The following is a 115,007-nucleotide window of genomic DNA, read 5'->3' as shown; positions in this document are numbered from 1 at the left end:
GCTCCGCGCTGCGCAAGCTGATGGCCGCCCTGCCCGCCCCGCACCGGCCGGACGCCGACCTGGCCAGCCGCCGCATCCTCATCGACCCGGTGCGCTGGCGCGCCGGACCCGCCCGCGCCGCCACCGGCCCCACAACCGACCTGGCCGTACTTCAGCAGGCCATCTTCACCGACCGGCGGCTGCGCCTGCGCTACCGGCACGGCCGCGACAACCGCGTCCGCTCCTACACCCTCGACCCCTACGGCCTGGTCAACAAGGCCGGCGTCTGGTACCTGGTGGCCGACCATCGCGGCGAGCCCGCACTCTTCCGTACCGACCGCTCCCTGTCCGCCGCTCTCCTGGACGAGCCCGTCCAGCGCCGCGCCGGCCTGGAGCTGGCCGACGTCTGGGAGAGCCTGCGCCGCCACATCGACGACATCCCCGCTCCGCTGCTCGTCACAGTCAGCGTCCGTCGAGAGACCCTCGGAAGATTCCTGCGCATCCACGAAGCCGACCTGGCCGGACCTCCTCCCGCCGACCTGTCGCTCGGCACTGGCGGCCAATCGGAGCGGGTGACCGTCGAACTGCGCTTCCGCTCCCTGGGCGCGGCAGAGACCCTTCTGGCCTTCGGCACCGACGCCGAGGTCCTCGCCCCGGCCGAGCTTCGCCAGGCCCTGGCCCGCAAGGCGGCCGAGGCCGCCGCCCGCTACACCGACGACTCCCGCCGGGCGACCGACGCCACCTGAGGAGATCGCCGCCTACCTCGTCAGCAGGCGCCCGCCATCCCAGAGCGAGTCTCAAGATGAGAGAGACTGAGCCCATGACGAGGGAAATCCGCGAACCCGGATCCGCCATCGACGGAGGGGACGCCGGGACAGACGGCCTCACCGTCGGCCGCGCGGCCGCGCTCGTCGGGATCAGCGTGCGGACGCTGCACCACTGGGACGACGTCGGCCTCGTACGCCCAAGCGGCCGCACCTGGGCCGGCTACCGGGTGTACTCGACCGAGGACATCACCAGGATCCACCGGGTGCTCGTCTACAAGGAGCTCGGCTTCTCCCTCGCCGAGATCGGCCGGGTGCTCGACGACCCGGCCACCGACGCGCGCGAGCACCTACGCCGGCAGCGGTCGCTTCTGGTCGAGCGCATCACCCGCCTCCAGGCGATGATCCGCGCGGTCGATCGCGTGACGGAGGCCGCCGACTCGGGGATGCGGCTGACCCCGGAAGAGCAGGTCGAGATCTTCGGCAGCCATTGGCGGCCCGACTGGACCGAGGAGGCGGCGGGTCGCTGGGGCGAGAGCGCGCAATGGGCCCAGTACCTCGAGCGAGCCGCTGAAAAGACACCGGAGGACTGGAAGCGGTTCGCGGCGGAGGCGGAGGCGCTGAAGGCCGAGCTCGCCGCCGCGAAGCGCGGCGGGGTCGCGCCCGGCAGCGACGAGGCGAACACGCTCGCCGAGCGGCACCGCGCGTCGATCTCACAGCACTTCGACTGTACGCGTGCGATGCAGGTGTGCATCGGGCGGATGCACGTGGAGGATCCGCGCTTCGCGGAGCACTACGACACCCTGGAGCCGGGGCTGGCCGTCTGGCTGCGCGAGGTGATCTTCGCGAGCGCGGCCGCCCATGGTGTGGACCCGGACTCCGTGACCTGGGAGTGATCGCGCCCCGGCCTCGAGAGGACTACCCTGATCATGTGACAGATGCGGTCCAGGTCGAGCGCATGCCGGCCATCATGCGAGCCGCCAGGTTCGTCATGACCCTCGATGTGGCCTTCAGCCTCGTCAGGCTCGCCATCATGATCGGCACGATCGCTTTCGCCTTCAGCGGGCCGTTCCTCCTGTTACTCCTCTACAGCGCCGTGGTCACCGCGTTCATGTGCTGGCTGCTCTCCCGCTGGTCCTCGCGGCGCAAGCTCGTGCGCTGGGGTGTCATCGCCGTCGAAGTGGTCTCGGTCGGTGGTTCCCTCCTGGCGAACGCGATCGACGGCGGTTTCGGCTGGCCCAGGCTGGTCTCGGCCACGCTCATACCGCTGGTGCTCGTCATCATGCTGCTCACGCCTTCGGCGACCCGCTGGTTCGACCGCTCATGACGTAGCCGCCACAGCACGCTCAGCGGACGCCTGCTTGGCGCTTGGGCGCCCAGAGCTGGTCGGCGTCGCCGGCGGCGAGCCGGCCCCGGTAGACGTCGATCTTGTGGTCGATGAGCCGGAGGTTCTCCCGCAGCTCAGCCATCTTGGCGAGCACGTCGGCGCGGTGGGCCTCCATGAGGGCGAGTCGTTCCTGCTCGTTGCCGTGTCCGGCGGAGACGAGTTCGGCGTAGCGCCGGATGGCCTTGATGGGCATGCCGGTGGCCCGCAACCTGGTGCAGATGGTGATCCACTCGAGGTCCAGCTTGCGATAACGCCGCCGGCCGCCGGTGGTGCGGTCGATGGCGGTGACGACCAGGCCGGCGCGTTCGTAGTAGCGCAGGGTGTGCGCGCTGACCCCGCTGAGGCGGGCGGCCTCGGCGATGCTCACGCCGGGGTCAGGAACGGAGGCAGGCTCGGGCGCCGGCTGCGGCTTGACTTCGAGCATGCTCTAAATCCTAGCGTCGTGGTCATGAGTGACTCAATGCGGCCGAAGGCGACGGCCGCCGAACACGGGCCGGTGCCGGGCCTCAGCCGACGCCGCCGATACCTGGTTCTCGCCATCTGCTGCGCCAGCATCATCGTCGTGGTGATGGACATCTCCATCGTCAACGTGGCGCTGCCGGCGATCCGTCACGACCTGCGTACCTCGGTGTCCGGCCTGCAGTGGTCGGTCGACGCGTACACCCTGGTGCTGGCCTGCTTCCTGTTGCTGGCCGGGTCCACCGCCGACCGGGCGGGCCGCCGCCGGACCTTCCAGATCGGCCTCGCCGTCTTCGGGCTCGGCTCGCTGCTGTGCGGCCTGGCGCCGAGCATCGGCTGGCTGATCGCGGCACGTACGCTCCAGGCGATCGGTGGCACGATGCTCAACCCGGTGGCGATGGCGATCACCGCCACCACGTTCCCCGACCCGGCCGAGCGGGCCAGGGCCATCGGGGTGTTCGGCTCGATGTCCGGTCTGTCGCTGGGGCTGGGTCCGATCCTCGGCGGCGCGCTGGTCGACGGCTTCGGCTGGCGCTCCATCTTCTGGATCAACGTGCCGATCGTGGCCGCCGCGATCGTGTGCACCGCGCTGTTCGTCCCCGAGTCCCGCGCCGCCCGTGCGCGCCGTTTCGACCCGGTGGGTCAGACGCTGGTGATCCTGGTGCTGGGCAGCGTCGTCTACGCGATCATCGAGTCCGGCAGGTCGGGCTGGACCTCGCCGCTCATCCTCGGCCTGCTCGCCGTCGCCGCGCTCGGCGTGCTGGGCATCCTCGGGTACGAAACACGCCGTGCCGACCCACTGCTGGAGCTGCGCCTGTTTCGCAGCGTGCCGTTCAGCTCGGCGATTCTGATGGCGCTGTTCGCCTTGTGCGGGTTCGGCGCGTTCCTGTTCGTGACCACCCAGTATCTGCAGGAGGTACGCGGCATGTCGGCGCTGGCGGCCGGGCTGTGCCTGCTGCCGGTCGGTGGGCTGGTCGTGGTGCTGTCGCCGTTCACCGGCCGGGTGATCGGCGCGCGTGGTCCTCGCCTGCCGCTGGTGGTCGCCGGGGCCACGCTGGCGCTGGGCGGCGGGGCGTCGCTCTGGCTCGTACCGGCGACCCCGCTGCCGGCCGTACTCGCGATCTATCTGCTGTTCGGTGTGTTCCTGGGCACCGTCAACCCGCCGATCACCAACACGGCGGTCTCCGGCATGCCCCGCTCGATGACCGGGGTGGCCGCCTCGCTGGCCTCCACCGGGCGGCAGACCGGCACCAGCCTGGGCGTCGCGATCTCCGGCACGATCGTCGGCTCGGCCTTGGCCCACGGCGGGACGGCGTTCACCAGCGCGGAGCACGGCGTGTGGTGGCTGGTGCTCGGGCTCGGGCTCGGCGTACTGGGGCTGGGGCTGCTCAGCACCGGGCGCTGGGCCTTGGACACGGCCGGGCGGGCGGCGGCGCTGTTCGAGGGGATGGACCGGGGCGAGCATCCACGAACCACCTCCCTCAGCCACCGATGAACGAGCCTGGCCGCGCGTTGGCAAGCTGTGACCCCCGGCATGGTACGAAGCGATCGCTCCGGGCAGAGGAGCACCCGTGCCGGAACCCTCTGATCACCCCACCGCGCAGGCCCCGGGCGATGCCAGGGCCGTTCGAGAGGAACCCTCGCCGTTACCGTTCGGCCGCCCCGGCCGTCCCTTCGGCAGCAACCCCTTCCTCTTCGGCTTCACCGCCGCGCTCGGCGTACTGGCCGCCTGGCTGCTGGTCCAGGCGTTGACCGCCGCCGTCTCGATACTGATCTTGATCGTGATGTCGCTGTTCCTCGCGGTGGGGCTCAACCCCATGGTGGAATGGCTGGAAGAGCGGCACCTGCCGCGCTGGCTGGCGATCACCCTGGTGTTCGTCGCGGTGATCGCGTTCTTCGCGGTCTTCGTCATCGCGGTCGTGCCCGCCGTGTCCCAGCAGAGCGGCCAGTTCGTCGAGCAGTTACCCACCTACATCAGCCAGCTGCAGAACAACGCGCAGGTGCGCGAGCTCGATCAGCGCTTCGGCCTGCTGGAACAGGCACAGGCCTACCTCACCGGCGGGCAGGTCGGACAGCAGTTGTTCGGCGGGCTGCTCGGTGCGGCCAGCGTCGTGGTCAGCGCGGTCTTCTCCGCCATCACGGGACTGATCCTGACGCTGTACTTCCTCGCCGCGCTGCCCTCCATCATCCGGGTCGGCTACCGGCTGGTCCCCAGGAGCCGGCGGCCGCGCGTACAGATGCTGGGCGACCAGATCTTCAAAAGCGTCGGCGGGTACGTGGCCGGGAACCTGCTCATCTCCCTGATCGCCGGGGTGACCACGTTCATGTTCCTGTCGATCGCCGGCGTGCCCTACGCACTGCCGTTGGCCATCATCGTGGCGATCACCGACCTGATACCGCTGATCGGCGCCGGGATCGGGGCGACCATCGCCATCTTGGTGTCACTGTTCGTGTCCTTTCCGGTGGCCATCGCCACGCTGGTGTTCTTCATCGTCTACCAGCAGATCGAGAACTATCTGATCGCGCCGCGGGTGATGAAGTCCTCCGTCGACGTACCCCCTGCCACCACCATCGTCGCCGCGCTGATCGGCGGTGCGCTGCTCGGCGTGGTGGGCGCGCTGCTGGCCATCCCGGCCGCCGCCGCCCTCCAGCTGATCACGGCCGAGGTGGTGCTGCCGCGTCAGGAGCGCCACTGACCCGTGCGGTCGTGGTTCTCAGTGAGGGCCCTGGGCGGGCGCGACCATGGTCGGGTCGTGTCCGTCGGCCAGGAGGATCATGATGCGGTGGGCGTCGGTGAGCAGGCTGCCGCTGACGGCCCAGCCCTCAGGGTGGTCGACCCGACCGGCCTGGATGTCGGCGAGCCGGTCCAGCAGGTCGGCGTACGCGCGACTCGGCCACGCCAGGAACGGATCACGAGATATGTCCCACAAGGACGGCGACCTGCCGCGATGGTTCACAGGCCGTGGCGGCGCTCGCCCATCGCCAGTTCGCACAGCCGCGCTTCGGACTCGGCCGAGAACGGATCGCGGAAGGCGGCCACCGCCTCTCGGGTCTCCTCGGCGACCAGGTCGGCGTTGATCTGGGCCGCCGCGGTGGCGCCCGCCGCCGCGGCGCTGCCCACCTGGGCGACCAGATCACTGATATTGCCCGCGACCCAGACCCCGGGCACGTCCGTACGGCCGGTCGCGTCAGCGGGAATGTACTCGCCGACCCCCGCGGCATGTTCGACCGGCCGCAGCCCGAGCCCCTCCAGGAACCCGGCGCGCGCCGCCATCCGCGCGGAGACCGCCATCACCTCGCGACGCACCAGCGTGCCGTCGCTCAGACGCACTCCCACGATGCGGTCCTCGACGATCTCCAGGGAGGCCACCTCACCGTCCACCACAGTGATGCCCCGAGCGGCCAGCCGCTCCGCCTCCTCGCCGTCCGGCGGCGGCATGGTGTGGGCGAAGAATGTGACGTCGGCGCTCCACTGACGCAGCAGCAGCGCCTGGTGCACCGCCATCGGCCCACTGGCAAGCACGCCGATGGCCCGGTCACGAACCTCCCAGCCGTGACAGTACGGACAATGAATCACATCCCTCCCCCACCGATCCCGCAGCCCCGGCACGTCCGGCAACTCGTCGACCAGCCCGGCGGCCACCAGGAGCCGGCGCGCCCGGACGGACCTGCCATCGGCCAGCGACACGGTGAACCCCTTGGCGTCCTGGACCGCCGTGGCGACCTCCCCGGCCACCGCGTGACCGCCATAACCGCGGACCTCGGCCCGGCCGCGCTCCAGCAACTCGGCCGGCCGCATCCCCTCCCGGGCCAGCAGCCCGTGCACGCCCTCCGCCAGGGCGTTGCGCGGGGCCCCCGCGTCGATCACCACCACCGACCGCCGCGCCCGAGCCAGCATCAGCGCCCCGCTCAACCCCGCGGCGCCACCGCCGATCACCACCACGTCATAGCCGTCCCTCAGCTGATCGGTCACCTTGACCACCTCCGCGACGAACTATGCGACCTCATGGGCCAGGTTCGCAAACTTTGTTGCTGATACGGCAAAGCATGGCCGGATTCGTCCGCGGCTTCCGTGGCATAGCGGCGTCGCACTCATGCAGGCTCAGCGATTTGTCCGCGGGCTGCGGAATCTGTAACGTTCAAGTAACCATGGCTCAGTCATCTAATCCGGGCAGCCGTCGGCCGACGGTGCGCGACGTGGCCAAGCTGGCCAACGTCTCCATGCAGACGGTCTCCAACGTGCTGCACAACAGGTCCAGCCAGATGACCCCCGAGACGCGGGCGCGGGTGGAGCAGGCGATGAAGGACTTGGCCTACCACCCCAACGCCGCGGCTCGTGGGCTGCGCTCGTCGAGCACGCGGACGTTCGGCTTTCTGCTTCTCGATGAGGCTCCGAGCTTCATGGCCGATCCGCTGACCAGTCTGCTCGTCGCGGGGGTGGGCGACATCGCCCGCGACGAGGGCTATGAGCTGCTGCTGCGAGCCGAGCGCCCCCTCGCGGCCGAACGCTCGCTGGTGCGCCCGCTGCAGGCGGGCCGGGTGGACGGCGCGGTGGTGCTGATGTCCGGCGAGCCAGGGCTGCGGCAGGACTACATCGGGCAGCTGGCCGGGACGGGCGTGCCGTTCGTCTTGTTCGATGAGGTCGTCCACGAGCCGGCGCTGCTCTCGGTGCGGACCGACGAGCGTCAATGCGCGCGCAGGCTTACCGAGCACCTGCTGGCCGCGGGGCACCAGCGGATCGCGTTCATCGCGGCGAAGCTGCCGTGGGCGGTGGTGGAGCAGCGTCACCTCGGCTACCGGGACGCCCTGGCCGCCGCCGGGCGCAGCGTGTCGCCGCACCTGGAGCTCTTCGAGGCGACCTGGCAGGCCGATGGCGGCGAGCGGATGGCCCGCCGGCTGCTGGAGCTGGCCGATCCGCCGTCGGCCATCATGTGCGCCAGCGACGTGCTGGCCATCGGGGCCATCCACACGGCCAGGGAGCTCGGGCGCCGGGTTCCGGATGACGTCGCCATCTGCGGGTTCGACGACTTCGAGTTCTCCCGCTTCGTCGATCCACCACTGACCACGGTCCGCGTTCCGGCGTACGAGATGGGCCGGACGGCCGCCGGTTTGCTGCTCGACCGCCTGGCCGGGCGGCCCATCAGCGAGCCCCACGTGGTCCTGAGCAACCAGCTGGTTCTCCGCGCATCTGCCTGATAATCGTCAGCACCCCTTGAACGTTCTAGTAGCAACAGTTAGCATCCTGGACATCGAAGCTTTAACGTTCTAGAAGCCTCGCTGCTAGAAGGAGACGACATGCGCGCCAGGACAACGATCGGCCAGATGCGACGGACCCTTGCCATCATGTCGGGCGTCTCGCTCGCGACTCTGCTCGCCGCCTGCGGGACCGGCGGCTCCGCAGCCGAAGAAGGGTCCGGCGCCCGCGTGGTCAAGGTGGCGATCGTCCCCACGATGCCCTACATCGGCGTGCAGAACGGCAAGCTCATCGGTCTCGACGGTGAGCTGTTCAACAAGGCAGCGGACAAGCTCGGCCTGCAAGTGCAGCCGCTCACCGTCAACTTCACCGGCCTGATGGCCGGCGTCCAGGCCCACCGCTATGACATCGGGATCGGCGACATCTTCTGGAAAGCCGAGCGGGCGCAGGAAGGGATCTTCACCGACCCGCCCTTCTACTCGCCGGTCGTGCTCGCTGAGCGGCAAGGCCTGAAGGTCACGACCGTCGACGGGCTGAAGGGCAAGCAGTTGGGCACCGGTCAGGGCTTCGTCTACGTTCCGGCCCTGCAGAAGGTGCCGGGCGCGAAAGTCCACACCTATCCGACTTATCAGGACACGCTGCAAGATTTGAACGCCGACCGCATCGACATAGCCTTCCTCGACCCGCTCACCGTCTCCTACTCCCGGCAGCGGGACCCGAAGTCCACTTACGATGTCGTGCCGCTCACCCCGCCGGACGCGGCACAACTCGCCGCCCAGCCCCAGTACTCGGCATTCCTCCCGCTCATGACGGGGTGGTACCTCAACAAGGCCGAGAGCGCGTTGGAGGGCAAGCTCAGCAAGATCATCCGCGAGTTCTACGCGTCGGGCGAGGCCGGCCAGATCGTCCGTAAGTACGGCGGTGATCCGGAGACGATGCTCAAGCCCTATCGGGAGTTCAACGCCCAGCGGCGCGCGACGGATCGGCCCGCGGATTGGAAAGCTCCGAGCATTCCCTGATCAGGGAGTGCTCGTGAAGGAGGGATGACGCATGAACGACCTGTTCCAGGGCGTGCCGTGGGCCGACTACGTGCCGGATCTGTGGGCCGCGTTTCTCAGCACTCTCAGCTACACCGTGGTCAGCTTCGTGGCGGCGGCCGTCATCGGCCTGGTGACGGCGCTGGCCCGGCTGGCGAAGTTCAGACCGGTCAGCGCGGCAGCGCAGATCTACACCGAGACGTTCAAGAACCTCCCGCTGATCACCGAACTCTACATCCTCTACTTCGGCCTGGCCTCGGTCGGCGTCAACCTCAGCGCCTTCCAGGCGGGGAGCCTGGGGCTGGCCCTGTTCTACGGCGCCTACCTCTCCGAGATCTTCCGAGCCGGCCTGCGTGGCGTACCCAAGGCCCAGCGTGAGGCCGCCTACGCGCTGGGGTTGTCATCCGGCCGGACGCTGCGGCACGTGATACTGCCCCAGGCCGCGCGGATCGCGGTCCCCGGTACCAGCACGATGATGGTCGACCTGCTCAAGGGCACCTCGCTCATGGTCGCGATCGGTGGCGGCGAGCTGATGACCCAGGGCACGCTCATCGCGTCGGACACCTTCCGCGCCCTGCAGGTCTACATCGTGATCGGCCTGATCTACCTCGCCCTGTGCGCTCCGCTGTCACGCCTCATGCTGCGGCTTGAGCGCCGAATGCACGCCGGTGACGCGCTGTCGCCCAGCCGCCGCCGGGTGTGTGGCCTGATCCGGCAGGTGCGACAGGACGGCACGGCCCTGTACGCCTCCAGCCGGTCCTGACACCGAATCCACACGAAAGAAGCTGTGATGAGCACGTCCCCTTCCCGACCGGTGGTGGAGAGCGAGTCGCCGGCGATCCGGCTGCGCGCTCTGCGCAAGAGCTTCGGCGGCCACGAAGTGCTCAAGGGCGTTGCCCTGGACATCCGCCATGGCGAGGTCATGAGTGTCCTGGGCCGCAGCGGCGGAGGCAAGAGCACCGTCCTTCGCTGCGTCAATCTCCTGGAACGCCCGACGAGCGGCACGATCGAGATCGATGGCGAGACGATTTTCGCCGATGGCGAGGCTGTTCGAGGCCAGAAACTCGTCCGGTTGCGCCGCCGGGTCGGCATGGTCTTCCAGAACTTCCAGGTCTTCCCCCACCTGACGGCCGCCGAGAACGTGGTGTTGCCGCTGGTGCACGGCGCCGAGGTGCCCGAGCCCGAAGCTGTCGAACAGGCGCTGCGGATGCTGCACAGGGTCGGCCTGGCGGACAAGGCGCTGCGGACCCCGGACACCATGTCGGGCGGGGAGCAGCAGCGCGTGGCCATCGCCAGGGCCCTCGCGCTGAATCCCGTCGCGCTGCTCTTCGACGAACCCACCTCCGCGCTCGATCCCGAATCCACCCGCGAGGTTCTGGGCGTCATCAAGGAGCTGGCGGCGGACGGCATGACCATGGTGGTGGTCACCCACGAACTGGGCTTCGCCAGGGACGTCGCCGACCGCGTGGCGTTCTTCGACGACGGCGTCATCGTCGAGGAGGGGGACGCCCAGGAGGTGATCGGCAACCCGCGGCACCCGCGTACACGCGCCTTCATCACGGGCATGGAAACCGAGCCGCACACCGTTCACTGACCCCTCGTGGCCGCGACGGCACCCGCCTGACAGCCGCGCGGCCGAGCACGTCCCGAGCGGGAACCAAAAAGGAGATGAGATGGATCGCTGGGTTACTTTCGACTGCTACGGCACCCTGATGAACTGGAAGGCAGGGCTGGCCGAGATCGTCCAGCCACTCGCCGGCGAGCGCACCGACGCGCTCGTCGATGCGCTCGCCTACCTGGAACCGCCGATCGCCGCGCGGCAGCCGCATCTGTCCTACCGGCAGGTGCTCTCACAAACGCTTCAGCAGGCCGCCGCACGGGAGCTGATCCCCTTGACCGCCGAGCAGCACGATCTGCTCGCGGACGGTTGGCTTCGGTTGCCGGCCTTCCCGGACGCCTCCGATGCCCTGGCCGGGCTGCGCTCGGCCGGATGGCGGCCGGGCGTACTGACCAACTGCGACGACGACCTGTTCGCCCACTCGGCCCGTACGCTCGGTCAACCGCTGGATGAGGTGGTCACCGCGGAGCAGGTCCGCTCCTACAAGCCGGTGCTGAACCACTTCCGCGAGTTCGCCGACCGTACCGGCGCGGGGCCGTCGAACTGGGTGCACGTCGGCAACAGCTGGATGGCCGACATCGTGTCCGCCGCCCGGCTCGGACTGCCGCGCGTGTGGATCGACCGGGACCGCAGTGGCCATGACCCCTCGCTCGCCACGATCGCCGTTCAGGATGCCAAGGATCTGGCGGAAGTCGTCGGGCGCGCCCTGGAGATGGGAGCGGCGCCCGGCATCGACCCGCTGCGATGAGACCGATCACGACGCCCCCGTCTCCGCCCCCGACGCAAGGAGAAGAACTGCCCATGACCAGAGATAGCGCGTTCCTGGCGGCGCTGGCCGAGCTGCGCTCCGCCCCCGTCGCGGACTGCCTCGACCAGGCCGGGCTCCCCTGTGCGGTGATGGCGCCGCACATCCGGCCGGTGTCCCCGGACTTCCGGGTGGCCGGCTTCGCCGCCACCATGCACGTGGTGGAGGTCGAAGCCAAGCCCGACGACACCGCGAACTACTACACGAACGAGCTGGCGGCGGTGGACGGGCTGCGCCCAGGTGACGTGCTGGTCGTCTCGCACGCTCGAAAGGCCGGGTTCTGGGGTGAACTGCTGGCCACGGCCGCCACCAGGAAGGGCGCGGTGGGACTGGTCGGCGACTGCTACGCACGCGATGCGCACGCCCTGACCGAGATGAACTTCCCGTCCTTCGTGGCCGGATTCAACCCGCTCGACAGCCTGGGCCGTCTCGACGTCGACAGCCTGGGCACGGATGTCGAGTGCGGCGGGGTCACCGTGCGTCAGGGCGACCTGGTGGTCGCCGACGCCGACGGGATCGTGGTGGTGCCCGCCGAGGTGATCGAGCCGATCGTCTCGGCGGTCCGGGCCAAGCTGGCACGCGAAGACGCCATGCGTCACGACTTGCGGAACGGTATGGGAATCGTCGAAGCCTTCCGCAAGCACGAGATCCTCTGAGCAGCGGCTTTTTTGGAAGGGACAATTTTTTTGGAAGGGACAATGATGGCAGCGCTCAAAAGGGTGGTGGTGCTCGACCACCCGGAGCCGCAGGGGCTGGATCCCGCCCTGGTGGGCCCGGAGGCCGAGCTGATCGACGCCTCCGGGCGTCACGACGTCCTCGAGCTGTGCCGCTCGGCTGACGTGATCGTCACCGACACCGTTCCGGTGCCCGCCGCGCTGGTGGCGGAGCTGGAGCGGTGCCGGCTGATCTGCGAGTACGGCGTGGGCGTCGACAACATCGACGTGCCCGCCGCGACGGCGGCCGGGATCTATGTGTCGCGGGTGCCGTCCTACTGTGTGGAGGAGCTGGCCGACCACGCCGTGGCGCTGATCCTGGCTTCGACCCGGGGCATCGTCAGATATCACGATCACGTACGGGGTGGCGGATGGGACTACCGCCAGGCCGGTACGCTCCGGCGTACCCGGGGGCAGGTCCTCGGCCTGCTGGGTATGGGTCATGCCGGTCATGCGGTCGCCGTCCGGGCCGCCGCGCTCGGGTTCCGCGTCCTGGCGACCGATCCGGTGATCGACCCCGGAGATCCGCGCGCGGGGGCCGCCGAGTTGGTGCCGCTCGAGCGGCTGGTGACCGAAGCCGACGTGCTCAGCCTGCACGCCCCGCTGACGCCCGCCACCACGCACGTCATCTCCGCCGCGCGGCTGGCGGCGATGAAACCCACGGCTTACCTGGTCAACACCGCACGGGGCGGCCTCGTCGACCAGGAGGCGCTGGTGGCGGCGCTGCGGGCCGGCCGGATAGCGGGCGCGGCCCTCGACGTCCTGGCGGCCGAACCTCCGCGGGTCCACGAGGAGCTTCTTGGTCTGCCGAACGTGATCGTGACCCCGCACGCGGGTTTCTACTCCGAGGAGTCGCTGACGGACCTCACCCATGGCGTGTTCGCCGAGGTCCGTGCCGCGCTGAGCGGGCTACGCCCGCGCAACGCGGTGAACCAGCCGCTCAACACCGACTAACTACCACTGAATGCCGTCCAGCCGCGTAGCACGGCGGGGATCGTCGAGCGGAACGTGGTCTCGGCCGTGGCGGTGTCGAGGGCCCCGGCCAGTTCGAGAGTCACCAGCCCGTGCAGGGTCACCCAGAGTGAGAGCGCGATGGAGGTCGCGTCGCCCGAGAGCGCGGAGGCCGACAGAGCGCGGTCTATCGCCTCGATGAGCGGCCTGACGGGATCGCCGACCCCCACGTCACCGGATGGGTCGAAGCTCTGCACGCCGCCGAACAACACGGTGTAGAGGTGGCGGTGCTCGCGTCCCCACCGCCGGTACGCGACCGCGAGCGCGTAGAGATCGGCGAGGGGATCATCCGAGGCCGCCACCGCCGACAGTTCCTGGGACAGCCCGGCGACCGCTCTGCCGCGCACTTCGGCGATCAGCCCGTCCTTGCCGTCGAACAGCGAATAGACGGCGGCTGTCGCGGTCCCGGCGGCGGCGGCCAGGGCGCGGATGGTGATCGATTCCCGTGGAGATCCTCGCCGTGCTCGCCGTCGCCGGGCTGGCCGGGCTGTTCCTCGCCCTCATCGTTCTGACAAATGGCGTGCGCGCGGGGCTCGCCGCCTGGCTGACCGCCTTCGGCGCCGGAGTCATCGCCGCGCTGTGGCGAGGCCGCGGCCGTACCTGGCCGGGCCGGCTGTGGCCCTTCGCGCCGGTGATCGTCGCCGCCGCGCTCACGGCGTCGGTCTGCGTCCCCACCGCCCCCACGACCCGGCGGTATCCGCCCGACCTGTCATTCGTCGCGACGAGACACTGGAGCCTGAGCACGGGCAGCCGGGTCGCCGTCTACCACTATCCCCCCGCCGCCGGCCTCCCCCGGCACCCCACGCCGCTCGTGTACCTCTACGGAGGGCCCGTCCGCGACATCTCCGTGCTCGACCACCGATTCCTTCGGCTCCTGGCCGGACGGGGCTACGACGTGTACGCCTACGAGCAGCCCGGCGGCGGACGGAGCGACCTGCTGCCCATGGAGCAGTACACGATCTCCAGGTCCGTACGTGACCTCGCCGCCTTCATCGATCGCCTGGGCAAGGGCCCGGTCGACGTCCTCGGATTCTCCGCGGGCGCGGTCGTGCTCACCCGGGCCCTGGCCACCGCGGACGTCACCGTCAACGTGCACCGGGCGATCATCGCCGAGCCCGGCCCCATGGACGGCCCCACCACGCTGATCAGCGGGCAACAGGGACGACCGTCCGCGCGCGGCCTCGCTCCGGCCCCGGCCGGACCCCGGGCGACGTCGGCGAGCACAGGTGAAGTCCGCGACGGGCCGGCCTGGAACCTCAGGGCGGATCCCGGCCGTTGAGCGCCCTCAGAAGCCGACGCTGGCGATGATCTCCAGCACGAACGGCGCGGCGACGACGAGGACGGCGATGACGATCAGCAGCGCGATCACGTTGCCGACGAAGCTCGACCGGCCGGACCGGCGCGCCAGCCGCGCCGAGTCCTGAGTGGATTGGCGCGCCCACTGGGCCGCCCTGGCCGCGTTCTGGTCGGCGTTCTGCTGGCTCTGCCACGATGAGAAGTTCGGGTTGGTCATGACGATCTTTCCTTTCGTATCGTATGGATCAGGCCGGGTCGTCGTGCGACCTCCGTGCCGGGATGCGTGTTCGGATCGCGCCGGCGAGCAGAGCGGCGCCGAGGGGCCCGGCACCCAGGAGGTAGGGGGCTCCCGGATCGCCGGTGAGCGGGCCGAGCAGAGCGGCGAACGCGATGACCGCTCCAGCCGCCGGCCGGACCAGTCCGGCGCGGGCCAGCCCGTACGCCAGCAGCGCGATGCCGACGGCGGCGGCACAGGCCAGGGCGAGCCGCGGGACGGGCTGCGCCGCGACGCACCGCCCGCCGGCGACCCGCAGCGTCGCCTCGACCATCCAGGCCGAGGCGACCACCCCGAGCAGGGCCAGGGCGACGGCGGCCCGCCCCCGTCTCGCGTGCCGCGCGACGTCGCGGTACACGGTCGCGGTCGCCGCCACCCCGGCCCATGCGCCGGCCCCCCACATCACCTCGGCGGATGCGGTCAGCGTCCCGGCGAGGCAGAGCATCGCCGAGGCCAGCAGCCCCAGCCCGCCGAGCGCCCGCGCTCTCATGTCCGTCGTCAGGGCCGGTGCGCGCTCAGCAGTGCTTGCTCAGCGACATATGCTTGATGAGCGGGAACAGCTCCGGGTTGAACTCTGCCTCGGTGTCCTTGATCAGCCACCGGTACGGCTCGGCGTGGCTGGGCATGTTCATGACGAACTTCGTCAGGTTCGTCGGGTTGGAGCGGGTGTGTCGCAGCCAGCCGAGCACGGCGCCGTTCTCGTCCTTGATCTTCGCCCACATCAGCCAGGCGTCGTCGTCATCGCTGCTGGTGACCATGCCGTCGAAGGAGGCCTTGCCGGTGGAGGTCAAGGTCCATCGGGCGCCCGAGAACATCGTGCAGTCGCCCGCCCGCATCGTTCCGAAGTAGAAGGTCTTGGTGGCCAGCGCGGTGGTGTCCTGCGCGTGGGCGGTTCCGGTGGTGGCGAAGGCCAGCCCCGCGATCAGGGCCGCCGTGGTCGATATGGCGCCCAGCATCCTTTGGGTCCCGCGCATGGGATCGTCCTTTCCTGAAGGTGGCTCGTCGATCAGTCACCCTCAGGGTGCGCGGCACCGTGTCCCGTCGTCATGGGTCCCGGGTCCCAGTCGATCCGGGAGGTTGTTCCCGGGCACGGGCGCCGGGCGAAGGGGGGCGTCAGGAGGATTCGGGCGCTCCGCCGAGTCCCGCCTCGCGGGCCCGTACGATCGCCGCGGGCCGGTCGGCCAGCTGCAACTTGGTCAGGACGTTCGAGACGTGGTTGCGCACGGTCTTGCCGCTCACGCCGAGGCGCCGCGCGATCGCCGTGTTGTCCAGGCCCCGCGCGACCAGCCCGAGCACCTCATGTTCCCGCTCGGTGAGCTGCGGGAACGGGGAAGCCACGACGGCCTTGGAGAAGTGCGCGAGCAGCCGCGTCGCCACGCCGGCGCCGAAGACCGCCTCGCCGCGGGCGACCGCGCGGACCGTGGCCGTGATCTCCTCGGGGCCGGCGCCCTTGAGCGCGTAGCCGTGGGCGCCGGCCCGCAGGGCGGCCAGGACGTTCTCGTCGTCGTCGTACATCGTCAGGATCAGCGCACGCGTGGGCAGAGCGGCGGCCCGCATCCGGGAGGTGACCGTGAGCCCGTCGCCGCCGGGCATGTTGACGTCGAGCACCGCGACGTCGGGCCGGTGCTCGATCGCCGAGCGCAGCGCTTCCTCGCCGGTCATGGCGACCGCGAGCACCGTCATGTCCTCCTCGGAGTCGAGCAGGGCCCGCAGGCCCGACGCGAACACGGGGTGGTCGTCGGCAAGGATCAGCCGGATCATCGTGCCCTCCCAGACTCGCCCAGATCCGCCGGCAGGAAGGCGCGCACACAGGTGCCCCCCTCGGGCAGGGAGCATATCGACCATTCCCCGCCGACCTCGTCGGCCCGCTCCCGCATGGAACGCAGCCCCACCCCGGGCGCCCGCTCAGGATCGAGCCCGCGGCCGTCGTCGCGTACCGTCACCTCGACGCCGCCGGCCGCCAGCGCGATCTCGGCGGTGCAGCCGGTCGCGCCGCTGTGCCGGACCGCGTTGGTGATCGCCTCGACGGCGATCCGGTACGCCGCCGTCTCGACCGCGGCGGGCAGCGGCGGCAGGCCTTCCTCGCCGATGACCTCGATCGGCATCGCTCCCGCCAGGGTCGCCGCTCGGGAGCGTACCGCTCCGACGATGCCCAGCTCGTCCAGCGCGGGCGGGCGCAGCGCCTCGACCAGGCGCCGGATGTCGGTCAGCGACGCGCTCGCCTCCGCGGATATCTCGCCGAGCAGGGACCGCGCCGCCGAGTCACCCGGTACGGCGCGGGCCGCCAGCGCGGCCTTGAGCCCGATCGCGGCCAGCGTCGGTCCCAGCCCGTCGTGCAGGTCGCGGCGCAATCGGCGGCGTTCGTCCTCCCGCGAGGCCACCACCTCGGCGCGGGAGCGGGTCAGGTCGTCGTGCAGGCGCACCGCCTGCACCGCGCTTCCCACCTGCTGCGCCAGCGAGGCGATCAGGCTGAGGTCGATGGGGTCGAGCGGGTCGTCCGAGCCGCGCGCCGAGACCAGCAGGAGCCCGACGAGCGTCCCGTGGTAGCGCAGCGGCTCGGCGTGCACCTCGCCCGCCGCGACGCCGTGCCGGGCCGCCGAGTGGCGCTCGCCCGCGCCGTCCACCAGGTCGATCCCCACGTACGGCACACGTAATGACCGGGCCACGGTCTCCACGATCGCCGGTAGCATCTCGGCGGGCAGCAGCACCGCCTGCAGCCGTGTCCCGAGGCGGGTCAGCGCCCCCTCCGGGTCGTGGCGGTCGCCGTACATCACCCGGTTGACGGTGCTCTGCGCCGCGTTGCGCAGCGGCGCCAGCGCGAGCGCCGCGCTGGCCGCGGCGAGCGCGGCGGCCACGGTGCCCGACAGCCGCAGCACGCTGACCAGGAGCGCGACCACGGCCGCGTACCCGGCGACCAGGAGCGCGACCACGGTGGCGTACACCAGCGAGCGGTTGGCCAGCCTCTCGACGTTGAACAGGCGGTGGCGGCGCAGCGCGACCCCGATCCCGGCCACGAACGGCAGTCCCGACAGGCCGAGCGCGCCCCATGGCAGCGGCTGCGTTCCGGTGATCAGTTCCGGCAGGTGCCAGCCCGCGATGCCGAGTACGGCCGTGGCCGCGCCGCCGCCCAGCATCCAGCGCATCCGCCCGCGCATCAGCGGATCCGGGTTGCCGCGATAGCTGATCACGCCCCAGACCGTCCCGGCCACCAGTAACAGCGCCACCACCGCCGTCTGACCGCTGTGCAGCAGGCCGAGCCACCGCAGCGCGTCCGGCGCCACCAGCGCCGCGACCCCGCTCCACGCGGCCATCGCGGCCAGGGGCGCGGCGTACGCGACGGCGATCGTCTTGCGGGTACGGGGCGACAGAGGCTGGCGAGCCGTGAACGCGAGCACGAAGGCCAGGAACGCTCCCCAGCCGATGGAGTACGACACGATCGCGTTGATGTGGAACAGCCAGAGCTGCGGGCCGCCGGTGGCCAGCGCGAGTACGGGCAGCCCGACGGCGACGGTGAGCGTGCTGCCCAGCAGCCCGGCCGCGAGCACGAGCAGCGGGGCCGTCGCGGGCTCCTCGGGCCGCCGCAGGTACAGCGCGGCCGCCAGCCCCGCCAGCGCGAGGACGAACACGAGATTGCCCCAGCCCTGCACGAGCAGCGGGTACGGATCGGGCCGATCGACGCGCACCGCCACGACCGCGTCCTTGCCGGCCACCCCGTACGGGACGCTCGTGCCCAGGCCGGGACGAGAGACGGCGCCGAGCCCGTCGGCCAGGCGCCTGCCCGCGACGGCGATCACCAGGTCCCCGGTCCGCAGCCCCGGCCCCATCGTGTCGGCCGGCATGTCCACCACGACGCCGTCGAGACGCCACGTCGACCAGCCCAGCCGCACGATGCTGCCGTCGGACGGCGCGTCCAGCGAGACGGCGGTCGCGACGACGCCCAGCACCACCAGGACGATCGCGACCCCGGCCGGAACCCCGCGCGAGCGTCGCACCGAAGCCAACCAGGGCAGCCGCGCGGACACACCCCCATCCTCACCGACAACCGACCGCGAAACCACCGGCCCGCCGGACAGGACCGTCCTTCACTGCCGTGGCGACCCGCCGCACCACGCACGCCTGGCCGCCACGGCAGCGGCCACCGCAGCGATCGGCGCGCTCGTCGGCACAGCGGCACCCGCCCAGGCCCGCACCGCGCAAGGCACCTTCTCGGTCGGCGAGGGCTTTCCGGTCCTGCGTCCGCGCCTATGGACAGGTCATCGAGCGTGCCCATCCGAAGTGGTTCCTCAAGGGCTCCTTCGGCGTGGTCAGCACCAACACAGGGATGATCTCCGGCGACGACGCGCCGCTCATCACCAACGGCCTGATCGACCCCATTGAAGGCCGCCCCAACGCCGGAGCAGCGCCCTTCACCCTGACCGCTGACCCCTGGCCGGCCGCCCTGAGCGTGCTCAACCTCGGCCTCGGCGTCCTGGCGGTCTGCCGTGCCCGCCGTTGGGCCCGCCGCCGAGAGGGCCTGGCCGCCTGACGCCCGCTCGTGAGGCTGATTCCGTACGCGACGCCGATCGTGCTGGAAAACGATCACATCTCGTGCGGGCCATACCCACTGGTGAACACCCCCCGGGCGGCGCCCCAGCCCTGCGCTGATACGTCCGCGACATGTGGCTGCGAGGACACCGGACTATTGGGCGCCTATGTTTGGAGCATTTTAGTCGGGCGGCTTTCCGAGCCACCTGTCAGACCGAGGCTACATTGGTTATGTCGAAGCAATTCGGCGGTCCGGGAGACGTTCATCGCGCCTTTCAAGCTGTAGTTGCAGGCGTATTATCCGGAAATAGGTCCCCTCGGTTCCGGTCAAGTTTTCGTGCCCGTAAAGCGCGTTCACCGGCGCTCGATGGCCGTCTTCCGTGACGAATTCTCCTCGCACATGGTCGGCGACGGACCAGCCGACCACCTTACGCGTATGCCTATCGATAATGGACGCCAGCGGTGCACCCCCTAGGACCCCTATGGTTCCTCCAGGGTCCCCTATGCATTCCTTGGACCATGGGCGCGGCTGACCGGCGATGGTACGAAAGCGTTCGTGACCAAGCGAAGAATATTATCCCTGACATCCGGCAGAATTCTCGGCGCGGTCGCGCTCACCGCGAGCCTGACGACCGCGAGCCTGACGACCGCGAGCCTGGCGACCGCGGCCCCGGCGGGCGCGACACTCGCGCCGGTCTGGGACAACCTGTCCTTTCCCTACGGGTACGTCGAATCCGTGAAGCAGCTCAAGGAACTCAACGATGTCGCCGCGCTGAGCGGCACCCAGGCTTGGGCTGTGGGGCAGGTGCGGATGGAGGGCTGGCCGTACCCGCCGCCGGGTGTGGTCTGCCCCGACTTGTTCCGCTGGAACGGTCAGACGTGGGTGAACGACCTCGCCGTAGTCGTCGACGCGCTCGGCGATCAGCAGCGTGTTGTCGCAGGCGCCCGGAACCTCGAGGTCCCACAGAGCCCGCATCCGCTCGGCGGACTTGATGTAGTAGCCGCTGCCGCTGAAGCGGAACCGGTCGGCGTCGGCGAGCCGCTTGCCGGTGCCGACGCACAGCAGCGCGTCGTGCGCCTGGGACTGGCTCTCGGTGACGTAGTGGGAGTCGTTGGTGGCCAGCGGCGGCAGGGCCAGCTCCTTGCCGAGCCGCAGCAGGTCCTCGCGGACCCGGCGCTCGATGGCGAGGCCGTGGTCCATCAGCTCCAGGAAGTAGCCGTCCCGGCCGAAGATGTCGCGGTAGCGGGCGGCCGCCGCCACCGCCTGGTCGTACTGGCCGAGCCGCAGCCTGGTCTGCACCTCCCCGGACGGGCAGCCGGTCGTGGCGACGATGCCCTGCCCGTACTCGGCCAGCAACTCATCATCCATGCGCGGATATTTCTGGACATGGCCTTCCAGCCAGGCCCGGGACTGGAGGCGGAACAGGTTCCGCAGGCCCTGGGCGTCGGCGGCCCACATCGTCATGTGCGTGTACAGGCCGCGCCCGGAGACGTCACCACCCTCACCGGTGTCGTCGTTGGACCGGCGCAGCGCGAGGTTGTCGCTGTAGTACACCGGCCGCCGGTGGTGCCGCGAGGCCGGGGCGACGTAGCTCTCGATGCCGATGATCGGCTTGACGCCCGCCGCGCGCGCCGCATGGTAGAACTCGTACGCCCCGTGCACGTTGCCGTGATCGCTCATCGCCACGGCCGGCATCCCCAGCCGCGACACCTCCTCCATCAGCAGGCCGACCTTGGCGGCGCCGTCGAGCATGCTGTACTCGGTGTGCACGTGCAGATGGACGAAGGACTCCACGAACGACCACGCCTCCTGGTTGTAGGCTCGTTTACGACCCGAGCATTCGACCCGAGAGCAGGCGGGGTTGTCCAACAATCAACACACCGATCCCCCACAATCAACGGTTGTGGAAAGAGGTGCGGCGGATCTTGATCTCGGCACGGTCCGCGCCTTCGTCGCCGTCACCGAGGAGCGATACTTCAGCGAAGCCGCGGCCCGGCTGGGCATCAGCCAGCAGGCCGTCTCCAAGCGGATCGCGAAGCTGGAGTCCGACCTCGGCGCGAGGTTGTTCGCCCGCTCACGCAGCGGGACCGACCTCACCGAGGACGGCAGAGCCTTCCTCCACCACGCGCGCGCCCTCGTCAGCATCGCCGACCAGGCCCTCGAAGTGCTGCGCGGCCGGCGCCGCGCGCTCCGGGCCGACGTGCTGGACACCCGGCTGGCCTCCATCGACCTGATCCGGGCTGCCTTCGCCCGCGTCGGCGGCGCGCTGGAGGAGGACCTCCGGCACGTACCGGCCTACCTCGAACCGGTGCATCTGCTGGTCAGCCGTGACCACCCCCTCGCCGACCTGCGGAAGGTCGAGATGGAACGGCTGTCCGGGTCGACCGTGTGGATGCCCGGCAACCACCCCGAGAGCGAGTGGGCCGAGTTCTACCGCTCGCTGAGCGCCGCGTTCGACATCCGGATCGACACCTCAGGGCCGAACTTCGGCTGGGACTACTTCGTGGAGGAGATCGGCTCCGGTGAACGCATCGGGTTCGTGGGCGAGCGGTGCCGGCTGCCCTGGCATCCGCGCACCGTCCAGATCCCGATCGCCGACCCGGCGCCCCTGTACCCGTGGTCGCTGCTCTTCCACCCGCGCAACCAGCACCCGGTGCTGGCCAGGCTCATCCGCTTCGTCGCGCGCGATCTTCGGCCGTTCGACCCGCGGCACCAGTGGCTGCCGGACCTCGACCGTGCCGCCTTCAGCGGGTAGCCGCGGGCTACCCGCCGCTGGTCGGTGATGGTGGTGCTCCAGGCACCGCCGGCCGCGACCTGGTAGCTGACGGCCATCTCGGCGATGCCCGCCCGGCGGTAGGCGACCTCGATCCGGCCGTCCTGCGACAGCGCGGCCGTGGGCGGGCTGGCCGGGGTCGCCGACGGCAGGGGGTGAACGCGCCGTCAGATGATGTACGCATCCGAATGTTGTTAGTATCCTGTGTCCATGGTGGGGACGAAGAGGTGGCGATGGTCAGGCTGACCCGGGCGCAGCAGCAGGAACGCACCCGAGGAGCCGTCCTGGCCGCCGCGCGGGAGGAGTTCGGCGAGCGTGGATACGCCGACGCCAAGGTCGACCGGATCGCGGAGCGGGCGGAGCTGACCCGTGGCGCGGTCTACTCGAACTTCCCGAGCAAGCGCGCGCTCTATCTGGCGGTCCTGGTCGACTCGATCGAGCACGCGGACGCCCGTAGCGACTCGATCGAGCACGCGGACGTCCCTAGCGACTCGATCGAGCACGCGGACGCCCCTGAGGCGCCGTCGTCATCCGGCTTGGCCGAGGCGACGGGCGCGTTCGCCCGTGGCTGGCTCGACCGCCTGCCGCTGACCGGTGACACGGCCGCCGACGGGAGTCTGCGGTTGCGCTCGCTGGCCGGGGTGTTCGACGACGAGCCGGGCCGCACCGCGCTGGCGCAGGTCACCAGGCTGGAGGCGCTGCTGCTCGCTCTCGCACTGGAGTCGCTGGAGCCGCCGGAGTCACGCGCGCCGCGCCACCCGCGGTGCGTACGACTGGCCGAACTGGTCCTCACGCTGCTGAACGGGGCCGCTCACCTGGCCGATACGGCGCCCGGATTCGCCGACCCCTTCGACGTGGCACGGGCCTGCGAGCACCTGGCCGGCCTCGACCTCGCCGACACGTGGGACCCGCCGCACCTGCCCTTCGTCGCCCCCGCGCAGGCTGTCCAGGATCTCTGGGAGCCGCCCGCCGAGTTGCCGGATCAGATCACCGGCCGCCGGGTCGGGTTCGACGCCGACGGCGTGATCGTGGTCCTCGGGGCCGGCCGGTTGGAGGCGGCGGAGGAAGCCGTCCGCGCCGCCCGGCCGGGCGACCGGATCACCGTGGCCGTGGTGACAAGCGATCCCGCCGAGATCGGGCGTCTCGTCCGGCTCAGGGTCGGCGACCTCACCGGGTGCCTGCGGCGGGTGTTCGCGCCGGAGGCCCGGCCGGGCCTCCGGCTCGTCCTCGACGACCACGCCACCGTCGCCTCGGCCGTCGGCCTCCCGGACGCCGGCGACGCCACGGAGGCCGCGGTACGCGTTCAGGCGGGCAAGATCGTCGCCCGAGCCCGCGGACGCGGCGCGGCCCACGCTGTCGCGACCGCGACGTCGCCTGACGATATCGGGACATGACGTCGCCTGACGGCACCGGGACATGACGTCGCCTGACGGCACCGAAAGATGACGTCGCTGGTTGGGCCGGGAGATAGTGTCGCGCCACCCGTGAGAAGATCCGTTCACCGTTTGTGCTGGTTTCGACCGTTGAGGTGGGCTATGTACGCGATATCCCTGGGCGACGACGGCGCGGAGCTGCGCCCGCTGGAGCCGTGGCGAGCCCCGGAGTTCCTCGCCCACATGGACCGGGGACGGAAGTTCATCGGGCAGCACATCGCGCTGCCGGATGTCGTCACGGACCTGGAGTCGAGCCGCTCCTACCTGCGGGCGTACGCCGAGAAGGCCGCGGCCGACGTGGGCCGGATCTACGGCATCTGGGCGGACGGCGAGCTGGTCGGCGGGGTGCTCTTCCGGACGATGGACGTCGAGCTCGGCAACGCCGAGGTGGGCTGCTGGCTGGAGCCGGCCGCGGCGGGCAAGGGCCTGGTGACCAGGGCCGCGCGGGTGATCATCGATTGGGCCGTCGAGGAGCGGGGCATCCACCGCGTGGAGTGGGTGGTCTCGGCGGAGAACGCGGCCAGCATCGCGGTGGCCCGGCGCCTCGGGATGACGAAGGACGGTGTGTTGCGCGAGAGCTACCCGTATCGGGGGAAGCGGCTCGACATGGAGGTCTGGTCGGTGCTCGCACCGGAGTGGCGGGCGGGCAAGCAGGCGCCTTAGAGGCGATGCGCGCTGCTCCCCGCCCAACGCTGCTCCCCGCCCGGCGCTGCTCCCCCGCCCAGCGTTCGGCCGATCAGCCGCCGCCGCAGGCGAGCGGCCTGGCGGCTGATCTCACTGGACCCCCACGAGCACCGGCCATCCGCCCTGCCGCGTGAAGGTGGCGACGGACGGCATGCGTAGTTCGAGCCGCTCACGCCGCGCCCTGGCCAGCAGGCGGAAGTCGCCCAGGAGGCGATCCCCCACCGTCACCGAGCGGTCGACCCGCAACGACTCCAGCACCCACATGTGGGCGTCGAAGATCTGCTGGACGGTGAACTCCGCCTCCCGCCCGTTCGGTATCAGCTCGGTGAGCAGGCGCGTCTTGAGGGTGTGCACATAGGCGATGGTCTTTCCCGGCATCTTCGCCGCCACCGCCGGGTTCTTGGGAATCACCATGGCCATGCCCTCGCCCTTCTCGTCGAACGCCGTGCTGACCCGCGGATCGTTGCGCCAGAAACGCTGCTCGAGAATGTGGTCGACCTCGTACAGATCGCCCCGCCCGCGGTTGAGCTTGGACAGTGAGCGGAAGTCCTCCACCCGGCCGGCGAGCCGGTCGTAGTGCTCGATGTCGGCGGTGCTGAGCTGCCTGAGGCGGCTGTCGGTCCGCTTGGCGTTCTTGAGCACCTCGGCCCAGTCCTTGCCCAGCTCGCTCTCCAGCTCCTGGATGAAGCGGGACTTGCCGCGCTGGCTCAGCGCCCACGAGATCGGGTCGAGTGAGCGCGTGATCCCCCGGCTCAGCTTCTTGACGGAGAAGGCGTTGAACCCGGCCGCCAGGCGGGGGTTGCGGAAGGTCTTGAAGTTGGCCGTCAGGAGCCGCTCCACGACGCGCCGGTCCAGCTCCCGCAGGTAGGCGTTGCCCACGAGGTCGTGGAAGCGCCTGAGCACCTGGTCCATCGACAGCTTGCCCGTGGCGAAGCGGGTCAGCGTCCGGGCCAGGTCGGTCGCGCCCTTGACGTCCATGGTGCCCACGGCCTCGAGGAACTCCCGCTCCGCGACGCGGCCCACCTCGCTGATCACGTCCTCTTCGAGGACTCGCGCCAGCTTGGTCGTCTTCAGCTCGGTCCGTACGGACTGCAGCACCGAGCGCGGCAGCGCCTTGGCGAACGGCAGCACCGACGTGATCCCGTAGGCCAGGATCTGCCCCCCGCTCACCTCGTTGCCCCAGAAGTCGCGTCCCGTGGCCAGCTCGAAGGTCAGCTGCGAGAGGTCGTAGAGCACGTTGACGTACGGCACGAACTGGATCGCGAGCTCGAAAAGGAAGATCAGCGTCGGATGCTCGGGCGCGAAGTGGACCTCGACCTCCTGCGGCTGGAAGGTCGTGTTGTCGAGCACGGTCCCCTGCGGCGGGAAAGACGGTATGAACGAATCATCCAGCCGCAGGGTCTGCACATCGATGAATCCGGCCATGTCCTGCGACGCCGTGGCGCGCACGGTCACGTTGTGCGTGTGCACCACGCGTACCGTGACGTGGTCTCCGAAGATGTTGCCGTCGTCCTCGCGCGAATCGACGACGATGTCGTAGACGAAGGCCGCCGGTTTCCCGTCCTTCCTGTTGTCGATGTCGATGGTGACCACGTAGCCGTTGAGCACGTTCCGGATGACCACGCCGAGCGGCTTCGTCGTGACGTTGACCGTGGCGGCCTGGGAGAAGAAGTCGTCGCGGCGCCCGCGCTCGTCATCGGTGAAGGGCCCGACCGTGAAGGGCTGGGGCAGCAACCGCCACATCTCGATGACCGACGCGTCGGGCTGCGGGATCAGGTCGTCGTCCTGAGGACGGACGATTTCGATCAAGGGGTTGCGCGGGCCGAGCGCCAGGAGAGCGGCCGCGCTTCTCCTGCCCGTTCGCCGGGTGGTCACCGTGACCTGCCGGCCGACCGCGAGCCAGATCTTGGGGAAGGCCCGTTCCGCCGTGGGCGGCAGGTACCTCCAGGTGAAGGGCTGGTGCCCGGTGGTGTTCCAGGGGGGCGCCGTGAGCGTGATCTCCATGGTGGCCCCGGAGACCGGGTCGGCGATGTCGGAGAAGAAGGTCAGCACGCCCCTCCCCACCCCCGGCTCGACGTACCCGGTCAGCAGCGGGCCGGTCGCGATGGCCGGCACGACTGGATCTGCCATGTCCGCAATCCTCCATTCATGTGCGCGGACGATCAGGCCGAGGACCGGCGGCGACAGGCCGCCGGTCCATGAGGGGTCGCTCAGACCTCCACCCACTCGCCGTCGGCGTCCTGCTCCCAGCGGGGCAGCCGGTCGTCGTCACGCAGCTTCACCAGCGACGTGGGCACGCGCACGATCCACGGGTCCCCCTGCGGCACCTCCGTGCCGGGCCGGTCCAGCCGCTCGGCGATCTCGTCGGCGATGGGCAGGTACAGGGGGTTGGAGATGGTCGGCAGCGGGCCGCCGTTCCAGATCTCGCCGAAGGTGAGGAAGTGGTCGATCGCGCCCTCGAAGCCCGGCCGGGCGGGCACCGAGACCCGGCAGAACCCGGCCCGGAGGAAGTCGGCGAACGCCGGGTCCGGGTCGTCGAAGCCGAGCCGCTCCTCCCACTGGTGCTTGCGCCCCCAGAAGTAGGGGTACGTCACGAACGTCACGTGCTCCCACTCGAAGGCCTGCTCGAAGAAGCGCACGTACGGGCCCTCACCGGCGGCCTCGAACACGTTGATCTCCGGCAGCCCGTTGGCCGGGGAGATCTCGACGGAGTCGAACAGGTCGTAGTGCTGGTCGGTCAGGATGCTGACGCAGTTCTTCTTCAGCTCCGTCTGCATGAGGGCGAGGTTGGCGGCCGGGTTGCGGCCCTGGATGTCCACCCCGGCCCGTAACTGCAGCGCCGCCAGCTTCTCCTCGTAGTCGGCCACCGCCGCCTTGTGCGCCGTCTCCAGCTTGGCGTGCGTCTCCAGCCGCCACTTGTCCATCGCCCGGTCCGTACGCTGGACCTTGACCTCCACGGCCACCGCGACCTGCGCGACGTGGAAGGTGTCGATGGCCACGGCCACCGTGTCGCGCTCGTCGTCCAGCGTCGTGGTCCACAGCCGGTCGCCGCCGGGCATCCGCTGCGTACGCCGCCCGACCACGACCTCCACCGTGTTGTCGTTCTCCCAGATGTTGCGCACCACGCCCACCGAGGCGTAGACGGCCCGATAGCCCTCGTCGATGCTGATCTGGGCCGAGTGGTTGTAGTTGGTGTCGCTGTCGCCACCACCGGCCTTGAAGTCCAGGGACTTCGTCTTGAACATCTCGGGCGGCGGCTGGACGTCGGTCGCGCCGGTCTGCTTGACCCAGAAAGCGAAGTTGATCTCGTTGATCTGCGCCGGGTTGAGGGGGAAGTCCGGGGGCTTGATCAGGTTCCGGGCGGCGGCGTTGGTCTGCTGCATGGAAGCGATGAGGAAGGCGGCCGGCTCGGGCACCATGAAGTCGAACATCGCCCGCAGCCCGTAGTTGAACAGCTGGGCCTGGTACACCTTGTTGACCCACTGGTAGACGCCCGAGATGTTCTCGTTGCCGTGGGTGTTGTCGAGCTCGTGGGTGTTCTTCTCGATCGTCTCGGTCGTGGTCGTCAGCTGGGTCCGGGTGAGCACCCGTTCGGCGATCTTGCGGGATGTCCGCTCGGTGACGTCCTGCGAGAACCGGGCGGCCGACTTGGTGGCCTCCTGCTTGCTGCGCGCGAAGGAGCCCTCGGCGCTGGCGGCGAACTCCACGACCGGGCCGTACCTGCCCGAGACGTTCAGCCCGGCCTTCAGCGCGACGTCCTCCTTGACCGTCTGCTCGGTCTCCCGGGTCATCTCGAACCGGTCGGTGGTCTGCAGGTCGCGGTCCTCGCTGGTGTTGGTCTCCTGCTCGTTGATCGTGATCAGCTCGGTGGTGTCGCGGCGGCTGTGGTCGCGTAGCTTGCGCTCGCCGCGCAGCACGCTCTCGATGTGCGCGACGTCGGCCGACTCGTATCCGGTCAGCTGCTGCTTGACCACCAGCAGGTCGGCGATGCCGGCCGGGGCGACCTCGCCCTTGGTGTGCGGGACGCGCCCGTCCAGCGGAAGCGTCGGCAGGGGTACGGAGCCGCCGGTCCCGAGCGTTCCCCAGCCGGTCGTCACGGGCGTCTGCACCGTCACGAGGGCGTCGCCGACGCGCAGGAGCGACTGGCGCACCGGGTGTCCGGCCACCGCCTCCAGCCGGGCCGCCGTCGCCGCCAGGTCGGTCTCCAGCCGGTGGGTGAGCCGGTCGAGCGGCACCGCGGTCAGGTCGAGGCCGCGGTCGGTGAGCAGCGTACGGGTGGCCGCGGACAGCTGCTCGTTGGCCGTCGGCAGCAGGACGAAGCCGACCTCGGTCAGCGGCGTCGGCTGGAAGTCCGTACGGCCACGCAGCACCGGAGCGGCCGTCTGCAGCAGCGCCTGGGCCACCGGCGCGTTGATCTCATCGGTGGTCTCGGCGGCCTGGGGGGTCGCGTCGGGTTCCTCCGCACCTGCGATGGGGATGACCGAGGTCGGGGCGACCCGCTCGCGCAGGTTGCCGTGGAAGGCGCTCAGGGCGGTGGCCACGTTCGTCAGCCGCAGCTGCTCCGGCGGTTGCACCGACTCGCTGCCCGACTGGGAGGTCACGTGGAAGTGCTCGGAGTTCAGCCGGCCCAGCTCCTCCAGCCCGGTGCGCAGGCTCGCGTGCCGGGTCAGCAGTCCGTCGATCTCCTCCTGGCGCGCGGCCACCGCCGCCGCGTGCTGCTGCCGCCGCGCCTGCTCCGCCTCGCGGGTCGACAGCCTGGAGGTCAGGCCGAGGTCGAAGGGCAGGCGGAGCGAACGCCGCAGCCACCGCCGCAGCTCGTCCAGGTCCTTGGGGAACTTGTCGTCGGCCACGTGGCGCCTGATCACCTCGGCGGTACGCAACTGCCGGGCGAGCTGCTCGATGGGCCGGGAGTGCTCCTCCTGGAGCACCTTGATCGCCACCAGGCTGTCCCGCAGCCTCCTGACCGCGTTCTTGAAGTCCGCCAGCTCGATCACGTCGTCCGGGTCCATCCCGAACACGTCGATGATGGCCTCGCGCACCATCTCCGGTGAGGCGCTCCCGTCGACGGTCTCCATCTCGTCCAGCCGGTCGGCCAGCTCGTCGAGCTCGGCGCCCAGCGGGGTGTCCGCCGGGTCGCCGATGAACTCCGGTCCCGCCACGAACGCCGTGGCGGCCTCCTCTATGGCAGTACGCCGCTGGGGTGCCTCGACGGCCTCCCGCAGCGACTGCTGAAACGGCGTGTCCTGGCTCAGCGGGATGCTGGGATTATCCGGATCCTGCGCCACGGCCGGCCGTGTGAGCATCAATCGAAAGAGATTCTCCATGGGGTTTTTCCTCCGCCCCGTCATGAAACGTGCCGCCTCCTTGCGGCACCTCTCTGTGCTCTTTGGGGCGTTCCACCACGTTCCACACGGCGGGCCGGTGTCGCTCAGGCGTCGCGCAGCCGTAATGACAGCCCGCCGCCCAGGAGCGCCACGGCGGCCCAGAGAGCCAGGACGCCGAGTCCCGCCCATGGGCTGAGGGGCAGGGTGGACAGATGGGTGGTGGCCTGGATGGCGAGCCCGGCGTTCATCGGGGAGAACTGCCAGAGGAGTTTCTGCCAATCCGGGTCGGCGATCATGAAGGGCAGGATCGAGAGGACGTAGAGCAGGCCGAGCACGACCCCGATGGCCGTGGCCGAGTCCCGTACGGCGGCGGCGATGCCGAGGCTGAGCAGGGCGATCAGCGCGAGGTACAGGACCGAGCCGAACGCCGCGCGCAACATCGGCCCCTCGAGCAGGGACAGCATCGGGGTGCCGGGACCGCGGGTGAAGCCGTTCTCGAGCAGGATGCGCCGCCCGACCAGCATGGACGCGAGCACCGCGACGGTCCCCGCGGCCAGCGTCAGCCCGGTGACGACGGCCGCCTTGGCGGCCAGCACGGTGGCCCGGCGCGGCATCGCCGCCAGGGTGGTGCGGATCATGCCGGTGCTGTACTCGCCGCTGATCGCCAGCACGGCCAGGATGGCGGCCATCGCCTGGCCTACCTGGACCCCGAACAGGCTGATCTTGGCGGGATCGTAGGCGCAGCCCGCCGACGTACAGGACACGGCGGCGGCCGCCACGACGCTCACGGCGACGGTCAGCGCGACGAGCCCGAGCAGCAGCCAGCCGGTGCCGGCCACGGTACGGAGTTTCGTCCACTCCGCCAGCAGATGTCGTCTCATGCGTCCCTCCGACGGAGCTGGAAGACGGCCAGGCCGAGCGTGAGCGCGGCGTATCCGCAGAGCACGGCGAGGCCGGCCCAGGGTGCCAGCGGGTAGTAGCCGCCCGACGGGGTGTAGTTGCCGAGCACGTGCGCGTACGCCGGAATGCTCTGCTGGATCGCGAAGCCGGCGGCCGGGGTGAGCCGCATCAGCCACTGCGCCGCGCCCGCGGGCAGGACCGAGGCGGTCGCCAGGATGTAGGGGACGACGATCAGCACGATGGCGGTGATGACCGCCGCGACACTGCGCCGGAACAACGTGCCCACGGCCAGGGCGAGGACGGCGGCGGCGCCGAGCAGCACCGCCGTACCGACGATGACGCGCGGTTCGGTGAACGGCGCCACCGGCAGGACGTAGTTGCCGTTGGCGACCAGGATCGCCTTGCCGAGCGTGACCGCCGCCGTGGCCGCGACCAGTCCGATGACGAAGGTCACCGCGCCGATGGCGAGGGCCTTGGCCACGAGCGTCCGGCCGCGCCGCGGGCCGGCGAGCAGGGTGGTGCGGATCAGGCCGCGCCGGTATTCGGTGGTGATGAACATGACCGCCACCACGATCACCACGATCAGCCCGGCCAGCACTCCGGTGAGGGTGTTCTCGATCTGCTGGCCGTCCGAGAGCGGCGCGATGTCGCCGACGCCGGTAACCGTGTACGTGTCGCCGGACTCCTTGAAGCCGCCCGGATGGTGGGGCGACCCGTCGGGGTTCAGGGTGACGCCCACGTCGTCGGGGCGCCACGCGCCATCGGCGGCCGAGCCTCGCAAGCTGACCTGGTCGAACACGGCGGTCGCCGCGGCGAAGCGGGAGGCCGCGCTGGACCCGCCGAAGTCGCCCGGCGTCACCGTCAGGTCCCCCGGGGAGGCGGCGAAGAGCCCGATCTGTACCGCGTCCGGCAATCCGGCCAGGTGCGCGGTGCCGACTTGGCTCCACTGCCTGCCGTCGGTGGACTCGTAGCCGGTGAGGTCCGCGCCGGAGCGGGTCAGCCGCAGCCAGCGCGGGGACCGCTGGGAGACGCCGCCGGGCCGACCGGCCACGTCCTGGGTGAAGTCGTGCTGCATCCGCACCCCGTGCGCACCGGTGACCATCACCGCCGCGTACGTGGAGCCCTGCTTCATGCTCTCCTTGATCATGACTCCGGCCTTCGCCCAGGGCACGACGCCGGAGGCGACGCGCCGGGATCCCGGGGTGCTGTCGGGCAGGCGCTTCTGGCCGGTCATCGAGGTCACGCGGACGGTGATGCTGCCGTCTCCGTTCAGCGGCCGGTGGACGAAGTAGAACTTGTCCTCCACCGCCTCACCGCCCGGACCCACCGGCACGGCGGGACAGGCGCCGTCGCACGACGTGTGGCTGCCCGAGGCGGACAGCAGCCCCAGCAGCACGGTGATCAGTGCCGCGCCCGCCATGGCGAGCACCCAGCCGCGGACCGTCCGGAATTTGGTCCATTCGGCGCGCAGCAGCCGCGCGAAGCCGGAGCGGCGGGTGGTGGTGGTGTTCATCGCGCCGCCTCCTGCCCGGCCGCGCGGAACTCGACGGCGTCGCGGGTCAGCTCCATGTACGCCTCCTCCAGCGTCGCGCGGTGCGCCGACACCTCCGAGAACGGCACCGCGGACCGGTTGAGTACCGCCACGACGTGCTCGCCCTCCAGTCCGGTAACCGTGAGGGTGTCGCGGCCGGTGGCGGCCACGACGGCGCCCGCGTGCGCCAGCGCCGCCATCGCCTGCGACGGCGCCGTGGTACGCAGCGCGACCCGGCCGGTGGAGGCGGCGGCGATCAGGCCGGCCACGCTGGTGTCGGCGACGACCCGGCCGCGGCCCACCACCACGAGATGGTCGGCGGTGTCCTCGAGCTCGCTCATCAGGTGGCTGGAGACCAGCACGGCCCGGCCCTGCGCGGCCAGTCCCCGCAGGAAGCCGCGCATCCACACGATGCCCTCGGGGTCGAGGCCGTTGGACGGCTCGTCGAGCAGGAGCACGGGCGGGTCGCCGAGCAGCGCGGCGGCGATGCCGAGCCGCTGGCGCATGCCCAGGGAGAAGCCGCCCGCCCGGCGCCCGGCCGCCGACCCGAGCCCCACCCGCTCGATCACCTCATCGACCCGCCGGGCGCCCAACCCCTGGGAGTGGGCCAGCCACAGCAGGTGGTTACGTCCGGTGCGGCTGGGTTGCAGCGCGGCGGCGTCCAGCAGCGCGCCGACGTGACGCAGCGGGTCGCGCAGACCCGGGTACGGCCGCCCGCCCACCAGCGCGGTGCCCTCGTCGGCCGCGTCCAGGCCGAGGATCACCCGCATCGTGGTGGACTTACCCGCTCCGTTGGGGCCGACGAAGCCCGTGACCTGCCCCGGCTCCACGGTGAAGGACATCCCGTCCAACGCCATGGTCTGGCCGAACCGCTTACACAGCCCGGCGACCTCGATGGTTGCTCGCATGGGTTCGGTTCTACGCACCAGGCCATAACGTGGGCCGAACGGAGGCTGTCACGTCGTTGTTAGGTCCCGGACGGCATCCTGGAGGCATGAGAAAGCTGCGGGATCGCACCGTACGGCTGCGCTTCACCGCCTTGTACGGCGTCCTGTTCCTCCTGTCCGGTGTCGGGCTGCTGGCCATCACCAACCTGGTGAGCCTTGGCACGCGGGTCACCTCCCCCATGGAGACACCGCCAGCCGAGCAGCTCACGCCCGGCGCCGCACAGGAGCTCATCGCCCGCCTCCAGAGTCAGCTGTCGCAGATCCAGGCGCTCCAAACACGCCAGCTCCTCATCGGCTCGGCGGTCGCGCTGGCCGTCATGGCCGTGGTGTCGCTCGTCCTGGGCCGGGTGGTCGCGGGCCGGGTGCTGCGCCCGTTGCGGACGATCACCGCGGCCACCCGGCGGATCTCCGCCGACAACCTGCACGAGCGGCTGGCGGTGCCGGGCCCGGCCGACGAGGTGAAGGACCTCGCCGACACCATCGACGACCTGCTGGAACGCTTGGAGGGCTCCTTCGCCGCGCAGCGCAGGTTCGTCGCCAACGCCTCCCACGAGCTGCGCACCCCGCTGGCGACCATGCGCGCGTCGCTGGACGTGGCCCTGGCCAAGCCGGAACCCGTACCCGCGCGGACGGCCGCCCTGGCCGACCGGCTCCGCACCGAGCTCGACCGGGTCGACCGGCTGCTGGAAGGCTTCCTCGTGCTCGCCCGCACCCAGCACGGCGCCCTGGCCGACCAGACGGAAGTCTCACTCGGCCGTACGGTGTCCGCGGCCCTGACCGCCCGAGCCGCCGACATCAGCGCCAAGAACCTCACCGTCCACGACGGCGACGTGCACGGCAACGCGTGGACACGGGGCAGCCGGACGCTCCTGTCCCGCCTGGCCGAGAACGTGATCGACAACGCGATCACGCACAACCACGACGGCGGCTGGATCCGCCTGTCCGCCACGGCCGACGGCGCGGCCGCGCTGCTCGTCGTGGAGACGGGTGGGCCGGTTCTCGATCAGGAGCAGGTGGCGCGGCTGGCCCAGCCGTTCGAGCGGCTCGGCACCGACCGGACCGGCTCGGGCGACGGTGCCGGGCTCGGCCTGTCGATCGTCGCGGCCATCGCCGCCGCGCACGGCGGCGGCCTGGAGCTGCGGGCGCGGCCCGACGGCGGCCTGCGGGTCACCGTCTCGCTGCCGTCGACGTCCGCGCGGGCGGCGGCCCTGGCGTGAGGGTGCTGGTGGGTGAGGCGGAGATCCCGGCGTGCGGCGCAAGAGCCCACACCGGCCCGGCCGCGGCGCGGCGGGCCGCTTCCTGGATCTGTTTCCTGGATCCGAGGAGGGGCCCGCCTGCCCATAGGCCGGGAGGTTCGGTCAGGGGGTCACGATGGCCAGCTGCGAGATGTTGTCCTCGGTGACCCAGAGATTGTCGTCGGGCCCGGCGGCGATGTCGATCGGTCCGGAGGAGGTGGTCGGCAGCTCGTATTCGTTGATCGTCCCGGAAGTGGTGCTACTGGCGACCTGGTTGACCTCTTGCTCGGTGAACCACAGGTTGTTGTCCGACCCGACGGTGATGCCCCACGGGAAGCTGTTGGGGTCGGAGAGCGTGTACTCGGTGAAGGTGCCCGTGGTGGTGGTCTTGCCGACCTTGCCGGTGGCGTCGGTGTACCACAGGTTGCCGTCCGGCCCCGTGGTGATTCCGATGGGCATCGCACTGGAGGACGGTGCGGCGAACTCGGTGATCGTGCCGCCGGTGGTGATCTGCCCGACGCTGCCGATGAGCGGTTCGGTGAACCAGAGGTTGTCGTCCGGACCCGCGGTGATGCCCATCGGGTAGGTTTCGCCGGACGGCAGCTCATACTCGGTGATCGTCCCGGAGGTGGTGATCCGGCCGATCTTGTTGCCGATCGTCTCGACGAACCACAGGGCGCCGTCCGACCCCGCGGTTATGGCCCACGGGTAGGCGTCGCTGGTCGGCAGCTCATACTCGGTGATCGTCCCGGAGGTGGTGATCCGGCCGATCTTGTTGCCGATCGCCTCGGTGAACCACACCGCGCCGTCCGGGCCGGTGGTGATGTGCGCCGGCTCGGCGTCCTCGGTGGGAAGGGAGTACTCGGTGAACAGCCCCCCCGGCGTCACTTTCCCGATCTTGTCGGCGTAGTTCTCGGTGAACCACACATTGCCGTCCGGGCCGGCCGTGATCCCGACGGGGGTGGCGGGGTAGGTCGGTATCGACACCTCACTGATCGACGGCGTCCGCCTGGCTTCCGCTGCGAGCCGGGCAGCCCTAGGGTTGCGGGGTGCGGGCGGGAAGTGGCACTTGATCCGCCGATGCTGCGGCATCTGCCTGAGCTTGAGGCAGAGCTTCACCCAGGGGCGGGGCGGGTGGGGCGGGCGGGGCGGGGAGTCCGACGCGGATACGGCCATGGGCGCGCTTGCCGCCATGGCCAGGGCCATGACCACGAGCGGGTACCCCAGGCGTCGAGTCAAGTGAGACATGACATCCCTTCCAGAAGACGAAAAAGGACCGCGAGCCGGGCGCCATTCGGTGAATCGAGGCTCGCGGTGGCGGGCCGCCGTCAGGGGATCCGCGGCATCGGCGCAAATACCCGTGGGCCGAGCCGGACAATGGCGTTCGATGTCCGCTTCGGCGTTCTCAATATCTCCCGCGGTCGTGGCTCGCCTTCGGCCATCCGCGTTCGTGGCTGGTCACGGAAGTGCCAACTCATCGGCAGCCACCACTGCGGGCCGTCGAGCCGTGTCTGCAGGCTGGCCCTTCAGGCACGCGCGCCGTGTCGGCAGGCGCGCCGTTCAGGCAGGCTCGCGCAACGGGGTTACTCGCACGGCTCGTCCGCATTCCCGCGTCCTCACAGGTGACCTATCGACCATGCGCGTGAAGCATGTCGCGCTCATGTCCTGCGACTGTTGGGCGACGCGCAGCAAACCGATGGTTTCGTAGATCACTTGCCGCTGGTTCGTTCCCCCGCCAGATCCGTGGGCGGCCATTCCCCCATAAAGACAACGACAAGGGCCCTCGGATACGGAGGCGTCCAACGTCGTTCTGGACCAGAGCGAAATGGCAAATCGGCATAATCACCGTTATTCCTCACACATGACTCCCCGCGGTGAATCGCCAATTTCTGATAGTCGTCATCTGATCACCAAAAGTGTCCCAGGGGCCCTCTGGAATGGTTTCCACAATCTGATCACTGAGGAGAATGTGCTGAGAACGGCCCAGAGAGGGCGGGAAATGCTATGAAGGAGACAGTAGTGTTCAAAAGCCGCTTGGGCGTTCCCCTGATAGGCATCGCCGGCATGATGGCGGGCGTGGCTGTGGCCCCGCCCGCACAGGCCGGCACCTGTGCCGCGTCCACCACCTGTTCAACCACGGTGACCTTCACCGTGGCCGCCGAGGGCGGGCTGCAGATCACCGTACCCGACACGGCGAGCCTCGGTAGCGGCAACTCGGGCGGCCAGATCAGCGCGCAGCTCGGCCCGGTCACGGTGTCCGACCAGCGCGCCGCGCTCACCGCCACCTGGGTGGCGTCCGTGGTCGCCGCGGCGGGGGCCTTCACCACGGGCGGCGGCACCGCCGCCGAGACCGTTCCCACCACGGCCGTCCTGTACTGGTCCGGCCCGGCGACCGCCACCACAGGGACCGGCACCTTCGTTCCCGGTCAGGTGAACGCCGCAGCCGCGCAGTCGCTGGACGCCTCACGCACCGCCTTCAGCAAGACGACCGGCTCCGGCGACAACTCCGCCACCTGGAACCCGACCATCGTGGTCAACGTCCCCGCCCAAGCGGTGGCGGGCGTCTACACCGGTACGGTGAACCACTCCGTCGCCTAGCCCACATGCCCACTTCACTGTTGCCCCGGCTCGTCTCCGTGACGCTGCTCGCGTACGCGATGCTCAGCGCACCGGCGATCGCGGACTCGAGCCGGGGCGCGGCGCGCCCCTCCGGCGAGGACAGCATCGGCATCCGGTTGCTGGAGATCCCCGCCAACCGGATGGACGACCCCCGCGCGCACGCCTTCATCGTCGACCACGTCAATCCCGGCACCACGTTCACCCGGCGCTTCGAGGTGTACAACATCTCGGACAAGCCCCAGCACGTGCAGCTGTACACCGCAGGTGCCGGTATCAGCCACGGCCGCTTCACCTTCGAGCCCGAGCGCACGTCGAACGAACTGAGCTCCTGGATCAAGCTCAACCAGGCCGCCACCGACCTGCCGCCACATGGCCGGACGTCGGTGAAGGCCACCGTCGGCATTCCCGCATGGGCCCCCAAAGGCGAGCGATACGCCGTCATCTGGGCACAGATCTCCTCGCCCGGCGCGGGGCGGGAGAAGGGCATCACCCTCGTCAACCGCGTAGGGCTCCGCGCCTACCTCGACGTCGGTCCGGGCGGTGAACCGCCCTCGGACTTCAAGATCGCCAAGATCCTGCCCCAGCGGACCGAGGATGGGCAGCCGAAGATCGTGGCCACCATCGCCAACACCGGCGAACGCGCCATCGACCTCGAAGGGCAGCTGTCGCTCACGGACGGGCCGAGCTCTCTGAGCGCGGGCCCCTTCCCGATCGATCGGGGCACGACCCTGGCCCCCGGCCAGCAGGGGGATGTCTCCGTACATCTGGGAGAGGATCTTCCCGACGGGCCGTGGAAGTTCAGCCTCACGCTCAGGAGCGGCCGGATCGACAAGACGGAGACCGGAACGCTCACCTTTCCGCGCAAGGCGGGATCGTGGGGTCTGGCCGCCGTGTCGGACGCCCCGCTGGCGCTGATCCTCGTCCTCCCCGGGCTCGCGGCCCTCGCCGCCGGGACAATCCTGATCATCGCCTTCAGGCGTTCTCGCGCACGCCGTAAGAGCGCCACCGGAGCTGATTCCAGCCGCTGAGCGGCGATCGGCTCCGCTGCGGCCGTGGGCGTCTGGTCATCGGCTCAGGCGACCGAGTGGCTGATGGTGCCGGTGTAGGTACCGGCCACCGCCTGGGCGGGGACGTCGATCACGATGGTCGGGTTCCAGCTGGCGGAGTTGTCGCCGGCGCCGTTGATCTTACTGAAGGCCGTGTACACCTCGTTGAGCACCTCCGCGTCGCCGGCGGTGGGCTGGCCGGGTACGAAGGTCCCGGCACCGGTGGTGGCCGTCGCGGGCCCCGACCAGTAGCTGAGCGCGCTCAGCGGCACGGTCTCGGCGCTCGTGCCGCCGCCGGTCGTGAGGGGAGTGCCGTACACGTTCGCCGTCCAGGTGGCGTTCAGCGCGGCCCGCTGGTCCATGACCGTGACGACGTGGAGCTGCCCGCTGACCTGGCTGCCGGGCTGACCGCTGCCGAGGCTGACCGGCCCGTCGGGCACGCTGATCTCCAGGCCCTCGCCCTCGTTGACGGTGAACGTCACCGTCGTGGAGCAGGTGGTCGACGCTGGGCACGTGTCCGCCTGGACGGATGCCGCCCATGCCAGCGCCGTGGTGACCATCGCAGCGGCCGTACCCGCCCGTAGCGCATTAAATCGGCTCATTCCCATGGCCGACCCCCCATCGAATTCGCTCCGCCCCCAGGGCGCCAACATGTCGATCACCTCCTTCTCTGCACGAAACGTCCGGAAACGCGTCCTACGCGCAACTGGTTACACCTTTGTCATGATCTATTGGCGCTTGGTGGTTACGCTCTACTTACTCGATAAACAGAATCCGGCAGCCTGCCCTCCACCCGCGAAATGTCGCTATTAGCACGTCCTTAGCGATATGCCTCTTATCGACATGTCTTTATAGTTATGCCTTTTATCGGCGCTCGGATGCAGACCCTAGAGAACGGTCGCCGGGCCGCTCTGGGCAGCCGTCGCCCGGCAGGCAGTCCAGCCAAGCGACCAGGCGGGCGCCTTGCCGCGTCATGACGTCGGGCTCGCGCAGGGCGTTGGCCAGCAGCGACATGCCCTGATAGGCACCCACCAAGGTCAGGGCGAGCCCGTCGGGATCAGGCAGCCCGAGGTCGCGGAACTGCCGTTCGACCCAGTCCAGCAGCAGCCGGATGGCCTTGCCCGCCTCCACGTCCAGGCCACCCTCGTCCCGTTTGTCCAGCTCGACGGCCAGCGTTCCGGTCGGGCAGCCGTAGCGGGCCGCGAGCTCGCGCTGGCTGACCCACGCCTCCACCAGGCCCTTGAGCCGCTCCAGCGGGCCGCCGAGGCTCTCCAGGTGTTCGGTGAGCATCCCCAGCTGCCGGACGTGCTCGCCGAGCGCGGCCGAGACCAGCTCGTCCTTGGTCTTGAAGTAGTAGTACACGTTGCCCACGGGCACGTCGGCGGCGCGGGCGATGTCGGCGATGGTGGTACGTTCCGCGCCCTGCTGGTGCACGACCCGGGCGGCGGCGATCATCAGCCGCTGCCGCTTCGCGGTCGCCGTCTTCGCCCGGGAGTCTTTCGAGTCAGTCACCTAACTAACTATATGCGCCCGGTCAACCGCCTGGCGAGACGGTGACCTGTCCTGTCCTTGGGGCGGCGTAGTGCCACAGCCGAGGCGCCGCCCGTACGATCAGGGCGACGGCTGTCACGGTGAGCAGCCCGCCGACGCAGATCGTCACCCGCGGGCCGAACGCCGCCGCGCCGGTCCCGTGCAGCAGATTGGCCAGCTGCGGGCCACCGATGAGGACGACGGTGAGAGATCCCTGGATCCGGCCGCGCATGGCGTCGTCGGTGTACGCCTGGGAGATGGCGTTGCGGAAGGTGCTGAGCACGAAGTTCACCGCACCGCCGAGCAGGAGGGCGGTCAGCGCGAGCCAGAGCCGCGGCGCCAACCCGAGGACGACGACGGTTCCTCCCCAGGCAGCGGCGGCCGATGCCATCAGGGCACCGTGACGGCGGGCGCGCGTGAACGTCCCCGACATCAGCCCGGCCACGAAGACACCGGCCGGATAGGCGGCGTACAGCAGACCCAGCTCCACGCCTCCTCCCACGGGCCCGCCGTAGGTGCGCTGCGCCAGTTCCGGAAGAAGTGCCACCGGCATCCCGAAGACCATCGCGGCGAGGTCCACCGCCAGCACGGCCACGAGCACCCGGCTGCCGAGCAGGTAGCGGAACCCGGCGAACGTCTGCCCGAGAATCGACGGCCGCCGCACTGTCGAGGCTTTTGAGCTGCTGTAGGACTTGGAGGCGCCGTACGGCCCGCCCCGCGACGCCGAGCGGGCCGGGTCGGGCAGGATCGGCGGCAACTTGACGACCGCGTATATGACGGCCGCCAACGAGACGGCGTCGAACAAGTACAGCGTGCCGAGCCCCACCACCGGAATCAGCACACCGGCCAGGAGCGGCCCCACGACCGATCCGGTGTACCGGGCCAGCGAACTGAGACTGTTGGCCGCCGTCAGCAGCTCGGCGGGCACCAGACGGGGCACCGCGGCGCCCATCGTCGCCATGATCGCCCCGAAGGCCAGCCCTTGGCACCCCGCCAGCACCAGGAGGACGGCGACGGAGCGACTGCCCAGGCCCGCCTGAGCCCACAAGGCCAGGTAGGTCAGCGCGAGTCCGCAGTGGGCGGCCAGCAGCAGCAACCGCCGGTCAACGAGGTCGGCGAGGGTTCCGGCCCCCAGCGAAGCGACGACCAGAGCAACGAACGACACCGCGGCCGCACCGCCGACGGCCGCGGACGAGCCGGTCAACGTGAACAGCTGCGTAGGCACCGTGATCACGCTGAACGAGCCACCGACCGCGCAAACGGCCGAGGCGACCCAAAGCCGCCGAAAGGCGGGGATCGCCAGGGGCCGCCGGTCGAGCGTGTACGCGCCGAAGGAACGGACCACCGACCCGCTATGGGAGCGAGGGGCCACGCCGGTCACAGCATCACCACATCGGCCACCACGCAGGCGACGTTGTCCGGCGCCCCAGCGGCGTACGCCAGCCCGACCAGCTCGTCGAGGACCTGCTCCGGCCCCTCCGTACTGCTCAATACGCCGTACAGGGACTCTGCCGGAACGACCGTGGACAGACCATCGGAGCACAACAGATAACGGTCGCCGGCGACGGCCGTACGCAGCGAAAGGTCCGGCTGAGCCCCTCCCTTGCCCATGAGCGCACGGGCCAGCAGCGAACGTTGCGGGTGTGAGGCGGCCTCCTCCGGGCTGAGACGGCCCTCGTCGACCAGCGCCTGCACATAGGTGTGATCGTGGGTGATCTGGAAGATCTCACCGTCACGCAGCAGATACGCCCGCGTGTCACCGATGTGCACCAGCGCCAGCTGGGAGCCCGACCACAGCATCGCGGTCAGCGTCGTGATCGCCTCACCGGACGATGTCGACTCGGCGATGCCCTGAAGGACCCGATCGGCATGGGTCACCGCATCAGCCAGCGCGCCGAGAAGCTCGCCGGCGGGTACGGCCGCCAGCTCCAGCGGCTTGAGGGCCTCGATCGCCGCCGCGCTCGCCAGGTTCCCGCCCGGCCCGGCTCCGTCGGCCACCGCCAGGAGCCGGGTGCCGGCGTACACGGAGTCATCATTGCTCGTACGAACCAGCCCCGACTCCGACCGGGCCGCATAACGGATCCCGATCATCGCTTCCGCGTCCTCCACGGCGCTGCCCCTTCCCGACAGGTAGTCGACGAGGAAGGTGGCCAGCTGCTCACGTACGGCGGTGGCGGCCATGACCTGCGCCCAATAGCCGGCGACCTGCTCGGCCGCCGCCTCCGGCTCCAGATCGCACACCTGACGGATGCCGGCCAAGGGCATCCCCAGCCGCCGCAACCAGACGATCAACCGGGCCCGCTCCAACTGCGCCGGATCGTAGAACCGGTACCCCGATTCCCCGTCCACCGCGGCCGGCCGGAGCAGCCCGAGCTCGTCGTACAGCCGTAACGCCTTCGGCGACAACCGCGCCACCCGCGCGAACGCCCCGATCGTCAGCAGCCCCATACCCGCCCTCCTCGCGCCGGCCAGAGCGACCGGCACCACGATGCTGCGCCTTCACCCAAGGGGAAGGTCCACTTCTGCCGCCGATCTTCTTCCCCGCCGACCTGATGCGCTACTGGCACCGGCCCGATGGCCGGTCCTGCCGAGGTGTCGCGCGACTAGCGGTGCGATCATGCGGGCCGCAGTCGCCATGCAAGCGCCACCTGATCAACTACCGGCATCGGAACGGACAGGGCCGGCCCGCCGGGGTCCGCCTTCAGCGTGAGGAAGAGCGATGGCATCGACCGTCTTCGGGACACTCGCCGTAATCGCGGTGGTCGTGGGTGTGGTGCTGTTCCTCCGGCTGAGGCGCAAGCCGCAGACCCGGGTCGGGGCGTACGTCAGCGCCATGTTCCTGTTCCTGGGCGCGGGGGTGCTCGCCATGGGCTCCATCTCGATCGCGAGTCTGGAAGCCGCCGCGCTGCGGACCTTCACACCGGCGGAGCGCGCGGCGGCGGTGCCGTGCGACGCGGCGGTCCTGGGGGCCGAGGAGACGTCCAACAAGCTCAACGGACGCTACGTCTGGATGTTGCGGCTCCGCGTGACCCCTCGGTCCGGCAGCCCGTACGAGATCGAGCGCACGGCCCGGCTCACCTCGTCCATGGGGGAACGCTTGGAGCGCGGCGACGCCGTGCTCTCCTGCCTCGTGGCCCCCACCGACCACACCCGGATCGAGATCTCCGCCCTGGACTGAGCGCATCCGTCGTACGGCCGAGTGGCATTTCTACTGGCCACAAGGGGTGTAACGGGTGAACAGCGCAAGGGATCCCGAAGCCGAGATCCGGGCTCGGCTCCAGGAGCATTGGGCGGCCTCCGAACGCGGCGACGTCGACGCCGAGCATTCGATCTACGCCGCGGACGCGATCCTGGACTACCCGCAGTCGGGCGAGCGCTTCAGAGGCCGGGCGAGGATCCAGGCGCAACGCGGCGGGCACCCGGCCGAACGCCACTTCACCATCCGCCGGATCCTGGGCGGCGGCGACGTTTGGGTGAGTGAGTGCGTGATCACCTATGACGGCGTGCCCACACACTCGCTCAGCGTCATGGAGATCACCGATGGTCTCGTGACGCACGAGACCCAATACTTCGCCGACCCCTTCCCCGCGCCGCCCAACCGGGCCGCGCTGGCTGAGCCGATCCCCGTCCGCGACCAATAGGACATGCACGTCGGCCTCTCCGGCCGCCCACGTGCGCGGCGAAGTGCTGCGGAAGAGACACCCCTCCAGATGCCCGGCAAACGTACGTGGGCGCTCCTCGCCGTCCGGGCCGAGTGGAGGTCGCCGCCACCGGTGCGGGTGCCTTCGGTGGCTCCGCTCTGGCTGGTCGTTCAGCGGGTGAGCAGGGCTCGGAGGGCCTTGGCGATGTCGGCAGGTGCTTCTTCGGCCATGAAGTGACCGCAGGTGACGGTTTCATGCCGCAGGTCAGGCGCCCAGGCACGCCACAGGGCGGCCGCGTCGAAGCCGAGGGCGGCGCCCCAGTCCTGCTGGAGGACCGTAACCGGCATACGCAGCCGGTTGCCGGCGTCCCGGTCGGCTTGGTCGTGGACGACGTCGATGCCGGCCGAGGCGCGGTAGTCCGCGACGATCGAGGGCACCGCGGCGCGGCAGGCGTCCAGGTAGGCGGTGCGGACATCCGCGGGGATCGCCTGCGGATCGTTGGTCCAGATGTCGAGGAAGTGGCCGAAGAAGGCGTCCGAGCTCGCGGCGATCATCTGCTCGGGCAGACCCGGCGGCTGGGCCATCAGGTAGAGGTGGAAGCCGACGGCGGCGCTGGTGCCGCGCATCACCTGCCACATGTCCAGGGTCGGCAGTACGTCCAGGACGGCCAGGTGGGTGATCGTCTCAGGATGATCGAGTGCGGCGCGGAAGGCGACCAGGGCGCCACGGTCATGCCCGGCCAGCGCGAATCGCTCATGACCCAAGGCGCGGGCCAGGGCGACGATGTCGGCGGCCATGGTGCGCTTGGCGTACACGGCGTGGTCGGTCTCGGTGGGACCGGTCTCGGTGGGACTGGTCCGGTCGGTTCCGGTGTGGTCGGTCCCGGCGTGGTCGGTTTCGGTGGGCTTGTCGCTGGCGCCGTAACCGCGTAGGTCGGGGCAGATCATGGTGTGGTCGGCCGCGAGGTCGGCGGCGACGTGCCGCCACATCAGGTGGGTCTGCGGGAAGCCGTGCAGCAGCACGATGGGCGTGCCCGAGCCCGCGATGGCCACGTTCAGGGACACGCCGTCGGCGACAGGCACGCGCTGATAGTCGAAGCCGGCGATGGCAGGCGTCATGGTTCGGTCCTTTCCGATGAGGTGCCTCCAGCCTGCCGGGCGTGGATGAGCATCGGATGAGCGCGCTATAGCGTGAGGAGGCCCGGGGGGACGATGACGCGGAAGAGTGGGGTAGTGGCGCGGAAGACGTTCGGAGTGCCGGGACCGGTGTCACGGAGGATGGTCGAGGCTCCGGGATCGGTGGCGCGGAAGACGTTCGGGGTGTCGGGACCGGTGGTACAAAGGTTGTTCGGGGTGCTGGGGCCGGTGGCGGCCTGGGACGAGGCCGGGGGCGCGGTCGCTTTGAAGGGGCCGCGGCACCGCGCGGTGCTGGCCCGGCTGATCGTCGCCCGCCGCCGCGTCGTCCCGGTCTCCCGCCTGGTCGAGGACCTGTGGATCGATCCCCCTCCAGGCGCGGTGGGCGCCGTACGCACCTTCGTGGCCGCTCTGCGTCGCGCGCTCGAGCCCGAGCGCCCACCCCGCGCCGCGGCCCGGTTGCTGGTCACCGAGGGGCCGGGGTACGCGCTGCGCGCGGAGCCGGACGCGGTGGACGCCTGGCGTTTCGAGCAGGCGGTGGCCGCGACGCTGCCGCCCGAGGGTGTGCTCACGCGGTTGGAGGAGGCGCTGGGATGGTGGCGCGGGCCCGCCTACGCCGAGTTCGCGGACGAGGACTGGGCCCGGGCGGAACGCTCCCGCCTGGCGGAACTACGGCTACAGGCGGTGGAACGTCGGGCCGAGGCGCGCCTGGCCCTGGGCCTCGCGGCCGAGGCTGTGCCGGATCTGGACGCGCACGTGGCCGAGCATCCCTGGCGCGAGGACGCGTGGCGGCTGCTGGCGCTGGCGCTGTACCGGACCGGCCGCCAGGGCGACGCGCTCGCGGTGCTGCGCCGGGCGCGTACGCTCCTGGTCGAGCAGCTGGGAGTGGATCCAGGCCCGGGACTGCGCCGCCTGGAGACGGACATCCTCCACCAAGCCGCCCACCTCGACACGACCGAGGCCACGGGGCGGGTGCGGGCAGAGACGACCCAGCCCACAAGCCCGGTGCAGGCACAGACGACCCAGGCCACGGGCCGGGTGTGGGCGGAGACGGCGGCCGCCTATGACCGTACTGTGGCGTCCGGTGCGCGAGCGCGGCTGGAGTCGACGGTGGGTCTGCTGCGCAATCTGGCGGTGACCGGGGGTGGCGGTCTGGAGGAGGCCCGCCGCTACCGTGGGGCGGCCGTCGCGGCGGCGGAGGAACTGGGCGACGCGGAGCTGACCGCTCGCGTGATCGGCACGTACGACGTACCGGCGATCTGGACCCGCTCGGACGACCCGGCGCAGGCGGCACAGATCGTGGCGGCAGCCGAACGCACCCTCACCGCTCTCCCACCCGGTACACACCAGGCGGCGCGGGCGCGGCTCCTGGCCACGATCGCCCTGGAGTCGCGCGGCACCCGTGGGACACGCGGACCGCAGGCCGCCCGGCAGGCCGAGGAGATCGCCCGCAGCCTGGACGATCCCGCGCTGCTGGCGTTCACCCTCAACGGGGTGTTCATGCAGACCTTCCACCGGGCGGGGCTCGCGCCGCGCCGCGACGAGATCGGCGCCGAGCTTGTCGCCCTGTCCGCCCGGCACGGGCTGGTCACCTTCGAGGTGCTCGGGCACCTCATCCGCCTCCAAGCCCGTAGCGCGCTCGCGGACTTCCCCGGCGCCGACGGGCACGCGAGCGCCGCCGAGCTGCTGGCCCGGCGGCATGAATTGCCGCTGGTGGGGGTGTTCGTCCAGTGGTACCGGGCGCTGCGACTCGCCGCGACCGGGCAGCCATTCGCCGCGGCCGGACCAGCATCAGCGGCGGAGGCTGCGGCCTCCGCACATGCCTTCTCGCCGGAGGCGACCCCCGGACACGGATCCCCGTCGCAGGCCGCCTCCGCGCAAGCGTCCTTGGTGGAGGTGGCTTATCGGGACGCCGCCGCGCGGCTGGACGGCGCTGGCATGCCCGGACTGCGGACCGGCATACTGCCGCTCGCGCTGCTGTGCCTGCGCCAGCAGTACGCACGACCCGGTGAGCGTCGGCCGCCGGACCTGGCCGACGAGCACACCGACTGGGGACCCTACGAGCCATGGGCGCGCCCCTGGGTGCTGCTGGCCCAAAATCGCCGCCACGCGGCCGCGGCTGCGCTGCGTCTGGTCCCGGACCCGCCCCGCGACCTGCTGTATGAGGCCCTGTGGTGCCTGACCGCGCGGGCGGCCATCGCCGTCGGTGACCGGGAGACGATGGAACGCGCCCACACCGAGCTCATTCCGGCGGCGGCGGAGCTGGCCGGGGCGGGCAGCGGGCTGCTCACCCTGGGCCCGGTCGCCACGCACCTCGACGACCTCACCACCGCCCTCCGCCGTCGACCCTGACCTCGCTCCGCACACGATAGACGCGCAAGCAACCGACCACCGCTCAAGACCGCGCGGCCAGTCACAGCTCGGCGAGGCGACGGCTGAGGAAGCGGCGCTCGGCCTCCGTGGTGGCGAGGTCGAGTGCTCCGAGGTACGCCGCCCGCGCCGCCACCGTGTCCCCGAGACGCCGCAGGAGTTCGGCCCGGGTGGAGTGGAAGTAGCGGTAGTCGTCGAGGTGGAGCGCGTCGACGATCGCCAGAGCCGCCCGCGGCCCTTCGACCTCGGCGATCGCCACGGCCCGGTTGAGCTCGACGACCGCCGAGCCCGTCAGTTGCCGCAGGCGGTCATAGAGCGCGGCGACGGCCCGCCAGTCGATGCGCTCCTCGGTCTGCAGGTCGGCGATGGCGGCCTGCACCGTGTAAGCGCCGGAAGCGCCCGACCTGACGGCGCGGTCGAGCAGTGCCCGCCCTTCCTCGAGCTGGGCGGTGTTCCACAGGCTGCGGTCCTGGTCGTGGAGCAGGATCGTCTCGCCGTCGCGCACACGGGCCGCGCGACGCGAGTCGTGCAGCAGCATCAGGGCCAGGAGCGCCGCCGCCTCGGGCTCGTCGGGCATGAGGTCGAGGAGGGTCCGGCCCAGCCGGATCGCCTCCGCCGCGAGGTCGGCCCGGCCGTCGCCGTACCCCTGGTTGAAGACCAGGTAGAGCACCGCGAGGACCGCGCTCAGGCGGGCGGGCAGCAGGTGCTCGCGCGGAATCGCGAAGGGGATCGCCGCCGCCCGGATCTTGTTGCGCGCGCGGGAGAGCCGGCGCTTCATCGTCTCGTCGTTCACCAGGAACGCGCGGGCGATCTCCGGAGTCGACAGGCCGCCCAGCGCGCGCAGCGTGAGCGCGACCTGGGCCTCGGTCGCCAGGGCGGGGTGGCAGCACATGAAGAAGAGTTCGAGGCGCTCGTCGGGGATCGACGTCTCCTCCATCGTGACCTCCTCAGGCATGGGGCGGTCCAGCAGCCGGGTCTTCTCCGCCCGGGTACGGTCACGGCGAAGGCGGTCGATCGCCCGGTTGCGGCCGGTCACCACGAGCCAGGCCCCCGGGTTGTCCGGGAGCCCGTCGCGGGCCCAGCGCTCGGCGGCGATGACGAACGCCTCCTGCGCGGCTTCCTCGGCGAGGTCGACGTCGCCGAGGAAGCTCACCAGGGCCGCGAACACGCGTGCCCACTGGTCGCGGAAGACCTCCTCGAGCACGGCCTACCGCTCCGCCAGCGGCCGTACTTCGACCGAGCCGCCGAGGCGGGCGGCCGGGATCCGGGCGGCGAGCTCCAGCGCGGAGTCGAGGTCGTTCGCCTCGACGATGTAGAAGCCGCCGAAGATCTCCTTGGTGTCGGCGAACGGCCCGTCGGTCAGCAGCGGCTCGCCGTTCTGGACGCGGACGGTGGTCGCGGTGTCGGCCGGTTGCAGCCGCTCGCCTCCGAGCATGCGCTCGTCCTTCATGAGCGTGATGTACTCGGCGCTGATGGCGGCACGCTGGTCCTCGCTGAGGCCGTCATACGCCCCGGGGCGCTCGTTGATCAGCAGGGCGTATCTCACCGGCTGATCTCCTTTCGCTGATCTCCTTTCGCTGATCTCCGTTCGCGGACGTGCGGTCGTAGACGAGACGGACGGCTTGGCCGACCTTCTCGGCGGCCGCGAGGTCCAAACCGAGGGGCTGGTCGAACAGGCGTCGGCCCGCGCCGAGCACCGCCGGGAAGACCAGCAGCCGGTATTGATCGATCAGGTCGTGGGTCCGCAGCGCATCGACGATGCTAGCGCTGCCGGCGACCACGACATCCTGGCTCTGCCGGCGCTTGGCCACCTCGTCGGTCAGGTCCCCCCGCAGCAGGGTGGAGTTGCGCCACCCGTCGACGCGGTCCGGCGAGCGTGAGGCGACGAGTTTGGGGATGGCGTTCATCTTCTGGGAGAACTCGTCCTCCCTGGGTGCCCCAGATGCGCGAGAACAGCTGCCAGGTGACCCGGCCCAGCAGCATGACTCGAATACCGGCGTCAGGTCCCTGCCGGTCCGGTGGCTCGGGCCGGGCGGGGCCGGCGCCGAAGGCGTCCGCGCACAATTGGGCGAACCACCCCACCCCCGGCAGCAGGAGCACCCAGCCGAGCAGCGCCCAGCCCAGGTGGAGGTGCTGGGCCGCGTGGGCGAAGGCCGCCACTCCCTGGGCGCGCAGCCCGTCGGCGCGTTCATAGGTCATCCGGCGCAGGCCCCGCGGATGCCGCTCCGCAGGCTGGATCCGCAGCGAGACGGGCCGGCGACGGACGAACCAACGGCCGACCGCGTCACACCGCTCGCAGGTCGCGGCCACGTGGAGGTCGGCGGGTGGCAGGCCGGGGTAGGGGCGGATGCGGGGTAGCCAGGCGCGTACCTGGTCACGGTAGTCCGTCCACTCCTGGCCGTACCGCGACAGGAGCTGGGTCCCCTCGTGCCAGGCGGCCAGCCCCGCGCCGTAGGCGACGCAGCTCGCCGCGGCGGCGGCGAACCGGAGGTCGAGCACCGCGAGCAACAGGTAGGCGCCCGCCATCGAGGACTGCATGGGATTGCGCAGGTAGGCGTACGGCCCGCTGGTGACGAGGCGTTTGGGCGGATCGTAGGGCACCGGCGTCCCTCCCCCGGCGACGGCGAACTCGCGGACGGCGGCCAGCCCGAACAGCAGCGGCACGACCAGGACTTGTCCCAGCAGCCCGATCACCCACTCGGGCTGCCGCCAGACGCCGGTCAGCGCGATGGGTACGCCGAGCATGAGCCCGCCCACGAGGCCCACCTGGAGCGACACGCGCCAGGTGAGCCGACGATCGGCGGCGGTCCAGCGGGCCAGCAGCAGGCCGGGCAGGAGGCAGAGCGCGATCGCGACGGCCTCCCCGTACAGCCACCCTTGCCCCAGGACCACGACGGGCTCGGCCAGCGGCATCACCCCCAGATCCAGCCAGGCGAACCCCGCCAGGACCAGCGGCAACGGGTACGTCCGCGCCACGCACGCGGGTAGCGCCCCCCACAGCAACACCCAGCCCAGCAAAAGGTCGACGGGGACGCCCGCCACCACGGCGCCCTCGGCGGCGAAGCGCCACCAGCCCGCGTACGCGGCGACAGCGTTCACGAGCGCGAGGGCGACCAGGTTCCAGGCCGTAGCCAGGATGATCGCGGCGAGGTCCCGCTCCCCCGGCCGCCGTACGGCCGCCGCGATCCAGACGGCGGCCATCGGCACGAAGAGCGCGACGCCCCGGATGAGCGTGGGATCGCTCATCCGGCGAACGTCTTGACCAGGTAACCGGCCGCCTCGGACACCGCGTAGCTCTGCAGCGGGCCGAAGTACCAGCCCGGATCGAAGGTACGGCGGTAGGCCAAGGCCACCGTCAGACGGCCGCTGCGCCAGTCGAACGTCGCCCGGCGCAGGTCCAGCCAGCGGGCGACCGTGGTGTCCTCGACCACGGCGAACACCACCCGTCCCGGCATCCGTTCGCTCACCCGCAGGGTCATGGACCGGGGTTCCAAGGGGGCGCCGATGCCCAGCGAACGGCGTGGCGTGAAGATGATCTTCCGCGTGTCGCCGACGGCCAGCCCGGTGCCTTCGGCCCGTAACGGCCGGGGGAAGCCGAGCGACAGGAACCGCGACTCCACGGGCCCGAACCGGGGTTCGGCGGCCAGCGCCCGCTCGACATTCGCCGCCGCCATCGCCCCGGTGACGCTCACCTCGTTGTCCCGGGGCAGCGAGACCGCCGTGCCCTCCAGCGTGGCGGCGACGAGAAGCGGCGCGAGGAGAAGGTTCATCCGGCCCTTGCCCCGGTGCCGCCGGACTTCGTCGACGAGCAATCCGACGAGCAGGCCGACCAGGTAGAACAGCGGCGCGGCCATGACCAGGCAGACGATCCCCTCCCCGAGCAGCGGACCGGCCAGGGCCAGGGCCACGGTGATGGACGCCATGATCATGCCGATGGTGCTGCGCGGCCGGGCGGTGAGGGCGACGGTGACGGCGATCACCGCCGGGATGCCGACGTAGAACAGCGCCGTCTGCTCCAAGTGCCCCTCGTGCAGGACTCGGTCGAGCAACATCGCCGCGAACAGCGCGACCAGCACCCCGGCCAGCGTCCACCGCGCCTTCCGCTGCGGCTGACGTTCAGGCTCCACAGGCACCCCCTTAACCAGTAGATTTAATCAAACGATTAAACTGTACGATGAGGACGCGGGATTCTGTCAAGCAGGGGGTGCGGGTGGCCGAGAAGCAACAGCAGGGTGCGGAGACCCGAGACCGGCTCATCGACGCCGCGGCCGAGACGATCAGGAGCCAGGGCTACGCCGGCACCAGCGCGCGCGCCATCGCCAAGGCGGCGGAGGTCAACTCGGCGCTGGTCTTCTATCACTTCGGCGGCGTCGACGCGCTGCTGCTCGCCGCGCTGGACCGCTCGTCAGAACAGCGCATGGCCGCCTACCGGCAGGCCGTGGACAAGGCCAAGAACCTCGAGGAACTGGTCGAGACCGCGAGCGCCATCTACCGGGCCGACCTCGAAGGCGGCCACATCACGTTGTTCTCCGAAATGGTCGGCGCGAGCATCGCCCGGCCCGAACTCCGCGCGGAGATCACCGCGCGCTCCGATCCCTGGATCGACTTCATCGAGCAGGCCCTGGAGCGGGTCATCGGCGGATCACCACTGGCCAAACTGCTGCCACCGCGCGATCTCGCGTACGCGGCGATCACGTTCTACCTGGGCGTCAACCTCTTCACCCACCTCGACGCCGACCGCACCCGGACCGAGGCCCTGTTCAACCTCGCCGAACGGGTCGCACCCCGCGCGCGGCTGCTCACCATGCGCCTGCCCGGCCGCCGCGGCAATGAGAAGCCCAAGAAATAGCTCACGTCGAGATGGGCAAGGTGAGAGTCATGGTGAGCCCTCCCCCGGGGGTCTCCTCGGGTACGAGGGTGCCGCCCATGGCCTCGGTCAGCGTCCCGAGATCGTCGACCGCCCGCGGCACGACCTCGTCGAGCGCCACCGGCTGCAAAGTGAGGCGGAGTACGCCGGCCTGCAGGCGGCTCATGTCCAGCAGGTTCACCACCAGGGCGTCGAGCTTGGCCAGCGACTCCTCGACGGTGGCCAGCAGCTCGGCGCGGTCGGCTTCGGACCAGGCGATCTCGGTGTTGCGCAGGCTCTCGACGGCCGCCTTGACCGAGGCGAGCGGGGTGCGCAGGTCGTGACTGACGGCGGCGGGCCGCAGGCCGTACAGGAACAGGATCGAGACCACCGAGAAGGCCGGCACGGCGCGCGCGTAGGCCCCCCAGCGCTGCTCGGCGTCGGCCTGGACGCCGAGCAGCCGGTAGATCACCCGCTCGACCGCGCTGTGCCGGGTGCCGGTGTAGACCCGGTACATGTAGTCGCCCAGCGGCCGGTAACAGAGGGCCAGGGCGAGGATGAGAGAGGCGATGAACAGCGGCGCGGCCATCCCACTCCTCAAATCCGGAACTGCTCCCGACCACCAGGACAAGTGGCCACCAGGCCAGCGAATCCCGAGATTCGGGCGATTCTTCGTTTCTTGCCGCCTTCCATACGCGCCGGAGCCCGGCTTTGACGAGATTCTTACGCTGGTGCCCGGTCGGGTCAGTCCGGGAGCTTCATCTCCAGTCCGTAGCGCAGCCCGACCTGCGTCACGGCCTTGAGGCTGGGCAAGGGATGGTCCGCCGGCGGGGCCTGCCGGGTCGGCGCCAGCTCCCCTATCTCCGTGAAGAACCCTTCGATCCCGCCGGGCGCGTAGGCCACGAGAATGCGCGCGTCCGTCAGGGGCTCGAAGCGCTCCCAGGTCCGCTCGGGGATGTAGAAGAACGAACCCGGGCCGCCTTCGACCACCTCGTCGTCGATGTAGACGCGGACCGTTCCCTCCAGGATGTAGAGCATCTCCGTTCCCGGATGCGTGTGCGGCGGCGGACCCATTCCGGCCGGGACGGTCATCTCTATGACCGTCACACCGCCACCCGTCTCGTCGCTCGCCGCCTTGACCTCGTAGAGACCGCCGAGCACCCAGAACGCGTCGCCTTCCCCAGGCTTGCGAGCGATCACATTGTCCGCCATGTCGTTCCCTCCGCTCCGTAATCACCACCTGACCAGGAGTGATCCAGACAGGTCAATCGAACCCCGGACAAGAGTCTCCAGAAGCAGGTAAACAAGACCGGCCGTCTCCCACCTCGGTGCTGACCGGCGGCCGTTTCCAGCTCGACACCGCCCGTCTCCGGCTCTGGCCGACGCAGGGCATCAAGGGTGAGGCGTCGCAGCTACTGCCGCTCCCCCGGCACTTCGAGTTGCGATAGAACGGCTGTGATAGGGATCAGCGCGTCTCCTGCGGTCGCGGCGGGACGAACCTCTTCAGCGCCTCCTTGCCGAACCGCACCGCCGCGTTCCCGCGTTCGAGCATGTCGCCCTGGTACGCCCCCAGCGCCGAGAGCAGGTCGCGCTCGCCTCGGTGGGCCTCGGCCAGCCGGGCGCTCAGCCGTACGGCGTCCTGCATGGCGGTGTTCGCGCCGTTCCCGCCGCTGGCCAGTGTCAGGTGCGCGGCGTCGCCGAGCAGCGTGACCCGGCCCACCGGCCAGGGCGGCATCGGCCGGTCATAGATCTTGGACCGGCCGACGCCGCTCATGTCGGCGGAGCGCACCAGATCCCGCAGGTCGGGATGCCAGCCCTCGATGAGCTCCAGCACCAGCTCGCGCGCGTCCTCCCTGGCGGACCCCGGGTCGGTGGCCGCCGGGTGCTCCGGCGGCACCAGCAGCACCCACCGTACGTAGCTGTCCCGGTACGGCATGTCCAGCCCGGGGACGAGCTCGGCGGCGGCCGCGGACGGCTCCCTGTCGAACTGCATCCGCCCCAGCATCAGCGTGATCCCGGGACCCTTCACCATCGTGCCGCGCCCCGGCACCAGCCGCAGGAAGCGGTCGGTGATCGTGGTGCGCCCCATCACGCCGCACAGGTCCGAGTCGACCAGCCCGACCTCGGGCACCAGGTGCCGCCGCACCACGGAGTTGCCGCCGTCGGCGCCGACCAGCACCGCGCCCGTGGCCTCCGTACCGTCGGCGAAGCGCGCGGTCACAGTCCCGTCCGCCCCCTCCGCGAAACCCCTCAGCCGCTTGCCGTGCGTGACCCGGTCGCCCAGGCCGCCGCGCAGGATCCGCCGCAGAACCTGCCGGTCCACCGCCCTGCTCCCCTCCTGCGGCCCGTCCAGGTCGCGGCTGAGCTCCGTCAATTGCTCGTCGAACAGCAGCCCCGGCCCGGTCAGGCCCCCGCTGGTGGCCTCGACCAGCTCGTGCAGCCGCTGCGGCAGGCTCGCCCGCAGAGCGGCCAGCCCCGGCTCCGCCAGCCCGATCCGGTGTCCCTGGAACCGCTCGCCGCTGCCGTCGTCCGCCTCGTACACGTGCACGTCGAGGCCCGCCCGGACGAGCGCGTGGGCGAGCGTCAGCCCGCCGAGCCCCGCCCCGATCACCAGCACGCGTCCTACGCCTTGCTCGGTCATGAAACCCTCCGTCTCCTGACGCCGTTCCGACGTGAACAACGTTCACGTGTACATTGTTCACGTACGAGAAGCCGCATTGTCAACCACGGCTTGGAGGATTCGATGAGTCAGCGACGCGCCCAGGTGCTTCAGGCGGCGATCGAGCTGCTCGACGAGGTCGGCCTGGACGGTCTCACCATGCGGCTCCTGGCGAGCCGGCTCGGCGTGCGAGCAGGCGCGTTGTACCGGCATTACCCGAGCAAGCAGGCCCTGCTGGACGCCATGGTCGCGCACCTGGTCGTCCCGCCGGGCGAGGCGGTGCCGCCGCTCGACGGCCCCTGGGACGAACGGCTGCGCGGCCTGGCGATCGGTACGCGGGAGCTCATGCTGGCCCACCGCGACGGCGCGCGCCTCATGTCCACCTTCCAGAACCCGGGCAGCGAGGCCGTCGCCTTCTACCACGACCTCATCGCCACCCTGGCCGCCGCGGGCGTTCCCGCGGACACGGCCGCCGCAGCCGTGGACACGGTCATGGCCTACGTCAACGGCTACACGACCGAGGAACAGGCCCGTGCGATCGGCGTCCGGCCCAGAGAGCTCCGCGACCGCGCCTTCCACGCCGGCCTCGAACTGATCATCGCCGGAGCCCAGGCATCTATGCCCTGAGCTGCGATGACATGTTCGCTCGACATCAGGGAAAAAATCTCGCTCCGCCGTGTCGATCCGCCGACGGCGCGTTCGACGCGTTGCTGACAGGACAACAAGGGACTCACCGTTCCGGACTCCCGCACTCGGAGGAGCGCACCATGCAGAAGATCACCACGTACCTGTGGTTCGACAACCAGGCCGAAGAGGCGGCCGAGTTCTACACCTCGCTGTTCGAGGACTCGCGGATCCTGGAGGTGCGGCGCTACGGCGATGCCGGTCCCGGCCCGGCGGGGACGGCCATGATGGTGTCGTTCGAGCTGGCGGGCCAGCGGTTCCTCGCGCTGAACGGCGGCCCGCAGTTCACCTTCACCGAGGCGATCTCACTGTACGTCGACTGCGCCTCGCAGGAAGAGGTCGACGAGCTGTGGGCCAAGCTCACCGAGGGCGGCGCGGAATCGCAGTGCGGCTGGCTGAAGGACAGGTGGGGCCTGTCCTGGCAGATCATCCCCACGGCGCTGCCCGAGCTGCTGGGCAACCCCGACCCGGCCAAGGCGCAGCAGGTCATGAAGGCCATGCTGGGCATGCGGAAGATCGACATCAACGCCCTGGAAGAGGCCGCCCGCCTCTGAGCTCCGCCTCTAGGCTCCGCCTGGGCTCAGGGCGCCGGCGGGCGGCGCACCTGGTCCAGGCCGAGCGGGGTGGCCGGCGGCAGGGGGTCGGCGCCTTCGGCGCGGAACGCCTGGAGCAGGAAGGCCACCAGCCGCCGGGACGCGGCCAGCGCCGCCTCGGGCGAGTCGGTCACGATGCCGCTGTTGGCCATGAGGAGGAGCGTGAGGTCGTCCTGGACGAAGTCGGCCCGCAGCCGCCCGGCCTCCTTGGCCCGCCGCGCCAGCTCGGCGAAACCCCGCTCGGCACATTCGCGTTCGTGCTCGAAGGCGGACGCGTCCGGGAACGCCGAGAGGAACGCCGTGGTGAATCCCCGGTCGACGGCCTGCATGGCGCACACCTTCTCGATGACGGTGCGGAAGCCGCGCCACGGGTCGGGGTCGGCGAGCGCGTCGTCGACGACCTTCGCGCACGCGTGGAGGTCGTCGGCGAACACCTCGACGACCAGCGACTCCTTCGTGGGAAAGCGACGGTAGAGGGTGGCGATCCCGACGCCGGAGCGCCGGGCGATCTCGACCATCGGCACGTCCAGTCCGAGCGTGGCGAAGGTCTCGCGGGCGGCCTCGAGGATGCGGTTGCGGTTGTGCAGCGCGTCGGCTCGCAACCCGGGCGCTTCGGCGGGCAGCCCGGGTGCGTCGGCGGGCGCGTACGGCATCTGAGACGGCTCGGAGGACATGCCTCTCACTTTAGCCCAACCGGAGGGCCCTTTCCGGTTACCGCAATACGGCACGTCGGGCACCATAGTGCTGTGACCGAAAGTGTGGGAACCCGCAGCCGCGCGCTCGACTCGCTGATCGAGTTGATGGCCAGAGGCGGCGTGGTGGTGCTCAGCGGGGCAGGACTGTCGACCGAATCGGGAATCCCGGACTACCGGGGACCCACAGGCCGTGCCCGGAAGGCCGAGCCCATGACGTACCAGCGCTTCGTCGGCAGCGCCGAGGCGCGGCAGCGATACTGGGCGCGCAGCCACGCCGGCTGGCGGCAGATCGGCCTGGCCAGACCCAACGCCGGGCATCGCGCCGTGGCCGAGCTGGAACAGCGCGGGCTGATCGAGAGCATCGTCACGCAGAACGTGGACGGCCTGCACCAGGCGGCCGGAGCGCGGCGGGTGATCGAGCTGCACGGCGGGCTCGACCGGGTCGTGTGCCTGTCCTGCCGCGAGCGGACCCGCCGCACCGAGCTGGAGACCCGCCTGCGATCGGCCAATCCCGGCTGGGCGGCCAGCGGGCAGATCAACCCCGACGGCGACACCGTGCTCTCCGACGATCAGGTCGACGGGTTTCAGGTGGTGGACTGCGCGGCCTGCGGCGGACTTCTCAAGCCCGACGTGGTGTTCTTCGGCGAGAACGTACCCAGGACCCGGGTGGACGAGTGCTTCGCCCGCGTCGCGGCGGCGCGGGCGCTGCTGATCCTCGGATCGTCGCTGACCGTACGGTCCGGCCTGCGATTCGTCAGCAAGGCCGCCACGCTCGGCATCCCGATCGCCATCGTGAACCAGGGACCGACCGGCGGAGACGCCCAAGCCGCACTCACCCTGGACGCACCCCTCGGCATGACCTTGACCCACCTCACCAACCGACTGTCAACTTGAGGTGATCGGCTTGGATCAACTCGGCGTAGGTGTGCTTGCGCAGCTCATACTCACGCGGCACCCCGCGCTCGAACGCCACGGCCGATGCCGCGGTTAGTGTCGCCGTCCCTGCCGCCCGCCCGCTGCGCGATCAACACCGTCAGCTGTGCCTCCCCCAGCCCGGCGGACATGATCACTTTGCTGATGCATGCCCCCTACTGATTATCGCGACCTCCTGTTCGACTGTCTGTGCCCCCGTAGGGGGGATCGTGAGAGTCGTACCTGTCGTGGTCGCGTCTCGTCGTTCCGGGTGCGGCAGGGGTGCCCTTGGCCGGGTCGGCGCGGGCTGCGTTCGGGGAGGGGCCGCCGGTGGCGGTCGGCGAGGTGCCGAACAGGATGCGCAGCGCGGTCTTCCTGCTACTGGTGACGTGCTCGACGGCGAAGGCGACGGCTGCCGCCGAATCGCCGGACGCGATCGCCTCGTACAGCCGGGTGTGTTCGGCGCACAGCCGTTCGGGGTCGTCGACCTGACGGAACAGCCAGTCCAGCCGACCGTGCAGGGGCTCCAGGATGGTGCCGAGGAGGTGGTTGCCGGCGATGGCCGTGATCTCGTCATGGAAGGCCACGTTGGCGTCACCGAAGTGGCGATCCGGTCGTGTGCGAACATCGTCGCCCGGCCCCCTCGGAGAGCCAAATGATCAGCGTTTTCGACAGTGCCAACATGGATCTGGTGGCATACGCCTCCAGGGCACCGGCTCTGGGAGAGACCGTCGCTGGACGTGCATTCCGGACCTTGACCAGCCGCAGCGGGTCGAGCCAGGATCCCGCGGTAAGACGAGTGGCACGCGTTTCTAAGGGTGGGGGTGGACGCCGCCGTGCCGAGCCACGCCGTTTCACCGGTCAGAACGGTATGGCGCGGTCGGTAAGTGTTGCGGGTCCTGGGGTGACGTCTAACTCGTCTTTTCCGGATCTTGCCCATCGCGGAGAGTTGGGAGGACATTTCACTTTTTGGAGGCCTCTCAGTGACTACCTCTCCTCTGCGGCTCCCGGTTCCCGGTGAGCGGGCGTCCAGCACGATTCACCGCTTTCGGGATGAGCACGGGCCAGTGGTGCAGATCGAGCTCCCGGGCAAGGTCAAAGCGTGGGCCGTGACCTCGTACGACATGGTGAACGAGGTACTCGCCAACGACGACACGCTCTTCAGCAAGAACGCCCGGAACTGCCCCGCGCTGCACGACGGCACCATCCCTCCTGACTGGCCGCTGCGGCAGGTCATCGAGGGCGATCACCTGCTGACCCAGGACGGGGCGGACCACCGGCGGCTGCGGGGCCTCATCAACCGGGCCTTCACCCCGGCACGCGTGCAGGGGCTCGCCGCGCGCATCCAGGAGATGACCGACGAACTCCTCGACCGGCTGCCCGACGACGGCGAGGTGGTGGATCTCGTCCGCCATTTCACCGAGCCGTTGCCGGTCAATGTGATCTGCGAGCTGTTCGGTGTGCCCGAGGAGGAGCGCTACCAGATCCGCGCGTGGACGAATGTGCTCCTGTCCCACACCGCCACCCCGGAGGAAGCCGGCACGGCCGGGTCCGACCTGCTCGGTTATCTGGCCAGGTTCATCGACCGCAAGCGCGGCGACACGGCTGACGATCTCACCGCCGGGCTCATCCGGGCGCAGGAGGACGACGGGGACCGGCTGACCGACAGCGAGATGGTGGGGATCCTGTGGCTGGTGCTGATCGCCGGTCACGAAACCACCGTGCACCTGCTCGCCAACACGGTCATCGCTTTGTGCGCGGACCGGGACCAGCTCAATCGGGCAGGTACGGGGGACGCCTGGGCGCAGGTGGTCGAGGAGGCCTTACGCAGCCGGAACTCGGTGATCAACGTGATGTTCCGCTACCCGCTGAAGGACGTGCGCCTCGGCGAGGTGACGATCCCGGCCGGGGAGCCGATCGTGGTCGGGATCGGCGGCACGGGGACGGATCCGGCCAGGTTCGGCGGGGACGCGGGGCGGTTCGACATCGCGCGCGGCCAGGAGACGCATCTGGGCTTCGGCCGCGGGCCGCACTTCTGCCTGGGCGCGCCGCTGGCCAGGCTCGAGACCCGCATCGCGCTGTCCTCGCTGTTCGGCAGGTTCCCCGAGCTGCGCCTGGCAGTCGGGGAGGACCAGATCGTCTACAGCTCATCTTTCATCACCGAAGGACCGACGGTGCTGCCGGTGCTGCTCGGGCCCGCCAAGGACGGGGATCGCCGTTAGGACCTATTCGATGACGAGGGTGACCGGGATGTTGCCGCGGGTGGCGTTGGAGTAGGGGCACACCTGGTGCGTGGCCTCCACCAGGGCGCGGCCGGTCTCGCCCTGGAGGTGGTCGGGGAGCTCGACGCGGAGCGCCACCTCCAGGGTGAAGCCGCCGTCGCCGTTGGGGGCCAGGCCCACTTCGGCGGTGACCGACGCCTGCTCGGCCTCCACCTTCATGCGCTTGGCCACCAGGGCGAGGGCGCTGGCGAAGCAGGCGGCGTAGCCCGCGGCGAACAGCTGCTCGGGATTGGTGCCGGCGCCGGCACCGCCCAGCTCCTTCGGCGGGGACAGCGTGACGTCCAGGCGCCCGTCGGAGGAGACGGCGCGGCCCTCGCGGCCCGTCGCGGTGGCTATGGCGGTGTAGAGGGTGCTCATGATCGCTCCTAATCGATTGCGTACAACTTGATTGTGCACAATTTAATTGCTTGCCGTCAACCCCAGGTATGCTGGGGTCATGAACGCGTTGCTGCTGGAGAACCAGGTGTGCTTCGCCGTGCACGCCGCGTCCCGCGCGCTCGACGGCTTCTACCGGCGCGAGCTGGCGGAGCTGGGGCTGACCTATCCGCAATACCTGGTGATGCTGGTGCTGTGGGAGCGGGAGCCGGTGACGGTCAAGGAGCTGGGAGTGGCGTTGCGGCTCGACTCCGGCACCCTGTCACCGCTGCTCAAGCGACTGGAGGCGGCCGGGCTCGTGCGACGGGAGCGCAATGCCGACGACGAGCGCTCGGTGGTGGTGCGGCTGACCGGGGCGGGCGCGGAGCTGCGGCAGTCGGCCCTGCGGGTGCCCGAGCACGTGCTCGGCGCCACCGGGCTGCGGATGAGCGAGCTGGCCGACCTGCAGCGTACGCTCGGCCGAATGACCCAATCCCTGACCGAAGCCACCTGAGGTAGCCTCTCCGGACGAATCGTCGAACCGCCCCAAGTACCACCGGCCGGTCTGTATGAAGAATGCGGAACGCCCGCATCACCGGAGGTCACCTTGGGGAGTACGAACACGCTCGACGTCAGGAAGACCGCGACCCTCACCGTCGGCCTGCTCATGGGAGTCTGGGTCGTCGACTACATCGACCGGGTGATGATGGCGGTCGCACTGCCGTTCATCGGGGCGGAGTTCACGCTCACCAAGACCGAGCAGGGCGCGCTGATCACCGTGTTCGCCCTGGTCTACCTGCTGTGCCAGATCCCCGGCGGGCTGCTGGCCGACCGGGTCGGGGCGCGCAGGCTGCTCGTCGTCTCGCTCGTGCTGTGGTCGGCGTTCACCGCGCTGACCGGCCTGGCGTGGGGGCTGGGCGCGTTGCTGGTGATCCGGGCGCTGTTCGGCGTGGGGCAGGGCATCTTCCCCGGCGCGTCCTTCAAGGCGCTGTCCGAGCGGACCACGCCCGAGCGGCGGGCCACGGCGGCGGGCACGATGCTGGCCGCCACCCAGCTGGGCGCGGGCCTGGCGCCGCTGGTCATGGCGCCGCTGCTGCTGGCGTTCGGGTGGCGGCCCACCTTCTGGGTGACGGCGGCGGCGGGCGTGGCGATCGGCCTGCTGCTGTGGGCGCTGCTCCCCCCGCCCCTGCCCGCCGAGCTGAACGGCTCCGGCGACCTGTCCCGCCCCGCTCCCCCGCCCGCGTCGGCGCTGCGGGCACCGGCGGTGTGGAAGTTCGCGGCGCTGTTCTGCGCGACCAACATGCTCGGGTACGGGATGATCACCTGGGTGCCCAGCTACCTGCTGGAGGCACGCGGCGTCTCCCTGCTGAACACGGGCCTGTACGCGGCCATCCCCGGGCTGGTGATGACCGTGACGATCATCCTCGGCGGCTGGCTGTTCGACCGCTACTTCCACGACCGGGGCCGGCTCTACGTCATCCCGCTGCTGCTCTGCACCGCCGTGCTGCTGGCGCTGATGCTGCGCGCGGAGACCGCGGCCGGGTTCACGCTGTTCCAGACGCTGGCCATGGCGGTGGCCGGGCTGTCGATGATGGGGATCCTCGGCATGCCGGTACGCGCGCTGCCGCCCGCGGTGATCGGCTCGGGAATGGGCGTGGTCAACGTCGGCGGGCAGGTCGCGGGCGTCCTCGCGCCGGTGCTGATGGGCTGGCTGGTCGACCACTACTCCTATACCGCCGCGTTCGGGCTGCTGATCGGCACCACGGTGCTGGGCGCGCTGATCGCGATGGTCGTACCGCAGCGGGTCGACCAGTTCCAGCTGGAGGCCGCCTGACCGCGACACGAGGGCGCCCCGCCGCGCCTGTCCGGGCGGGGCGCGCTCGCGGGCTACTTGATCTTGTAGGCCCTGGTGATGGTCTCGGCGAAGCCGTTGCCGCCGGTGTCGACGGCCCTGACGCGCAGCGAGGCGAACTTGCCGCGCGCGCTGATCGGGTGCCAGGTGTCGGCGGCCCAGGTGCCCTGCGCCGACGGGTGCACCAGCGTGGGCAGCCAGGTGCGGCCGTCGTCGTAGGAGATCTCCACGGTGAGCGTACGCAGCTTCAGATCGGGCGAGCCGTCCTGACGCTGGACGCGTAGCGGGATGCGCGCGAGCCCGGCCGCGGCCCGGTTGCGGTCGTCCAGCTCCGGATTGATCGTGAGGGTCAGCAGCGGCAGCACCTGCCGCTTGCCCGGCTGGGGAGTCTTCGAGCTGAATGTCCACTCGGCGCTGACCCGCGTGGACACCTGGGTCTGGGCCGGTACGCGGTCGGCCGTCATGGTCAGCCGGTAGTCGCTCTCCTTCGTCTCCGCGGGCGCGTCGACCGTGCCGGGCAGGTAGTCGGCGGCGTAGATCTCCTTGCCGTTCCGGTAGAGCCGGGCCTGCGGAGCGGCGTACTCGCCGTAGGAGATGCGATCGGACGTGCCGTCCTCGAACAGGCCGGCCGCGAACTGCAGCGTGTTCTCCTCTCGCCAGGTGTAGTCGCCGCCGGGGTTGAGCGCGGCGGCGAAGACGCCGGTGTTCCACTGGTCGTCGATCTTCTTGCCGGCGCGGTAGACGGTGGTCTTCCCGAAGAAGAACTGGTCGGTGTCGTTCCAGCCGTCCGGCGGCGTCCGGTACTGGATGAAGGAGGGATACCAGCCGGTGTCGCCGGGCGTGTAGTACTCGGTCCGGTGGAACGGGAGCGGGAAGCGGGACACCTGGCCGTACGGCGTCCAGGCCAGCTCGGTCCCGTACAGCACGGGCAGGGCGAAGTGCTCGCCGAACTTGACGTCGTTCTGCGTGGCATAGGTGGAATTGACCTCGGCGAGGTCGCGGCGGCGCGGGCGGTAGCCGGGGTCGGCGGGGATCCGCGGCTCGGCCTTCATCAGGTGGTAGAAGTACGGGCTGTCGTCGTAGCCGCCGTCGCCCTTCGGCTTGGCCCATTGGGTCCAGCGGTAGTACGCGAACTTCTTGCTCACCGTACGCGTCGTCGGGATGGCCTTGATGCCCTCGACGCGGTCCGCGCCCCACATGCCGGCCAGGTCGACGTCCACGCCGAGGGGCTGGCCGTCGATGAGCTGGAGCATGCCGAGCATGCCGATGGCCAGCCGCGCGGTCGGCTCCTCCGTACGCACGTCCACCGGCTTGGCCTTGCGGGCGTCGGCGGCGACCGTACGGTCGGCGTCAAGGGTGAACTCCGGATCGGAGGACATCACCAGAGTGCCGTCGTGGTCGAACATGAGGCCGACGACGGTGTAGCGGTGGCCCCTGTCCAGCCTCAGGTCCAGCGTGCCGCCGGAGATGTCGTAGTTGCGCTGCTCCTCGGTGTCTAGGTCGATCACCCCGGCGAAGGCGTTCTGGACGGGCTGCCCGTCCGAGCCGGTGTAGCGCAGCTTGAGCCCGCGCTTCTCCGGCGCGACCCGCATGCCGATGCCGGTGCGTACGGAGACGTCGGCGTTCGCGGCGATGACCGTACCGCTGAACAGGCCGGTCGGGCCCGCCGTGGCGGTCACCTTGACCTGGGCGGTGCCGTGCGCGGGCACCTCCAGCGTCGTGGCGCCGAGCTTGAACGGCGTCACCGCCGCGCCCTTCTCGTCCTTGGCGAGCACGCTCAGGTTCAGCCGGACGGCGGCGTCGCCGTCGTTGCGGTAGGTGAGCGTCTTCTCCTTGGGCGCGGGGCTGGGCAGCTCGATGTCGCCCATGCTCAGCGCGGCGGGCTCGGCGGTGACCTGCTGGGTGACGGCGCGGGCGACGTCCACGCGACCGGAGCCCTGGATGTAGGCGCCCAGCTCGTCGCCGGGCGCGGTGGAGGCCATCAGCGCGGCCTTGATCTGGGCGGCCTTCCAGTCGGGGTGCTGCCCGGCGACGATCGCGGCCGCTCCGGCCACGTGCGGCGTCGCCATGGACGTACCGCTCAGCGCCGTGTAGGAGTCGTCGACCGGGGAGCCGGCGGAGGTGCCCGCGGCCCTCGCCGCGACGATGTCCACGCCCGGCGCGATCAGGTCGGGCTTCACCGCGCCGTCGCTCGTGCGCGGACCCGTGCTGCTGAACTGCGCGACCGTGTCGTCGTCGCGGTAGGAGGCGCCGACCGACAGCGCGCTGTCGGCGGTGCTGGGCGAGCCGACCGTCTGCGGACCGTCGTTGCCCGAGGCGATGACGAACAGCGTGCCGTACTTCTCCGACAGGCTGTTGACGGCCTGCTCCACCGGGTCGTCGCCGGGAGTGTCGGCCTCCCCGAGGCTGAGGTTGGCGACGCGGGCGCCGTTCTCCGCCGCCCAGGTCATGGCCTCGATGATGGCCGAGTCCGGGCAGTCCCCGCTCTGCAGGCAGACCTTGCCGATGAGCAGCTTGGCGCCGGGGGCGACGCCCTTGTACCGGCCGTCCGACGCGGCGCCGGATCCGGCGATCGTGGAGGCGACGTGGGTGCCGTGGCCGTTGAGGTCGCGGACGTCGGGCTCGGAGGTGAAGTTCGCCGACTTGGCCACCAGCCCCTGGAGGTCGGGATGGTCAGGGTCGTAGCCGGTGTCGATCACCGCGACCGTGACGTCCTTGCCGGTGTGACCGGCCGCCCACGCCTTGGGCGCGCCGATGTGCGGGACGCTGACGTCGAGCGACAGCTTGGCCTTGCCGTCCAGCCAGACCTTCGCGGGCGCGGCCGCCGCCCTGGCCTGCCCGGTCAGGGACTTCCAGAGCGTGCCGGCCGCGGCGCGGGGCTCGCTCTGGGCGACCCCGTTGATCGCGGGCAGCGGGCGTCCGCCCGGGGCGCGCAGCGTGGCGGCGGCGGTCTGGTCCGGGTACGTCACGATGAGCGGGAGCGCCGAACTGGTGGCGTCGTCGTAGCCGAGGGCGGCGAGCCGGGTGACGTTGAACAGCCGGGGGTCCAGCCGGCCCGCGGCCAGCAGCGGCATCGCATCGACGGGGACGATGCTGAGCCCGTCCTTGGCCCGGCGGTGGACAAAGTTGATCTTCTCCCGGCCGGGGCCGGACCGGACGTCCAGCTGGGTCCGCTTGTCGGGAAGCGTACGGAGGACGACCTTGTCGCCGGTGATGAGGGTGATGGTCTTGGGCGGGCCGGCCTTCGCGGCGGGCTGGGCCGCGGTTGGGGCGGGCGTCGGTGCGGCCTGGGCCGGAGCGGCGGCCGCTATCAGGGCCGTGATCACGACACCCAGGAGCGCGGTTCTCTGAAGCACCTCCGATTTCTAATTCTTTGTGACTTTTGATGACAAGGTGATTTAAGTGGCCTATTGCGGCAACTGCCGGAAGTGGCCAAGATCATGAGCATGCTTGAGGACAGCCGGGCGCTGGAGGTCGTGGGGATCAGCGCGTTCGATGAGCGGATCTACCGTGGGGTGCTGGCCTGCCCCGGCATCACGGTGCAGGAGCTGGTCATGCGGAGCGGGGAGGGCGCCGGGCGCATCCAGGCGTCGCTGAGCAGGCTCCGCGCCAAGGGCCTGGTCAGCCGCCTGTGGGGCCGCTCGCCCCGGTGGACGGTGACGAACCCGGGGACCGCGATCCGCTCGCTGGTGCGCGGCCTGCAGAGCGAGCTGGACCAGCTCACCGACACGGCCGACGAGTTGGAGGCGGCCTTCCGCACCGTCGGCCAGGACCCGGAGGAGGGCGGCCAGTTCGAGGTCCTCGCGGGTCCCGAGGAGCAGGCCCGCTGGTACGTGCGGCTGCAGCAGGAGGCCAAGGAGGAGGTCCTGACCTTCGACTGTCCCCCGTACGTGCTGGACTATCACAACCCGCTGCAGACCGACCTGCTGCGCAGCGGCGTCCGCTATCGGACCATCTACGTGCCGGAGGCGTTCGACCACGCGGGGGCGCTCGACGAGGTGGGCAGCCTGATCAAGGCGGGTGAGGAGGCGCGGGTCCTGCCCCGGCTGCCGTTCAAGATGGCGATCGTCGACCGGTGGCGGGCGGTCATGCCGATGCACATGGACCCGCCGCTGACGCGCGGCGTGCTGATCAGCGGCTCCACCATGGTGGTGGCCCTGGTGGAGTTGTTCGAGCGGCTGTGGCGGGAGGCGCTGCCGGTACGCCCCGAGCTGTGGCACGACGCGCCCGCGCCGCCGAAGCCCGCCGACAAGGCGGGGAACACGGCGGAGCGCGCCGGCCGGGAGCGGGTCGGCGGGGAGCGGGTCGAGGCGGAGCCCTCCGGCGGAGGGCCGGAGGCGGCGGAGCTCGGCCCCGAGGATCGGCGGCTTCTGGCGCTGCTCGCGGCCGGGCTCAAGGACGACGCCATCGCCCGCCAGCTCGGCACCAGCCCGCGCAGCCTGCGCCGCCGCCTGCGCCACCTCCTGGACCAGCTGAACGCCGAGACCCGCTTCCAGGCCGGCGCCCAGGCCAGCCGCCGCGACCTCGTCTGACCCGCGCCCGAAGGTCAGACCTGTTCGACGGCGCGAACCCCACCGCTCGTCCGGTCCCGGAACCAGGCGTAGCAGCTCACGACGATCCCGGTCACGGTGACGGCGGCGCCGACGAGATACAGGGACCGCAGCTCGAACCCGCCGTCGATGACCCGGCCGCCGAGCCAGGCGGCGAAGGCCGCGGCCAGTTGGTAGGCGGACGCGTTCACCGCCATGGCCAGGGTCGGTGCCGCGGACGCGGTGGTCAGGACCCGGGTCTGCATGCCGGGAATGACGGAGAAGCCCAGCGCGCCGATCACGAAGACCAGCACCGCGGTGATCGCCGTACCACCGCTGACCGCCCACATCAGCACCAGCGTCGCCGCGAGGACGGCGAGCAGACCGAGCTGTGACGACATCGGCGCCCGGTCGGACAGCCAGCCGCCGGCGAAGTTGCCCACCGCGGCGCCGACGCCGTACACCAGCAGCAAGACGGGGATCGCGGCGGCGGCGAATTCGGTGACGCCGGTGAGCAGCGGCGCGAAATAGGTGAACACGATGAGCAGCCCCGCGTTGCCGACCGCCGTGACCGCGATGGCGCGCCGCACCTCACGGCCGCGCAACACCCGGAGCTCGGCCAGCGCGGACGTGCCGGGCGTGGCGTTCCGGACATCCGGTACGAAGCGCAACACCAGCAGCAACCCGAGCACGCAGCACACGGCGATGGTGACGAAGGTGGACCGCCATCCGAAACCATTGCCGATGAACGTGCCGATGGGCGCGCCGAGGATCATCGACAGGTTCATCCCGAAAACGAGCTTGGACACGGTGGACGCCTGCCTGCCCGGCGGAGCGGTCGACGCCGCGATGACGATCGCGTTGGCGAAGAAGGTGGAGGTCACCAGCGCGGTGATGATCCGGGCCGCGAAAAGCACGGCGTACGTCGGCGCGAGCGCCGAGGCGAGATTCCCGACGATCACCACCGCGAGGAGGACCAGGATGAGCGGCCGGCGGTCGAAGCGCGCGGTGAGGGCCGTCAGCACCGGACCGCCGATGATCATTCCGATGGCATAGGCCGTCACCAGCAGTCCGGCCGCCGGAATCGACACGGCCAGATCGTCGGCGATGTCCGGCAGGATGCCCGCGATCACGAACTCGCCGGTCGTGATGCCGAACACGCACAGCATGAGGGACAGGACAGGCACGCGGTTCACCTCTAAATAGTTGACTGATCAGTACAAAAAATGGGCGGCATGATACGAGCGCCGCCGGCCGAGGGGGTTTACAGGGCCGCGAGCGCTCCCTCCATGACATCCAGCAGGGCGTTCCTGTCGTCGGTCACCTTCGCGAGCACCCGCAGGCCGTAGTACGCGCTCTGGAACGTCCGCGCCACCTGGAGCGGCGGCCGGTCGGCGGGCAGCTCGCCCGTGCGCTGGCCGAGCGTCACCAGGTGGCAGAGCTCCTGTTCCAGGTCGGCGAACTGCCGCCGCACCAGGGCGGCGACGTCGCCGGTGCGCCCGCTCGGCTCGGTGGCGGCGTTCAGGGCCAGGCAGCCACGCCGGCCGGGGTCGGCCAGGTCGGCGTCGATGACGCCCAGCATCATCTCTCGCAGCCGCTCCCGCACCGATCCGGGTTCGGCCAGCATCGCCAGCTGGGCGGCGCCCTTGGTCTCCGCGTACCGGCGGACCGCCTCCTCGTACAGGCGGTGCTTGCTGCCGAACGCGTTGTACAGGCTGCCGCGGCCGAGCCCGGTGCGCGCGCACAGGTCCTGGGTGGTGGCCGCCTCGTAGCCCTTCTCCCAGAACACCTCCATCGCGGCGTCCACTACAGCATGATCGCTGAACTCCCGGGGTCTGCCCATGGGCTGAAGCTAGCGGCTTCTGTACAGATCAGTCAAGAATTGTGTGAGCCGCTGCCGAACTGGCGACTGTGGTCGCCGGGAAGTATGAGGTTCGCGGTCGCACCGGCGGGGACCCGCAGGTTGACATCCCATTGATCGCCCGTGCGCGCCCACTCGACCGTGGCGACACCGCGGACCGTGCCATGGGAGATGCGGCCCCAGGTGACGCGGTCATCGACGACCGGGCGGATGTCGAAGGACGCCCATCCGGGACTGGTCGCCCGCAGCCCACCGACGCGCTGCTGGATCCAGCCCGCGGCGGAGCCGAGGAAGTAGTGATCCTTCGAGCGGGCCGTTTCGTCCCACGACTCCAGGAGGGTCTGTGCACCCGCTCGCCGCCACACTCCCCAGCCGGGTCGTGTCTCCTGGGTGGCCACGGTGATGGCGAGGTCGTCGCGACCGTGGTCGCTCAGCACGGGCAGGAGGTACTTCACCCCCACCGCCCCGCAGTCGAGATGGCCACCGGTCCGCAGTTCGATGTCGTCGAACAGCCCTTGGGCGACCTTCGCGAGGTGTTCCCGGGGCACCGTGCCGAACGCGAGCGGCAGGATGTTCATTGTCTGCCGGTACCCGGTCCGCGGGGAGCGGTAGGTGCCGGTGGCCGCGTCGAAGAAGGCCTCGTGGTAGGCGGCGGCGATCGCTTGAGCCGCCTGCTCATATCGGCTGCGCCGGGTGTTCAGCCCCAGCTCACCGCAGATGTCCGCGGTACGGGTGGTCAGGTGGTGCAGCATCATCGTCGCCGTGGGCATGGGGCCTTCCGGAGCGAACTGATGACCTGGGGGCAGCCAGTCTCCCCAGCTGTGCAGCGGCCAGATGCCGTCACCCGCGATGTCCAGCATGCGATCGGTGTATCTGAAGATCGCCTCGGCGTAGCGTTCCAGGATGGCCCGGTCGCCGTACTCCCAGTAGAGATTCCACGGGATGAGCACCATGGACGCGCTCCAGGCGGGGTCGGGGCCGTAGCCCCACTCGGGCGAGGGGACGATCTGGGGAACCACGCCGTCCTCCTTCTGGGCGTCGACATGGTCGTCGAGCCATTTGGTGAAGGTGGCGCGCAGGTCGAAGTGGTGCAGCACGGCTTCGGTGGCCAGATGGGCGTCGGCCGTCCAGCCGTTCTTCTCATAGACGGGAGTGTCGGTGGGGATGCCGTGCAGGTTGTTGCGGAAAGTACGGCCGGTGGCGGTGTCGATCCAGGTCAGCAGGTCATCGCCGCACGCGAACTCGCCCACTTCGGGCACGTCGGTGTGCACGGGGATCGCCGCCGGTTCGTGGACGGTCACCGGGCCGAGCGCCTGAATGGCGACGTACCGGAAGCCCTTGTAGCTGAACTCCGGCTCCCAGGTCGCCTCCGCCGAGGCCAGCACGTACCGATCCACCTGTGTCTCACCTGCGGCCAGGACGTTGTCGCAAACGACGGAACCGTCCGCCGCGAGATCTTCTCCGTACGAGACGATGATCTCCGCTCCGGGCTGCCCGCGGAGTGTGCACCGGATGCGTCCGGCCATGACCGTGCCGAAATCATGAACGGTCGTGCTCTCGCTGAGAGCAACGCTGGTGACCGGAAGGACGGGGGCGAAACGCCGAATGGGCGGCAGGCCGGCGGGTCGCAGGACTCCGCCGGGCGGGGGGACGATGACGGCCTCCTCCCACGGCAGGTCCGCCGACAGCGCGGGGTTGTGGTGTTCTCCGGTGTACAGCAGATCGCTCACGACCGGCCCGATGGCGGCCTGCCACCCGGCCCCGGAACTCACGACGTGCCGCTCGCCCGCCTCGTCGAGATATTCCAGTTGGGCGAGCAGGACGGGTTCGCGGTGCCAGGGGGCGAGATTCCAGCCCCAGGTGTTGCCACCACGTGCCGAGTGGAAGCCGCGGCCGAGGGCGGCGGTGATGGTGTTGACGCCGGGGCGCAGCAGGTCGCTGACGTCGTGGCTGCGGTAGAGGATCGAGCGGTCGTAGGCGGTGGTGGCCGGGTCGAGGACGGCGTTGGTCACCGCCTGCCCGTTGAGGTGGAAAGTGCCGTATCCGAGCCCTACCGCGTAGAGCCGAGCCTGGGCCGGGGCGGAGGGCAGGTCGAAGGACACGCGGAAGATCGGGTTGGGTGCGGGGTGTGTCTCCACGCCGATCGTACGGACACCGGCTTCGGGAGTCCCGTCACGTAGTGGAGTGCCGAGGACGGGCAACGGCGAGATCTCGTCGGTCGTGGGGTCGGGGCGGCGGGAGTGTGAACGCCAGCCGATCCGGCCTCGTTCCGCGCGGACGCGCAGCAGGTAGTCGCCGGCCGGTGGGGCGGGGTCCGGTTCGAGGTAGTGCGTGAATCGGTCCCAGGGGAAGAGCGCCGCGCGCAGGCGGCGTTCTGCCAGGACCGCGCCGTCCAGGGTGCACAGCTCCAAATGGCCGACAGTCTCGCCGAGTTCGGCGACCAGGTCGGCGGTGATGGTGGTGATGGGGCCGGTCGTGCTGAACGTCTGTCCTACCCAGTGACCGGGCTCGATCCAGGCGACGTGGTCGGAGACGATCGAGCGAACCATGCGATTGTCGGGCGCGGTGCGGCGCGCGATCCACGCGGCGCTCCAGTCCTCGGGCCGGAGCAGCGGAGTCTCCCATCGGCTCTCCTCGCTCCACGAGGAGAGCCGTCCGTCGGCGTCGCCGATCCGGACGCGCCACAGGTAGGCGCTTCTGCTGATCAGCTCGGGGCCGGCGAAGCGCATCTCGGGCAGGGCCGTGGGGACCAACCCGGAGTCCCAGACCAGCGTGCCGGCGGGGTCATGGACGACGAGGTGAGCCGCCCGCTGAGCGGGATCGGGGAGCCAGCTCAGGACAGGAGCGTCCGGGCCGGCGTCGATGGGCTGGGCTGAGCCGTTGACCCGCAGATGGCGGGGTGCGTCGGGAGGGGTCACAATGGCCTTTCAGGGAAGGGCGGCGCCGATTCTGCCCGGAGCCGCCCTTTGCGGCAAGCGTTATTTGACGGCGTTCTGCATGTTCGTCAGCACCTGTTCGGGAGTCGCCTCTCCGAGGAACAGGTTCTGGATGCCGACGAGATGAGCGTTCTGGATCTCCGCGTTGGGCCATCCGGTGTCGGGGAACGCGCCGACGCGACCGGCCGCGACGAGTTCGTTGAACGTCGTCAGCAACTCTGACGGCTTGAATGCGTTGTTCGGGAGCGTCGTGTAGAACGTTTTACAGACTGTGACGCAGGATATTACCCGCCTGACACGGACGGATGCAATAGACCTCATCACGAACTACGCCGATCTGGCGCTCGGCGTCCTGACCGTGATCGGCGGCGTCTACATCTTCCGCCGGCGGGCCTACGATCGGCTGCAGTCCCGGCTCTCGTTCCCCATCACCTTGGCGTTCGTGGGAACGACCGTGATCGGGGCGATCTACAACATGTTCCTGCATCCGCAGGCGCCAGGCCCGCCGGCCGATGTACTGGTCGCACTGATCGCGAGCGCCCTCTGCTGTATGGCGCGGTGCGCATGTTCCGCTCCACGGGTGACCGGTGAGCCATCCACGGCATGCTGTCCAAGCACATCAACACGCTGGAGAGGGCGGGCGACGAAGGGCTTCGTCGGTCAACGGCCCCCGGACCTGGCTGGCGCTGACCGAAGAAGGGCGCGGCGCGAGCGCTATCTCGAACAGTGGCTCGCCGACGGCGAAAGGGCCGCGGAGTTGGACATCAGCTCACCGTCCGTGGCGTTCGGCGTCGTCAAGGCCGCGGTGGCGATGAACCTGACCCGCCGTTCGGCCGTGGCGCTCGGACTCGCGGCCATACTGATCATCGGGTCTTTGGCGCCGTCCTGGTGGCCCTGATTCCAACGCGGGAACTTTGCCGACCGGTCAGGCATCTAACACGCCGTGGAAGCGCTGATCGCAGGAGATCCGGAGCACATCGGGGAGTACTGGCTCGCGGGCCGGCTCGGCTCCGGAGGCCAAGGTGTGGTGTACGACGCCTACGATCGTGACGGGCGCAGGGTCGCGCTCAAGGTGCTCCACTCGGCCAGCGACCAGGGCCGCGACCGGTTCGCCAAGGAGGCGACCGCCGCCGGCCGGGTGGCCTCGTTCTGCACGGCCAGGGTGCTGGCCGCCGACATGTCGGGCAGCAAGCCGTACATCGTCAGCGAGTACGTGCCGGGGCCGAGCCTGCGCCAGGCGGTCGGCCAGGGGCGCAGGTTCGCCGGGGACGACCTGCACAGGCTGGCCACCGCGATCGCCACCGCACTGACCACGGTGCACGACGCGGGCGTGATACACCGAGACCTCAAGCCGGACAACGTGCTGCTCAGCCCCGACGGTCCACGGGTGATCGACTTCGGCATCGCGCGGACCATGGACATGTCGCTGACCAAGACCGGTGAGGTGTCCGGCACACCCACCTACATGGCGCCTGAGGTGTTCACCGGGCAGCGGGCGGGCGCGCCCGCCGACGTTTTCGCCTGGGGCGCGATCATGGTGTTCGCCGCCACGGGCGAGGACCCGTTCAAAGCCGACAACCTGGGCGGGGTCATGCACCGGGTGCTGTCGACGCGGCCCGACCTGAGTGGGCTGCCGCCGCGACTGACCTCGCTGGTGGCCGCCGCGCTGGAGAAGGACCCTTCGGCCCGGCCCTCGGCACGTGACCTGCTCCTCGCGCTGGTCAGCGGCGACGGCTCGGACATGCGCGGGCTGCTGACCGCGGGCAGCCGTGCGGCCAGTGGCGTGCACGTGCCCGACACCGCCGATCCGGCGCTCGGCACGATCGCCGAGGACGCCTACGGCGCGCTCGCGCCCGAGGTACGGGAGCTGGCCGCCGAGGTCTTCCTCCGTATGGTGTTCGTCACCGATGACGGGCACGAGAGCGTCCGCTGGGTGCTGAAGGACGAGCTGTTCGCCGGCCGCTCGGAGCGGGAGGTCCAGGCCATCGAGCGGATTCTGCGGGCCTTCTCCTACCTGGTGACGCAGAAGGACGACGCGGTCACGCTGTCGCATCCCGCTCTGCTGCGTGCCTGGCCGCGGTTGCGGACGTGGGTGGACGGTGACCGTGACGGCCTCGCCGTACTGGGTCAGATCAGCAACGCGGCGCGCGAGTGGGCCGAGAACGGGCGCAAGGACGGCGACCTGCTGCGGGGCAGCAGCCTGGACCACGCGCTGACTTGGGCGGCCACCGGGCGCAGGCACGTCACGCTGACCCCGCGGGAGCGCGATTTCCTTGCCGCGGGCACGGAGCTGACCAGGAAGAACATCCGCCGCAGGCGGCTGACCACGGTGGCGCTGGGCGTACTGCTGGCGGTGGCGGTGGCCGCGGGAAGTGTCGCGGTGGTGCAGGGCAGGCAGGTCGCCGAGCAGAGTCGCGTGGTCGCCCAGCAGCGCGATCAGGCCATAGGACGGCAGGTCGCGACCGAGGCCGACAAGCTGCGCACCACCGACCCGGCCAAGGCGATGCTGCTCAGCGTGGCCGGCTGGCGGCTGGCCTCAGGCTCCGACACCAGGCAGAGCCTGACGACCTCGCTGACGATGCCGGAGAGCATGGCCTTCCGCGACCCGGGCGCCATAGGGGTCTCCGCGGCCGCGGCGGCGGCCGGCGGGCGCACGCGGGTCATCGCCGGCGAGGACGGGGTCCGGGTCTACGACGTGCCTTCGCGGCGGCAGACGACCTTCTGGAAGTGGCCGAGCGGATTCGCCGCGCTGCCGTCGGCGGCCGCCCTCAGCCCGAGCGGCAGGACACTGGTGATCGTCAGCCGGGGCACGGCATACTCCTGGGACACCATGACGGGTAAGAAGCTGCACGAGCACCGCGTGGCGGCGGGATCCCCCGGTGTGGACGTCGTCTTCGACGCGCATGAGAGCCTGGTCGCGGTGATGCGCGAGAACACGATGGAGTTCCTGTGGGACACCCGGACGGGCAGGTCCTACGTTCCGAAGCTGGAGGCCGACTCCGGCCCGGCCATCGCGCCCTCTGGCGCCTACATCGCGGGGATCGGCATCAACCAGGGCGGCCTGAAGGTGATCCACCTGCCCGACCTCACCGTGGACACCCGGATGCCGAAGAAGTGCGGCACCGCGGCGACGTTCACGGCGGACAGCCGGCGGCTGCTGTGCGCCAACGGCGACATCGAGGCCTGGGATCTGCGCACAGCCAGGAAACTGCCCGACGAGGATCGGCCGTTCTGGCAGGAGTCGGCCTCGGACGACTTCGTGGCCACGTCTCTGCGGATCAGCCGGGACGGCAGGAGGCTGCTGGGCGTCGAGGGCAGGACGATCCACCTGTGGGACGCCGAGAAAGGCGATGAGCTCTACACCTACGTGGCGGAGGGCGAGCCGGACGAGGCCTGGCTGGACCCTGACGGCAAGACCATCCGATACCTGCTCGAAAGCTCGATCATCACCCTCGACATCGGCTCCCGTGTCTCTCGCAGCAGGCTGCCGAGCGGATACGAGGTCGGCGGGTTCAGCCAGGACGGCCGATTGATCGCCGCCGAGAAGGACGACGCACCCACACGCGTCTGGGACACGCGCCGCCTGGGCGTGCCGTTGGCCGGCAGCGAGGGCACCACCGGTTCGCTGTTCGATCCGGCGGGCAAGAGGCTGGCCGCCACCGGCGAGGGCTCGGGGGTCTCCGTCTGGGACGTGGCCACGGGCAGGCGACTCTGGCACCATCCCGTTCCCAAAGAGCGGCTCGTCAGTTCGACGGCGTTCACTCCCGATGGCGGCAAGCTGGTGCTGTCGCTCGCGGAGATGAGCCAGCGGGACGCCGGAAACGAGCTGATCGTCCTGGCCGCCGACAGCGGCCGCGTGCTCACCCGGCACAAGCTCGACACCGCCACGGGGATCGTCGCCCCGACCCGCGACGGCACGGCCATGATGACCACCACCGGCAGGGTGCTCGACCTGGACACCGGCAAGCCCGCCGGCACCGGGTTCAACCGGGCGGGCAACACTATCGCGGTCAGCCCCACAGCGCCGCTCCTGGCCCTCGGCTCAGGCACGATCGAGCTGTGGGACAGCGCCAAGGGCGTCGAACTGTCGCCCGCCCTGCGCGTGGCGAGCGACGCCGAGGTCGAAGCCGTGCTGTTCAGCCATGACGGCACGCTGCTCGCCGCGATCAGCAGATCCATCGGTGAGACCTTCGATGACGTCTACACCGCCCAGATCTGGGACGTCTCCTCACGGCAGCGGCTCGGCTCGTTCCCCATCGACATCTTCGACCGGCTGGCGTTCAGCGCCGACGACGGCATGTTGTATGTCTCGGGCAACCAATCGGGGACCATCGCCCAGATACCGGTCGCCGGGGACCGCGTCGCCGAGCTCGTATGCCGACGGGCGGGTCGCACGCTGAGCCGCCAAGAGTGGCACCAGTATCTGACAGGTGCGCCCTATCGCGACATCTGCCCAATACTGACGTCCCAGGGCTCGGGGAGCGATGGCACAGCCGTTCCTCGCTAGCCAGGAGGCTCCAGGCCCACCTATGCCCCCGATCGGGCCCACCGTATTGATCATTTCTCGCTTTTCACGACGTCCGCGCCGGTCGCGGCCGTGGTCTCGGCCGGCGGCTTACGCGCGTCCACGTTCGTACGCAGGGTGATCGGCTTGAGCAGCAGCGCGGCGACGACACCGCCAACGGCGACGGCGGCGGAGATGAGGAAGACATGTCCGGTGGCCTCGCCGTAGGCGGTGGCCGGTGGCACGCCGCCGGCCGTGCCGGCGCCGACCTGGCGGGCCAGGACCGCGCCGAGCACGGCGACGCCGACGGTGCCGCCGAGGGAGCGGAAGAACACGACGGTGGCGCTGGCGGCGCCGATGTCGGTCAGCGCGACGGCGTTCTGCACGACGAGGACGAAGTTCTGCAGGGTCAGGCCGACGCCGGCGCCGACGAGCACCATCGCGAACCCGATGAGCAGCATGGGTGTGTGCTGGTCGAGCAGGCCGAGGATCACGAATCCGGCGGTGAGAGCGACGGCTCCGGTGATGAGGAACGGTTTGAGCTTTCCGGTACGGGTGACCAGCCGGCCGCCGACGATCGAGGAGATCAGGATGCCGGCCATCATCGGGATGGTGAGCAGACCGGCCTCGGTGGGGGTGTGGCCGCGGCTGATCTGGAAGTACTGGGTGAGGAAGACGGTCGCGCCGTACATGGCGGTGCCGGCGGCAAGGCTGCCGAGGATCGCGAGGGCGGTGGCGCGCTGCCGGATGATGCGCAGCGGCACGATGGGCTCGGCGACCCGGGATTCGACCCAGAGCGCGAGGCCGAGCAGCAGTGTCGAGCCGCCGACCATGGCGGCGGTCTGCCAGGAGGCCCAGGCGAAGGCGTCGTCGACGAAGGAGACCCAGATCAGCAGGAGGCTGACGCCCGCGGTGATGAGCGTGGCGCCCCAGTAGTCGATCTTCACGTTGTCGCGGCGGTAGATCGGCAGCCGCAGGGTCAGCTGCAGGATGATCAGCGCGACGATCGCGACAGGGATGCCGACGAAGAAGCACCAGCGCCAGCCCAGCCACGAGGTGTCGACGATGAAGCCGCCCAGCAGCGGGCCGCCGATGGTGGAGATCGAGGTGACGCTGGACAGGTATCCGGCGTAGCGGCCACGCTCCCGGGGCGACACCAGCGCGCCGATCGCGATATTGACCAGGGTCTGCAGCGCGCCGACGCCGACGCCCTGCAGGGCGCGGGCGGCGATCAGTTGCCCGGCGTTCTGGGAGAGGCCGGCGGCGATCGAGCCGGCGACGAAGATCAGGACGGCGATCTGGATCAGTGTCCGCTTGGAGAACAGGTCGGCGAGCTTACCGAAGATCGGCGTGGCGACGGTGGCGGCCAGCAGGGTGGCGGTCACCACCCAGGTGTACTGGGTGGGGGAACCACCCAGTACCCCGAGCATGCGCGGCAGCGCGGTGGAGACCACGGTGCTGGCCAGCGTCGAGACGAACAGGGCGAGGAGCAGTCCGCTGAGCGCTTCGAGGATCTGCCGGTGGGTTCTGTCGGGGGTGGAGCTCATGGTGTGGTCTCTTCGGGGTTCACGCGCAGAACGCTGCCGTCGCCGTTCGCGGCGATGATCAGGGAGCCGTCCGCCGTGGCCGCGATTCCGGCGAAAGGTCGCGGTATTCCGGGCAGCCCTGGCGGGATGAACAGGTCAGGTTCGGGGCGGGTCAGGCCGGCCGCGGACGCGACCGGAAGAGAGTCGGCTTCGATCTCGACGTCGCCGGTGGCGAGGTCGATGGCGAGCAGACGGCGGTGGGTGGTCTCGACGACGAACACGGTGCCGTCGTTGACGGTGATGCCTTGAGGGGTGCCGAGCCCGTCGGCGAGCAGTCCGGGGACGCCGTCCTCGACGCGGTACACCGCTGCGAGCTGCTCGTCGCTGATGTAGCAGCGCTGGTCGGCGTCCACGGCTACGTCGACCGGGCGGCCGAGACCCTCGGCCAGCACGCTGACCTGGTCGTCGTGGTCGATGGCGATGACGCGGCCGGCGCCGGATTCGGCGACCACCAGGGTGCCGTCGGCGCGCACGGCGATGCCCAGCGGACGGTTCAGGCCATGGGCCCGGGTGCGCACCGTGCCGGAGCGCCGGTCGTAGGTGCGTACGTGCCCGTACTGGGAGGTGGCGTGGAGCAGGTCGCCGTCGGCGGCGACGCCGTGCACGAAGTTCAGCAGTTGGGTGGTGGTGACGTCTTCGCCCGGTTGGTCGGCGGGCTGGGTGAGGCGGTAGTGGTCGGCCACGTGGATGCCGCCGCCGAGATCGATGGTCACCCCGAAGGGGCCGCCGAGGCCACGGGGCACGATCTGGCGGGTACGTCCGTCGGCCGCGAGCTCGGCGACGCCGCCGTGGGCGTAGCTGGAGACGAACATCCGGTTGTCGGCGTCGAAGGCGGCGTTGTCCAGGGCGTTGAGTTCGCTGACGATGGCGGACCGGTCACCTGTGCCGGTCAGGTCGACGCGCGTGACGATCCCGCTCGCGCCGCGGGAGAGGATCAGCAGGGCGCCCCCGCGGTCGAAGCGCACGGCGACCGGGTCCGGGACGTCCGCGGCCACCAGTTCCGGCTCGCCACCGTCGAGCGGGATGCGGAACACCTCACCGGTGAGCATGTGGGGGTAGTAGAGCTGCCCGTCCGGGCCGAGTTGCATGGCGTTGCCCATGGCGAGGTCGGCTGTGAGCAGCGTAGGTTCGTCGCCTGCCGGGTACAGCTCCAGCAGGCGTCCACCCGGGATCATCTCGTTGGCGAACACCCGTGTGCCGACGCAGGCGATGCCGTTGGGTGCGGTGATCTCGTCCGTGACGAGCACGAAGTCTCCGGCTGGGTCACGTCGCCACACCCGGCCCGGGACCAGGTCGGTCACGTACATCGCGCCGTCGGTGTCGAAGGCGAGGTCGTCGGGGGCGTGCAGTGGCCCGTCCGGTGGCACGACCACCTCGATGTCGCCGGTGGCCAGGTCGACGGCGCTGATCTGCCCGGCGAGGAACTGGGCCACGTACAGGCGTCCGTCGGGTCCGAAGGCCATGCCGTTGGATCCCCACAGCGGGCGCGCCTGGATCAGCGGCTCGACTTTCCGGCGGTTCATCGGTTGCCCGCCAGTACCTCGTCCATGCCGCCCTCGGTGCGCCAGCGGCGCAGCAGGTCGTGGAAGGCGACGGGTCCGGGCCCGTACGTCTGGCTGACCGAGCGTGGTTTGCCTTCGTTGTTGTAGTAGCCGGGCGTGCATTCGGCCTGGAAGCGGCTGTTGTCCGGTGCCAGCTCCCGGATGGTGGTGACCCAGGCGTCCTCGGCGTCTCTGGTCGGCTCCACCAGAGCGATGCCACGCCGGCGGGCCTCGGTGACCACGGCGCCGATGTGGGTGGCCTGCTCCTGCAGGATGTGCACGAAGTTGACCGCGGAGGAGTTCTGCAGTGAGCCCAGGTGGAACAAGTTCGGGAAGCCGTGGCTGTAGACGCCGTGCAGCGTGCGAGGGCCCTGCCGCCGCCAGGTGTCGAGCAAGGCCGCGCCGCCCCGGCCGTACACCGGCAGGGCGCCGGTGAGGATGCCGGAGACGCCGACCTCGAAGCCGGTGGCGAAGATGACGCAGTCGACCTCGTACTCCTGCTCGCCGACCACGACCGCCGACTCTGTCATCTCGGTGATCCCGCCGTGGTCGGCGGTGTCGACCAGGGTGACATTGGGCCGGTTGAACGTCTGCAGATAGTGGTCGCTGAAGGTGGGCCGCTTGCACATGTAGCGGTACCAGGGCTTGAGCAGTTCCGCGGTGGCCGGGTCGCCGACGATCTCGTCGACGCGGGCGCGGATCTGGTTCATCTTCTGGAAGTCGGCGATCTCGTCGAGGTACTCGCGGCGCTCGGGTGACAGGTCGGTGTCGACGGTGCCGGCCAGCAGGTGACGTTGCAGCCGCGCGGTGCTGGTCCAGCCGTCGTTGATCAGGTCCTGTTCGGCGGGCCCGCCCGTGACGACCGTGAGGAAGTTCCTCATCCGTTCCTGCTGCCAGCCGGGTTCGAGCGAAGCGGCCCAGGCCGGGTCGGTGGGGCGGTTGTCGCGCACGTCGACCGACGAGGGGGTGCGCTGGAAGACGTACAGCTGCTGCGAGTCGCGCCCCAGGTGCGGGATGACCTGGATACCGGTGGCGCCGGTGCCCACGACCGCGACGCGCTTGGCGGCGAGCTTGTGCAGGCCGCCGTTCTGGTCGCCGCCGGTGTAGCCGTAATCCCAGCGGCTGGTGTGGAAGGTGTGCCCGCGGAACGTCTCGATGCCGGGAATGCCGGGCAGCTTCGGCTGGGTCAGGGTACCGGCGGACATCACGACGTAGCGGGCCCGGAAGTCGTCGCCGCGGTCGGTGCGCACCTGCCATTCGGCCGCGGCGTCGTCCCAGAGCAGCCGCGTGACACGGGTGTGGAACAGCGTGTCCCGGTACAGGTCGTAGAGTTTGGCGATCGCGACGGCGTGCTGGCGGATCTCCTCGCCGGGTGCGTATCGCATGGTGGGCAGGTAGCCGGCCTTTTCGAGCAGCGGCAGGTAGACCGATGATTCGATGTCGCAGTGGATGCCCGGGTAGCGGTTCCAGTACCAGGTGCCGCCGAAGTCGCCGGCCTCGTCGAGCATCCGGATGTCGTCCACGCCGGCCTCACGGAGTTCGGCCCCGGTAAGCAGCCCGCCGAAGCCGCCCCCCACCACCAGCGCCTCGACTCGGTCGCGGACCGGTTCCCGCTCGGCGCGTTCGGTGTACGGGTCGGCGGCGTAGTAGCCGAACTGGCCGCGGGCGCCCTGGTACTGGGCGTTGCCGTCGGGCCGCAGCCGGCGATCGCGTTCGTGGCGGTACCTGGCGCGCAGCACGTCCGGGTCGAAGCCCAGTTCCGCGGCTGTGAAATGTGCGGGCGGCGTCGAAGAGTGGTCCATGGATGCCCTTCCGATTCGGGAGCCGCTGAGTCATTGCCGCGCCTGGGGAAATGGGCACGGGAAATCGTCCGGCGCAGCGACGATCGGACGGGGCGGCAGACACGTTCGCGGCGGCGGATGATCGCCCCGTCTGAGAGAAGCTAACCGAATGCGGAAAATTAAGTCAAACGACTGCTTTAACGGTCGGCCGCAGGGGCTAGATACAGCCCCTCGATGGCATCGATCAGCTCGGCGGCCGTGTCCGACCATGCCGCCCTGGCCGCGTCCGCGTCGGCCGGCAGCGTGTGCTCGCGATGGGCGCAGATGTGCACGAGCAGTGTGCGTGCCATGTCGTCACGTCGGTGGCGCAGCTCGGGCGAAAGCGCCGGCAGACAGCGGTGCAGGCCGCCGACGACCGTGTAGAAGTTGGGCGCGTCGCGCAGTCCCGCGGCCGCCAGCTCGCGTAGCTGCGGTTCGGTCATGATCTGAGCGGCGAGCCTGGCATACCAGGTCGGGGCTTCCAGGCTGCTCAGATGCTCGGTGAACGGCAGCACGACGCAGGCGACCCAGTCGCGCAGATCCGTGCTGTCACCCCTGGCCCGCAGCAATTGTTCCCGGATCCGCTCCATCTGCGTGGTGTGGTGCTCGACGATCGCGCGCAGCAGGTCGGCCTTGGTGCCGAAGTGGTAGCCGACCGCGGCGTTGTTGCTCTGACCCGCGGCCTCGCTGATCTGGCGGTTGGAAACCGCGAACACCCCATGCTCGGCGAACAGACGTTCGGCGGTCAGCAGGATCCGGCTCCGGGTCTGACCCGCCTTCGGTGTGGTTCTGTCGGTGGCGGTATCCGTGCGCGCCGCCGGCGCCGCGCGGATGGCCGCTGTACCGGCCGCGGCCAGCGCGAACATCTGGTCGAGGATCTCGAACAGCGGTGCCGGGCCGCCCTCGGAGTCCCACGCCATGACGCTTTCCCGGACGCAGGAGAGCGCCATGCCGCTCATCGTCCTGGCACTCAGGCCGATGATGCCGCGACTGTCGAGCCAGTCGAGAAGGGACTCCTCGAGACAAGTGTTGGCCACCAGGAGGAAGCGGCTCAGCTCGGGCTGGCCGGCCAGGATGCGCCGCCGCGCGGACACCGTCCGGAACTCCGCGGTCAGGAATGCCTTGAGAGCCCTGGTCAGGGCAACCCACGGGTCTGTGTCGATCTCCCGTACGAGCAGGTCCGCGACCTGGGCGGCTTCGCCGGGGGCCGGGTCGAACAGGGCGCCCGCCTTGGTGTCGAAGTGGTTGAAGAAGGTGCGCCGGGACACGCCGGCGGCCGCCGCTATGTCGTCAATCGACACGGCGGCGAATCCGCGCTGCTCGAACAAGGCCAGGGCGGCCTGACGCAGCCGGCGCCAGCGTTCGATCTTGTCCGCGCCGCCTGTGGTCCGGGCGCCCGGCGACGTGGAGGTCACCCCTAGACAGTAGGACCTCGGCGTGTCAGCCGCATCTGCACTAAGTGCAAGTAGATCCCTGGAGAATCGACCTGCGCCGTGGCGTGCTCGTCGCGCCGCCCGTACCGACCCGCTGTCGGCGTCGGCGTCAGCGGATGCCCGCCAGGGCGTTGTGGGCGATCTCGGCCCGTTCGGCGGCTGCCGCTTCGGCGGCCCGCTCCTCGGCCCGCACGCGGGCGTCGTAGGCGGTGCGGGCGGCGGCGATCTCGTTCTGGTGCGTCTCCGTCCAGGTGACCAGCGCGCGGATGGTGGAGTGCAGGGTCACGCCCAGTGAGGTGAGCTCGTAGTCGACACGTGGCGGGACGGTCGGGTGCACGGTCCTGCTGACCAGCCCGTCGCGCTCCAGATGCCGCAGCGTCCGCGTGAGCATGCGCTGGCTGACCCCGTCGATCATGCGGCGTAGCTCGGTGAAGCGCAGGCTGCGCCGGTCGAGCAGGGCGATGACCAGCAGCGACCACTTGTCCGCCACGCGGTCGAGAATCTGCCGGACCTCGCAGTCCTCCCGCGTGTCCCACTGAAGGACGTCGTAATCGCCGTCGGTATCCCCGCAGTAACCGAGGGACTTGAGAGTGCCGTCTTCCATGACATCGCATGATGCACGACGATTTGGCCGGTTACAAGAAGGAACCGGCAAGCGGTTGAGGAACCATGGCCGGTCCTGTGCTTTTCGAGAGGAGTGGACCATGTCCCTATCGATGCCCGCATCGAACAACCGCATGAACGCCCGCGCATGGGGAGTGCTCTTCGTGCTCGCCGGAGCCGTCTTCCTGGAAGGGATCGACGTGGCGATGCTGAACGTGGCGCTGCCGTCGATCCGGACCGATCTCGGCCTGTCCACCGGCATGCTCAGCGGGGTGGTCAGCGCCTACGTGCTCGGCTACGGGGGATTCATGCTGCTGGGCGGCAGGGCGGCCGACCTGCTGGGCCGCCGGCGGATGTTCCTGCTCTGGCTGACGGTCTTCCTGGTCTTCTCTGGCCTGGGAGGCTTCGCGACCGAAGGGTGGATGTTGCTGGTCGCCCGCTTCGTGACCGGGGTCGCGGCCGCGTTCATGGCGCCCGCCGGGCTTTCGCTGATCACCGGCAACTTCCCCGAAGGGCCGCAACGGATCAAGGCGCTCGGGGTCTACGCCGGCACGGCCGCGGGCGGCTTCTCGCTCGGCCTGGTCGTCGGCGGGCTGCTGACCTCGATCGGATGGCGATGGGTGTTCTTCGCGCCGGTGCTCATGGCGGCGGTGATCCTCGTCGCGGCGGTGATCCTGCTCAAGGAGAGCGCGGTGCGCGAACGCCCGTCGGGCGGCTTCGACCTGGCCGGCGCGTTCAGCATCACCGGCGCGATGCTGCTGCTGGTGTACGGCGTGGTCCGCCTGGAGCACCCCGGCAACGGCCTGGTGGGCACGCTCGGCGTGTTCGGCGCGGGCCTCGCCCTGCTGGCGATCTTCGTGCTGATCGAACGGCGGACGGCCAACCCCCTGGTACGGCTGGGCATCCTGCGCTCGCGCGCGCTCGTCCGGGCCAACGTGGGAGCGCTGCTGTTCCTCGCCTCTTTCGCCGGATTTCAGTTCGCGGCCACCCTCTACCTGCAGGAGGTACGCGGCTGGAGCAGTCTGCAGACCGGTCTCGCCATGCTGGTGATCGGCATGGACACGATCCTCGCGCCGACGCTCACCCCGCGGCTGGTGAACCGGTTCGGCAACGCCCGCGTGCTGTTCGGTGGGCTGGTGCTCGCCGCCCTGGGGTACGCGCTCTTCCTGCCGATCGGGATGGACTGGACCTACGCCGCCATGCTGCCGACCATGCTCCTGCTCGGCCTGGCCTTCTCCCTGGCGTACGGCCCGCTGACCATGGCCGCCACCGACGGGATCGAGGAGCACGAGCACGGCCTGGCCAGTGGCCTGCTCTACACCTCCTTCCAGTTCGGTACCGCGCTCGGGCTGTCGGCGGTGACCGCGATGAGCGTGGCGGCGCTCGGTGACGCCACCACACCTGAAGCGATGCTCGACTCCCTCCGGTTCGCCCTCGTCGTCCCGGTCGCGGCCGCGGTCGCCGGCGCCCTGGTCACCGCCTTCGGGATCTCCCGCCGCACCGCCGGTCCCGAAGCGCCGCAGAACACCCCTGTGTCCGCCCCGACCTCGGTATGAGGACCTCATGACCATCAAGGTGACCTCGTTCAGCGAGATCGAGGATCAGTTCGCCGCCTACATCGGCGACATCGTGTACGCCACCATGACCACCGTGGACGCCAAAGGACGCCCCCGGGCGCGCGTCCTGATACCGATCTGGGAGGTCGTCGACGGCCGCCCGATCGGCTGGCTGGCCACCTACCGGACCCCGGTAAAGGCAGCGCACCTGGCCGGCAACCCGCACACCACGTTCTCGTACTGGAGTCCCCGGCAGAACGCTGTGAGCCTCGACACCGTGGCCGAGTGGGTCGACGACCTGGCGCTCACCCGCCGGGCCTGGAACCTCTACCGCGAGGGCAGCCCGCCCGGCGCCGGGTACGAGCTGGGCAACTTCTGGACAAGCCCCGCCGACCCTCAGCTGCACGTCCTGCGGCTGACCCCGTGGCGCGTCCAGGTCATCCGCGGCGCCGACCTGCAGGGCAAGATCTGGCTGGCTGCGACCGCGAAAGCGCCCCATCACCTCGCTGAACCGCCGCCGTAGATCCGGCGCGGCCGGACGGCCCGCTGAGCGGCGGGCCCTTGTCCTTTCGTCCACCCAGGAACCCGCCTTGAGAAGGATCTCTGGCCGACCAGGCTCTACCGGGCAGCAGTGCCGCCCGGATCACCCGAGCTTCGGCCAGAGACCATCTGCGGGACTGCGGACGGCGGGTCAGGCGAGGGTCGAGAGTGCCTGGTTGAAGGTCTCCGACGGGCGCATGACCGCGGCGGCCTTCGCCGGATCGGGCTGGTAGTAGCCGCCGATGTCGGCCGGCTTGCCCTGGACGGAGATCAGCTCGTCGGCGATCTTCTGCTCGTTGGCGGCGAGCGTCTCGGCGAGCGGAGCGAACGCCTTGGCGAGGTCGGCGTCGCCGGTCTGGGCGGCCAGCTCCTGCGCCCAGTACAGGGACAGGTAGAAGTGGCTGCCACGGTTGTCGGTACCGCCGAGGCGACGGGTCGGGGACTTGTCCTCGTTGAGGAAGGTCGCCGTCGCGCGGTCGAGGGCGTCGGCGAGGACCTGGGCACGCTGGTTGCCGGTCGTCTTCGCGTACTGCTCGAAGGCCGGTACCAGCGCGAAGAACTCGCCGAGCGAGTCCCAGCGCAGGTAGTTCTCCTTGACCAGCTGCTGGACGTGCTTCGGGGCCGAACCCCCGGCGCCCGTCTCGAACAGGCCGCCGCCCGCCATCAGCGGGACGCTCGACAGCATCTTGGCGCTGGTGCCCAGTTCCAGAATCGGGAACAGGTCCGTCAGGTAGTCGCGCAGGACGTTGCCGGTGACGGAGATGGTGTTCTCGCCGCGGCGGATGCGCTCCACGGACAGCTTTGTCGCCTCGACCGGGGACAGGATGCGGATGTCCAGGCCTTCGGTGTCGTGCTCGGTCAGATACCGCTTGACCTTCTCGATGAGCACGGCGTCGTGGGCGCGGTCCTCGTCCAGCCAGAACACGGCCGGGTCGCCGGTGGCGCGGGCGCGGGTGACGGCGAGCTGCACCCAATCCTTGATCGGGGCGTCCTTGGTCTGGCAGGCGCGGAAGACGTCCCCGGCGGAGACCGTCTGCTCGATCACGACGTTGCCGGCCTGGTCGACGAGGCGGACGGTACCCGTGGTGGAAATCTCGAAGGTCTTGTCGTGGCTGCCGTACTCCTCGGCCTTCTGTGCCATCAGGCCGACGTTCGGGACGGAGCCCATCGTGGACGGGTCGTAGGCGCCGTTGGCGCGGCAGTCGTCGATCACGGCCTGGTAGATGCCGGAGTAGCTGGAGTCCGGGAGCACCGCGAGCGTGTCGTGCTCCTGGCCGTCCGGGCCCCACATGTGGCCGGAGGTGCGGATCATGGCCGGCATGGAGGCGTCGACGATGACATCGGACGGCACGTGCAGGTTGGTGATGCCCTTGTCGGAGTCGACCATGGCCAGTTTCGGGCCCTCGGCGAGCTCGGCGTCGAAGGATGCCTTGATCTCGGCGCCCTCGGGCAGGTTCTCCAGGCCCTTGTAGATGCCGCCCAGACCGTCGTTCGGGGTCAGACCGGCCGCGGCGAACGTCCCGCCGTACTTCGCGAACGTCTTCGGGAAGAAGGCCCGCACCACGTGACCGAAGATGATCGGGTCGGAGACCTTCATCATCGTGGTCTTCAGGTGTACGGAGAACAGGACGCCCTCCTCCTTGGCACGGGCGACCTGCGCGGTGAGGAACTCACGCAGGGCGGCGACGCGCATCACCGAGGCGTCGACGACCTCGCCCGCGAGGACCGGCACGGACTCGCGCAGCACGACGGTGGAGCCGTCGTCACCCTTCAGCTCGATGCGCAGCGAACCGGCCTCGGAGATCACCGCGGACTTCTCGGTAGAGCGGAAGTCGTCCACGCCCATGGTCGCCACGTTGGTCTTGGACTCGGTGGTCCAGGCGCCCATCCGGTGGGGGTGGGTCTTGGCGTAGTTCTTGACCGAGGCGAGAGCGCGGCGGTCGGAGTTGCCCTCGCGCAGCACCGGGTTCACAGCGGAACCCTTGACCTTGTCGTAACGGGCGCGGATCTCCCGCTCCTCGTCGGTCTTCGGCTCGTCCGGGTAGTCCGGCAGCGCGTAGCCCTTGGCCTGCAGCTCGGCGACGGCCGCCTTCAGCTGCGGGACGGAGGCCGAGATGTTGGGCAGCTTGACGATGTTGGCCAAGGGGGTCTTGGCCAGCTCGCCCAGCTCCGCGAGGTCGTCGTTGATCCGCTGGTCTTCGTCGAGGTATTCGGGGAAGACCGCGAGGATGCGCCCGGCCAGCGAGATGTCACGGGACTCCACAGCGACACCCGCCTGCGAGGCGTACGCCCGGACCACTGGCAGGAAGGAATACGTCGCCAGTGCTGGGGCCTCGTCAGTGTGCGTGTAAATGATGGTCGGATCAGTCACCGGATTGCTCTACTCCCACATTTGCGAACATTTCATCAAACTACATATCTATCGGGCGTAGGCAGGGGGCTGATCACTGCCTACGGGCACAGGCCGCAGCCGCAGCTCAGCGCCCGGTGGGTCCTTCCAGCGCGGACTTGGTTGCTCCGTATGTCGACATTCCCGGCATGGCGATCTTGGCGGCAAGCGAGCTGACGATGCTGCCTTTACCCTCGGCGAGCATGGGGGGCCCGAGCCGCCGCGGGGAAGTACGGCGCACGCACGTTGACGGCGGCCGCCTCTTCGTAGGAGGACCGGTTTCAGATCCCCCTCGAGCCCATGGTCAGGGCGGCGGCGTTGCCTTCAGCGATGCCTGCCGCCCCTACCCTAGCGTCCTGGCCCGGTGCTGCTGGCGGGGGGCCCACCTGGGAGCGGACATGACCCTCAGCCCGCGCCGGCTTGCCATCGGCGCGCACGAGCCGATCAGGTCGACGAACCCGAGGTCGTGTTCCACACGTCGGCGCCGCGTAGCAGATCGGCGGCTCATGACCGAAAAAGCGACGCACCCGATCACCTGGCGTGATCCGTCTGCCAGGAGGCTTCGATCATGGCCCGTTCCGTGGTGACGAGGTGGGTGGCGGCGGCCAGCCACGCCCACGCGTACCGGTCGGGGCCGGAGTCCGCCAACCGGCCGAACACATCGCGCGACCTGCGGTCGGCCTCGGCGGTGAGCGTGGTGGCCAGGTCTGCGGCGGCGCGGAACCCCGCCCGGTGCAGCGGGGCGTGGGAGTCGCCGTTGCGCGCCGATTCGGCCACCGCCCGCCGCCCGCCGGAGACGCCCAGTTCGACCAGCCGTCGAACCCGCCACAGCGGTGCGCTCGCCACCGGGTCCACCTCGGTCCCGGCGCCCGGCTGCCCCGGCAGGCACGCCTCCTGCGGTGGGAGGTGGGAGCCCTGCAGGCGGTCGTACCCGAGGTCGGCCCGGTCGTGCCAGTCGGCCGGGAGACGGAGCGTCGCCTCGGCGCCCGGCACCGGGCCCACGGCGAGCGGGCGCAGGGTGGCCGCCCGGTCGGGATCCACCCTGCCCACCACCCGGACCAGCAGACCGGGGCGGGAGGCGAGCCGCTGGAGGTTGGCGACATGGGCCAGGTCGGGGTGGCTGGTGGCCGGGACGAGCCGGATCAGCGGGCCGTGCGCGCGTACCGGGTGCCGGGGATCGGGTGATGGTGCGCCGTCTGGTCTCACCCCGGGGGCGGCCAGGTCATCACTCTCGGGTCTCACTCCGGGAGCGGCCAAGTCATCACTCTCGGGTCTCATCTCGGGGGCGGCTAGGTGGTCACTCGCGGGTAGCGGTTCGCGGGTGGCCGGGTGGTCGTTCACGGGTAGCAGTTCGCGGGCGAGTACGTGGTCGCCCGCCGCGCCGACGATCACCAGGTCGCATCCGACTGGTTCGCGAGCCTTGTCTTCCGTGTCCGACTCGCTCCAGGCATGCCCGGAGAGCCGGGGACCGACCGCCTCCGCCAGCGGGCGGGCGAACAGGGCCGCCATCGGTCCCTCCGTCCACGGCATCCCCTTCACCGGGGTGGCCCGTACGCCGCCGCCCGCCCCCAGACGCCCGTCCGGCGAGATCGTGGCTCCGGTGATCAGCAGCCCCGCCACGGCCAGCTGCGCGTGATTCAGCATGGCGGGGCCGATCGAGACGGGCGCGGTGGCGGCCCCACGGGCGCGGGCCGAACCGCCCGGCTTGACGTCTGCCACCGAGAACCACCGGCCATCCTCCGTGACGAGGTGGGTGACCACACCGCCATAGCCGGTGGCACTGATCACCGGCTCCCGGAAGACGCCGTACACCCGCAGGCTTCCGCCCGGCTGATAGCTCCGGCGCACGCTGCCGACCAGCGCGGGGTCAGGGTCGGCCCCTGCCAACCGGCCCGCGGTGAGCAGGAGTTCGCGCAGTGCGGACACCAGGTCGGCGAGGCGGTGGCCCTCGTGTCGGGCCCGGGCCGCCCGCAGCCCGCGTACGACCCGCAGAGCGGCGGCCTCGGCCTTGGGCAACCCGGCCAGCCTGGCCGAGTGGGCGGCCCTGAGCAGCTCGGCCTGCGGCACCGCACCGGCCGCGGGCACCCCGGCCGACAGGATGGCCGCGGCGGCGGCCCACAGACTCGACGCGGCCGCCACCTGCGCGGCAGCCGGTGCTTGCGCGGCACCTGGTCCCGCAGCTCCCTGAGCGACATCTGGTGCCAAAGTGCCCCCAGCAGTGTTCCTCCCTGCGGCCTGAGCGGCGTTCGGCCTCGCAGCGCCCTGAGCGGGGTCCGGGCCCGTGCCCTGAGCGGCGTCCGGGCCCGTGCCCTGAGCGGCGTTCGGGCCTGTGGGCTGGGTCGCGTTCGGGCCTGTGGCCGGGGAAGCGGTTGGCGCTGTGGTGCTTGCGTGCGCGGCACCTGGTCCCGCGATCGCCGCGTGCGCGGGCTCTGCGGCCGAGTCTGCGGGTGTCCCATCGGACGCGGGCCCCGCGAACGTATCGGTGCCGAGCGAGTCGGCACCTGCGAGCGAGCCGTCGGAGGTGTCCGCCTCCGTGAGCTCCGGGTCCGCCACCGGGCAGGCACTCAGTACGGCAGCGCGGTGCAGACACCGTGGCGCCAGGAGGCAGCTGCACCGCGCCTGGCCGTCGTCGGCGATCGCACCGGACGGTCCCGGCGAGAGCGTGACCACGGCGTCCTCGCCACAGCTGATCCGGATGCCCTCGGCGTCGGCGACGACGGGCAGGGTGGCGTACTGCTCGATCGCCGCGTCCAGCTTCTTGCGCAGCCGGGACGTGAGGCTCTCGACGGCGGCGGCGACCACCTGCGGCGCCACCGGCGGTAGCGAAGTGGGGGCGTTCATCGGTTCTCTCCCCTGAGGCGGTCGCCCACCCATCGGGCGAGGGCGAGCGGGCTGAGGGCGGCGACGGGCATGCCGGCCGCGACGAGCTGCTGGGCGACGGGAATCGAATAACGGGGTACGCCACTGTCGTCCAATGCCGCGCATCCCAACAGGTGGACACCGGACCCGGCCAGCGCCCGCACCTCACCGAGCAGGCCCCCGATCGGGTAGCCCTCCTCGAAGTCGCTGACGACCACGACGAGCGTACGGCTCGGCACCGTGACCAGCGAGCGGGCCTGGGCGAGTCCCGCCGCGATGTGCGTACCCCCGCCGACCCGTACTTCGAGCAGCAGGGACAGCGGATCGGCCACCCGGTCCGTCAGGTCGATCACCTGCGTGGAGAACGACAGGAAGTGGGTGGACAGCGTGGGTACGCCCGCCAGCACGGCAGCGGTGAGAGCGGACCAGACCACCGACGCCTCCATCGACCCGGACACGTCGACCACGAGGATCAGCCGCCAGTCGGCCTCCTGCCGGGAGCGGGTGCTGAACACCGGCCGTTCCGGGACGACCACGAGCCGGCCGTCGTCCAGGCGGCGCGTGTGCGACAGATTCGCTCGAAGGGTGCGCGGCAGGTCAAGCCGCCCACCCGGACGGCGGGTCGGGCGTGGAGTCGCCAGGCCGGTCATGGCGGGCCGCATCCGGGTCGCGAGCTCCTTGGTGAGTTCTTCCACCAGACGGCGTACGAGCGGGCGCAGCTTGGCGACCTGTTGCTCCGGCAGGCCGCCCGCCAGGGACAGTACGGAGGTCAGCAGCTCGACGGACGGTCGTACCGAGGCGGGGTCGAGCTCGCCGAGCACGTCGATACGCCCGGCATCGGCGGCCTTGGCCAGCACCTCCTCCCGCACCTCGGTACCGAAGAGGGCCTCCAGCTCCTCCCCCCACTCACGAGCGGTGGGGAACGGGTGCTCCCTGCCGCCGGAGTCGCCGCCCGGCCCGAAGTCGTTGGCGCCTTCCCCGCGCCCCGAGCCGTACAACTCATCCAGGGCGCGCGCGTACGCACGGGCACCGGCCGGCAGCCGCTCGGACTCGCGGCCCAGCAGCAACCGCCACCGGTCTGCCGGCAGCAGCCTCCGCTCAGCGCGCCCGTCCTCGTCGGCTGGGGGCGGAGGCTCGGCTAGAACCGCGTCCACCTCACCGCCCAACGGCGACCCCGGCTCGGGAAGGACCGCGTCCGCCTCCTCCAGGTGAGCTGGCTTCGCCTCCCGCCTAGCCGGTACGGGCCGCCCGTCCGGCCCCTCGTATGCCGCGCCGACCGCCCCGGGCATGGGGAGCCGGAGTGCGTTCAGGGCGGCCAGGCCGGCGGCGTCGGCGGCGGTCCAGAGGGCGAGGAGTGCGGGCGGCGCGTCCAGCGACAGGTCGAGCCGGTCGCCGAGCCGCTCCGACACCGCCCCCAGCAACCGGGTACGGCCGGCCGGGCTGAGCGTGTCGAACCCGCCGCGCAACGCGGGCAGCCGGGCGAGGAACTCCTTGTCCGGCAAGCCGTCCACGCGGTCCATGAGCGGGTCGAGCGCGGCCGGCGCCGACTGGAGCAGCGGCCCCGCCGCCGTGAGCACGCCGGTCAGCAGGCGGCCCAGGCGCAGGCGCCCGTCCGGGCTGGTGGCCGTGTCGACCCAGCCGGCGGCCCGGTCGCCGAGCGCGTCGGCGCTGTCCAGGTCGAGCAGCACCCGGGCGGCCAGGGCCGCGCCCTGCATGAGCGGAGACGCGGTACGGGCCAGCACCGCCAGGGCGTCGTCCATCCGCAGACCGAGACGCTCTTCGCCGACCCGCGAGGCGAGGGCGACCAGGGCGACCGCGTCCTCCGGCTGGTCGCTGCCGGCCAGGCCGGGCAGGGCGCGAACCGCGGCCTCCAGCAGCGTGCCGACCAGTTCGGTGGCATGCCGGCGGCCTTCCGGCGTGGTGCCGGGGAGGTGTTGTCGGCGCAGCGCCTCCAGCAGGTCGAGGGCATCGAGCAGCTCAGTGAGCGTGGCGGTGGCGGGCAGCGCGACGGCGGCGTCGGCCAGACGGTCCGCGACCAGGTCGGGCAGGTCACAGCCGGCCGCGGCACGGAGCCCATCGAGGATCAGGGCACAGGTGGGTCCCCCTTCCGCGGATTCGCGGCGGAACGTCTCCCGCAACGTACCGGCCGCCGCCTGGGCGAGGGTCACGCCGCGTACGCCCGCCAGGTCGAGCAGGGCCGGTACCGCCGGGGTCCAGGCCATCCGCCATCTGGTGGTGAGCGCGGTGGAATCGCCCGTACCCACCACCTCGATCGGCTCGCCGTAGCCGACGCCGCAGACCAGCAGGCGCCGCAGGAGAACCTCCCGGCGCGAGTCCAGGTCGGAGCGGAGCGGGTCGAGGCGTAGCTCACGGCGTTCGGGATCGTCCGGGCCCGGGAGCCTGAGCGCGGCGAGATCCGCCTCGACGGCCGGGCCGAGCCCCGAACGTGGCGTGCCAGGCGCGGTCCGGCCGCGTTCGGTGCCGACGAACACGGTGTCGAGCGCCTTGGCCAGCGCCCGTCCCCGGCCCAGGGGCTCGCCCTGGCCGAGTACGGTCGTCACCGCCTCCAGCAGCTCGCCCCGGCCGGGGGCGGGCAGGCCGCGCAGCCGGGCCAGGTCGCAGGCGAGCCGCAGCGTCTCGACGGCCTCCCCGGTGCCCGCCGTGTGCCCGGCGGCGCGAAGCTCCCGGCACAGGTCGGTGATGGCGCGGGCCGCACCGTCCCTGACCCGCTCGGGATCGCCGCCCGCCGCGAACACCGCCTGCTGCCAGCGCGGGTCACGAATCCCCGCCGGGTAGCCGGAGCGGGAGTCGAGCAGGTCGAAGGCGTACGGCACCAGCGAGGTGACCGACGACGAGCCGACGCTGCCGTCACCTGCGGACGGGCCGGTGACGCCGTCCGTGTCTGGCCAGGTCAGCGCGGGTGCGTGGAAAGCGCCGACCACGGCGACGACTCGCCGCCCGCCGGTCGCGGCCCCCGTGATGACGCGGCGCATGTGCGCCTCGCGGGCCAGGTCCATGGCCGGGACGCCGCCTGCCTGCGCCGCGTCCCGGCGCAATGCCCAGCCGACGCCGAGGGCGGCGCGGCGGACCGCTTCGGGTTCGCAGCCGGGGGCGAGGACCTCCACGGCCCGGTCCCACATGTCGTCCCCATCGCGGCCGGTCCCTGCGGCGGCCAGCGCCTCGGCGAAGGACATACCTCGCGAGACCACCCCACCCGCCGACGCCCCTGGCTGAGTGCCGGATTCCCCCGCCACCTCAGCCGCCGCGCCGGACTGATCCGCCATGTCCGAGGACGTGCCAGGCTCCTCGGCCGCACCCACCAGCGTCCCCTGAGACGTGCCGGAGTCCTCGGCCAGGCCCGGTAGTGGGGCCTGGTCGGTGGCGTGCCAGCCGGGGTCGGACAGCGGGAGGTCGCAACAGAGCACCTCGGCGCCGCGCTTCCAGGCCCACCGAATGGCTGCCAGCTCTGGCGAGAAGTCGGCGAACGGGTAGAAACCCAACCCTCCGTCGCCACGTGCCCCCGCGAGGGCGACCGGTGCGACGGTTCCGGGGTCGGCCAGGTGCGCCAGCCACGACTGGAAGTCCGCCGGCAGTTCGACGCAGACCACTTCGGCGTCGGCCGCGTCCAGCAGCGCGGGCAGGGCCACCGCCAGTGCGGGGCTGTGGTGCCGCACCCCCAGCAGGTACGGGCGGGTGGAGGCAGCCAGCGCGTCGACCACCCGCCTGGGATCATCGCCCCAGCCGTCGTCAGCCCCCTGAACGGACCGCGCGGTCTGGACGGACCGAACAGACTCGCCCGTCTGTAGCGCACCCACGGACTTGGTGGGCGGATCGATGTCCTGGGTGGTCAACGGAGGTTCTCCCGGAGGTCCCAGAGGCGGCGCCACATCGCGGAGCCGTCCTCGGCTCGCCGTCGCACCGGCCCGTCCCAATAGCCGAGCAGCCGGCCGTGATCAGCGGGGTCGTCCTTGCGTACGACACCCAGCAGATGTCCCGGCACCAGGTCGAGGATGTCCCCACTGGGCAGGTACGCCGCCGCGACCCCCAGTGAGGCCGCCACCTGTACGGCCTCGGCGGTGGACATGACCGTGCCGGGGCGTTCCACGTCCCAGCCCTCGGCCGAGCGCCCGGAGCGCAGGTCGCGGAAGACCGTGACCAGCGCGTCGAGCACGGCGTCGTCCACGCCGAAGGTGGCGCCCGCCCGCTGGACCACGGCGGTGGCCTGGCGGCGTACCAGGGTGGTCTCCGCCTCGGCGTCGGAGATGGGGTCGACGGTCTCGAAGTTGAACCGGCGCTTCAGGGCGGCCGACATCTCCGAGACGCCGCGGTCGCGCAGGTTGGCCGTGGCGATCACGGTGAAGCCGGGCGTGGCGGTCACCTGGGCGTCCTCGGTGCCGGCGAGTTCGGGTACGCTGACCCGCCGGTCGGACAGGATCGACACCAGGGCGTCCTGTACCTCGGGCAGGCAGCGGGTGATCTCCTCCACCCGGGCGACGCGGCCGGAACGCATGGCCGTGAGCACCGGGGAGTCGACCAGCGCGGCGGGGCTGGGGCCTTGGGCGAGGAGGAGGGCGTAGTTCCAGCCGTAGCGGAAGGCGTCCTCGGTGGTGCCCGCGGTGCCCTGCACGGTGAGCGCGCTGGTGCCGCACACGGCGGCCGCCAGCAGCTCCGACAGCATCGACTTGGCGGTGCCGGGCTCGCCGACCAGCAGCAGGCCGCGTTCGCCGGCGAGGGTCACCACGCAGCGTTCGACGAGGGCGCGTTCGCCGACGAACTTGGTGGCCACCTTCATGCTGGACGTGGGCCCTTGCAGGGTCTCTCCGTTGCTGCCGCAGATGAAGGTCACCACCGCGCGCGGGGTCAGCGCCCAGCCGGGCGGGCGGGGGCCGTCGTCGTAGGAGGCGAGGAAGGCGAGCTCGTCGGCGTATCGCTCTTCGGCGGAGAGCACCTGCCGGGCCGGAGCCCGGTCTTCGGTCAGGGTCATGAGGTGAAGTCCTTAAGAGAGTCGGAGGGGTGCGGGCTCAACGTCGCCGTCCGCGTTTGACCTTGAGCTCCTCGAAGCGGGGAACGTCGCCGTCGCGCACCCGCTGCCACGCCTTGGCGTAGAGGTCGGCGACGGGCTCGATCGGGATGCCGTCATAGTCGGTCAGGTCGAACAGGGCCAGCTTCCACTGCTCCACCGGAAGCAATGGCGCCGTCTGCTCCACCCACCCGCCGGGCAGGAACAGCGTGCGCGCCGCCCGGCTCCGGCTCGCCTCGACGACCAGGTCGGTCGCGGCCAGCTCGGCGCGGGCCGCCTTGAGCCGGGCGGGCTTCCAGCCCGTCCACCGGGCGACGTTGCGGTCGGTGGGATCGGGCAGGGCCAGCAGCATCAGGTAGTGGGTCGCGGCGTCCTCGCCGAGCCCGTACTCCTTCGCCACCTCGATGACCAGATCGGGTACGGACCGGGTGGGATCCTGCGGCCACCACGTCCCGTCCGCGTCCCGCTCCCCCTGCACCGGGTCGCCGGGATCGGCGAGCAGCGCCGCGAACCGCGGGTCGCGGGCGGTCCGCAACGCGATCTCAGCGGGGAACGACTCCTCGATGCCGAGCAGGGCGCGCAGGTACGGATCCGCACCTGCCGCGTCCAGCAACGCCACCCGGATGGCGGGAGCGGGTCTGTCGTCGCTGGTGGCCATGACGACGGCGCCGTATCTCTCGTAGCCCTGGCCGGTCTCGGTCGGGGTGCCCGCCGCCTTCCTGAACGCGGGCAGGTCGACGTATCGGCCCAGGTCGAGCATCAGGTCCGGGTTGGCCAGCCGCTCGCGGACCGCGGCCAGCGCCGCCGGCAGCGCGGCCCGGATCGGATCTCCGGCGGGCAGCCGGTACGCCAGCCACCGCGCGGTGGTGACGGCCATGACCAGCGAGTTCGTGGTGAACCCGGTGGCGTTGTCGTCGACGGGTACGGCCCGGTCACCGCGTACGGTCCAGGCCAGGTCGTGGCTCAGCTCCGGCGAAGCGGCCGGGTCGAGCAGGGCCCGAAGTGCCCGGCTCGTGTCCCAGCCGGTCCGCACCGCGCGAGCCGCCTCCCCGAGCAGCCATTCGGGAATCGCCGCCTGCGGCCCGACCTTGTCGTTCCACAGCGCCGCCGCGGCGGCCACGTCCGGGCCGTCGCTCCAGAGCCGGGCCGGGTCGCCGGGCAGGAGCGCCGCGACGAGCGCCTGCCGGATGTCGGCGTCCGTCTTGCGCAGCTCGTCCCTGGCGACGGTGGCATCGGCCAGCTTCACGCCGATCGTGGTACGGATTTCCTTGGTGAGGAAGTTGCGCTCGTACGTGTCCACGGACGGCAGACCCGCCACGATGAGCCGGGCCATCGTCTCGGAGACGCCGGTGAGCCGGGCGAACTCCTCGGCCGCCTCGGGCCGCCAGGGCGCCGGTCCCCGCGCGGCCAGCTCGGTGAAGAGCGCCTCCAGCCAGCCCGCCTCCCGCGTCACCCCGACCGGGACCGAGGACCGGACCGTGTAGGGATGGGGGACGTCGAACCGCCCGGCCGGGTCGTGGAACAGCACTGACCACACGCAACCGGAGTCGCCGGGGGATCCTGAGCTGACGAAGGCGAGGAACGCGCCATCCTCCAGTGGCAGGGTCCCGAGCCAGTCGCCGTCGCGCCAGTTGCCGTCGGGCTTGATCAGGAGGCGTTTGTCGAGGTGCAGGTCCATCCGTCGCCAGCTGGACGGATCGGCCGTGGTGGGCAGCCCGGCCTCGCTCAGCGCGCGGAGCAGCGCGTGCAGCGTGGCGCGGTGTTCCTCCTCGACCGTCACCGTCGCGACGCGGAAGGCCAGGGCGGCGGCGTTGTCGAGCAGGGGGTCCCATCGCAGGCCCGAGTCCGGCAGTTCCGGCAGGTCGAGGTGGGTGCGGCCCAACCTCGGCGCGGCCGCCCCCGCGGGACCCGGCTCCAAACGCCCCGACGTCAAGCCTCCGGACGCCGACACTCCAGACGTCAAGACTCCCGGCTCAGTAGCGCCCGGCTCAGACGGAGCCGACGCCGACGCCAGGCGGCGCCCGATCGTCTGGATCTGCTGGAAAGCGCCGTCGGCCCGCAGGCGCCAGGAGTATTTGACGAAGTCGCCGAGCCCCCGGAGCGCCTGGTCGAGCAGCGAGTCCGTGGGACCGGCGGGCGCCTGCTCCTGGTGTCCGCCGGCGAGCGCCTCGGAGAGCCTGGCCGCGACGGTGTGCAGTGAGGTCTGCTGGGTCCCGGCGAAGCGGACGACCCCGGCGATGCCGGCCACGAGCGCGTCATGGCTGACCTGCGGAAGCAGCGTCCGGACCCGCGCCTCCAGGTCTTCCTCCCCGGCGACCTCAAGCAGGGCCGCCGCGGTGTCCAGGTCGAGGGCGCGCAGGGCCGCGGAGCCCTCCGGGTCCCTCGGGCGCAGGTAGCACCAGTAGCGCAGCGGCGGCAGGATGAGGCTGCCCTTGGCGAAGTGGCCGGGGGCGTCGTCCGTGCGGGCCACGGAAGTGACCACTCCGTCCGGATCGACCAGGCTGAGCCGATAGCTTCCCCAGATGATGGCCCGTGGCCGGTCGTCCCCGGGGAACGTCAGAGCACGCTTCGGCGTCCCGGCGTCGGGCGCCAGGGTGACCGTACGGCCCGAGACGTCTTCACCGCGGAGCGACCCGTCAGGCAGCCGCACCACACGCCAGCCGAACAGCCCGTTCACGGGAGTGCCCACAGGGGTGACTTCGTCCGATGGCGCGGGAACCAGCCAGCCCGCGTGGAACTCGCTGCCGGCCGGGGCGTCGCGGAGCGCGTCGGCGAGGAAGGTGGGCCTGCCCTTCCTGCCCACCTGTCCGCTGACCGGGTCGTACTCGTACCAGTCGGTCGTGCGGTGATCGGAGCCGTCCCAGGTCCACACCCAGTAGGAGGTGCCGTCGGTGATCACCGACGACTCCCCGGGGAGGGCCGTGTCGCCACGGTGCAGCACCCCCTGACCGGTGGTCCGCCCGCCGCCGGGCAGGGGCAGGGTGACCGCGTCGTCGCCGCGGTACCAGTCCATGCGCGTCCCGCGGGTGTTGGTGCCCTCTATCGGGTGGAGACGGTCAGGGGCCGTGTGCCAGTAGCCGCGCAGCCGGAAGTCGAGGTCGCGGGACTGCCAGTAGACGAGCAGCTCGCCGTCCACATAGTGCAGGCCGACGGCGTTCCAGGAGTCTCCGGCCGGGATGCGCAGGTCATGGGTGAGCACGGTGCCCTCAGGACCGAGCACCCGGGCCTGCGCGGCGCCCGCCGTGAGCAGGTACGGCCAGGCGTCGGCGACGACGATGTCGTCGACGTCCTTCTTCGGTACGAGCGACGCGGCCGCCTCCTCCCAGGCCGGCCAGCCCAGCTCGTCGAACAGCCCGGCCCGCAGGGTGCGGGCGAGCACCGGCGCGATCCGCGCCGCCGCCGCCCGGCGTACCTCGTCCTCGGCCAGGACCAGCGCCTCGCCCGGCAGCCAGGCCAGGCGGCGCAGGGCGTCGGGCAGGTCCGGCAGCCCGGCGGCGGTGGAGCGCAGGGCCACCTTGCGGATCCATTCGGCCAGCATCGGCCGGCCGCCGGGCGACTTGGTCAGCAGGCGGATGGCCCGCCGGCCGTCCTCGTCGTCGCTGAAGCCGTTGGCCGCGCGCTCGAAGGAGGGCCGGAACCGGCCGTCGGCGGCCAGGGCGACCAGGTCGCGCTGCCCCTCCCCCTTCGCCCAGGGCTCCAGCCGCAGCGAGTCGCCGTCCTCGGGATCGCGCACCGGAAGGCCGAGGGCGAGCAGCAGATCGAGCAGGTCGACGTCATAAGAGATCGTCAGCGTCCGTCGCTGCCCGGCCAGTTCGGCGCGCAGCTGGTCGGCCGCCCGCTCCACCAGCGTGTAGAGGTCGGGCAGGCGGGACGGCACCCCCCAGCCGTAGTTGCGGGCCTTCAGGAACCGTTCGAGCCAGCCGACGGTGCCGTCGCCGGGCCGTTCCGGTGCCTGGCCGGAGACCAGCCCGGCGGTGGCGCCGGACGCCTCGAGGATCTCCAGCCACAGGCCCGCCAGCTCTCCGTCCCGGGACTCCGGCATGATGTTCAGCAGCGTCTCCCGCACCTCGGGCTCCCGCGACGCCAGCGCCGCGATCCCCGTACGGTGGGCCTTCCACCAGCCCGTCGCGGCCCGATGGGCGGCCGGCAGGGCGAGCAGCTCGGCCAGGTAGGCCTGCTCCTTCGCGTCCACGTCGACCCCGGCGGCCTTGGCCAGGCGGCGCAGGTCCGTCGTCATCTGCGCCGACGGCGGCAGCCCGCCCGCGGTGCGCCGCACGCACAGCCGCGTGAAGCGGCGCAGCGCCTCGTCGGCGGGCACCCGGGCGGCCAGCTCCTTGGCGTAGCCGGACAGCACCTTCACCGGCAGCGCTCCCGCCAGCGCGAACTCCAGGAACACCTCGTCGAGCCGGTCCTCGTCGATCGCGAGCCCGTGCTGCGCCTCGGCCCGGCGCGCGCTGGAGAACATCTGCGCGGCGTAGGTGGCGTTCTCGACGCCCAGGAACACCCGGCCGCTCTGCTCGTAGAACGTGGGCAGGAAGTGGGGCACGGACGCGGCCAGCTGAGCGGCCAGCCGCTGGTAGGCGTCGAGCGCGGCCTTCGGCTTGGACTTCGCCTGCCGGGCCGCGCGCTCCAGCTCCGGCACGACGGCGAGCGCGTGATGGCCGTCTTCGGGGTGGTGCACCAGCACCCATTCGGGGAAGCCGAGCGAGCGCCGCAGGCCCAGACCGACCTCGGCGGGCTCGCCGTCGGGCGCCAGGCCCAGGAAGCTCGCGGCCAGGTCCTCGGCCGAGCCGAGCTCCCCGGCGACCAGTCGCACGACCACGCGGTCGTCCAGTCCGGGATGGCGGTAGGTACGGGCGGTCATCGGCACGGCCCGCTCGCCGGCCCCCTCGGTGCCCGGCGGCAGCACGGCTCCGGCCTTCAGCAACTCCGCGGCCTGAGACTGGCCGACGCGCTGATCATCCTGCGGTTCCGCGGCCTGAGACCGCGGCTCTGTGCCCTGAGACATGGTCACGCGTCCTTCCCCTCTTCGACCCGCCGCCCGGCGTAGAGCGCCGCGGCCATCCGCATCCCCTCCGACCAGGCCACCGGCCCGACCTCGCGCAGCGGCAGTGTCCTGCCGTCGAGGTCCTGCCAGCTCAGGTCGCCCGTCGTCATCTCGCCGTCCCAGTAGGGCTCGCCGATCCAGACGGTCGCCTCCGCGAGGCTGCCCCCGTCGCGGACCCGGCAGGTGGCGTAGCCGCCGGAGACGCGGTAGCCGAGCGCGGTGGCCCGCGCGGCCAGGCCGAACCTGGAGTCGTAGGTGCCGCCGGAGAACTCCGACACGGCCGTCTCCGTCGCCTTGAGGCCGGCGGGCTTGCGCCAGGTGGCCCGGTGGATCTGCTCGACCTTCTGGACCACGCCCAGCTCCGCGGCGAACTCCCGCAGGTCGTCCAGGTCGGGCAGCAGCACGGGATGCGGCAGGGTCACCGTGCGCGGCGACAGGCGTACGGTCTCGCCGTCGAGGTTGACCACCCGCAGCTCTCCGGTGTCGGTGGCGTCCCGCAGGAAGCCGACCTCGTCGGGGTCGTCACCGACCACGGCCAGGTCCCGCAGGGCCGACTGCCACGCCTCGTCCGGCCACACGCGGGCCAGCAGCCCGGTCGGCACCGGCAGGGAGGAGACCATCCAGAGGTCCACCTGCGTCACGCACGCGGCGGCGTGCCGGTCGAGCCACTCGGCGAAGCGGCGCAGCCGGTCCACCTCGGGATGATCGCGCAACGCCTTCGGCAGCGACTTCAGCTGCCGTCCCGCCGACCGGCCGGAGGTGGCTCGCGCCGCCACCCGGCCCTCTATGAGGGCGACCTCATACCCGTCGCCCGCTGCCAGCCAACCCAACGGTCCCCGCCTTTCACCATGCACGAACGTCGAATGAGCAGGGGTTTTCCAGCCCCTGCTGTGCAACTGCGCCGAACGTTAGCGACCCCGACCGACAAACCCGTTCGCGGTCCTCCAGAGGCTCCGACGGCGCGCACGGGGGTGGGGTGGCGAGCCATTCGCGGGCTGCTTTGTCGGCCTGCGAAATGCGGTGATCCGTCAGAGATGGCTGGTACGGTACCGGCTTTCCGCCTAATGACGGGACTTTTCCCTTTAGGGCCATTGCACAAGAAACTTTCCTAACAGATACTCCGGATGAAGTGTTCACCCCCCACCTCTGGAGTCGCCGTGCTTCGTCGTGTCCTCACCCTGACCTCGGTCGTCGCCGCCACCCTGCTCGCCGTCGCCCTGCCCGCCCAGGCGGCCGAAGTGGACGTCACCTTCGGGCCGACGTCGATCGGCGACTACTGCCATGCGAAGGTCAGCTCGGCCTCGTGGATCGGCTTCTACGAGGCGGGCGGCCTCAGGTGCTACGCGAGCGGCACCGGCGGCCCGCCGCAGTACGCCGGATCCGGCGACCCCTACCTGGCGTGCAAGTTCCTCACCACGGAGGTCGTCATGAGCGCCAGGCGGGGCACGTCCGACGCCCTGGTGTGCAGGGTGATCATCTGAAGCCCCTTTGGTGATGATTTTCGGCTTCCTTACATGTTCCGGATACAAAATGGTCATTTTGGGTGTCGAAATTATCCAAGCGTCGCGGTTACAGTGACCCCGCAAGCCAGATGATCTTCATCCGGCTTCTTCGTCACCGCGATCAGGAGGCTGAGAACTCAGTTGCGCGCCTGGAACTTACCGACCCGGAACTTGACGTCGTACGCGGCGGGTGTGGCGGCCCTCGCGTTAGCGTTCGCGGGGGCCGTCGCGGCCCCCGCGAACGCGGATGACATCGACACCTACTACCTCGACAGCGTCCACGGCAACGACTCGGCCGCCGGGGACTCCCCGGCCACGGCGTGGAAGACGCTGGCCAAGGCTTCCGCAGCGGACCTGGCCCCGGGCGAAAAACTCATGCTCAGCCGCGGCAGCTCGTGGTCCGGGCAGCTGGCCATCACCAAGTCGGGCGAGGCGGACGACCCGATCGTCGTCGACGCCTACGGCACGGGCGCCCGTCCGGTGCTCAAGGACGACAACGAGGCCTGCCTGTACCTCGGAGGCGACCACATCGAGGTCTACAACCTGCAGATCGGCGTGGACCAGGATCAGGGCCGCTGCTCGTGGGCGGGGATCAAGGTGGGCGGCAGTAACAACGTCATCGAGCAGAACTACATCACCGGCGCGGCGGCGGGCGTCTACATCGAGACGAGTGCCCGGTACACCTCGGTGACCAGCAACGAGTTCGTCAACAACAACTTCATGAGCAAGCTCACGCCGCAGGAGGAGAACGACAACGACGACTCCGGCGCGTTCGCGATGCTGGTGCAGGGCGACGACTCCAACATCGGCTGGAACACCATCACCGGCTCGGTGGCCTTCAGCTACGACTACGAGTTCGACGGCGCGGCCGTGGAGATCTTCATGGGCTCCCGCAACTACGTCCACCACAACCTCGCGCTCGACAACGACACCTTCACCGAGCTGGGCACCAGCCGCAACGACGACGGAACGACCAACGACCCCGACGGGACCTCCGGCAACGTCTTCGAGTACAACGGCATCTACGGAGACAGGACCCGCTCCGGCATCGTCACCCGCGGCCCGGTGAAGGACAACGGCGAGATCGAGACGAACGGCCCGGTGTTCGGCACCGTGTTCCGCAACAACTCGATGAACCTGCCCAACTCCGACGCCGAGGGCGTCGTCTGCTACGCGGGCTGCACGAACGCGCACTTCAAGCTCTCGCAGAACATCGTCGTGGCCGGGAAGAAGAGCGCCTACGCCGACTCCACCTTCACCGCCAACGACCACAACGTCTTCTACGGTGGCCAGTACCAGATGACAGCCGGCACCGCCAACGTGCGCAGGGACCCGAAGTTCGACACCGACCCGAGCAGGCCCCTGCGGCTGCTGAGCGGGAGTCCGGCGATCGGTCTCGGTGTCAAGAAGTTCAACCCCATCGACCTGGCCGGAGCCACGGTGGGCGGAAACGGCACCATCGAAGCCGGGGCCTACGAGTACTAATCTGTAGGCCATGCGAGCAGTGGTGATCGGCGCCAGCGGCCATATCGGCACCTACCTGGTTCCCTGTCTCGTCGACGCGGGGCACGACGTCTCGAGGCGCACCTGCTCGACCGCGCCCACCGTGACGGCTTCCCGGCCACCGTCATCCATCCCGGCCACATCACCGGCCCGGGATGGATGCCGGTCAACCCGGCGGGCAACCTCGACCCGGCCGTCTTCCAGGCCCTGGCCGACGGCACCGAGGTGACCCTGCCCAACCTGGGCATGGAGACCGTCCAGCACGTGCACGCCGACGACGTGGCGCGCGTGTTCATGGACGCGCCGGCCAACCCGTCCAGCTCCGTGGGCGAGTGCTTCCACTCCGTCGCCACCACCGCCCTGACGCTGCGCGGCTACGCCGAGGCGGTCGACTGGCTCGTCACGGCGGGGACCATCGCTAAGCAGCCGGCTCCTTGACGGCGAGCACCGGGCAGCCGGCTTCGAGCAGGATCCGCTGGGCGCTGCTGCCCATGATCAGTTTGCCGACCGGTGAGCGCCTGCGCAGCCCGATGACGATCAGGCTCGCCGAGCTTGCCTGCGCCGCGGCGAGCACGGCCTCGGCGACGTCTTCGTCGGCCACCTGCTCGAAGTCGTAGGAAACCGATTCCGGGACCAGGCCCTTGATCTCTTCCACGTCCGCGGTCGAGGCGTCGACGTAGGCGCCGGGCCGCGAGACGTTGAGGATCTTCAGCGGCGCCCCTCGGAGCGCGGCTTCCGCGATCGCGTGCTCGAGCGCGACCCGGCCCAGCGGGTTGGGCACATATCCCACGATGACCGTCATGCTGCGGCCTTTCTACGTTGCTTGCGAAGGGTCCGGCTCAGCGGCGGGACGACGATGATGAGCAGGATCGCCACCAGCAGGGTCGCGGCGATCGGCTGGCCGAAGAAGCCGGTCACCTGCCCGTCGAACAGGCGCATCGAGCGCCGGAAGGACGACTCCAGCAGGCTGCCGAGGACGAAGGCCAGCACCAGGGGCCCCGGCTCGAAGCCGACCTTCTTCATCAGATAGCCGACGATCCCGAGGCCGACCATCAGGAACATGTCGAAGACGTTCATGCGGACGGTGTAGACGCCGATCATGGTGATCAGGATCGTCAGCGGCGCCAGGATGGCCGCCCGGATGCGCAGGATCTTCACGAAGATCCCGATCAGCGGCAGGCTCATGGCCAGCAGCAGGATGTTGCCGATGTACATCGAGTTGACGACGCCCCAGAACAGGTCCGGCTTCTCCTGCACCAGCAGCGGCCCCGGCGTGATGCCCTGGAGCAGCAGCGCGCCGAACATGATGGCCATGGTCGCGTTCGCCGGGATGCCCAGGGTGAGCAGCGGGATGAAGGAGGAGGTGGCGGCGGCGTTGTTGGCGGTCTCGGGTCCGGCGACGCCCTGGATGGCGCCCTTGCCGAACCGTTCGGGGTGCTTGGCGGTCTTCTTCTCCACCGCGTACGCCACCATCGACGACATGGTCGCCCCGCCGCCGGGCAGGATGCCGAGGATGAAGCCCACCAGGGAGCCGCGGGTGATGGCCCCCTTGGACTCGCCGAGGTCCTTGCGCGAGGGGTAGACGGAGCCGACGCTGGGCGCGGGAGCGCTCTTGCCGCGCAGCGACTCCAGGCTGTAGAGGATCTCGCCGACGCCGAACAGGCCCATCGCGACGATCACGAAGTCGATGCCGTCGAGCAGCTGGTCGCTGCCGAACGTCAGGCGCGAGGTGCCGGCCAGCGGGTCCTGGCCGATGGTGGCCAGCAGCAGGCCGACGGTGGCCATCAGGATGCTCTTGGTCGTGGAGCCGGTGCCGAGCGTCGAGACCAGCAGGATGCCCAGCAGGGCCAGCGCCGTGTACTCGGCGGGGCCGAAGTCCAGCGCGAACCCGGCCACCAGCGGGGCGACGAAGGTGAGCGCGATGATCGCGACCGTGCCGCCGATGAAGGAGCCGATCGCCGCGATGCCGAGCGCGGAGCCGGCCCGGCCCTGTCTGGCCATCTCGTGACCGTCGATCGCGGTCACCACGCTGGACGCCTCGCCCGGCAGCCGCAGCAGCACCGAGGTGATCGTGCCGCCGTACTGGGCGCCGTAGAAGATGCCCGCGAGCATGATGATCGCGGCCGTCGGCTCGATGTTGTACGTGACCGGCAGCAGGATCGCGATCGTGGCGGCGGGCCCGAGGCCGGGCAGGACGCCCACGAGCATGCCCAGCGTGACGCCGAGCAGGCAGTAGAACAGGTTCTCCGGTTGGAAGACGACCCCGAACCCGGCGATCACCGGGGAGAAGAAATCCATGGTCAGCCGATCTGGTTCAGAAGGGCAGGATGTGCGGGAGTGACACGCCCAGCCCGGTGACGAACAGCAGGTAGAGGACGGCGGTCGTGCCGAGCGAGATGATCACGGTCATCCGCCAGCCCTCTCGCCCGAGTCCTTTCAGCCACAGGACGAGCAGCGCCACGGTGGGGATCTCGAAGCCGATCCGCTCGAACAGCAGCGCGTAGCCCACGAGGGAGACGGCCGCGACGACGACGATCAGGGCCTCGCGGGTGAAGGTCTCCTCCTCGCCGGTCGGCCCGGACCGCAGCACGAGCACCGCCGCGGTCACGACCATGGCGACGCTGACGGCCAGCGGCCACAGCCCGGGGCCCGGGTTGGACAGCGTGCCCACCCCCAGGCTCCACGACATGATCCCGGTGATCACACCGAGGGCGAGCGGGATGAGCGCCGCGACGATGTTCTGCCGTCGGGCGTAGGCCGGACTCGGCGGGACGGGCAGCAGCCCGTCCTCCTCCTCCGGCACGCCTTCCTCGGGGACGACGCTGGTCATTGCTGGCCCGTGAGGTCGATCCCGAGCTTCTTCGTCAGCGCGGCGAACTCGCCCTGGGCCTTGGTGAGCTGCGTCTTGACCTCGTCGCCGCCGACCTCCCAGCGGCCGATGTAGTTGGACTTCAGCAGCTCGCCGTACTCGGGCGTGGCGATGGCCTTGTCGATGGCGCCGGCCAGCTTGTCGCGTACGTCGGCCGGCAGCCCGGCGGGCCCGGCCACGAACCTGCGCTGGTCCACCACGACGTCATAGCCGGATTCGGTGGCCGTCGGCGTGTCGGGCAGCGCCTCGACGCGCTTGGTGCCGAAGACGGCCAGCGCCCGGAGCTTGCCGGACTGGACGTGCTTGGCGGCCTCGGCGATCTGCACGGACGCCGCGTCGACCTTGCCGCCCAGGACCGCGGTGATCGTGGGGGCGCCGCCGTCGAACGGCACGGGCGTGGCCTTGACCTTCGCCACCCCGAACAGCAGGGCCTGGGACAGCTGGCTGCCCGTCCCCGCGCCGGTGGTGCCGTACTTGAGGTTGCCGGCCGCGAGCAGGTCCTTGAGCGACTTGTACGGCGAGGCGGCCGGCACGACCAGGGCGTAGTCCTCGACGGCCAGTCCCTTGACGAAGGTCATGTCCTCGAGCTTGATGGCGTCGGGGTCCTGCACCATGAGCGGCCCGATGGCGAACAGCGACTGCGGCATCACGGCCACCCGGTAGCCGTCGGGCTTGCTGCTGAAGACGTCCTTACCGGCGATCTTGCCGTTGGCGCCCGGCTTGTTGACCACCACGGCGGGCTTGCCGAGCGGCTTCTCGATGCTCTTGGCCAGGGCGCGGGTGACCAGGTCGGTGCTGCCGCCCGGCTCCGTCGGGACGGTGAACTCCACGGCCTTGCTGGGGTAGGCGGCGCCGTCACCGGCACCGCCGCCCTTGACCGAGCAGGCGGACATGGCGACCACTGCCAGCAGGGCGCCGCCGATGCGCAGGCCGATCGTGGATGACATTCTCATCAGAGTGTTCTCTCTTTCACCAGCGTGGAAGCGGGGGCTGGACCCACGTGGGGTCGGCCACGCGCATGGCGGCCACATCGTCCCTGTCGCGGAAACCGCTGAGCTCGTTCCAGCGTTCGTGCAGGGCGGCCAGGGCGTCACGGTCGAGTTCGACCCCGAGGCCAGGAGCGTCGGACACCTCGAGGGCGCCGCCGACGAAGCGGTGCGGCTCGGTGATGACGTCCTCGGTCTGCCAGGGCCGGTGGCTGTCGCAGGCGTACTCCAGGTCCGGAATGACGCTGGCGACGTGGGTCATCGCGGCGAGACTGATGCCGAGATGGGTGTTGGAGTGCATCGACAGCGCGACTCCGTAGGTGCGGCACAGCGCGGCGAGCTCGCGCGTGGCGTGCAGGCCGCCCCAGTAGTGGTGGTCGGACAGCACCACCTGGACGGCGTCCTTGGCGAACGCCTCGGGGATCTCGCCGAACGTGGTGACGCACATGTTGGTGGCCAGCAGCGCGCCGGTCCTGGCGCGTACCTGCGCCATGCCGTCGATGCCGGTGGTCGGGTCCTCCAGGTACTCCAGCTGACCGTCGAGCTCCTCGGCGACGCGCACGCTCGACTCGACCGACCAGCCGCCGTTCGGGTCCAGGCGCAGCGGGTGGTCGGGGAAGGCCTCGGCCAGCGCCTTGATGGCCGCGATCTCCTCCTCGGGCGGGAACACGCCGCCCTTGAGCTTGAAGGAGCCGAACCCGTAGGTCTCGGTGAACCGCCGCGCCTGCCGTACGACGCCTTCGGGGTCGAGGGCGGCGCCCCAGTCGTCGCGCGGCGCGTCCTCCATGGGGTGCTCGGCCCAGCGGTAGAACAGGTAGCCGCTGTAGTCGACCCGGTCGCGCACCTTGCCGCCGAGCAGCGCGTGCACGGGCAGGCCGAGCGTCCGGCCGAGGGTGTCCAGGCTGGCGACCTCGAACGCCGAGACCACGCTGCGGACGATCTTCTCGTTCGTACGGCTGCCGCGCAGCCCGGCCGGGTCGAACTCGTTGATCGTGCCGGGCGTCAGCCCCGCCGAGTCGTAGGCCAGCTCGTGCAGCCCGTTCAGCGCGGTCAGCGGCCGGCCGATGACGGCCTTGGCGACGTTCCGCGCCACCTCGAGGTATTCGGTGTCGCCATAGGTCTCGCCGACCCCGGTGGCGCCGGTGTCGGTCTCGAGCTCGACGATGGTGCGGGGGGTGTACGGCTGGTGGACGCCGAGGACGTTGAGCAGCGGCGGGTCGCTGATCAGGATCGGGGTGACGGTCGCCCGGACGATCCGAGGGATGGGTTGCGACATGTGGGGATTCCTTCCTTACCGGACGAGGTCGAGGCCGGTGTCCAGCAGGGCGCGGAGTTGTTCGAGGTGCTCGGGCGGGGGGTCGGCGAGCGGGGCGCGTACGGAGCCCACGGGCACTCCCCGCAGCTTAGCCGCGGCCTTGACCAGCGAGACGCCGTAGCCGATGCCCTTGTCGCGCAGCTCGACCAGGGGGACGTAGAAGCGGCTCAGCAGCAGCTCGACCCGCTCATGGTCGTCGGCGTGGAAGGCGCGGAAGAAGTCCTTGGCGATCTCGGGGGCGAAGGCGTGGACAGCGGAGGAGTAGGCGGGCACGCCGATGCTCCGGTAGGCGCGGGCCTGCATCTCGGCCGTCGCGGCGCCGTTGAAGAACAGCCACTCCGGCGGCGCGGCCAGCTTGAGCCGCTGCAACTGGTCGAGGTCGCAGTGTCCGTCCTTGAGGCCGATCACGTTCGGTATCGCGGCCAGCCCGGCGATGCTGCCCAGCGCCACCTTCACCTGGGCGCGCTGGTAGACGATCACGGGCAGCGAGGTGCTTTCGGCGACCCGCCGTACGTGCTCGACCAGGCCCTCCTGGGGCGCCTCCACCAGATAAGGCGGCATCAGCAGCAGCGCGTCGGCCCCGGCCCGCTCGGCGATGGCGGCGAAACGGGCGGCCTGGGCCCAGCCGTAGCCGGCTCCCACGACCACCGGCAGCGCCCCGGCCGCCTCCTCGACCGCGGCCGTGACGAGACTTTCGTACTCGTTCTCGGCCAGGGAGAAGAACTCGCCCGTCCCGCAGCACGGGAAGACCGCGCCGGGGCCGGCCGCGATCTGGTCGCGGAGGTAGGCGCGGAAGGCGCCGAGGTCCACGGCCCCGTCGGCGTCGAACGGCGTCAGCGGGAACGACAGAACGCCGGTCTCCATACCTCGCCGAAGCCTGGCGCGTACATCGTCACTTGTATACGTAGCGGTCATCCTGTCTCCATATGTAGATGCCTGTTACGTGGCGAGCAGTCTCGCTCCAAAATTGGTAATGTGTCAACAGGCCGTCCCCCGACAGATGAGGTGCGATGACACTCCCCCTAGACGAGGCCGAGGGCACGGCGCAGAGCGGCGTGCGGGGCGTGAAGTCCGCCGCCCGCACGGTCGAACTCCTTGAGCTCCTCGCCTCGCGACAGAACCGGCCGGCCCGGCTGCGCGAGCTGAGCGACGCGCTCGGCGCGCCCCGCAGCAGCATCTACGCGCTGATCCGCACGCTGGTCGAGCGCGGCTGGGTGCGCACCGACGCGAGCGGGACGCTGTACAGCATCGGCATCCGCGCCCTGCTGGCGGGCACCACCTATCTCGACACCGATCCCTACCTGCGCATCGTCCAGCCGCACATCAACGACCTCAGCGCGCTGCTCGACGAGACCATCCACTTCGGCCGCCTGGACCGTGGCGACATCGTCTACCTGGCCACCAAGGAGTCGAGCCAGTACCTGCGCCCCTTCAGCCGGGTCGGGCGCCGGCTGCCCGCCTTCAGCACGGCCATGGGCAAGTCGCTGCTGGCCGAGCGGCTCGGCACCGGCCTGGAGGTGCCGATCCCCCCGCAGCTCACTCCCCTGACGCCCAAGACGCTGGTGGACCGCGACGCCCTGACCCGGGATCTGGAGCTGACGCGCCGGCGCGGCTACGCCATCGACGACGAGGAGAACTACGCCGGCGTCATGTGCTTCGGCTTCGCGCTGCGCTACACCAGCCCGCCGACCGACGCCATCAGCTGCTCGGTGCCCATCGCCAACCTCACCGAGGAACGGACGAAGGAGATCACCGAGGCGATGGAGCGCACCCGGCTGGCCATCGAACGCATGGCCCCCATGGACCTGTCAGGGACCCCCGAGTTCTGATAGTTGTATGACGACATGGCGAGTTGTACGATGACCGCCATGACTTCCTCCGACCGCATCTCCTGGATCCGGCTCTCCTCTGTCTATCTGCCGCTCGCCACCCCGATCAGTGACGCGAAGGTGCTCACCGGGCGGCAGCGGCCGATGACCGAGATCGCCTTCCTGTTCGCCGAGATCGGCGCCGAGAGCGGCCAGCGGGGCTTCGGCTTCAGCTACTCCAAGCGCGCCGGCGGCCCCGGCCAGTACGCCCACGCCAGGGAGATCGCCCCGGACCTGCTCGGCGAGGACCCCAGCGACATCGCCCGCCTGTGGGAGAAGCTGGTCTGGGCGGGGGCGTCGGTCGGGCGCAGCGGCCTGTCCACGCAGGCGATCGCGGCCATCGACGTCGCGCTGTGGGACCTGAAGGCCAAGCGCGCCGGACTCCCCCTGGCCAAGCTGCTGGGCGCCCACCGCGACTCCGTACGCTGCTACAACACCTCCGGCGGCTTCCTGCACACCCCGATCGAGCAGGTCATCGAGAACGCGAGCGCCGCGCTCGAACGCGGCATCGGCGGCATCAAGCTCAAGGTCGGCCACCCCGACTCCCGGATCGACCTGGCCAGGGTCGGCGCGGTGCGCGAGCACCTGGGCGACCGCGTACCCCTCATGGTGGACGCCAACCAGCAGTGGGACCGGCCGGCCGCGCAGCGCATGGGCCGGGCCCTGGAGGAGTTCGGGCTGGTCTGGATCGAGGAGCCGCTGGACGCCTACGACAGCGCCGGCCACGCGGCGCTCGCGGCCTCGCTCGACACGCCGATCGCGACCGGCGAGATGCTCACCAGCGTCGCCGAGCACGCCGAGCTCATCCGCCTCGGCTCCGCCGACGTCATCCAGCCCGACGCGCCGCGCATCGGCGGCATCACGCCGTTCCTGCGCCTGGCGGCGCTGGCCGAGCACAACCGCCTGCAGCTGGCCCCGCACTTCGCGATGGAGATCCACCTGCACCTGGCCGCCGCCTATGGGCTGGAGCCCTGGGTCGAGCACTTCGAGTGGCTGGAGCCGCTGTTCGACGAGCGCCTGGAGATCAGCGATGGCAGGATGATCGTGCCCGACCGCCCCGGCCTCGGGCTGACCCCGAGCGAGCAGGCCGCCAAGTGGACCGCGGACCAGTGCGAGTTCGGCACCAGAAAGGACTGACGCCGCGATGGCGAGCCTGACCCAGACCCTCGTCGACGACCTGACGGCGCGCATCCAGGAAGGCGTCATCCACCCCGGCGACAAGCTGCCGACCGAGAGCAGCCTGGTGGAGACGTACGGCGTGAGCAGGACGGTCGTGCGCGAGGCCATCTCGCGGCTGCAGGCCGCCGGGCTCGTGGAGACCCAGCACGGCCGCGGCAGCTTCGTGTTGGCGCGGCCGGGCTCGGCCAGGTTCGAGTTCGGCCAGAGCGGCGAGCTGACCGTCGATGACGTGGTCGACCTGCTCGACTTCCGCCTGGCCTTCGAGGTCGAGGCCGCCGCGCTCGCCGCCCGCCGCGGCGGGGGACCCCGCCTGGACGACCTGCGGGCGGCGCTCGACCGGTTCGCCGCGAGCGCCGACAACCCGAGCACGGCGGTGAACGCCGACTTCCAGTTCCACCTCCGCATCGCGCTGGCGACGGGCAACCGCTACTTCGCCGACCTGATCACGTCGTTCGGCCCCTCCATGATCATCGTGCCGCGCGACCGGCTGTCGCCCGCCGGTCAGGGGCACTTCGAGCAGATCGTGGTCGAGCACGAGAACATCTACGCGGCCATCGAGCGCCAGGACGGCGACGGCGCGCGCGCCGCGACCCGCGTCCACCTGAGCAACAGCCGCGCCCGCCTGCTGGCCGCCCACCCCTAGCGGCCTGCCGCTCCCACTTGGGCGCCACCTGGGGCCCCATCTTTGCCCAACCCTCGACCAAGTGGCCCCTGGTTGCTCTAATGAAATTGCTACTCACACAGAGTAGTCAATCAATCGCGGAGAGTGACTAATGCGCGAGACCCCCCACCACGAGATCATCCCGGCGACCCACCGCACGACACGTCATCCGCATGTCGCGCGTACGGCGGTGACGCTGGCCGTCGCGGGCGTGGCAGCCCTGCTCATCCCCTGGAGCGCCCCGTCCACGGCGCACGCCGCCACGACGACGGCCGCGGCGCTCCCGCCCGGCGTCATCCAGCTCGCCGATGGCGAGCCCTGCCCTCCCGCGACGTTGTGCCTGTACCAGCACTACGGACGCAGAGGACCCGCGTACGGAGTCGGCGCGGGCTACCCGGTGGACCTCCACTGGCTGCCCATGGGCGACCAGTCGGCGGCCAACAACGTCTCGTCCTGGGTGAACAACACCGAGTCCGACGCGGTGCTGATCGATCTCGATAACGACAACCGGCGAGTCCTGCAGGCGGGCCGGCCCCTCGAAGAGCCGTCGGCCACCAACGACACGGTCGACCTGATCGAATGGGACACGTGACCCCGTCCGCGGGGCCATACCGACCACAGACCTGACAAGCCCTCGCCTGAACCGCGCCGCCGCGGTTCAGGCGAGGGCTTGGTCGGTTTCGAGAGGCGGGCGGCGGAAACCTGGCGGTGTCGGCGTACGTCGGACTAGACATGGTCATGCTGGAGATCCGCCCCGGGTCCGCGTTCGACAGAGAGTGGATCTACCGGCTGCGGCACGAGGTCTACGCGCACGAGCTCGGCCAGCACCCGCCCAACCAGGCCGAACGGCTGAGCGACGCCCTCGACGACGGCAACGTCTACATCGTCGCGGCCCACGGCGACCGGCCGGTGGGGTTCATCAGCGTCACGCCGCCCTGGGCGGGCCGCTATTCGATCGACAAGTACCTCAACCGCGCCGGGCATCCGGTCCTGGGCAGGGAGGACCTGTTCGAGATCCGCATCCTGACCGTGGACCCGCGCTGGCGGGGCTCGGCGGCGGCGCCGCTGCTCATGTACGCGGCGCTGCGCTGGGTGGCCGCGCACGGCGGCCGCGTCGTCGCGGCGCTGGGGCGGACCGAGATCCTCGCGATGTACCTGGCCGCCGGACTGACCGGCACCGGTACCCGGGTACACGCGGGGGCCGTCACCTTCGAAGTGCTGTCCGGGCAGGTGAGCGAGCTGGCCGAACGGGCGCGGCGGCACCATGGCCCCCTGCTGCGCGCCCTGGAGCCGCGGGTGCGCTGGAGTCTGGAGATGCCGTTCCTGCCCGGACCGCCCGCCTGCCAGCACGGTGGTGCCTCGATCGGGGTGGTGGGCCGCCGGTTCGACAGCCTGCCGGCGCGTGACGACGTCGTGCCCGCCGACGTGCTCGACGCCTGGTATCCGCCCGCTCCCGCCGTGGTCGAGCTGCTGGGCGGCGACCAGGGCTGGCTCGCCCGCACCTCTCCCCCGGCCCACCCCGAAGGGCTCATCGAGGAGATCGCCGAACAACGCGACCTGCCCCCGGACGCCGTCGCGACCGGGGCCGGCTCGTCGGACCTGATCTTCCGCGCGTTCCGCGGCTGGCTGGACGCCTCCTCCCGCGTCCTGCTGCCCGACCCCGTCTACGGGGAGTACGCCCACGTCGTCGAGCAGGTGATCGGCTGCCGCGCCGACCGGTTCCCCCTGTGCCGGGCCGACGGCTGGCGGCCGGACCTCGACCGCCTGCGGGACGCGCTGCGCGAGCGCTATGACCTGGTGGTCATCGTCAACCCCAACAATCCGACCGGCGTCCACACCGATGCCGGTGACCTGCGCCGGGTGATCGCGGACGCGCCGGGCGGGACGCGGTTCTGGATCGACGAGGCGTACGTCGAGTACGCCGACTCGGGGCATTCGCCGTCGCCGTCCCCGTCGAAGTCGTCGCCGTCGCAGTCGGCGTCGCTGGAGCGGTACGCCGCTGCCTCGGGCAATACCGTGGTGTGCAAATCGCTATCCAAGATGTACGCCTTATCCGGTCTGCGGGCGGCCTACCTCGCCGGACCGGCGGAACTGGCGGCCGAGTCGCGCCGCTGGGCCCCGCCCTGGGGGCTCAGCCTGCCCGCCCAGATCGCCGCCGTGCACGCCCTGCGCGACCCCGGCTACTACGCCGGATGCTGGGCCCGGACCCGTACCCTGCGCTCCGGCCTCGCCGAACGGCTCGCCGGCCTCGGCGCTGACCTGCGGGTCCACGAGTCGGCCGCCAACTTCGTCCTGCTGACGCTGCCCCGGTCCGGGCCGACCGCGGCCGGTCTGGTGGCAGCGTGCCGGCGGGACGGGGTGTTCCTGCGCGACCTGTCGCCCCTGTCCCCCGCCTTCGAGGGCCGGACGGTACGGATCACAGTGCGCGACCCTGACGCCAACGACCGCGTCGCCACCACCGTCGCCACCGCACTGGACCGCCTGCGGGCCACCCCGTGATCACACCTGCCACGGCCCTCCCGTACATCGCCGTCGCGCTCGTCGTCGGTGGGGTCGCCGTCGCGCTGTCGCGCCGGCGGGAGTACATGCTGCGCTGGTGCGCCTGGGCGGTGGCCGTGCCCGTGGTGGTCGCCGCCCTGTACGCCGGGCCGGGTGGGGCCGCGGTGCTCGCCGCCGTGGCCGGGGCGGTGCTCGCCGTCGAGTACGGCGGGCTGGTGGGACTGGCCATACCCGACCGGGTTGTGCTCGTGGCGGTCGCGGGCGCGCTGCCGCCGGTGGCGTGGCTGGCGCTGCCGTACCTGCCGCGGGTGCTGGTCGCCGCCGTCCTGGTCGTCGTGCTCGTGCCGCTGCTCGGGGGTGACGCGGCGGGCGGGCTCAGGAGGGCGTCGCTCGGGGTGTTCGGGGTGGTCTGGTTGCTCCCGTTGGTGGGGGTGGTGCTGCTCGGCCCGGTCGTGCTGGCCGTGTTCGTCGCGGTGTCGGTGGGCGACATCGCGGCCTCGTTCGCTGGGCGGTCGCTGGGCGGGCCGTCCCTGTCACCGCTGTCCCCGGCCAAGCGCTGGAGCGGCGCGCTCGCCGGGGCGGCCGTCGGGCTGGGCGCGCTGGCGCTGCTGGGGGCGTTCACCGTCCCGCTGGCGACCGCGGTGGCGGCGGGTGCCCCGCTGGGCGATCTGCTGGAGTCGATGGTCAAGCGCGGGGCCGGGGTCAAGGACTCGGCGTCGTGGCTGGCGGGCGCGGGCGGGCTGCTGGACCGGCTGGACTCCCTGCTGCTGACGCTCGCGCTCGCCTTGCTGCTCACCTGACGGGTGTATGCGACCATGATCCGGACGTATCGGCGGGCCGGGGAGAGGGACAGCGTGCAGGTGAAGGACGTCATCGAGCTCATCGGCACGGTGCTGGACATCGCGGGCGTGGCCGTTATCGCGGCCGGCCTGGTCATCGCCACCATCACGTACGGCGTGAGCCTGGCGCGGTCCCGCCAGGTGGCCGGTCTCTACCAGGCCTACCGGCGGGGCGTGGGCCGCTCGATCCTGCTGGGGCTGGAGTTCCTGGTCGGGGCCGACATCATCAAGACCGTGGCCGTCTCCCCCACCTTCCAGAGCGTCGGGGTGCTGGCCGTCATCGTCGCGGTCCGCACGTTCCTGAGCGTCTCGCTCCAGGTCGAGCTGGACGGCCGCTGGCCCTGGCAGCCGCCCCGTGCCGCCGGGGAGACCCCCGGGGAAGAGCCCGCGGCCCCCCACCACCCACAAGACACACGAGCCCGGTGGGGGGCCGGCCCCGTAGTGGTGGTGGTTGTTT

General features: G+C 70.7%; 96 protein-coding genes and 5 pseudogenes (1 of these 101 running past the window's edge). 45 read left to right on the top strand and 56 right to left on the bottom strand.

Annotated elements, in window-relative coordinates; all coding sequences use genetic code 11:
* From AB0B61_RS35180 to AB0B61_RS35170, 3 genes are all read left to right on the top strand, one after another.
* Positions 1-725: the 3' portion of a YafY family protein gene (locus AB0B61_RS35180; RefSeq protein ID WP_358441324.1), read on the top strand. It extends 295 nt beyond the left edge of the window; only the last 725 of its 1,020 coding nucleotides appear in the window; the start codon falls outside the window, past its left edge; the stop codon is at positions 723-725.
* A 74-nt stretch (positions 726-799) separates the two neighbouring features.
* On the top strand, positions 800-1,639 hold the full coding sequence (locus AB0B61_RS35175) for a MerR family transcriptional regulator (RefSeq protein ID WP_358441321.1): 840 nt from the start codon (positions 800-802) through the stop codon (positions 1,637-1,639).
* Positions 1,640-1,674: 35 nt separating this feature from the next.
* Complete coding sequence (locus tag AB0B61_RS35170) at positions 1,675-2,070, top strand: hypothetical protein (protein WP_358441318.1); 396 nt, start codon at positions 1,675-1,677, stop codon at positions 2,068-2,070.
* Positions 2,071-2,089: 19 nt separating this feature from the next.
* Here the strand turns inward: AB0B61_RS35170 and AB0B61_RS35165 are convergent, their stop codons facing one another.
* Positions 2,090-2,554 carry a MerR family transcriptional regulator gene (locus tag AB0B61_RS35165; RefSeq protein WP_358441315.1) on the bottom strand — a complete coding sequence of 155 codons (465 nt, stop codon included), beginning with the start codon at positions 2,552-2,554 and terminating at the stop codon, positions 2,090-2,092.
* A 24-nt stretch (positions 2,555-2,578) separates the two neighbouring features.
* On the opposite strand from AB0B61_RS35165, the gene AB0B61_RS35160 reads away from it, so the two are divergent.
* Entirely contained in the window at positions 2,579-4,084 is a 1,506-nt protein-coding gene (locus tag AB0B61_RS35160; RefSeq protein WP_358441313.1) for an MFS transporter, read from the top strand.
* A 76-nt stretch (positions 4,085-4,160) separates the two neighbouring features.
* Positions 4,161-5,285 (top strand): AI-2E family transporter, encoded by a 1,125-nt coding sequence (locus tag AB0B61_RS35155; RefSeq protein ID WP_358441310.1) that lies wholly within the window; start codon positions 4,161-4,163, stop codon positions 5,283-5,285.
* Between the two features lie 18 nt (positions 5,286-5,303).
* Here AB0B61_RS35155 and AB0B61_RS35150 read toward each other — a convergent pair whose 3' ends face one another.
* Positions 5,304-5,519 carry a hypothetical protein gene (locus AB0B61_RS35150; RefSeq protein ID WP_358441307.1) on the bottom strand — a complete coding sequence of 72 codons (216 nt, stop codon included), beginning with the start codon at positions 5,517-5,519 and terminating at the stop codon, positions 5,304-5,306.
* Between the two features lie 23 nt (positions 5,520-5,542).
* Positions 5,543-6,562, bottom strand: a complete 1,020-nt coding sequence (locus AB0B61_RS35145; RefSeq protein ID WP_358441304.1) for an NAD(P)/FAD-dependent oxidoreductase — start codon at positions 6,560-6,562, stop codon at positions 5,543-5,545.
* A 176-nt stretch (positions 6,563-6,738) separates the two neighbouring features.
* Here AB0B61_RS35145 and AB0B61_RS35140 point away from each other — a divergent pair, with 176 nt between their 5' ends.
* The 7 genes from AB0B61_RS35140 (at position 6,739) to AB0B61_RS35110 (ending at position 12,910) form a co-directional block, all read left to right on the top strand.
* Entirely contained in the window at positions 6,739-7,785 is a 1,047-nt protein-coding gene (locus AB0B61_RS35140; RefSeq protein WP_358441301.1) for a LacI family DNA-binding transcriptional regulator, read from the top strand.
* 99 nt (positions 7,786-7,884) lie between these two features.
* Complete coding sequence (locus AB0B61_RS35135) at positions 7,885-8,802, top strand: transporter substrate-binding domain-containing protein (protein WP_358441298.1); 918 nt, start codon at positions 7,885-7,887, stop codon at positions 8,800-8,802.
* Positions 8,803-8,833: 31 nt separating this feature from the next.
* The gene (locus AB0B61_RS35130) at positions 8,834-9,583 is read left to right on the top strand and encodes an amino acid ABC transporter permease (protein WP_358441295.1); all 750 of its coding nucleotides are present in this window, start codon (positions 8,834-8,836) and stop codon (positions 9,581-9,583) included.
* A gap of 27 nt (positions 9,584-9,610) precedes the next feature.
* The gene (locus tag AB0B61_RS35125) at positions 9,611-10,414 is read left to right on the top strand and encodes an amino acid ABC transporter ATP-binding protein (protein ID WP_358441293.1); all 804 of its coding nucleotides are present in this window, start codon (positions 9,611-9,613) and stop codon (positions 10,412-10,414) included.
* Positions 10,415-10,493: 79 nt separating this feature from the next.
* Positions 10,494-11,186: an HAD family hydrolase gene (locus AB0B61_RS35120; RefSeq protein ID WP_358441290.1), complete on the top strand. Its 693-nt coding sequence runs from the start codon at positions 10,494-10,496 to the stop codon at positions 11,184-11,186.
* Positions 11,187-11,239: 53 nt separating this feature from the next.
* Complete coding sequence (locus AB0B61_RS35115) at positions 11,240-11,899, top strand: hypothetical protein (protein ID WP_358441287.1); 660 nt, start codon at positions 11,240-11,242, stop codon at positions 11,897-11,899.
* Between the two features lie 45 nt (positions 11,900-11,944).
* Positions 11,945-12,910 carry a C-terminal binding protein gene (locus tag AB0B61_RS35110; RefSeq protein ID WP_358441285.1) on the top strand — a complete coding sequence of 322 codons (966 nt, stop codon included), beginning with the start codon at positions 11,945-11,947 and terminating at the stop codon, positions 12,908-12,910.
* Here the strand turns inward: AB0B61_RS35110 and AB0B61_RS35105 are convergent.
* Positions 12,907-13,314 (bottom strand): TetR-like C-terminal domain-containing protein, encoded by a 408-nt coding sequence (locus tag AB0B61_RS35105; protein ID WP_358441283.1) that lies wholly within the window; start codon positions 13,312-13,314, stop codon positions 12,907-12,909. The genes AB0B61_RS35110 and AB0B61_RS35105 overlap by 4 nt on opposite strands.
* A gap of 9 nt (positions 13,315-13,323) precedes the next feature.
* Positions 13,324-13,398: pseudogene (locus tag AB0B61_RS35100) on the bottom strand (TetR family transcriptional regulator); the annotation flags it as partial.
* Positions 13,399-13,412: 14 nt separating this feature from the next.
* On the opposite strand from AB0B61_RS35100, the gene AB0B61_RS35095 reads away from it, so the two are divergent.
* Positions 13,413-14,246: an alpha/beta fold hydrolase gene (locus tag AB0B61_RS35095; protein WP_358441280.1), complete on the top strand. Its 834-nt coding sequence runs from the start codon at positions 13,413-13,415 to the stop codon at positions 14,244-14,246.
* 6 nt (positions 14,247-14,252) lie between these two features.
* On the opposite strand, the gene AB0B61_RS35090 is transcribed toward AB0B61_RS35095, so the two are convergent.
* The 5 genes from AB0B61_RS35090 to AB0B61_RS35070 all read right to left on the bottom strand — a co-directional run bounded on the left by AB0B61_RS35090 (position 14,253) and on the right by AB0B61_RS35070 (position 18,559).
* Positions 14,253-14,480, bottom strand: a complete 228-nt coding sequence (locus tag AB0B61_RS35090; protein WP_358441278.1) for a hypothetical protein — start codon at positions 14,478-14,480, stop codon at positions 14,253-14,255.
* Positions 14,481-14,508: 28 nt separating this feature from the next.
* Positions 14,509-15,027, bottom strand: a complete 519-nt coding sequence (locus AB0B61_RS35085; RefSeq protein ID WP_358441275.1) for a hypothetical protein — start codon at positions 15,025-15,027, stop codon at positions 14,509-14,511.
* A 25-nt stretch (positions 15,028-15,052) separates the two neighbouring features.
* Positions 15,053-15,511, bottom strand: coding sequence for a DUF6294 family protein (locus AB0B61_RS35080; RefSeq protein WP_358441271.1), 459 nt, complete (start codon positions 15,509-15,511; stop codon positions 15,053-15,055).
* Between the two features lie 139 nt (positions 15,512-15,650).
* Positions 15,651-16,298: a response regulator transcription factor gene (locus AB0B61_RS35075; protein WP_358441268.1), complete on the bottom strand. Its 648-nt coding sequence runs from the start codon at positions 16,296-16,298 to the stop codon at positions 15,651-15,653.
* On the bottom strand, positions 16,295-18,559 hold the full coding sequence (locus AB0B61_RS35070) for a GAF domain-containing sensor histidine kinase (protein ID WP_358441266.1): 2,265 nt from the start codon (positions 18,557-18,559) through the stop codon (positions 16,295-16,297). The genes AB0B61_RS35075 and AB0B61_RS35070 overlap by 4 nt, the downstream gene beginning before the upstream one ends.
* A 68-nt stretch (positions 18,560-18,627) precedes the next feature.
* On the opposite strand from AB0B61_RS35070, the gene AB0B61_RS35065 reads away from it, so the two are divergent.
* Positions 18,628-19,062, top strand: coding sequence for a hypothetical protein (locus AB0B61_RS35065; RefSeq protein ID WP_358441264.1), 435 nt, complete (start codon positions 18,628-18,630; stop codon positions 19,060-19,062).
* A gap of 888 nt (positions 19,063-19,950) precedes the next feature.
* Here the strand turns inward: AB0B61_RS35065 and AB0B61_RS35060 are convergent.
* Positions 19,951-20,856, bottom strand: a pseudogene (locus tag AB0B61_RS35060) (PHP domain-containing protein); the annotation flags it as partial.
* A gap of 109 nt (positions 20,857-20,965) precedes the next feature.
* Here AB0B61_RS35060 and AB0B61_RS35055 point away from each other — a divergent pair.
* From AB0B61_RS35055 to AB0B61_RS35045, 3 genes are all read left to right on the top strand, one after another.
* Positions 20,966-21,817: a LysR family transcriptional regulator gene (locus AB0B61_RS35055; protein ID WP_358441261.1), complete on the top strand. Its 852-nt coding sequence runs from the start codon at positions 20,966-20,968 to the stop codon at positions 21,815-21,817.
* A gap of 251 nt (positions 21,818-22,068) precedes the next feature.
* Complete coding sequence (locus tag AB0B61_RS35050) at positions 22,069-23,229, top strand: helix-turn-helix domain-containing protein (RefSeq protein ID WP_358441258.1); 1,161 nt, start codon at positions 22,069-22,071, stop codon at positions 23,227-23,229.
* A 141-nt stretch (positions 23,230-23,370) separates the two neighbouring features.
* Positions 23,371-23,931, top strand: coding sequence for a GNAT family protein (locus AB0B61_RS35045; RefSeq protein WP_358441256.1), 561 nt, complete (start codon positions 23,371-23,373; stop codon positions 23,929-23,931).
* A gap of 111 nt (positions 23,932-24,042) precedes the next feature.
* Here AB0B61_RS35045 and AB0B61_RS35040 read toward each other — a convergent pair whose 3' ends face one another.
* From AB0B61_RS35040 to AB0B61_RS35020, 5 genes are all read right to left on the bottom strand, one after another.
* Positions 24,043-26,082 carry a hypothetical protein gene (locus AB0B61_RS35040; RefSeq protein WP_358441254.1) on the bottom strand — a complete coding sequence of 680 codons (2,040 nt, stop codon included), beginning with the start codon at positions 26,080-26,082 and terminating at the stop codon, positions 24,043-24,045.
* Between the two features lie 80 nt (positions 26,083-26,162).
* Positions 26,163-29,255: a hypothetical protein gene (locus AB0B61_RS35035; protein ID WP_358441251.1), complete on the bottom strand. Its 3,093-nt coding sequence runs from the start codon at positions 29,253-29,255 to the stop codon at positions 26,163-26,165.
* Between the two features lie 125 nt (positions 29,256-29,380).
* Positions 29,381-30,157 carry an ABC transporter permease gene (locus AB0B61_RS35030; RefSeq protein WP_358441248.1) on the bottom strand — a complete coding sequence of 259 codons (777 nt, stop codon included), beginning with the start codon at positions 30,155-30,157 and terminating at the stop codon, positions 29,381-29,383.
* Positions 30,154-31,689: an ABC transporter permease subunit gene (locus tag AB0B61_RS35025; protein ID WP_358441246.1), complete on the bottom strand. Its 1,536-nt coding sequence runs from the start codon at positions 31,687-31,689 to the stop codon at positions 30,154-30,156. Before AB0B61_RS35025 ends, AB0B61_RS35030 begins: the two co-directional genes overlap by 4 nt.
* On the bottom strand, positions 31,686-32,615 hold the full coding sequence (locus tag AB0B61_RS35020) for an ATP-binding cassette domain-containing protein (RefSeq protein WP_358441243.1): 930 nt from the start codon (positions 32,613-32,615) through the stop codon (positions 31,686-31,688). The genes AB0B61_RS35025 and AB0B61_RS35020 overlap by 4 nt, the downstream gene beginning before the upstream one ends.
* A gap of 86 nt (positions 32,616-32,701) precedes the next feature.
* On the opposite strand from AB0B61_RS35020, the gene AB0B61_RS35015 reads away from it, so the two are divergent.
* Positions 32,702-33,871, top strand: a complete 1,170-nt coding sequence (locus tag AB0B61_RS35015; protein WP_358441240.1) for an ATP-binding protein — start codon at positions 32,702-32,704, stop codon at positions 33,869-33,871.
* 141 nt (positions 33,872-34,012) lie between these two features.
* Here the strand turns inward: AB0B61_RS35015 and AB0B61_RS35010 are convergent, their stop codons facing one another.
* Positions 34,013-35,128, bottom strand: coding sequence for a virginiamycin B lyase (locus AB0B61_RS35010; RefSeq protein ID WP_358441238.1), 1,116 nt, complete (start codon positions 35,126-35,128; stop codon positions 34,013-34,015).
* An 828-nt stretch (positions 35,129-35,956) separates the two neighbouring features.
* Between AB0B61_RS35010 and AB0B61_RS35005 the strand changes: the two genes are divergently transcribed.
* Together AB0B61_RS35005 and AB0B61_RS35000 are read left to right on the top strand one after the other, a co-directional pair.
* Entirely contained in the window at positions 35,957-36,487 is a 531-nt protein-coding gene (locus tag AB0B61_RS35005; protein WP_358441502.1) for a hypothetical protein, read from the top strand.
* Positions 36,488-36,492: 5 nt separating this feature from the next.
* Entirely contained in the window at positions 36,493-37,536 is a 1,044-nt protein-coding gene (locus tag AB0B61_RS35000; protein ID WP_358441235.1) for a hypothetical protein, read from the top strand.
* 44 nt (positions 37,537-37,580) lie between these two features.
* Here the strand turns inward: AB0B61_RS35000 and AB0B61_RS34995 are convergent, their stop codons facing one another.
* The 4 genes from AB0B61_RS34995 to AB0B61_RS34980 all read right to left on the bottom strand — a co-directional run bounded on the left by AB0B61_RS34995 (position 37,581) and on the right by AB0B61_RS34980 (position 41,532).
* On the bottom strand, positions 37,581-38,156 hold the full coding sequence (locus AB0B61_RS34995; RefSeq protein WP_358441234.1) for a hypothetical protein: 576 nt from the start codon (positions 38,154-38,156) through the stop codon (positions 37,581-37,583).
* 262 nt (positions 38,157-38,418) lie between these two features.
* Positions 38,419-39,066, bottom strand: coding sequence for a TetR/AcrR family transcriptional regulator (locus AB0B61_RS34990; RefSeq protein ID WP_358441231.1), 648 nt, complete (start codon positions 39,064-39,066; stop codon positions 38,419-38,421).
* Between the two features lie 22 nt (positions 39,067-39,088).
* Positions 39,089-40,429: an MFS transporter gene (locus tag AB0B61_RS34985; protein WP_358441228.1), complete on the bottom strand. Its 1,341-nt coding sequence runs from the start codon at positions 40,427-40,429 to the stop codon at positions 39,089-39,091.
* 32 nt (positions 40,430-40,461) lie between these two features.
* Entirely contained in the window at positions 40,462-41,532 is a 1,071-nt protein-coding gene (locus AB0B61_RS34980) for a MerR family transcriptional regulator (protein WP_358441225.1), read from the bottom strand.
* Positions 41,533-41,803: 271 nt separating this feature from the next.
* On the opposite strand from AB0B61_RS34980, the gene AB0B61_RS34975 reads away from it, so the two are divergent.
* Both AB0B61_RS34975 and AB0B61_RS34970 read left to right on the top strand, forming a co-directional pair.
* Positions 41,804-42,262, top strand: coding sequence for a hypothetical protein (locus tag AB0B61_RS34975; RefSeq protein ID WP_358441222.1), 459 nt, complete (start codon positions 41,804-41,806; stop codon positions 42,260-42,262).
* Positions 42,263-42,317: 55 nt separating this feature from the next.
* Positions 42,318-42,725 carry a nuclear transport factor 2 family protein gene (locus AB0B61_RS34970; protein ID WP_358441219.1) on the top strand — a complete coding sequence of 136 codons (408 nt, stop codon included), beginning with the start codon at positions 42,318-42,320 and terminating at the stop codon, positions 42,723-42,725.
* Between the two features lie 170 nt (positions 42,726-42,895).
* Here the strand turns inward: AB0B61_RS34970 and AB0B61_RS34965 are convergent, their stop codons facing one another.
* On the bottom strand, positions 42,896-43,843 hold the full coding sequence (locus tag AB0B61_RS34965; protein WP_358441217.1) for an alpha/beta hydrolase: 948 nt from the start codon (positions 43,841-43,843) through the stop codon (positions 42,896-42,898).
* Positions 43,844-44,056: 213 nt separating this feature from the next.
* Here AB0B61_RS34965 and AB0B61_RS34960 point away from each other — a divergent pair, with 213 nt between their 5' ends.
* Positions 44,057-46,210, top strand: coding sequence for a BTAD domain-containing putative transcriptional regulator (locus tag AB0B61_RS34960; protein ID WP_358441215.1), 2,154 nt, complete (start codon positions 44,057-44,059; stop codon positions 46,208-46,210).
* Between the two features lie 61 nt (positions 46,211-46,271).
* On the opposite strand, the gene AB0B61_RS34955 is transcribed toward AB0B61_RS34960, so the two are convergent.
* From AB0B61_RS34955 to AB0B61_RS34935, 5 genes are read right to left on the bottom strand one after another with little or no spacing between them, the layout of a single operon-like run.
* Entirely contained in the window at positions 46,272-47,432 is a 1,161-nt protein-coding gene (locus AB0B61_RS34955; protein ID WP_358441212.1) for a sigma-70 family RNA polymerase sigma factor, read from the bottom strand.
* 3 nt (positions 47,433-47,435) lie between these two features.
* Entirely contained in the window at positions 47,436-47,774 is a 339-nt protein-coding gene (locus AB0B61_RS34950) for a YciI family protein (protein WP_358441209.1), read from the bottom strand.
* Positions 47,731-48,009, bottom strand: coding sequence for a dihydrofolate reductase family protein (locus AB0B61_RS34945; protein ID WP_358441207.1), 279 nt, complete (start codon positions 48,007-48,009; stop codon positions 47,731-47,733). Before AB0B61_RS34945 ends, AB0B61_RS34950 begins: the two co-directional genes overlap by 44 nt.
* Complete coding sequence (locus AB0B61_RS34940) at positions 47,990-49,474, bottom strand: isoprenylcysteine carboxylmethyltransferase family protein (protein WP_358441204.1); 1,485 nt, start codon at positions 49,472-49,474, stop codon at positions 47,990-47,992. Before AB0B61_RS34940 ends, AB0B61_RS34945 begins: the two co-directional genes overlap by 20 nt.
* On the bottom strand, positions 49,471-50,355 hold the full coding sequence (locus tag AB0B61_RS34935) for a hypothetical protein (RefSeq protein ID WP_358441201.1): 885 nt from the start codon (positions 50,353-50,355) through the stop codon (positions 49,471-49,473). The genes AB0B61_RS34940 and AB0B61_RS34935 overlap by 4 nt, the downstream gene beginning before the upstream one ends.
* Positions 50,356-50,438: 83 nt before the next feature.
* Between AB0B61_RS34935 and AB0B61_RS34930 the strand changes: the two genes are divergently transcribed.
* A complete protein-coding gene (locus AB0B61_RS34930; protein WP_358441198.1) occupies positions 50,439-51,077 on the top strand; it encodes a TetR family transcriptional regulator in 639 nt (212 codons plus the stop codon).
* 1 nt (position 51,078) lies between these two features.
* Here the strand turns inward: AB0B61_RS34930 and AB0B61_RS34925 are convergent.
* The 4 genes and pseudogenes from AB0B61_RS34925 to AB0B61_RS34910 form a co-directional block, all read right to left on the bottom strand.
* Positions 51,079-51,429, bottom strand: a pseudogene (locus tag AB0B61_RS34925) (histidine kinase dimerization/phospho-acceptor domain-containing protein); the annotation flags it as partial.
* Positions 51,430-51,447: 18 nt separating this feature from the next.
* Positions 51,448-51,663, bottom strand: a pseudogene (locus AB0B61_RS34920) (potassium-transporting ATPase subunit KdpA); the annotation flags it as partial.
* Between the two features lie 155 nt (positions 51,664-51,818).
* Positions 51,819-52,286 carry a cupin domain-containing protein gene (locus tag AB0B61_RS34915; protein ID WP_358441196.1) on the bottom strand — a complete coding sequence of 156 codons (468 nt, stop codon included), beginning with the start codon at positions 52,284-52,286 and terminating at the stop codon, positions 51,819-51,821.
* 253 nt (positions 52,287-52,539) lie between these two features.
* Positions 52,540-53,715 (bottom strand): FAD-dependent monooxygenase, encoded by a 1,176-nt coding sequence (locus AB0B61_RS34910; RefSeq protein WP_358441193.1) that lies wholly within the window; start codon positions 53,713-53,715, stop codon positions 52,540-52,542.
* A gap of 102 nt (positions 53,716-53,817) precedes the next feature.
* On the opposite strand from AB0B61_RS34910, the gene AB0B61_RS34905 reads away from it, so the two are divergent.
* Both AB0B61_RS34905 and AB0B61_RS34900 read left to right on the top strand, forming a co-directional pair.
* Entirely contained in the window at positions 53,818-54,360 is a 543-nt protein-coding gene (locus tag AB0B61_RS34905; protein ID WP_358441191.1) for a TetR/AcrR family transcriptional regulator C-terminal domain-containing protein, read from the top strand.
* A gap of 140 nt (positions 54,361-54,500) precedes the next feature.
* Positions 54,501-54,971, top strand: coding sequence for a VOC family protein (locus AB0B61_RS34900; protein ID WP_358441188.1), 471 nt, complete (start codon positions 54,501-54,503; stop codon positions 54,969-54,971).
* A 26-nt stretch (positions 54,972-54,997) separates the two neighbouring features.
* On the opposite strand, the gene AB0B61_RS34895 is transcribed toward AB0B61_RS34900, so the two are convergent.
* Positions 54,998-55,684 carry a helix-turn-helix domain-containing protein gene (locus tag AB0B61_RS34895; RefSeq protein WP_358441186.1) on the bottom strand — a complete coding sequence of 229 codons (687 nt, stop codon included), beginning with the start codon at positions 55,682-55,684 and terminating at the stop codon, positions 54,998-55,000.
* 72 nt (positions 55,685-55,756) lie between these two features.
* Between AB0B61_RS34895 and AB0B61_RS34890 the strand changes: the two genes are divergently transcribed.
* Positions 55,757-56,599 carry an NAD-dependent protein deacetylase gene (locus AB0B61_RS34890; protein WP_358441183.1) on the top strand — a complete coding sequence of 281 codons (843 nt, stop codon included), beginning with the start codon at positions 55,757-55,759 and terminating at the stop codon, positions 56,597-56,599.
* A gap of 194 nt (positions 56,600-56,793) precedes the next feature.
* Here the strand turns inward: AB0B61_RS34890 and AB0B61_RS34885 are convergent.
* Positions 56,794-57,219, bottom strand: a pseudogene (locus AB0B61_RS34885) (FCD domain-containing protein); the annotation flags it as partial.
* 381 nt (positions 57,220-57,600) lie between these two features.
* Here AB0B61_RS34885 and AB0B61_RS34880 point away from each other — a divergent pair.
* Positions 57,601-58,839, top strand: coding sequence for a cytochrome P450 (locus AB0B61_RS34880; protein ID WP_358441180.1), 1,239 nt, complete (start codon positions 57,601-57,603; stop codon positions 58,837-58,839).
* Positions 58,840-58,842: 3 nt separating this feature from the next.
* On the opposite strand, the gene AB0B61_RS34875 is transcribed toward AB0B61_RS34880, so the two are convergent.
* The gene (locus AB0B61_RS34875; protein WP_357954004.1) at positions 58,843-59,256 is read right to left on the bottom strand and encodes an organic hydroperoxide resistance protein; all 414 of its coding nucleotides are present in this window, start codon (positions 59,254-59,256) and stop codon (positions 58,843-58,845) included.
* Between the two features lie 79 nt (positions 59,257-59,335).
* On the opposite strand from AB0B61_RS34875, the gene AB0B61_RS34870 reads away from it, so the two are divergent.
* Both AB0B61_RS34870 and AB0B61_RS34865 read left to right on the top strand, forming a co-directional pair.
* Positions 59,336-59,767 (top strand): MarR family transcriptional regulator, encoded by a 432-nt coding sequence (locus tag AB0B61_RS34870; protein WP_358441177.1) that lies wholly within the window; start codon positions 59,336-59,338, stop codon positions 59,765-59,767.
* Between the two features lie 93 nt (positions 59,768-59,860).
* Entirely contained in the window at positions 59,861-61,087 is a 1,227-nt protein-coding gene (locus AB0B61_RS34865) for an MFS transporter (RefSeq protein ID WP_358441174.1), read from the top strand.
* Between the two features lie 53 nt (positions 61,088-61,140).
* On the opposite strand, the gene AB0B61_RS34860 is transcribed toward AB0B61_RS34865, so the two are convergent.
* Positions 61,141-64,461, bottom strand: a complete 3,321-nt coding sequence (locus tag AB0B61_RS34860) for a S8 family serine peptidase (RefSeq protein WP_358441171.1) — start codon at positions 64,459-64,461, stop codon at positions 61,141-61,143.
* A gap of 90 nt (positions 64,462-64,551) precedes the next feature.
* Here AB0B61_RS34860 and AB0B61_RS34855 point away from each other — a divergent pair, with 90 nt between their 5' ends.
* Positions 64,552-65,637: a hypothetical protein gene (locus tag AB0B61_RS34855; protein WP_358441168.1), complete on the top strand. Its 1,086-nt coding sequence runs from the start codon at positions 64,552-64,554 to the stop codon at positions 65,635-65,637.
* Between the two features lie 14 nt (positions 65,638-65,651).
* Here AB0B61_RS34855 and AB0B61_RS34850 read toward each other — a convergent pair whose 3' ends face one another.
* The 4 genes from AB0B61_RS34850 to AB0B61_RS34835 form a co-directional block, all read right to left on the bottom strand.
* Positions 65,652-66,821, bottom strand: a complete 1,170-nt coding sequence (locus AB0B61_RS34850) for an MFS transporter (RefSeq protein WP_358441165.1) — start codon at positions 66,819-66,821, stop codon at positions 65,652-65,654.
* Between the two features lie 77 nt (positions 66,822-66,898).
* Positions 66,899-67,477 (bottom strand): TetR/AcrR family transcriptional regulator, encoded by a 579-nt coding sequence (locus AB0B61_RS34845; protein ID WP_358441162.1) that lies wholly within the window; start codon positions 67,475-67,477, stop codon positions 66,899-66,901.
* Positions 67,478-67,509: 32 nt separating this feature from the next.
* Positions 67,510-70,413 carry a family 78 glycoside hydrolase catalytic domain gene (locus AB0B61_RS34840; RefSeq protein WP_358441160.1) on the bottom strand — a complete coding sequence of 968 codons (2,904 nt, stop codon included), beginning with the start codon at positions 70,411-70,413 and terminating at the stop codon, positions 67,510-67,512.
* Positions 70,414-70,473: 60 nt separating this feature from the next.
* Complete coding sequence (locus AB0B61_RS34835) at positions 70,474-70,647, bottom strand: hypothetical protein (RefSeq protein ID WP_358441157.1); 174 nt, start codon at positions 70,645-70,647, stop codon at positions 70,474-70,476.
* Positions 70,648-70,702: 55 nt separating this feature from the next.
* On the opposite strand from AB0B61_RS34835, the gene AB0B61_RS34830 reads away from it, so the two are divergent.
* Complete coding sequence (locus tag AB0B61_RS34830; protein ID WP_358441154.1) at positions 70,703-71,329, top strand: hypothetical protein; 627 nt, start codon at positions 70,703-70,705, stop codon at positions 71,327-71,329.
* Positions 71,330-71,374: 45 nt separating this feature from the next.
* Positions 71,375-74,938 (top strand): serine/threonine-protein kinase, encoded by a 3,564-nt coding sequence (locus AB0B61_RS34825; RefSeq protein ID WP_358441151.1) that lies wholly within the window; start codon positions 71,375-71,377, stop codon positions 74,936-74,938.
* Positions 74,939-74,988: 50 nt separating this feature from the next.
* Here AB0B61_RS34825 and AB0B61_RS34820 read toward each other — a convergent pair whose 3' ends face one another.
* The 5 genes from AB0B61_RS34820 to AB0B61_RS34800 all read right to left on the bottom strand — a co-directional run bounded on the left by AB0B61_RS34820 (position 74,989) and on the right by AB0B61_RS34800 (position 81,919).
* Complete coding sequence (locus AB0B61_RS34820; protein ID WP_358441148.1) at positions 74,989-76,482, bottom strand: MDR family MFS transporter; 1,494 nt, start codon at positions 76,480-76,482, stop codon at positions 74,989-74,991.
* On the bottom strand, positions 76,479-78,044 hold the full coding sequence (locus tag AB0B61_RS34815) for a hypothetical protein (protein ID WP_358441145.1): 1,566 nt from the start codon (positions 78,042-78,044) through the stop codon (positions 76,479-76,481). The genes AB0B61_RS34820 and AB0B61_RS34815 overlap by 4 nt, the downstream gene beginning before the upstream one ends.
* The gene (locus AB0B61_RS34810) at positions 78,041-79,864 is read right to left on the bottom strand and encodes an NAD(P)/FAD-dependent oxidoreductase (protein WP_358441143.1); all 1,824 of its coding nucleotides are present in this window, start codon (positions 79,862-79,864) and stop codon (positions 78,041-78,043) included. The genes AB0B61_RS34815 and AB0B61_RS34810 overlap by 4 nt, the downstream gene beginning before the upstream one ends.
* 176 nt (positions 79,865-80,040) lie before the next feature.
* A complete protein-coding gene (locus tag AB0B61_RS34805; protein ID WP_358441141.1) occupies positions 80,041-81,297 on the bottom strand; it encodes a TetR family transcriptional regulator in 1,257 nt (418 codons plus the stop codon).
* Between the two features lie 127 nt (positions 81,298-81,424).
* Positions 81,425-81,919: a helix-turn-helix domain-containing protein gene (locus tag AB0B61_RS34800; RefSeq protein WP_358441138.1), complete on the bottom strand. Its 495-nt coding sequence runs from the start codon at positions 81,917-81,919 to the stop codon at positions 81,425-81,427.
* Between the two features lie 100 nt (positions 81,920-82,019).
* On the opposite strand from AB0B61_RS34800, the gene AB0B61_RS34795 reads away from it, so the two are divergent.
* Positions 82,020-83,474, top strand: a complete 1,455-nt coding sequence (locus AB0B61_RS34795; protein WP_358441135.1) for an MFS transporter — start codon at positions 82,020-82,022, stop codon at positions 83,472-83,474.
* Positions 83,475-83,481: 7 nt separating this feature from the next.
* A complete protein-coding gene (locus AB0B61_RS34790) occupies positions 83,482-83,997 on the top strand; it encodes a pyridoxamine 5'-phosphate oxidase family protein (RefSeq protein ID WP_358441132.1) in 516 nt (171 codons plus the stop codon).
* Positions 83,998-84,165: 168 nt separating this feature from the next.
* Here AB0B61_RS34790 and AB0B61_RS34785 read toward each other — a convergent pair whose 3' ends face one another.
* The 6 genes from AB0B61_RS34785 to AB0B61_RS34760 all read right to left on the bottom strand — a co-directional run bounded on the left by AB0B61_RS34785 (position 84,166) and on the right by AB0B61_RS34760 (position 100,159).
* A complete protein-coding gene (locus tag AB0B61_RS34785) occupies positions 84,166-86,385 on the bottom strand; it encodes an NADP-dependent isocitrate dehydrogenase (RefSeq protein WP_358441129.1) in 2,220 nt (739 codons plus the stop codon).
* Between the two features lie 549 nt (positions 86,386-86,934).
* Complete coding sequence (locus AB0B61_RS34780) at positions 86,935-89,244, bottom strand: SWIM zinc finger family protein (RefSeq protein ID WP_358441127.1); 2,310 nt, start codon at positions 89,242-89,244, stop codon at positions 86,935-86,937.
* On the bottom strand, positions 89,241-93,113 hold the full coding sequence (locus AB0B61_RS34775; RefSeq protein WP_358441125.1) for a DUF5682 family protein: 3,873 nt from the start codon (positions 93,111-93,113) through the stop codon (positions 89,241-89,243). Before AB0B61_RS34775 ends, AB0B61_RS34780 begins: the two co-directional genes overlap by 4 nt.
* Complete coding sequence (locus AB0B61_RS34770; RefSeq protein WP_358441122.1) at positions 93,110-94,246, bottom strand: AAA family ATPase; 1,137 nt, start codon at positions 94,244-94,246, stop codon at positions 93,110-93,112. Before AB0B61_RS34770 ends, AB0B61_RS34775 begins: the two co-directional genes overlap by 4 nt.
* 37 nt (positions 94,247-94,283) lie before the next feature.
* On the bottom strand, positions 94,284-99,290 hold the full coding sequence (locus tag AB0B61_RS34765; RefSeq protein ID WP_358441119.1) for a DNA-binding protein: 5,007 nt from the start codon (positions 99,288-99,290) through the stop codon (positions 94,284-94,286).
* Positions 99,291-99,292: 2 nt separating this feature from the next.
* The gene (locus AB0B61_RS34760; RefSeq protein ID WP_358441117.1) at positions 99,293-100,159 is read right to left on the bottom strand and encodes a DUF4132 domain-containing protein; all 867 of its coding nucleotides are present in this window, start codon (positions 100,157-100,159) and stop codon (positions 99,293-99,295) included.
* Between the two features lie 327 nt (positions 100,160-100,486).
* On the opposite strand from AB0B61_RS34760, the gene AB0B61_RS34755 reads away from it, so the two are divergent.
* From AB0B61_RS34755 to AB0B61_RS34745, 3 genes are all read left to right on the top strand, one after another.
* Entirely contained in the window at positions 100,487-100,810 is a 324-nt protein-coding gene (locus tag AB0B61_RS34755) for a hypothetical protein (protein ID WP_358441114.1), read from the top strand.
* A 192-nt stretch (positions 100,811-101,002) separates the two neighbouring features.
* Positions 101,003-102,316, top strand: coding sequence for a hypothetical protein (locus AB0B61_RS34750; protein WP_358441111.1), 1,314 nt, complete (start codon positions 101,003-101,005; stop codon positions 102,314-102,316).
* 177 nt (positions 102,317-102,493) lie between these two features.
* Entirely contained in the window at positions 102,494-102,772 is a 279-nt protein-coding gene (locus AB0B61_RS34745; protein ID WP_358441108.1) for a hypothetical protein, read from the top strand.
* Here AB0B61_RS34745 and AB0B61_RS34740 read toward each other — a convergent pair.
* Genes AB0B61_RS34740 through AB0B61_RS34715 form a run of 6 tightly spaced genes read right to left on the bottom strand, consistent with a single transcriptional unit; the run spans position 102,753 to position 108,419 of the window.
* A complete protein-coding gene (locus tag AB0B61_RS34740; protein WP_358441105.1) occupies positions 102,753-103,136 on the bottom strand; it encodes a universal stress protein in 384 nt (127 codons plus the stop codon). The genes AB0B61_RS34745 and AB0B61_RS34740 overlap by 20 nt on opposite strands.
* The gene (locus AB0B61_RS34735; RefSeq protein ID WP_358441102.1) at positions 103,133-104,632 is read right to left on the bottom strand and encodes a tripartite tricarboxylate transporter permease; all 1,500 of its coding nucleotides are present in this window, start codon (positions 104,630-104,632) and stop codon (positions 103,133-103,135) included. The genes AB0B61_RS34740 and AB0B61_RS34735 overlap by 4 nt, the downstream gene beginning before the upstream one ends.
* A 16-nt stretch (positions 104,633-104,648) precedes the next feature.
* On the bottom strand, positions 104,649-105,164 hold the full coding sequence (locus AB0B61_RS34730) for a tripartite tricarboxylate transporter TctB family protein (RefSeq protein WP_358441099.1): 516 nt from the start codon (positions 105,162-105,164) through the stop codon (positions 104,649-104,651).
* Positions 105,161-106,150, bottom strand: a complete 990-nt coding sequence (locus AB0B61_RS34725; RefSeq protein ID WP_358441096.1) for a tripartite tricarboxylate transporter substrate binding protein — start codon at positions 106,148-106,150, stop codon at positions 105,161-105,163. The genes AB0B61_RS34730 and AB0B61_RS34725 overlap by 4 nt, the downstream gene beginning before the upstream one ends.
* A 22-nt stretch (positions 106,151-106,172) precedes the next feature.
* On the bottom strand, positions 106,173-107,465 hold the full coding sequence (locus AB0B61_RS34720; RefSeq protein WP_358441094.1) for a glucarate dehydratase family protein: 1,293 nt from the start codon (positions 107,463-107,465) through the stop codon (positions 106,173-106,175).
* Positions 107,466-107,480: 15 nt separating this feature from the next.
* Positions 107,481-108,419, bottom strand: coding sequence for a 5-dehydro-4-deoxyglucarate dehydratase (locus AB0B61_RS34715; RefSeq protein ID WP_358441091.1), 939 nt, complete (start codon positions 108,417-108,419; stop codon positions 107,481-107,483).
* A gap of 95 nt (positions 108,420-108,514) precedes the next feature.
* On the opposite strand from AB0B61_RS34715, the gene AB0B61_RS34710 reads away from it, so the two are divergent.
* The 7 genes from AB0B61_RS34710 to AB0B61_RS34680 form a co-directional block, all read left to right on the top strand.
* The gene (locus AB0B61_RS34710) at positions 108,515-109,333 is read left to right on the top strand and encodes an IclR family transcriptional regulator (protein WP_358441088.1); all 819 of its coding nucleotides are present in this window, start codon (positions 108,515-108,517) and stop codon (positions 109,331-109,333) included.
* 39 nt (positions 109,334-109,372) lie between these two features.
* A complete protein-coding gene (locus tag AB0B61_RS34705) occupies positions 109,373-110,509 on the top strand; it encodes a mandelate racemase/muconate lactonizing enzyme family protein (RefSeq protein ID WP_358441085.1) in 1,137 nt (378 codons plus the stop codon).
* Positions 110,510-110,516: 7 nt separating this feature from the next.
* On the top strand, positions 110,517-111,194 hold the full coding sequence (locus AB0B61_RS34700) for a FadR/GntR family transcriptional regulator (RefSeq protein WP_358441082.1): 678 nt from the start codon (positions 110,517-110,519) through the stop codon (positions 111,192-111,194).
* Positions 111,195-111,324: 130 nt separating this feature from the next.
* Positions 111,325-111,804: a peptidase inhibitor family I36 protein gene (locus AB0B61_RS34695; protein WP_358441079.1), complete on the top strand. Its 480-nt coding sequence runs from the start codon at positions 111,325-111,327 to the stop codon at positions 111,802-111,804.
* A 140-nt stretch (positions 111,805-111,944) separates the two neighbouring features.
* The gene (locus AB0B61_RS34690; RefSeq protein ID WP_358441077.1) at positions 111,945-113,711 is read left to right on the top strand and encodes a histidinol-phosphate aminotransferase family protein; all 1,767 of its coding nucleotides are present in this window, start codon (positions 111,945-111,947) and stop codon (positions 113,709-113,711) included.
* Positions 113,708-114,511 carry a phosphatidate cytidylyltransferase gene (locus tag AB0B61_RS34685; protein ID WP_358441074.1) on the top strand — a complete coding sequence of 268 codons (804 nt, stop codon included), beginning with the start codon at positions 113,708-113,710 and terminating at the stop codon, positions 114,509-114,511. Before AB0B61_RS34690 ends, AB0B61_RS34685 begins: the two co-directional genes overlap by 4 nt.
* Positions 114,512-114,526: 15 nt before the next feature.
* Positions 114,527-115,007, top strand: a 481-nt coding sequence (locus tag AB0B61_RS34680; protein ID WP_358441071.1) for a DUF1622 domain-containing protein, incomplete at its 3' end; no start/stop codon positions are given.

The organism is Nonomuraea sp. NPDC049158 (assembly GCF_040648335.1).
Taxonomy (GTDB): Bacteria; Actinomycetota; Actinomycetes; order Streptosporangiales; family Streptosporangiaceae; genus Nonomuraea.
This window is presented reverse-complemented; position numbering and strand designations above follow the sequence as displayed.

What these genes read in the sequence shown, in the direction of transcription:
- AB0B61_RS34745 (WP_358441108.1), top strand. Translation starts at nt 102,494, where the DNA reads ATGCCGGTCAACCCGGCGGGCAACCTCGACCCGGCCGTCTTCCAGGCC.
- AB0B61_RS35125 (WP_358441293.1), top strand. Translation starts at nt 9,611, where the DNA reads ATGAGCACGTCCCCTTCCCGACCGGTGGTGGAGAGCGAGTCGCCGGCG.
- AB0B61_RS34735 (WP_358441102.1), bottom strand. Translation starts at nt 104,632, where the DNA reads ATGGATTTCTTCTCCCCGGTGATCGCCGGGTTCGGGGTCGTCTTCCAA.
- AB0B61_RS35040 (WP_358441254.1), bottom strand. Translation starts at nt 26,082, where the DNA reads ATGGCAGATCCAGTCGTGCCGGCCATCGCGACCGGCCCGCTGCTGACC.
- AB0B61_RS34820 (WP_358441148.1), bottom strand. Translation starts at nt 76,482, where the DNA reads ATGAGCTCCACCCCCGACAGAACCCACCGGCAGATCCTCGAAGCGCTC.
- AB0B61_RS35160 (WP_358441313.1), top strand. Translation starts at nt 2,579, where the DNA reads ATGAGTGACTCAATGCGGCCGAAGGCGACGGCCGCCGAACACGGGCCG.
- AB0B61_RS35115 (WP_358441287.1), top strand. Translation starts at nt 11,240, where the DNA reads ATGACCAGAGATAGCGCGTTCCTGGCGGCGCTGGCCGAGCTGCGCTCC.
- AB0B61_RS35175 (WP_358441321.1), top strand. Translation starts at nt 800, where the DNA reads ATGACGAGGGAAATCCGCGAACCCGGATCCGCCATCGACGGAGGGGAC.
- AB0B61_RS35075 (WP_358441268.1), bottom strand. Translation starts at nt 16,298, where the DNA reads ATGATCCGGCTGATCCTTGCCGACGACCACCCCGTGTTCGCGTCGGGC.
- AB0B61_RS34905 (WP_358441191.1), top strand. Translation starts at nt 53,818, where the DNA reads ATGAGTCAGCGACGCGCCCAGGTGCTTCAGGCGGCGATCGAGCTGCTC.
- AB0B61_RS35035 (WP_358441251.1), bottom strand. Translation starts at nt 29,255, where the DNA reads ATGCTCACACGGCCGGCCGTGGCGCAGGATCCGGATAATCCCAGCATC.
- AB0B61_RS35110 (WP_358441285.1), top strand. Translation starts at nt 11,945, where the DNA reads ATGGCAGCGCTCAAAAGGGTGGTGGTGCTCGACCACCCGGAGCCGCAG.
- AB0B61_RS35080 (WP_358441271.1), bottom strand. Translation starts at nt 15,511, where the DNA reads ATGCGCGGGACCCAAAGGATGCTGGGCGCCATATCGACCACGGCGGCC.
- AB0B61_RS34690 (WP_358441077.1), top strand. Translation starts at nt 111,945, where the DNA reads ATGGTCATGCTGGAGATCCGCCCCGGGTCCGCGTTCGACAGAGAGTGG.
- AB0B61_RS34710 (WP_358441088.1), top strand. Translation starts at nt 108,515, where the DNA reads ATGACACTCCCCCTAGACGAGGCCGAGGGCACGGCGCAGAGCGGCGTG.
- AB0B61_RS34995 (WP_358441234.1), bottom strand. Translation starts at nt 38,156, where the DNA reads ATGAGCCGATTTAATGCGCTACGGGCGGGTACGGCCGCTGCGATGGTC.
- AB0B61_RS35015 (WP_358441240.1), top strand. Translation starts at nt 32,702, where the DNA reads ATGAGAAAGCTGCGGGATCGCACCGTACGGCTGCGCTTCACCGCCTTG.
- AB0B61_RS34720 (WP_358441094.1), bottom strand. Translation starts at nt 107,465, where the DNA reads ATGTCGCAACCCATCCCTCGGATCGTCCGGGCGACCGTCACCCCGATC.
- AB0B61_RS35120 (WP_358441290.1), top strand. Translation starts at nt 10,494, where the DNA reads ATGGATCGCTGGGTTACTTTCGACTGCTACGGCACCCTGATGAACTGG.
- AB0B61_RS34740 (WP_358441105.1), bottom strand. Translation starts at nt 103,136, where the DNA reads ATGACGGTCATCGTGGGATATGTGCCCAACCCGCTGGGCCGGGTCGCG.
- AB0B61_RS34790 (WP_358441132.1), top strand. Translation starts at nt 83,482, where the DNA reads ATGACCATCAAGGTGACCTCGTTCAGCGAGATCGAGGATCAGTTCGCC.
- AB0B61_RS35130 (WP_358441295.1), top strand. Translation starts at nt 8,834, where the DNA reads ATGAACGACCTGTTCCAGGGCGTGCCGTGGGCCGACTACGTGCCGGAT.
- AB0B61_RS34795 (WP_358441135.1), top strand. Translation starts at nt 82,020, where the DNA reads ATGTCCCTATCGATGCCCGCATCGAACAACCGCATGAACGCCCGCGCA.
- AB0B61_RS34815 (WP_358441145.1), bottom strand. Translation starts at nt 78,044, where the DNA reads ATGAACCGCCGGAAAGTCGAGCCGCTGATCCAGGCGCGCCCGCTGTGG.
- AB0B61_RS34705 (WP_358441085.1), top strand. Translation starts at nt 109,373, where the DNA reads ATGACTTCCTCCGACCGCATCTCCTGGATCCGGCTCTCCTCTGTCTAT.
- AB0B61_RS34915 (WP_358441196.1), bottom strand. Translation starts at nt 52,286, where the DNA reads ATGGCGGACAATGTGATCGCTCGCAAGCCTGGGGAAGGCGACGCGTTC.
- AB0B61_RS35025 (WP_358441246.1), bottom strand. Translation starts at nt 31,689, where the DNA reads ATGAACACCACCACCACCCGCCGCTCCGGCTTCGCGCGGCTGCTGCGC.
- AB0B61_RS35030 (WP_358441248.1), bottom strand. Translation starts at nt 30,157, where the DNA reads ATGAGACGACATCTGCTGGCGGAGTGGACGAAACTCCGTACCGTGGCC.
- AB0B61_RS35005 (WP_358441502.1), top strand. Translation starts at nt 35,957, where the DNA reads ATGGCGGGCGTGGCTGTGGCCCCGCCCGCACAGGCCGGCACCTGTGCC.
- AB0B61_RS35085 (WP_358441275.1), bottom strand. Translation starts at nt 15,027, where the DNA reads ATGAGAGCGCGGGCGCTCGGCGGGCTGGGGCTGCTGGCCTCGGCGATG.
- AB0B61_RS34980 (WP_358441225.1), bottom strand. Translation starts at nt 41,532, where the DNA reads ATGGGGCTGCTGACGATCGGGGCGTTCGCGCGGGTGGCGCGGTTGTCG.
- AB0B61_RS34965 (WP_358441217.1), bottom strand. Translation starts at nt 43,843, where the DNA reads ATGACGCCTGCCATCGCCGGCTTCGACTATCAGCGCGTGCCTGTCGCC.
- AB0B61_RS34715 (WP_358441091.1), bottom strand. Translation starts at nt 108,419, where the DNA reads ATGACCGCTACGTATACAAGTGACGATGTACGCGCCAGGCTTCGGCGA.
- AB0B61_RS34870 (WP_358441177.1), top strand. Translation starts at nt 59,336, where the DNA reads ATGAACGCGTTGCTGCTGGAGAACCAGGTGTGCTTCGCCGTGCACGCC.
- AB0B61_RS34765 (WP_358441119.1), bottom strand. Translation starts at nt 99,290, where the DNA reads ATGTCTCAGGGCACAGAGCCGCGGTCTCAGGCCGCGGAACCGCAGGAT.
- AB0B61_RS35165 (WP_358441315.1), bottom strand. Translation starts at nt 2,554, where the DNA reads ATGCTCGAAGTCAAGCCGCAGCCGGCGCCCGAGCCTGCCTCCGTTCCT.
- AB0B61_RS34895 (WP_358441186.1), bottom strand. Translation starts at nt 55,684, where the DNA reads ATGTCCTCCGAGCCGTCTCAGATGCCGTACGCGCCCGCCGACGCACCC.
- AB0B61_RS34800 (WP_358441138.1), bottom strand. Translation starts at nt 81,919, where the DNA reads ATGGAAGACGGCACTCTCAAGTCCCTCGGTTACTGCGGGGATACCGAC.
- AB0B61_RS35000 (WP_358441235.1), top strand. Translation starts at nt 36,493, where the DNA reads ATGCCCACTTCACTGTTGCCCCGGCTCGTCTCCGTGACGCTGCTCGCG.
- AB0B61_RS35135 (WP_358441298.1), top strand. Translation starts at nt 7,885, where the DNA reads ATGCGCGCCAGGACAACGATCGGCCAGATGCGACGGACCCTTGCCATC.
- AB0B61_RS34725 (WP_358441096.1), bottom strand. Translation starts at nt 106,150, where the DNA reads ATGTCATCCACGATCGGCCTGCGCATCGGCGGCGCCCTGCTGGCAGTG.
- AB0B61_RS35045 (WP_358441256.1), top strand. Translation starts at nt 23,371, where the DNA reads ATGTACGCGATATCCCTGGGCGACGACGGCGCGGAGCTGCGCCCGCTG.
- AB0B61_RS34940 (WP_358441204.1), bottom strand. Translation starts at nt 49,474, where the DNA reads ATGAGCGATCCCACGCTCATCCGGGGCGTCGCGCTCTTCGTGCCGATG.
- AB0B61_RS35020 (WP_358441243.1), bottom strand. Translation starts at nt 32,615, where the DNA reads ATGCGAGCAACCATCGAGGTCGCCGGGCTGTGTAAGCGGTTCGGCCAG.
- AB0B61_RS34845 (WP_358441162.1), bottom strand. Translation starts at nt 67,477, where the DNA reads ATGGGCAGACCCCGGGAGTTCAGCGATCATGCTGTAGTGGACGCCGCG.
- AB0B61_RS34900 (WP_358441188.1), top strand. Translation starts at nt 54,501, where the DNA reads ATGCAGAAGATCACCACGTACCTGTGGTTCGACAACCAGGCCGAAGAG.
- AB0B61_RS35090 (WP_358441278.1), bottom strand. Translation starts at nt 14,480, where the DNA reads ATGACCAACCCGAACTTCTCATCGTGGCAGAGCCAGCAGAACGCCGAC.
- AB0B61_RS35050 (WP_358441258.1), top strand. Translation starts at nt 22,069, where the DNA reads ATGGTCAGGCTGACCCGGGCGCAGCAGCAGGAACGCACCCGAGGAGCC.
- AB0B61_RS34875 (WP_357954004.1), bottom strand. Translation starts at nt 59,256, where the DNA reads ATGAGCACCCTCTACACCGCCATAGCCACCGCGACGGGCCGCGAGGGC.
- AB0B61_RS34730 (WP_358441099.1), bottom strand. Translation starts at nt 105,164, where the DNA reads ATGACCAGCGTCGTCCCCGAGGAAGGCGTGCCGGAGGAGGAGGACGGG.
- AB0B61_RS34780 (WP_358441127.1), bottom strand. Translation starts at nt 89,244, where the DNA reads ATGAACGCCCCCACTTCGCTACCGCCGGTGGCGCCGCAGGTGGTCGCC.
- AB0B61_RS34855 (WP_358441168.1), top strand. Translation starts at nt 64,552, where the DNA reads ATGCTTGAGGACAGCCGGGCGCTGGAGGTCGTGGGGATCAGCGCGTTC.
- AB0B61_RS34975 (WP_358441222.1), top strand. Translation starts at nt 41,804, where the DNA reads ATGGCATCGACCGTCTTCGGGACACTCGCCGTAATCGCGGTGGTCGTG.
- AB0B61_RS34810 (WP_358441143.1), bottom strand. Translation starts at nt 79,864, where the DNA reads ATGGACCACTCTTCGACGCCGCCCGCACATTTCACAGCCGCGGAACTG.
- AB0B61_RS34770 (WP_358441122.1), bottom strand. Translation starts at nt 94,246, where the DNA reads ATGACCCTGACCGAAGACCGGGCTCCGGCCCGGCAGGTGCTCTCCGCC.
- AB0B61_RS35140 (WP_358441301.1), top strand. Translation starts at nt 6,739, where the DNA reads ATGGCTCAGTCATCTAATCCGGGCAGCCGTCGGCCGACGGTGCGCGAC.
- AB0B61_RS34695 (WP_358441079.1), top strand. Translation starts at nt 111,325, where the DNA reads ATGCGCGAGACCCCCCACCACGAGATCATCCCGGCGACCCACCGCACG.
- AB0B61_RS34910 (WP_358441193.1), bottom strand. Translation starts at nt 53,715, where the DNA reads ATGACCGAGCAAGGCGTAGGACGCGTGCTGGTGATCGGGGCGGGGCTC.
- AB0B61_RS34700 (WP_358441082.1), top strand. Translation starts at nt 110,517, where the DNA reads ATGGCGAGCCTGACCCAGACCCTCGTCGACGACCTGACGGCGCGCATC.